The sequence below is a fragment of the Microcoleus sp. T3_A4 genome (genome assembly GCF_036700465.1).
Taxonomy (GTDB): domain Bacteria; phylum Cyanobacteriota; class Cyanobacteriia; order Cyanobacteriales; family Microcoleaceae; genus Microcoleus.
Map to the genome: position 1 here is coordinate 55,605 of NZ_JAUBOY010000011.1, position 88,325 is coordinate 143,929.

Consider the following 88,325-nt stretch of genomic DNA (forward strand, 5'->3'; position numbering starts at 1 on the left):
TAGGCATCCCCTTTATTGTCATTGCGAGGGAAGCAAAGCAATCGCCGAGACGCAAGCGATTGCTTCGCTTCCCTCGCAATGACGGAATATTTATAACAGGGGTGGTAAACTCGGATTTGGTATAAGTCCTGTTTGTATACTTATACTCTCATTTTGAGAGTAAAGTGTCAAGGGTCGATCGGGTAAACATTTTTTAAGCCACGTAGGTGAGTTGTGTTTGTGCAGTACGCACTGTGCACCCTACTTGAATTGACAGGAGATTTACTTTGAAAACACTATTTTTGGCTTGGCAAAGCCCGCGCAGCGGTTCTTGGTTTCCGATTGGTCGATTGACATTTAACGGTAAAGAATACCAGTTCAATTATACAAATGGTGTTTTAGAGGCGAAACTTAAGTGCGGGTTTCTGCCTTTGCCATCTTTCCCGGATTTCAATAATGTTTACACTTCACAGAAACTGTTTTCGTTGTTTTCTAATCGAGTGATGGCGCGATCGCGCCCTGACTACCAGGAATTTGTACAGTGGTTGAATATCCCTGAACACGAACATGACCCAATTGCTTTATTGGCGCGCAGCGGAGGCAAACGGGCAACTGATAAATTTGAGGTGTTCCCTTGTCCCGAACCAGATGAAAATGGACGTTACTTTATCCATTTTTTTGCAGATGGACTGCGATACCTTTCAAAGTCGGCAATTGAACGGATTAATCGGCTTCAAGTGGGCGAACTTTTGTATTTAGCCCACGAATTTCAAAATCCGCGCGCTTCCCGTCTGCTTCTGTGTACTAAAGATCACTGGATTGTCGGCTATTGTCAGCGCTATCTGGTGGATGATATTTTTGAAATTATTTCGCAGCATCGAGAATTGGTTCGCGTAGAAGTCGATCATCTCAATCAACCCCCAACGCCACTAAATTTCCGCTTGCTGTGCAAGATGACTGCCGATTGCCAGCAAGGCTTCCGCCCCTTCCAAGGCCCGATGTACCAGCCGGTTAGCAGTGATGTTTTAGCTGCAAGTGCGATCGGATAATCAGCAACAATAAGTAAAATTACGATCGCCGAATTAGGGAAGAAGTCAAGTTAATTGTTGTGAATTGAATACATAAAATTGCACAATTTAGACGAATAATTAGCTATGTCTTGACATTTTTTACATAATAGAGTATGTTTGAGCTAATTTATCGATTCCAAATTTCGCATTCTCAGTTAAACCCATACAATTTCTGAAAATTAGAGCTACACATTGCTAATGATTTGGATTAGTATTGTTGCGCTGAGTGAAACAAATTCGAGTTCTATTTTTTATACTTAGAACTCATATTGATGTGAAATTGAACCATCACAAACTTCAGATAATTATGAGTATGAACAAAAAAATAAAGATTGGGGTTGCTGAAGCTTTTGGTACTTTTGTGTTGGTATTAGGTGGATGCGGCAGTGCGGTTTTAGCTGGAGACAAAATCGGCTTTTTGGGAGTATCGATCGCTTTTGGTCTATCCCTCTTAATCATGGTTTATACCATCGGCCCTATCTCTGGATGCCACATTAATCCGGCGGTAAGCATCGGTTTAGTAGTTGCCAAACTGATCGATGCTGTTTTGCTTCCTTATTATATAGGAGGTCAGATTGTAGGGGGAATTTTAGGCGGTCTTGTTTTGTACATGATAGCATCAGGAAAACCCGGTTTTGATGCGGCTGCTTCGGGATTTGCATCTAACGGTTTTGCAGAACATTCTCCCACTGGTTACGGACTTTTGGCAGCAGCATTGACAGAAATTGTACTAACTGCTTTTCTGTTATTTACAATCATGGGTACTAGCCATCCCAATTATCCCGTCGGTTTGGGCGGAATTCCCATCGGCTTGATGCTGGTCTTGATTCACTTAGTCGGAATTCCCGTAACCAATACTTCAGTTAACCCCGCTAGAAGTATCGGTGTCGCACTTTTTCAAGGCGGATGGGCAATCCAACAGTTGTGGGCGTTTATTGTATTCCCAGTGATAGGTGGAATTATCGGCGTTTTGGCTTATAATTTCATTAAACCCACTATGGAAGAAATTTGAGCAAAAATCAGAAACAAACCGGGTTTATTGAATTTTTTATGGTGGTAGAATTCATCCTGCAACTTAATAAACCCGGTTTGTCGATCGCACAAGTTGATAAAATTGCAAGTATTCGGTAAATATGCGCCATGATTACGATCGTGATGGGAGTCTCAGGTTCTGGGAAAACTACTGTTGGCAAGTTGCTGGCGCAATCTCTCAATTGGGATTTCAGCGATGCCGACGATTTTCACCCATCAGCTAATATCGAGAAAATGAGTCGGGGCATTCCTTTAGAAGATGCGGATCGCCTTCCTTGGCTATTACAATTGCAAGCTACAATAGACAGGTGGCTGTTAGAAAATAAAAATGTGGTTTTGGCTTGTTCTGCTTTAAAAACATCTTACCGCGAAATGCTCTACCGAGACCACAAGCGAATGAAGATAGTTTATCTAAAATGTTCTTTTCAGCTATTAGCCACAAGGTTAAAAACTCGCGAAAATCACTACATGAAAGCAGATTTGCTGTTAAGTCAGTTAGACAGTCTCGAAGAACCTGAAGATGCAATTATCATAGATGCTTCGCAGCCGTTAGAGTTAATCTTGCGCCAAATTAAAAATTATCTGAGGTGCGGTTAATTGCCCACAATAAAACCTCTAATACCAAATCTGACTTAAATACCCCTTGATTTCTTAGTTTTTCTCAGCTAGAAGGAGAGTTTGTATAACAATCCTCGCATCATTTGTGAATTTCTTACTCCCGAGCGGGTTCGGAGAGGGTTGCGCTGGGGTAAAAAATTTACGACTCCTGCAAGGATTGCTATATAGTATGGATTTCAAACAGCCGGATTGAGGTTTTTTAAGGCGGATTTAGTATAAGAGTTATTTTTTCTGATTAACCGAGTTTCTGAACCACATTTAGCCTCCTCTCCGTTTCCAGGCTGATAGGTTTGCGGCCCTAATTTTTGTACAAATACAAGAAAGCTTCTACTTCAGCCCCAGTAGGTTGAGCTCTAATTGCCCCGGGTTTCATCGCTGTCATCGCACCTACCGCACTGGCATAAGTTACAATTGTTTGGGCTATTTTTGGATCGGCTAAATTCTTAATTCCCTGCTTGCACAACTGTCGCACAAAACCAGCCAGAAATGCGTCGCCTGCACCTGTTGTATCCTCAACATCTACTGTAAATGCGGGGATTTTTCCTTCATTTTCCGAGATACAATAAGCGCAACCTTTCTCGCCTGCTGTTACCAAAACGCCTTCTACAGAATCGAGACGGTAGGTAATAGCTCCAGCGTCGGTAGTGTCAAACAACCATTCGGCTTCTTCCTCAGATAACTTGACAAAATCAACTTTTTTTAAGATTTTTCTAATGCGCGCTTTTGCTTCGTCTGGATTTGGCCAAAATACGGGACGCCAATTGATGTCAAGTATAATTTTAACGTCATATTGTTCTGCTAGTTCGATCGCTCGGACGATCGCCTCTCGACTTTCAGGATAAGCTAATTCTAAAGTGCCTAGCACTAAATATTCGGCATTTTCAAACAGCACTTCGGGTAGTTGTGCAGCGAGGAGGCGGGTGTCAGCAAAATCCGCAGTATCAAATTTGCCAAAACCGGCAAAAGATCGATCGCCCGCTTCATTCCGCAAGACATAAACTTGTCGCGTCGGCGCACTTGGATGTCGCTGAACTCCAGCAATATCAACCCCTACTTCTTGCAATACCTGCACTAGGGAATTCCCCAATTCATCCCCACCTACAGCACCGATAAATCCCGCCGCCGTCCCCAATTTAACCAAAGCACAGGCAACATTAGCAGGAGCACCGCCGGGATATGCCGTCCAAGATTCTACCTCTTCGAGAGAGACTCCTGGTTTGTCTGCTAAACAATCAAATAAAACTTCACCCAGACATAGAACGCGAGGATAAGTCATAGGAATTTTAGATTTTAGATTTGAGATTTTAGACCAGCAGTAGACAGGTCAATAATGATTTTTAACCCATCCCAGAAAAATTGCCAGCTATTTTTTTATGGCTGCTCCTATAATATCAGACTTAGTGATATTGGCAGTTACTCTCTCAACGCACAAGTGCAGTGCGGGCGTATCAGTTGTTTTACCTGAAAACATCTGCGGGTTTTGCCCGGATGTCAGATGCGCGCAGGTAAAGGGATCACCCGCCACCCTCCGGTGCCAGCAGTGCAAGTCGGTGCGAGTCATGCTGTGTCAGCGCTGGGTTTGCACTCCTGGCGATTCTGCAAGCGAGTTGGTGCTTCGGGCCCCAAAGTAGCACAGCAAATTTAATTTTCTCTTCATACTTGATCCCTCATCCTTTAGAATTGTAGATAGGTAAATATGCAGACATAGGAAAAATTTATGAGTGGGATTGTCTCTGGAACCCCTGTCACCCTGTCGGACAGAGAATTGCAAGTGGTAGAGTTAGTAGCAGCGGGATTGACTAATGAGAAAATCGCCGAAAAGCTAGAGATTAGCAAGCGTACTGTTGACAACCACATTAGCAATATCTTGAACAAGACGCGCGCTGACAATCGAGTTACCCTTGTACGCTGGGCTTTGCAGTGGGGAAAGGTATGTTTGGACAATATTAACTGCTGCCCTTTACCGCGGCCGATCGATAAAGAAGTATCTTAAGTAGGGATTTTGGTTGGGGACAGGCAAAGAAATGATGCAAACGGCACAAGAAAAACAACTCCGCTATCAAATTCAAAGCCCTGGATTGCCGCTGGCGGTGTATCGCGAAGTGGCGACCCATTTGCGTCAAGTTGAAGGGGTGCAAACCGGTTTAATTCCGCAGCAGTCGCAGCGGTTTGATTACTACGACAGCCAAGTTGGGGGTTTGTGGATACAGTATCCTGAAGGGTTCGATTTGGCAGGTCGCGAGCGGGTCGATCGCATTTTGGCTTATTATGGCGATCGTTACGGAGCGTGGGAATTATTAAGTCATTAGTTATTGGGAATTGGCAATTGTTAGCGGTTGACTATTGACTGTTAACTGTTGACTAATAACTAATGACTAATGACTAATTACTAATGACAACTGACAACTGCCAACTGACAACTGACTAACAAAATGAGTGCAATTAAAACTTTACCGGGAACGCGGGATATTTTGCCCGCTGAAATTCAATATTGGCAAAATATAGAAGAAGTCGCTAGAACAATTTTGAAAAAAGCGGCTTATCGAGAAATTCGGACGCCAATTTTTGAACAGACATCTTTATTTGAACGTGGCATTGGCGAAGCTACCGATGTTGTGGGCAAAGAAATGTACACTTTTAAGGATAAGGGCGATCGCTCGACTACTTTGCGTCCAGAAGGCACCGCCGGAGTAGTCCGAGCTTTTATTCAAAACAGTTTGTACGCGGCGGGTGACGTGCAGCGTCTGTGGTATGCGGGGCCGATGTTTCGCTACGAACGCGCACAAGAGGGAAGACAGCGGCAGTTTAATCAAATTGGCGTGGAAGTCTTGGGTAGTGCGAATCCTCGTGCGGATGTCGAAGTAATTGCGATCGCCTGCGACATCCTGCAAACCCTCGGTTTAAAAAATTTGCGCCTCGATATTAATTCCGTCGGAAATAAGGAAGACCGACAAAATTATCGGCAAGCTTTGATCGATTATTTTACACCGTACAAAGACGAATTAGACGCGGATTCTCAAGACCGCTTGACTCGCAATCCCCTGCGGATTTTAGACAGCAAAAATCAGCGCACTCAAGAAATTGTCAAGGGTGCACCGAGTATTTTAGAATATTTGGGCGATGAATCGCGATCGCACTTCGAGCAAGTGCAACTTATGCTCACAAATTTAGGAATTAGCTATCAGTTAAATCCCCGATTAGTGCGCGGTTTAGATTACTATACCTACACAGCTTTTGAAATTATCTCCGACGATTTGGGAGCGCAAGCCACAGTTTGTGGCGGCGGTAGGTACGACGGTTTAGTTAAGGAACTGGGCGGCCCAGATACGGCGGCAGTCGGTTGGGCAATGGGTATCGAAAGGTTAATTATCCTACTGCAAAAGTTGCAACCTTTGCCCGTACCCAAGCAGGATTTTTATTTGGTATCCAGGGGCGAAAAAGCAGAACAGCAATCGGTATTGTTAGCTCAAAAATTGCGAAGTGCGGGGTTTAGTGTAGAGATAGATTTGAGCGGTAGTGCTTTCGGGAAACAGTTTAAAAGAGCCGATCGCAGTGGTGCTGTTGCGTGTTTAGTTTTGGGAGATGCGGAAGCTGAAAACGAGACGGTACAATTGAAGTGGTTGGCGAGTGGTGAACAAAGTGCGATCGCCCAATCAGAACTACTAGCAATGACCAGCGAACTACAGCAGAAAATTAAAAACCCTTAAAACTCTCGGTTTTAGCCCAGTCTAGATCCCCCTAAATCCCCCTTAAGAAGGGGGACTTTGAATTCCCATCCTCTCGTTACCAGGCTCTGCCCGGTTACGCATATCCAGAGGCTCTGCCTCCCTCGTCATTAAGCCATTAACATGCATCCCAAAAACCAAAAGATGTAATTTAAACATTAAAACATTTAACCTCTGATCAACTATGTCTGTAGCAACTAAAAACCCAGAAACAAAACTCACAATCACCTGGCCGCTACTACCAGAAGATTTTCAACTACCAGACGACCCCGTGGAAGACGAAAGCCAACCATTATTAGCCGCAGCTTTGCGCCAGCCACTAACAGCATTTCCTGAATTAATGCAGGATGCCTTAATTGTTTCCAACTTTGCCTTGTGTGCCGGGATAAGTTTCCCAGGTTCAACCAGCGACGAACAGCGTATTATCTGCAAAGCGCCAGATTGGATGTACGTGAAACCCGTAAATCCAAAAAATGTCTCTCAAGTACGCCGCAGTTACACACCACATACAGAAGGAACCATCCCCCAAATCGTGATGGAGTTTCTTTCAGAAACCTATGGAGAAGAATACTCCGTTGAGTTTACCTCGCGGGTGGGAAAGTGGTATTTTTACGAGCAAGTAATCAAAGTCCCCAGATACGTCATCTTCCGAGCAAAAACAGCTCATTTAGAAGTTTACGATTTAGAATCAGATCACTACAAGTTGCAAAAACCAGATGAAAATGGACGTTATTGGATACCGGGATTAGACTTATTTTTAGGTATTTGGGAAGGAACCCACGAAGGGAGAACAGGCTGTTGGCTGAGGTGGTGGGATACAGAAGGCGAGTTGTTGCTGTGGTCGGAAGAACGAGCCGAACGCGAACGACTCCGCGCTGAAAGATTGGCAGAAAAATTGCGTCAAGCGGGGCTCGAATTAGATGACGAAGAGTGAAATATCAATTGATGAGTCGAATACCATGATGTTTTGGTATAATTAATATCTTGTGGTGCAGGCATCCAGCCCGCCCTTGTCCTAATGCGAACTAATATGTTAATCGAACGTCTCAAGCCGATCGCCTGGAAAACCAAACCGCAACTGATATCATTGTTTTCAGGTTGTGGCGGCATGGACTTGCCCTTCCACAAAGCCGGATTTGAAGTAGTTTGGGCGATCGACTCCAATAAATACGCCTGCCAAACTTTCAGCAGAAACATTGCTGATGTCATCGTCAACGACAGCATAGAAAATATAGACATTGCACAAGTTCCCGATGCAGAAATATGTATAGGAGGGTTTCCTTGTCAAGACTTTTCCATGATTTGGAAGCGCCCCGGACTTGAAGGAACCAGAGGCAATTTATATACATACTTTCTCGATTTTGTCAACAAAAAAAAGCCCAAAGTTTTTGTAGCAGAAAATGTCAAAGGCTTATTAAGTGCCAATAATTATCAAGCAATAAAACAAATAATCTCCGACTTTGAAAGTATCGCTCCGGGCTACTTAGTTAAACCTAAACTCTACAACTTTGCCGATTACGGAGTTCCGCAATTTCGCCAAAGAGTTTTATTAGTTGGAATTCGGATGGATACAGGATTTAATTTTGTGCATCCTCAGCCCAAATACGGTCAAAATCGTGAACATCCCTATCGCACAGCAGGTGAAGCACTCAAAAATGTGGAAAAAGTGAAATATAATCAGGAACATCAGAAAATTCAGCCTCGAACCATTGAAATTTTGAGTCTAATTAACCCCGGAGGGAATTTTACTGATATTCCTAAGGATAGTCCATATTATGTAAAAGGCATGATCAGTCACGTTTATCGGCGAATTCATCCAGATAAACCCTGTGCTACAATTATTGCTGGTGGTGGTGGCGGTACTTGGGGATATCATTATCCCGAACCCCGTTCATTGACAAATCGTGAAAGAGCTAGGTTGCAAACATTTCCCGATGATTTTGTTTTTGAAGGTTCTATTACTGAAGTAAGAAGACAAATTGGCAATGCAGTTCCGCCAGATGGAATAGTTGACGTTGTTGAATCTCTGATTCCGCTATTTAAAGGGAATTATCCGAAAGTGGATTTATACAATTTAAATCAAAAACTGCAAATGATGTCAATTAAGGAACGCTTACAACACGCAGAATTAGAGGCTGCACAACAGCCATTACAATTAACATTAACTTTTTAGTGAAGTGAGGTAACTTAATGTCCCTACCTGCCATAACTCCCGCAACGCCCTATGTGGATATATCTTTATCCAGGGTTGATGCTCAGCAAAAATCCAATCTCAATGCTTTTTTCGGAAAAGGAAGAGAAAGTAAATCGACCGGGAAGGTTATCCCTAGAGATTGGTATGAAGTTGAGATTATAGTAGATACAGAAACGACAAATAATCCTGTTTATCCCCAGGGGGATTTTACCGCCTATACTGATGATGGTTCAAATTTTCCCTGTCGCACTCAAGGCGATTATTACAAAAACTTTAGATCCAAGAAAGACTTAAAAATTCTAGGTCGCTGGATCAAAGGTAAGTTAGAACAAAGTGGTGCATTGCAGAAATTTGAGCCTGTCACGAGCCAGACATTGCAAAATTACGGCAGAGACTATATCCGTCTCTATAAATTGTCCGATTCTGACTACTACTTAGAATTTTAAGAGGGAGCGATAGCTCTCGCTCTAAAAAATCCAAATACATAACGAAGAAAAGTCAATGTTCGAGTTTGACATAGGCTACTACACCGATTTTAAATTGCCGAGCAACTCAGATATTCCCGATCGATTACAGCAAACACTTCGCACGGTTTGGGACAGAAAATATGACGATTTATATGAAAGAGGCGGAAACAGCGATGTAGAAGAAGCTTTTGTAGAAGTAATGACAGCCTTTGGAATGCCTAATGATCCAATATCCCATCAGCGATACGTCTATATGGCTTATGGAATAGCATTAGCAGCTAAACCGATTATTAAACATTACTTTTCTGAAGAACACAAAGCTGATATCGTTGAAGGAATTGTATCTTGTTGGCTGAAGGATAGCTGTGAAATCCCAGAAACTTGGGCTGATACCTTGTTTCCTAACATCAACAAAATCGGAAAATATCAAGCTACTGACGAAGCTTACAATATCTTTTACGCCTTGCTGCAAACACTCAATACGAAAAGAGCTTATAATGCCATCTTAGATATTCTGTATGATGGGATTACTGGTGATGCCATTTCTGGTTTTACTGAAGCCAGACGAGATATGTTTAATTGGTGGCTGATCGAAGTAATTCCTGCTGCTTATTGTTTAAAGCTGCCATCTACTTTATATTCGGGAAAATGGGAATTTCCGCCGTTGAGTAAGCTTGCGTAATCGATATAAGCAAATCGATCGAATAACTAATCCGGCACTCTCAAACCCTTCAAGATTCTCCCCTTTTCGTCCTCCCTCAACCCCTTCGACTGCACCAAAACCCCAAAACCCCCCAAACCCATCGGATCGATCAATTGATGCAAAGCCTCCCGGCGCCGCAAAAACGTTGCCAAATCCAATACTTCCGCATCATTTGTAGACAGAGAAGCAATACGATCGCCCAAACCCAACGCCATCAAAAACAAAGCCTGCTGAGTAAACCCTACCACATCCAAACCGCACAATTCACCCTGCTTTTCCAGCGCCGTAAAATTAACATGAGCCGTCAAATCCTGCCGCCCCACATTAATATAAGGATTGCTGTGATATCGGTGCAGATAATAACACTGTAGCGTCCCCTCCCTGCGCCTCGGATTGTAATAGCGGTGCGCCGGATAACCGTAATCAATAGTTAACAAATATCCCCGCTGCAACTTTTGAGCAACTGTACTCATCCAGTCCAAAGCCGCCAAATTCACCTCACTGCGATAACCATCCCCATAAACACTCGCCGACAAATCGATGCTTACCAAATCCAAATATTCGGCAATTTTTGGCGTGGAAACTTCGCCAATTACTTCAACAAATTTTATATCTTTTTGTTCATTTTTGGGAGTTTCTGCGGCAACGTAAATCTCCCTAACTTGCCCTGATTCCAGAATGAATTGATGCACTGGCAAAGCATCCACTAACTCGTTAGAAAAGAAACAACCGACAATTGAATTATTAACTATCTCATCCCAATTGCACCACTTAACGCACTCGATATCACTTAATCTTTGGCGTTGTTCGGCTTGAAGTATTGGCGAAATTTCAACAATTATGTATGTTAAAGTTTTAAATAAGTCGGGATGTTGCCGTTGCAGATATTGCAGCACATTTTCGGCGAAAGTTCCCCGCCCAGCGCCCATTTCTACGATCGCGAAATTGAAAGGGCGATCGAGCAATTCCCACATTTCCACAAACTGCTCTGCCAAAACCTCCGCAAAATCAGCACCCCAATGAGACGACGTGATAAAATCGCCTTGTTTGCCGATCGACTGTCGATCGCTATTATAATAACCGTGCTGCGGATGATATAATGCCAAATCCATATATTCAGCAAAAGTAATACGCTGCTGGGGACTGGCGGCAATTTTTTCGCCGATTAAATTGCAGAGTTCCAGGTTGCTGTCATTGATATCTGGTTGCTGAACTTTCATAATTTATCGAATCAAAGTTGATGTTATTTCATTTGTGAAGAAGAGATTTTTTTTATTAACCGCAGAGGGCGCAGAGGGCACAGAGGAAGAGAGCAGAGAGAAATAAGGTACATTTTAGCTACGTTAACAGCAAAATTAATCGATATCTATCCGCGTTTATCTGCCGTTCAAAAAAAATCAACCCGGTTCCCTAAAAAAACCGGGTTAATTTCTTAGATAAAAACCGACAAAACCTACCTGTCAACCGAGCCCATAATAATGTCGATACTGCCCAAAATTGCCACCAAATCCGCAATCTTCACGCCGCGAACAATGTGAGGCAAAATCTGCAAATTATTAAAATCTGCAGCCCGAATCTTCCAGCGCCAAGGAAACACACTATCATCCCCGATAATATAAATCCCCAACTCACCCTTGCCGCTTTCAACGCGGACATAATGTTCGCCCTTGGGAATCTTAAAAGTCGGGGCAACTTTTTTGCCAATAAACTGATAGTCAAAACCATTCCATTCCGATTTGGGCCCGCTTTCTAAGCGCTTCGCTTCCAAATTCTCGTAAGGGCCGCCGGGGAGTCCTTTCAAGGCTTGATAGATAATCTTAACAGACTCGCGCATCTCCCGAATCCGTACTAAATACCGGGCTAAACAATCGCCAGCAGCTTCGGTACAAACTTCCCAGTCGAAGTCGTCATAACATTCGTAATGGTCAACTTTCCGCAAATCCCAATTTACGCCGGAACCGCGCAACATGGGGCCGGAAAGTCCCCAGTTAATCGCTTCGTTGCGAGAAATAGTACCCAGCCCTTCAATCCGGCGGCGGAAGATTGGATTGTTGGTAATTAAACGTTCGTACTCGTCAATTTTGGGAACGAAATAATCGCAGAAATCTTGGCACTTATCTACCCAACCGTAGGGCAAATCTGCGGCGACTCCGCCAATGCGGAAATAGTTATTATTCACCATGCGATAACCTGTGGCTGCTTCCCACAAGTCGAGAATTGGTTCGCGATCGCGCATAGTATAGAAAAAAGGAGTTTGCGCGCCCACGTCCGCCAAAAACGGCCCTACCCACATCAAGTGGTTAGCAATCCGGTTCAACTCCAGCATAATTACCCGAATATAACTAGCCCGTCTGGGGACAGCAATATTTGCCAACTTTTCCGGTGCATTCACTGTCACCGCTTCGTTAAACATCCCCGCAGCGTAGTCCCAGCGGCTCACGTAGGGCACGTACATCACGTTGGTGCGGTTTTCGGCAATTTTTTCCATCCCCCGGTGCAGATAGCCCAAAACTGGCTCGCAGTCCACCACATCTTCCCCGTCCAGGGTGACAATTAACCGGAGTACCCCGTGCATGGAAGGGTGGTGCGGCCCCATGTTGAGCACCATCGGTTCGGTTCTAGTCTCAATTCTTGACATAATTAAATGAATTAATGATTACTAGCTATTGTTGATTTTTGTTTGGCTTTTATGATTATGAAGGATATCGAGCTCTCTGAGAAGGAGACCCCTGGATCAGATGTCAGTATTGACGCCTATCACGTTCCAGTTTTGGGTCAAGAATTAATTGCGGGTTTGGCTGTGCGTCCAGGCGGACACTATTTGGACGCGACGCTTGGGGGCGGCGGACACACGAGTTTGATTTTAGCGGCGGCGGCTGATGTTACAGTGGTGGCGATCGACCGCGATGAACAAGCCATCCGTTTTTGCCAAGCCCGATTTGCCAACTCGCCCGTTGAGTTTTGGCACGGCAACTTTGCTGAATATCAGTCCCCAGAGGCTGAATTTGATGGTATCATAGCAGACTTGGGCGTCAGCTCTGCTCAGTTCGATACACCGGAACGAGGATTTAGTTTTCGCCACCCAGCTCAACTAGATATGCGTATGAACCAGCAGCAATCTTTGACGGCAGAAGAGATTATCAACCACTGGGAAGAAGTTAAACTAGCAGATATTATTTACAGGTACGGCGAGGAGCGACTGTCGCGGCGCATCGCAAGGCGGATTGTGCAAGGGCGCCCTTTTCAAACTACAACAGAACTTGCAGGGGCGATCGCCTCCAGCTTCCCCCCCAAGCAGCGCAACGGCAGAATCCATCCGGCCACCCGTACTTTCCAAGCTTTAAGGATAGCTGTCAACTCCGAACTCGCTTCTTTAGAAACTTTCCTCAACCAAGCGCCCAGGTGGTTAAAACCAGGTGGGAGAATCGGAATCATTACATTTCACAGTCTCGAAGACCGACCAGTCAAGCACCAACTCAGAGGAACACCCAATTTGCAGGTACTGACAAAAAAGCCGATCGTCCCACAATCCGAAGAAGTCGCTAGAAATCCCCGCTCTCGTTCTGCTAAGCTCAGACTGGCAGAAAGAATAACTTGATTCGGCAGTAGTAATATGCTTGCTGCAAAAAGTTCAGAGATTAAGGAGACTTGCATGCAGCAATCAAGTACGATTCGGCAAAGATGTAGGCAATAGCGCCAACAACCAACCACTAACCCTCCGGGTACAGTGGGGCTTGAAATACAGCCGATGTTGACCAGACTTAGGTAGCAATACCTGCCTTAGTAGTAAGTGTTAAAATTCACACCGAGGACAGTGCCCAGCTAGTTAAGAACTCTGCAATCAGAGCATTAATTAGCCGTTTTGAATGCTGGTGTGTTTAGAAAAGTACCAACTGCTAACAAGATCATTGCTCGTATCACAGCGTGAAAGCTGACTCGGGAATTTTCCCTATTGAAGCGGCCTACCGAGGCGGGTTACAGTATCGAAAGCCTCTCATCTGTGCGAACAGATGGTGCGAAAGGAATGCTCACCTTGAGGTAAAACGGGTTTCTTTAACTCAACTTGACGTAACTGATATGTTGCATATATCCAGCCCCCCTTTTCCTCCCGCCACCTTGCTGATTACAGCTATGGTGGGGGTTTTCAAGGGGGAAGAAAGATGAGTCGGGGAGATGGAAGCAAGCTGAAACTGATGGTAGTCGATGACGAACCCGACAACTTGGATTTATTGTACCGGACGTTTCGACGCGACTTTCAGGTTTACAAAGCAGATAGCGCCCTCAGCGCCCTGGAAGTTCTAGACGAACAGGGTGAGATGGCGGTGATTATATCTGACCAGCGGATGCCAGAAATGAATGGCACCGAGTTTTTGGGGAAAACAGTCGAGCGATTTCCCGATACGATTCGGATTCTGCTAACGGGATACACCGATGTTGAAGATTTGGTTGAGGCCATCAACTCAGGTCAAGTTTTCAAATACATCACCAAACCGTGGAATCCAGAAGAACTCAAATTGGTGATCAATCAAGCCTCAGATACTTACAAATACTACAAGCAGCGCAGCGTTGCATTGCGCCGCGCTTTACGCAAGGAATCTCTGTTCAATGAGGTAATGAGCGTGATTCGCGGGTCGCTTGATTACTCTAGTATGGTACAAACTATTGTTCAAACCGTAGGTCAAACTTTTGAGGCCAACTATTGTATGCTGCGGCCGGTAGAAGCCGATCGACTATTGCCAAGTACCTTCCCCTACCAATCCCAAACCTCTGAAGCCAGTAGCTTTTCTTTTGATGAAAATTTGCTGGTTCAAGCCGTAGCCAGCCGCCAAACTCAAGTGAACCCAAACAGTGGGGGGGATGGTAACTCGGTTGAGATTGCCGTGCCCCTGACTTACCAGCAAGAATTGCTGGCGGTACTGGCTTTGTGCCAGATTGGCGGCGCTAACCCTTGGTCGGCAGAAGATATAGAGTTAATAGAAGGTGTAGCAGCTCAAGCTGCTCTCGCCCTGTCTCAAGCTAAGCTCTACCAGCGGACTCTGGATTTAGCCAAGCAGATGCAAAACGAGTTGGAAGTGGCTCGCCAAATCCAAACAAACTTGTTGCGCCAAAGTTGGCCGGATTTTGAAACAGTCAGGGTGCAAGCTTGCTGTTATCCCGCGCGGGAAGTTGGCGGCGACTTTTTTGAAGTCTACGTCCACTCTCAGGGGGATATTTGGATAGCGGTGGGAGATGTTTCGGGTAAGGGAGTTCCGGCTGCTCTATTTATGGCCAGCGCGATTTCGGTGATGCGGCGGGAACTTTCCCAAGAAGTTTCTCCAGAGCCCGATCAAGTTATGCAGAACATGAATAGCACTATGTCTGACGACCTGATCGGCAACAACCATTTTATTACAATGGTTGTAGCTCGTTACACTCCGTCAACCGGACACCTCGCCTTTGCTAATGCCGGTCACATTTACCCGATTGTGTGGTCTCACTCGGAGGTGAAAGCTCAAGCCGCTAGCGGTAAAACGCCTGTCGAGCCGAATTTCCTGAAAGCTCGTGGCATTCCCTTGGGGATACTACCAGTTTGGAGAGGCAAAGCGGGTACGATCGAACTAAAGTCAGGAGATGTATTTCTGCTGACGAGTGACGGAATTACTGAAGCTAGCGTGACAAGTCAAGCGGTAGCAGGGGGTGTACCAACCCGTTCTATGCTACAACAAGAAGGGCTTTGGCAACTCTTGATTCAGGAACCTGGTTCTTTCAACTTGGACAATTTGTTGGCTCACATCCGAGCCGATAATCCCGTTCAGGAAGACGACCAAACCATACTCTCTCTGGAGGTTCTTTGAATCTGTCAGCGACTCCCGACGCATAGTCGGGGGTGAGAGCCGAAAAAACTTAAGCCCTGCTTGTTGACGGCCCATAGAGTAGTCCTGCAAAAGACGGCGTTATCGTCAACAGTCAAAAACCACAGTAAAAAACCTAGCCAGCGATGGCGCTGCTAGTTTCCTGAATCGCTTTCCTGGGGGATTAAATACCTGTCAAGGGTTAAGGTAGAAGGCATTCGTCAGAAAAAACCAACGCTTAAAAGCCAAGGATTGAAACACAGATTTTTTATACCTCGCTGCTTGCAGTCTCGGTATAATTATCAATTGTTAATGGGTTTTAAGCCCATAACAAAAATTTTCAACTATACTCTTAACTTCTGCCTTCTACCGACTGACGAATGCCTGATTTTTAAACAGAAAAGGCTAGTATCCCCCGAGTAGCGACAAGTATTGAGGCCGAATCCATTCGGCGCGTCGTGTTTCATACCTGGTGTGAAGACACAGGGGTTTTCAAACTTACGGGATTTTTTTATGAATACTGAGCTTCATGTGCCAAGCGACTTGCGGTTTTTAACAATTGTTGAAAACTGGTTGCTGAGCAGTTTGGAAGTAGAGCTAGGAGAGCACGTCGATTGGCCACGTCAGTCGAATCGTTTGCGCTTGGTGTTAGCAGAAGCCTATTCTAACGTGATCCGCCATGCTCACAAAGATCAACCCAATTTGCCCGTGTTAATTCGCTTGAATTTAAAAAATAGGGATATTGGTTTAGAAATTTGGGATTACGGTAAAGGTTACGAAATGGATACTTACAATCCCCCGAGGCCGGAAGCTAAACAGGAAAGCGGCTACGGCTGGCTGATTATGAGTAGACTTATGGATCGGGTGGACTACACTTTGCAAATAGACGGTCGCAACTGTCTAAAGTTGGAAGCGAGTTTGCCGGAAAAATCTTAATTAGTCGTTAGTCATTAGTCATTAGTCATTAATGATTGGCAATGCACTTTTAGACTCGCTTTGGCTGTCTGTCGCACGCGCTGCGGTGACAGCCAATTTTCCGTGCAGTAGCGTCAGCCCAAGGCGAGACTGTAAGATTGTAGGGGTACAGTCCCGATCGCACAAATACCGCAGAAACGGGATTTTTATACCGTGAGTGGCACTTTACCAAAGATTTGGAAAAAACCCGGTTTCTGCCTGATTCTGGCGATAAAGAGCCGATTAACCTGGCGATCGCACGACTTTAGCTATTACGTGCGATCGACAGGTCAAACCCAAATAGGCAATTTAAATCTGAAACAGATTATCAAACAGCTTATTTCTTATGTGACCGCAGATTTAGCAATTCTTGGGGAGAAGCTAACAGTTTGACCGTAACAGAAAGGATTTTTTGGTCAGAATTGAGCAAGAACAGCCATCCGACATTAACACCAAAGGCGGAAGTTTGCACCCGGCCGCTGACCTGAACTTCCACATTGCCATCTTCTAAAATTTTGCTGACACCTTTCTGGGGTTCTAGCTGCATTCCTCGTGCTTCTTTTTTTAGATAAGTGGCGATCGCAATCCTGCCGATAATTGGATCTTCAAACGGCGCGTGCAGAACCCCATCATCGGCAAACAAATTAGCCGTCGCTTCAAAATCCCCCGCGTTTAAAGTTTCAAAATATTGCAGTATCCCTGGCATTGTGATGCCTGCAATCTTTATAGAGTTAGTTAAAATAGGTCGAGTTGTTGCGGTCATAAAACAAGTGATTTCAAATGAATGATTATACTGTAATCATTCTCTTTGTCGCAGCAAATCCCTCAAAAGATATAAGTAGGGGTAGGAAAATAATTCTCCGACAAAAGGAGGAATCGGGAACCGGAGAGCGTCGATCGCAGATTTCAGAGCGCTCGACCAAAATCAATCCTACTTTCAAAAAATACAAGTGTAGCCAAGCTGTAAACCCTGATACAATCAGTCATTTTTCATCCTTCAATTCTTGAATCTAAAATTTAAAATATTAAATATAAAATGACATAAACCCAGACACCTAGCGGCATCTGGGTTTCTGGGCAAGCCTGTTTAACAGAGCCAACAAGAATATTCTATTTGCGGATCAAATTGAGCAATTCTTTAGGAGATGCCAACAAGTCGATCGCCACAAAGAAAATTTGACCTTGGGGATCGAGCAAAAACCGCCACGCGATGTTCATACCCACATTCGATCCGAACCAGGGAGTTTCAACTTTACCCGTGACTTTCACTTGTCGGTAGCCATCTTCGGCAGGTTCTGACACGCCTTGCTGGGGCATCATTTTCAGTCCGACGCACTCTTCGCGCATATAGTTGAGGATAGCTTCGCGACCAACGATCGGCTTTTGGAAAGGCGGTTGCAGGGCACCTTCTTCAGCAAATAAACCGACGGCTGGGGTGAAGTCGAAGGCGTTCATGTAGTCGATGTAGCTGAGCACAGTTTGCTCGCTAATACCCTCAATTGTGGTTTTTACCCGCTCTTCTGGAGCGGTGGGAGTGCTGCGGGGGGCAGAGCGTTTGGCGTACTCTTGGTTAAAAGCAGGGTCATAGCCCATGTTAACTACTGTGTTGCGAAGTACGGTAATTTGTTGACCCGGATCGAGTTTTTTGATGGTTTCGAGAACTTGGGTGGCTTCGGGAGACATTTGATAGCCAGCGGGGATCGGAGCGACAAGGCCCTGTTTCATCAACTGTCCCAACTCGTACCAGAAACCGAGTTTGGTATTGACGCGCAAAGAAGTGTAAATCCGGCCAATTGTTGTGTCGGCGTTGCTGGCTAGGTCAAACATGGTTTTGCTTTGAGCAGCCGGCGACATTTGCTTGATTTCGCTCAGAATGCCTTCGACAAGCGCCATGCTTGCTACTCCCGGTGCTGCTGCGGTAATGGAAACGCCCATTTCGGTGTAGGCATACCAGAGCAGTGCGAGTTGGTCTTCAACGCTGAGTTTGTAGAACGCTTCCGTGGTAGCCGGAACAACGCTAGCGATCTCGGTGTTGGAAAAAATAGATTGAGCTGATTGAATACTAACTGCCATATGTATGCTGTGGGATTCGCTGTCGGTTTTACTTGCGTACTTGAATTAGCGAATCGAATTCTCCCTAAATTAAATTATGTAACATTTTTGACATTTTGGAGTTCAAACTTATAAATATAAAGATTGTAAAAGAATTATCAATACTGTCCCAAAATTACTCTTAAAACTACTAGACTTATGGCACAAATTGTGCAGTGGTTTCTTATGATGAAAAAATCAATTAATAGCGATCGCATTAAGCAAAAAGCCCTTGAGTTGGGATTTCACAAAGTGGGGATAGCCTCAACAGACGCGGATTTTGATTTAGAAAAACAAAGATTGCAAGCTTGGCTGGACAAGGGTTATCAGGCGGATATGGCATGGATGGCAAACCCGAAACGGCAGGATATTCGATTAATAATGCCAGAGGTGCAGTCATTAATATGTGTCGCCATCAACTACTACACGCCCCACCAACGCCCCGAAAATCCCCTGTGCGAGGGGGGGGACGATGCAGGGGTCGAATATGCTAAAATCTCTCGCTACGGTTGGGGGCGGGATTACCATAGAATGTTGCACAAAAAACTGAAGGTTTTGGCAAATTGGGTGCGATCGCAAGGCGAGGGAATTGAAGCGCGGTATTATGCTGATACCGGGCCGGTTCAGGATAAAATGTGGGCGCAGCGTGCCGGGATTGGCTGGATTGCCAAAAATGGTAATGTAATTTCGCGCGAATACGGTTCTTGGGTGTTTTTGGGCGAAATCTTGACTAATTTGGAGTTAGCGTCGGATGAGTCTCATACGGAACATTGCGGTACTTGTACTCGCTGCATTGAGGCGTGCCCGACGGGAGCAATTACTGAGCCTTTTGTGGTGAATGCCGATCAATGTATAGCCTATCACACGATCGAGAATCGAGCCGAAAAATTGCCCGACGAAATTGCATCTAATTTACAAGGTTGGGTAGCAGGTTGCGACATTTGTCAGGATGTTTGTCCTTGGAATCAGCGATTTGCTAAACCAACTGATGTGGCAGAGTTTGAGCCTTATCCTGAAAATATAGCACCGACACTTGCAGAATTAGCCGACATTTCCGACGAGGAATGGAACCGCAGATTTACAGCTTCGGCGCTGCGGCGCATTAAACCGGAAATGCTGCGGCGAAATGCCAAAGCCAATCAAATTAACCCTTAAAATTTGAGATGTTCGTCAGGGTGCTTAGGGGCCACATTATAGATAATAAACCTAGGGTATGTACGGAGCGCCAATAGTCAATACATTATGCAGTAAGTCATTCCCCATCTAAAATCTAAAATCTAAAATCTAAAATTGTATGATCCCCGGTTCCTTATTTGCTATTGTCCCATGACCAAAGTAATTATTTTTGATTTTGACGGTACTTTAGCAGATACAATCGATATTCTTCTGAGCATCACCAACCGTTTGTCAGTAGAATTGGGCTTTAAGTCTGCGACCAAGGAGCAAATCGCTCAACTGAGCAATTTAACTTCTTGGCAACTCCTTCAGTATTCTGGCATTTCTATCTTCAAATTCCCGCTGTTGATTAGAATGTTGAAAGCAGAGTTACGCAGCGAAATTCCCAACATTAAATTATTTCCGGGAATTAAAGAAGTTTTACTGGAGTTAAAAAAACTGGGATTTCAACTGGGCATTATCACATCTAATTCTAGAGAAAACGTCTTGGCATCGCTGGAAAAAAACGGTTTGCAAGATACTTTCACATTTATTTACTCTGGTTCAACTTTTGGCAAACATAAAGTTATTAATAGCTGGCTAAAAAGAGAAAATATAAATGCTAAAGAAGTTGTTTATGTGGGAGATGAGATTAGAGATATAGAAGCTGCTCGAAAAACAGGAATTAAGGTAATGGCTGTAGCTTGGGGTTTTAATTCTCAGGAGGCTTTGGCTGCACACAATCCCGATTTTTTGATTAAACGCCCCCAGGAATTGATAGAGATTATGAGTAATTTGCGGGAAGTGTAAACTGAAATTGCCAAAAGTAAGACTCCTCGGTTGAAATCAATTCTACACAAACTCTCGTTCCAGCAGAGAGGAACTAAAGAATAAAAGGGGTATTAAAGTCTGATTTGTTATCAGCTATAGTTTCTATTATCCTCTGTAAAATTAAAATATCTTAATCTCCTTCGCCCCGTTTTAGTGCTGCTAAAACTGCTTGCTGGCTAACTGCTTGGTAGATTTTGCTAAAATGTTGCTTGAGTGCGTCAGATGCGGGCGAGGATTTACTAGCGCTTCCTTTTCCGTCGGTGGCGATGGGAATTGGGCCTAAGATATCTAATACTGTTTCGCTGCTGGGTGGGGGTACAATAACTACTAAAGATGATTCTAGCTGCTGATTGTATTCCCAAAAGCGATCGACCTTTGGTAATTTAGAATTCGCTGTGGGGGCATTTTCGCCGGAGTTGAGTTGGGAATTTTCCTCTCCTTGCGTACCGCGTCTTTGACGAAGTGCTGTCAAAATTTGCTCTTTGGTTCTCCCCCGCAATTGAAAGAGTACGAAGGGGTCTTCGCTGAAGCGATCGCCCAATAAGTAGTATACTGCACTGATGTGTTTGCAAGGGTTTTTGGGGTCAGGACAGCTACAGCGCGATCGAATATCAGATAAACTTAACGGAAATAGCGTTTTGCCCGCTGCTGCAAAGACATCTTCAATATTGTGCGGCATTTCTCCTGCTAAGAGTTTAGCTGAAAAAACTGCTCTTTGCGACATATTTTCAATCACGTAATCCCAATCTTCATCGCTCAATGTGTCGAGTCCTAAAGAAACTTGATAGGGTTTGGGATCGGTTCCTTGAACTACGGCAATTACTTCTTGGTTAGGGAATTTAATGCTGAGAACTTTACCTTCGCGCGCATATTGCCAGCCACGTTCTAAGCGCTTTTTGAAGCGATAGGTGTTGATTAAATCTAACCACTGTTGTGTCCACCATTCTCTGTCAATCATAAGCCGAAGGAAGAAGGAAGAAGGAAGAAGGAAGAAGGAAGAAGGAAGAAGGAAGAAGGAAGAAGGAAGAAGGAAGAAGGAAGAAAGCTTTAGTTATCTATGAGAGTCAGAAATCGAGTCTTTTAGTAAAAAACTGGACTATAACTTTTAATCCTGGTAGAAAACCCGGTTTCTTTGGTCAGAGTGTATAATTACTCTGATTTTTGACAACTAAAGTCCTCACTAGAAATCGAAGAAAATTAAATACATTATTCTTCTTCGCTTTCTATAATAGCATTGCGATCGAGGATTAGTAAATTCCGAAGTTGGTCTGTATCTAGCTCGGTGAGCCAGTTTTCGCCGGCGCTGACTACTTGTTCGGCTAGAGCTTTCTTACTTTCGATCATATCGTGTATTTTCTCCTCTAACGTACCTGTGCAGACAAATTTGTGGACTTGCACGTTGCGAGTTTGACCGATGCGAAATACGCGATCAGTTGCCTGATTTTCTACTGCTGGATTCCACCATCTGTCATAGTGGAAAACGTGGGTTGCTCTGGTTAAGTTCAAACCTGTCCCGCCAGCTTTTAAAGATAAAATCATAATCGGCGGGCCTTGGGGGTCGTGCTGGAAGCGATCGATCATTTCTTCCCGCTGCTGTTGCCGAATTCCTCCGTACAAAAACAAAATTTCTCGCCCTAAATGCTTTTCTAGATGCGGTTTCAGGAGTTTTCCCCATTCCGCAAATTGAGTAAAAATTAAAGCCCGATCGCCCTCAGCGAGCACCTCTTCTAACATTTCCACCAACCGCTGCAATTTCCCCGATTCCTGACTCTTAATCTCAAATTCTTTCGGCTTAGCTTCTGCTTTCACAAGAGCCGGATGGTTGCAAAGCTGCTTGAGTTTTACCAGCAAAGCCAGAATCATTCCCCGCCGCTGAATACCTTCGGCTGATTCTAATTCCGCTATTGACTCTTCGACTATTTTCTGATATAAGACCGCCTGTTGACCCGCCAGCCCACAAAATACAGTCATTTCCTGTTTTTCGGGCAAATCTTGGATGATTTCTTTGTCAGTTTTCAAGCGGCGGAGGATGAAAGGCCGAACGAGCGATCGCAAAGTCTGTAAGGATTCCCTATCTCCGTATTTCTCGATCGGAATTGCAAATCGGCGCTGAAAGAAATTGCGCGGCCCCAAATAGCCAGGATTGAGAAACTCCAAAATAGACCACAATTCTTGCAGTCTATTTTCCACCGGAGTTCCCGTCAGCGCAATTCTAAAAGATGCCTCGATTTGCCGCACCGCTTGCGACTGCTTAGCCTCAGAATTTTTAATATTTTGCGCTTCATCCAAAACCAATCCTTGCCATTTAATGCCTTGAAATTCCTTCGCATCCCGAAATACCAGCGCGTAACTTGTAATGATTAAATCCTTTCCCTTAATTGCCGTCGCAAATGCTTTGCCTTTAGCGCGTTTGTCTCCGTGGTGAACTAACACTTTCAGCGTCGGGCCAAATTTCTTGACTTCCCGCTCCCAATTACCTAATAATGATGTTGGACAAACCAGTAATGTCGGCGCCTCTAGGGCATTTTGTTCTTGTAAGTGCAGGAGGAAAGTAATTAACTCGATCGACTTTCCCAATCCCATATCGTCCGCGAGACAAGCACCCAAACCCCAACGTTCTAAGAATGCTAACCAGCCTGCTCCTAGGGCTTGATAAGGCCGCAATTGTCCTCGGAAACTAGCCGGAGTTGCGATCGCACTTACCGCTTGATTATCGCTCAAAGTATTCAACAATTCCTGAAGTTGACCCGTGGCCTCAAAATTCACCACAGGCAATTTCTCGATCATCTGAGTATCGCCCGACGCCAAACGCAAAGCATCCTCCAAAGAAAGAGTCATTTGCTCTTTGCGGCTGGCAAAAAAAGTTTGAGCCGCTTTCACATCAGGCGCGCGCAACTCCACCCACTCGCCGTTAATTTCCACCAAAGGCGAATTCAACGCGGTCAATCTGTCAAATTCTGCCTTAGAAATGCGCTGTCCGCCGATCGTCAATTCCCATTTAAAATTTAGCAGACTTTGCAATCCCAGCCCACCTTTCGCCGGAGTCACTTTCGGAGTTTCCGCTTGAATGCTCAAACCCAAACGACTCGCCCAACCATCCGTCTTTGTCAAACTCGGCGGCAAAACTACGCCCAACCCGCTATCAGCAAACCGCCAAGCTACAGACTTAATAAACTCGTATGCTTGCAGCGGATTTAATTGGCAAGATTGAGGCCGCTGTGCTTGCAAACTCGGTTCAATTAACGGATAAAGTTTCGAGGCTAAACCCAAGCCGCTGAGCAAAGTTTCTTGAGGCAATTCTATTGTCCTCCCCGCATAAGCCAAACGCTCGACAGAGTTGTTCCAAACAGTTGTCGCGTCAACCAAAAATTCGGTTTCATCTGCTGCTTGCAAGCAATAATTTAAATTCCAGTTGGCTTTACCGGGCGCTGGTGGTATGAGTTGAAAGCAAGTGCGAAATTGACTTTGTTGAGATAATTGGTTTTGCAGCGGTGCAGTCCAAGCACTAAGCTTGGTTGCCAAGTTTTCCAATGCTGCTGTTTCTACTTGCACAATCCCAGATTCCTGCTGCAAAGCTTGCAGCCAGTCGCGCACAGGAGAAACTGCTTTGATGTCTAAAGTAGAGCTACCAGCCGTTAGCGCAGCCCTCGAAGAGGATCGCACTTGACTATCTACAATACTACTCAAAAAGCCTAACACCAATTCCTCCGCCCCCATCGGCAAATCCACCGCTAAAGGCAATTGACTGGATTCTTCTTCCTTTTCCCCTCTTCCTTCTTCTTTTTCCCCTCTTCCTTCTTCCTTCTTCCCTCTTCCTTCTTCCTTCTTCCCTCTTCCTTCTTCCTTCTTCTGATATGTTCTGCAAGCCGTCGGCATTTGCTTGACAAAAGTGGCGAGGCGGAGTGTATCTGTAGAACTATCTAACAGCGGTTGCCATTTGGCAATAGCAGAACCGTCGGACTGTTTCTCCAATCCAGGCAAAAATTTGCATCTTGCCAACAAATCCAAACTCCACCTAGCAACATGAGACCAAAAACGCAAATCTGAGCCAACAAAAGAGTCGGGTTCCGTGCTGTTAAGCGGTAATGATTGCAAGAAAACAAAAGCTGCTTGAGGGTTGAGACAAAAACCCTCGACTTGCCAGGGATAAAGGTAAATATCCTCGGTTTTTGCCGGTTCCTCAAGTGCTGCTGCTGAGTGCTGCGGCATCAGAGTTGCGTTCGATTCTGAGATTTGGGTGGGAAGTGCGATCGCCCGAATTTCCCTTTTAATTGAGGAGTTGGGTGGGCTAATTTCTGCTGCGTTTTGAGTTTTGGGCGATCGCCGAGTTTTTTTGCTTTTTTCCGGTGGAGTTTCGGCGGTTTCCGGTAATTGCCAATCCAGTTTTCCCGACTGCCGCAAGGAATTTAGGAAAGTCTTAAATTCCGATTCGGTCATTGCTAAGGGATGCGGTAGATTTATCCCCGATTCTATGGTGTCAATTGTCCCGATTTTTCGCCACGTTTCTCCCCAAATAAATAAGCCAGTTTTTTCATTCTCTAGTACCCAACTGCCGTGTAAAATTGCCATTTTTTAAATCCTGATATTTTTATTTAAGTGGGATGTTGACTACTACATTTATATGGATTTATGAAAATTTTATTTAAAACAAACCGAGGATATTTTAAGCCTGATAGGAATTAGGTAGAACCTGTATATTTACGTACTTATGGCACACCTTACGGCTTATTCCCTAACTTAAATAACTAAATCCCTGTTCCTTCTTCCTTCAACGTCCCAATTCCCAAACGAAAATTCATAGTACCATCTATTTCAGGCGTTTAGCGGACGATCGACCGGAGAATCGAGCCCAGACTGCAAAAAATAATTATCGAGTATAAATGCTTACAATTGAGGCGGGGACAGTCGATCGCGAGGCGATTATCCCTGTCTTTTGGCGTCGGACTCTCAAACATCCTGTGGTAATGTTACGATCCCGACAGAGAAAGAATGTGGTAGATAAGGAAGCAGTGCTACATGGTAGAGATAGACAAGTCAATATCCTTCGATGGACGGGATATTAGACTGAAGATTGGTTTACTAGCGCCTCAAGCAGGCGGTGCAGTTTTGATTCAGTCGGGTGACACGGCCGTTTTGGTGACAGCGACTCGATCGCAGGGGAGAGAAGGAATTGATTTCCTGCCCCTGTTGGTGGATTACGAAGAGAGACTCTACGCTGGCGGTAAAATTCCCGGTGGATTTTTGCGAAGGGAAGGGCGTCCCCCAGAAAAAGTGACTTTGACTGGCCGTTTGATCGATCGACCGCTGCGTCCGCTATTTCCAAGCTGGCTGCGAGATGACATCCAAGTTGTAGCAACAACGGTTTCGATGGACGAACAAGTACCACCGGACGTTTTGGCGGTGACGGGGGCTTCGGTGGCGATACTGCTGGCGAAAATGCCGTTTTACGGGCCGATGGCGGCGGTGCGAGTCGGTTTGGTAGGGGACGATTTCATCATCAACCCAACCTACAGCGAAATCAGAGAAGGCGAGTTGGATCTCGTGGTAGCTGGTTCTCCTGACGGAGTAATCATGGTAGAAGCCGGCGCCAACCAGTTGCCCGAACAGGATATCATCGAGGCGATCGACTTCGGCTATGAAGCAGCCTGTGACTTGATTCAAGCCCAGCGCGAAATTATGGCCGAATTGGGCATCGATTTGGTGGTAGAGGAACGGCCATCGCAAGATTCGGCCCTGGAAACCTTCATTCGCGATCGCGCCCAAGAACCCATCCGCATCATTTTGTCAAGATTTGAAAAAGACAAAACAATACGGAATGCAGCATTGGACGAAGTTAAGGCAAATGCAGTCGAAGCTGCGATCGCCGAACTCCCGGAAGAGGACCCGGTAAAAGTAGCGGCCACCGCCAACAGCAAGGCGATCGGCAACGTTTTCAAAGACGTTACCAAAAAAATGATGCGGAAGCAGATCCTCGAAGATGGCATCCGCGTAGACGGTCGCAAGCTAGACGAGGTGCGACCCGTTTCTTGTCGCGTAGGCGTGCTGCCGTCGCGAGTACACGGCTGTGCGTTGTTTAATCGAGGCTTGACTCAAGTCTTGTCTGCTGCTACCCTGGGAACCCCAGGCGACGCCCAAGACTTAGGAGACGACTTGCACCCGCAGCAAGACAAACGCTACCTGCATCACTACAATTTCCCGCCGTTTTCCGTGGGAGAAACCAAGCCGATGCGATCGCCCGGCCGCCGAGAAATCGGTCACGGAGCCCTCGCAGAACGCGCTTTACTGCCCGTGTTGCCATCCAAAGAAGATTTCCCCTACGTGATTCGCGTAGTTTCCGAAATCCTTTCTTCCGACGGTTCCACCTCAATGGGTTCAGTTTGCGCCTCAACGCTAGCATTAATGGATGCAGGCGTTCCCCTTTCCCAACCCGTCAGCGGCGCGGCAATGGGCTTAATTAAAGAAGGCGATGAAGTCCGAATTTTGACTGACATTCAGGCAATTGAAGACTTTTTAGGCGACATGGACTTTAAAGTAGCCGGTACCGACACCGGGATTACTGCTTTGCAGATGGACATGAAAATCAAAGGTTTGCCCTTAGATGTGATTGCCACCGCCATCCGCCAAGCAAAACCAGCCAGACTGCACATTTTAGAAAGAATGCTGGCAACCATCGACACTCCCCGCAAGGAAATGTCGCCGTTTGCACCGCGTTTGCTAACCCTGAAAATCGATCCAGAATTTATCGGTTTGGTAATTGGGCCTGGTGGCAAAACGATCAAAGCCATCACCGAAGAAACCGGTGTCAAAATAGACATCGAAGACGACGGAACCGTGACAATTGCTGGCAACGACAGCGAAAAAGCTCAACGGGCTTACAACATTGTCCAAGGCATGACACGCAAGTTGAATGCAGGAGACGTGTATGTTGGCCGCGTAACTCGAATTATTCCGATCGGCGCTTTTGTGGAAATTTTGCCCGGAAAAGAAGGAATGATTCACATTTCGCAGTTAGCGGACTACCGCGTTGGCAAAGTGGAAGACGAGTTAGCTGTGAACGACGAAGTGATTGTCAAAGTGCGAGAAATTGACAATAAAGGTCGAATTAATTTGACCCGCTTGAATATTCATCCCGACGAAGCGGTAGCCGCCCGCGAAGCGCTGAATAAATAGTTGAGAGTTGGTAATTGGTAATTGCTTTTAGAGTAATTGCTAATTGCTAATTGCTAACTCGTGATTAGTGATTTTTAATTGCTAATTGAGATGAAATCTGATTGTTTCAGATTGATTTGGGAGTAGGTGCGCGACAGCGACAGATCGACAAAAGTGCGATCGGCTGTAGAAGTTAATACAGTCGCGCACTTTACCCTCGGCGGTTGCTATACACAAACTTTCCTCCACGCAACGCGAGACTTAATAAAATATAAACTATGCGCGTAGTAAGAGTAGGTTGGGTTGAGGAACGAAACCCAACACTCATTAATTGGATCTTGGCTTGGGTTGAGGAACGAAACCCAACACTCATTAATTGGATCTTGGGTTTCGCTATCGCTTAACCCAACCTACTATAAATGATACTCAGAAACCAACGTAAACTACATAATACCTTTACAGGGCGTAAGTTCTATAATATAAAGTATGCTTAGAAGGAGGCATAAATCAATGCCAAAACGGTTGATAATTTTCAAAACAGAATCGCTTTCTTCCCCTGGATGGGAGGAGAGATTGCTTTCCCATACAGGTGCTCTCACGAGTATCCTAGCAGAACACTACGACTACTCCGATAAACCTCTTCCTAAAACGGGCGATCGCCTGCGAAACTTTAGCCAATTTAAGGAGAGTGCAGATCCTAAATCCCTTGCTGCGAGCACTCACGTTCGCTGGGGAGATTGGGAGGTTTCGCGCGTAGAGGAGTACAGGCCTGAAATTCCGAATGCTGAATACGACTGTTTAGCGGTGTGCTACTGTTGCTACTCCCCCATCGATCCCGAATGGAAAGAATTGCCGAAAATTCAAGTTTCCCAACTGCAAAAACATTAAAAAAACAGAATTCCAGATGCCCGACTTCTTGAAAAAGTCTGGCATCTAAAAGAAGATGAAATTAAATCACAGCAATACAGTCAATTTCAACTAACACATCTTTCGGCAAACGCGAAACCTCTACACAAGCGCGTGCCGGTGCAGTTTCCGCATCAAAATATTTCGCATAAACCGCATTCACAGCGGCGAAATCATTCATATCTTTGAGGAAAACCGTAGTTTTTACGACATCCAACCAAGTAGCGCCGGCTTCTGTGAGAATGGCTTCGAGATTTGCCATAACTTGTTCGGTTTGTTTTGCCACATCGTCGGTGTAGACAATATCGTTTAGTCTAATGTCGATCGCAATTTGACCTGCTACAAACAGCATAGTGCCCGTAGCGGCGATCGCTTGATTGTAAGGGCCGACGGGTGCCGGTGCTTTGTCAGTACGAATAATTTTGCGCGTCATAGATGTTACCTTTTGGGATGATTTTTCCGAAGTTTCTGGCTGGTAGAGTTCTGCGTTAGAGGTTTCTGGCTCGTAGATTTCTCCATCGGGCATTATAGCACCAGTTAAGTCTGCATTTTCGATATTCCAGCCATAGGTTATTGCGTCAGTTAAGTCGGCCCTTTTCAAGTTGGTTCTACTTAAATCTGCTCTACTTAAATTTGCTCCTCGCAGATTAGCTCTTTCTAGATCCGAGCCTTGCAAGCAAGCTTTTTTAAGGTTAGCTTTTGCCAAGTTTGCCACACTTAAATCTACATTTATCAACTTCATTCCTGACAAATTCTTTTCGGGCAATTTGACTGCCCTAAGTTTAGAACCGTTGATATTTTTTGCCTCTAAGAGTTTTACACCACTTAAAATTGCAGAAGTTAAATCTGCTTGAATTATGTTGGCTTCAGTCAGATTAGCGTTAGTCAAGTCCGCTCTATTTAAGTCTGCGTGAAACAAGGAGGCTCTACTTAAGTTAGTAGCGGTTAGATTTGCACCACTCAGATTTGCCTTGTCAAGATTAGCATTAGTCAAGTTGGAACTACTCAGATTTGCTTTACTCAAATTTGCACCGTTGAGTTCTGCTAAACTTAGATTAGCTGAATCACAACGTATTCCACTCATGTTTGCACTTGTCAAGGATGCCCGACTCAAATTAACAGCGTAAAAAATCGCATTTGTTAGGTTTGTGCCACTCAAATCAGCCCCAGTCAAATCAGCACTTTGTAGGTCTATCCCACTCAGGTCAGCACCTTTAAGGTCTACCCCACTTAACTTTGCATTCGGAAATTTACGTTCGCCTTTAGCGTATCTTTCTAAAAGTTCTTTAGCATCCATAAATAACCTCGATCGCCCTTCCGCTACACCCCACTTTCCCAGCCTACCACCAAAACCCAACGCGCGATCTAAATCTGCGTTAATCAGCGTCAATCCATCTTCATCTGCGGTTAACAAATTCCCTTTTTGCAACCGCCGATATAGGCAGATAAACACAGATAAACGCAGATAAATTAGAGATTATCTGCGTCAATCAGCGTTAATCCATTTTCATCTGCGGCTAAGAAATTCGCATTTTTCAACCGCAGATAAACGCAGATTTACACATTACACACCAACCGGAGCACCAACAACCTCACCTTTCAACATCCGAGAAGCAGCATCAAGTAATTGCTCCTCCAAATAAGGCTTAGTGAAATAGCCCTTCGCGCCCAAACTGTAAGCCATTTGGCGGTGTCTGTCAGCACCGCGAGAAGTTAGCATCGCGATCGGCAATTCACACAAAACGGCATCCTTCTGCATCCGAGAAAGTAGTTCCAAACCGTCCATTCTCGGCATTTCAATATCGCAGAAAACGATATCGCAAGGCAGACCAGATTTCATCTTTTCCCAAGCTTCCTTACCGTCGCGAGCTTCTTCCACACGATAGCCAGACTTCTCGAAAGTAATCGACAATAGCGATCGCACGGTAATCGAGTCATCCACAATCAGCACAGTCGGCTCAGTCTTCTCGATTTCCGCCTCCGCAGCAGCCCGATCTCCCTCATCCCAAAGCGTACCGCCAGTGTCCTTCCGCAGCCTTCCCGTAGCCAAATCGATCAGCTCCAGAACGTCCGCAATCGCCACGATCCGACCGTCTCCGAGCACGGTAGCCCCAGCAATCCCGATCGGCTTCGGCACCGGCCCTTCCAACGGCTTGATCACAATTTCCTGTTCTGTCGAAACCTGATCCACCTGCACCGCCAAGAAATTGCCAGCAGAGCGCAGCACGATCACCGAAATCATGTCATCGTCAGTATTGAACCCGTAAACACTGCCCCGACCCAAATGGCGGCTGTAAGCCAGCAGATCCCGCAGCGGCCGGAACGGCAAGCTTTGACCCCGCCACTCAATGCAAGGCAAACCATCCGCCCCCGTCGTCACCTGATCGCGAGGCACATCGATCATATCCTCGACCCCATCCATCGGGAAAGCAATGCGAGCTCGATCGCTAATGCAAGTCAGAGCCTTAGAAATACTCAACACCAGAGGTAAACGGATCGTAAACACAGTCCCTTTGCCGATGGTTGAATCGATCGACACAGTGCCCCGAATTTCCTGCAACGAAGTCTGCACCACATTCATACCGACCCCCCGGCCGGCGTACTCCGTCGCCTGTTCCTGAGTGCTGAAACCCGGCATAAACAGCAAATCGTAAACTTCCGAGCGAGACATCCTCTGAGCCTGAGCCGCCGTCAGCATACCCTGCTTAATCGCCTTCGCCTTCACCCGTTGCGGGTCAATTCCCGCCCCGTCATCAGAAACCGAAACCACGGTTTGGTTCCCTTGGTGGAAAGCGCGAATCGTAATCCTGCCGACTGCAGGCTTCCCAGCAGCCAGACGCACCTCCGGCGCTTCGATCCCGTGAGTAATCGCATTGTTCACCAAATGAGTCATCGGGTCATATAGTTGATCCACAATCATCTTGTCGATCAAAATATCCTTACCCTCAACCTGCAATTGAGCCTGCTTGCCGCACTTAATCGCGATTTCCCGCACCGCCCGGAACAGCCTGTCCGTCGTCTCCGCAAACGGCTTCATCCGGGCGCGAGTTAAACCTTCTTGCAGTTGAGTCGTGACTTGCCGCAGTTGGCGAGTCACCTGATCAGCCTCATCCACCAAAAACTCAATGTCCGCCGCCGACTCCCGTACCCGCACGATCAGCTCAATAATCTCCTGAGCCAAACTGTGGAAAGGAGTAAACCTGTCCATTTCCTCCGGTCTCCAGGCACTTTCCCTGGTGTGCGCCGAATCCTCAGAGCGCCAGGCCGATCGGTGTCCCTGCCGGTTTGCCAGCAAAGCAATCTCCAAAAGACTCCGCTCGTAGAAATCCTGAGTCCGCTGGCTCACATCGCTCAGCAGCGTTACCTGGTGCAGCAAATTGTCCAAAAACTGCCGCATCCGTTCTTGGTCTTGCTCCAAACTGTTGCGGTTCACAACCAGTTCCCCCATCAAATTGCTGAGGTTGTCCAGTTGCTTGACGGGCACCCGCATCGTCTGGTCGCCGAACCCGCCCGCGCGAGCATTCCGCCTGGGTCTGTTGATCGCCGACGGCCCCATATTGCCTTCCCCTTGGCGGCCGCTCTCCTTGGGATCTTCCAGCAGTTTTTCCAAATCGCCAAATTCGTCGTCGCTCTCCTCGGCAGCAGCGCGCGAAGCTTTACTAGCAGTTGTCGCCGGTGCAGAAATTTCCGGCATAGTTGCGCTCTCGCTGAGGAGTTCTTCGAGATCCGAGAAAACTTCTGTATTTACCGGACTCTGATTTGTGTTCCCAGAAGCTGCTATGACAGCTCCCGCACCCCCGGCAATTAACAGTGCTTCTAAATCGTCAAAATTGCCTTCGGCATCCTCATCGCCTGATTCGCCCTCGCCAAAAAAGTCTGCCAGCGACCCCTCTTCCAACTCCGAGGAATCGGCCTGGGCCGACTCGTCCTCAGCGTCCCAAAAGCCCGTTGTCAGTTCCGAAGTCACCAGAACCTCAGCATCGATCGAATCCAACAAATCATCAAAACCCTCCAACTCTTCGTTGTTGAGAGTAGCCCCGGTTTCCATCGCCGAGAGCAAGTCAGCATCCCCATCAAACATACCATCGAGAGATTCTGCAGGCAGTGCCTCTAAATCCACACTCGAAAAATCCGTTTCCAGGGCATCAAACAAATCATCTTCGCCCTCAAACTCCCCGGCGGCATCTGTTTCGGCTCGATCAAACAAATCCGCACTCACCCCGCCTGCCAAACCATCGGCAGGTTGGGCAGACAACTCCTTCACATCCGCAGCGCCGTCATCTGGCGCCGATCCAGCATCCCCCTGCTGCACCATGCCTTCCCCAAACATATCCTCCAAGAAATCGAAAGCTGCGCCCTCATCAGATTCGACATTTGAAATTTCCGACTCAGGACTCTTGTCGGACAAAGCCCCAAGTTCAACCGCTGCCGAATTTGTCAAGCCTTGGTCGGAAACATTCGCACCATTGTTCTCGAACAAACTCCCCAAGTCGCCCTCATCAACTCCCACATCCGCACTCAGCAATTCTGAATCCCCATCATTCTGCCAACCCCCACGGGCTTGCCCCGAAGCTTCTCCGTCATACTCGGTACCCGTAGGTACAGAACCGAACAGCTCAGCCAAATCTGCCGCTTCTCGGGAAGTAGCAGCTCCTTGCCGATCCCGCACAGTCTGTTCATCCTCAGAAATCGCGTCCGAGGTCATATCCCCAAACAGCGCATCTAAATCCGTATCGTCTACTTCCAGGTTGAGCGATTGCACAGACTCGTCTTCCATGCCGAAAGCATCTTCTAGCCAGTTTTCATTCGCAGAGATATCTAAATCAGAATTTGATGTCATGTTAAGAACGTTGCCCATTTCCTCATTTTGTGCGGTGCCTGCAGCTTGAGCTCGATCGCCCCCGTTCTCCCCACCTTCGTCTTCTGAAGATAGGAAATTAGAAGTAATCCCCAACAACTCGCTCAAATCCGAATCCTCGCCAAGCTCAGAGAACAACTCGAAATCATCGATTTCAGGCAGACCAACCGCTTCGGCCTCCGCTGAATCATTGCCCCCCCCTGCTGCAGGCTTCTTCGATTCTCCGTCTAAAGCCTCAGACTTCAGGGAATACTCCGAAGAGACTGCCAGCCCACCTGTTGCCTCAGATAAGCCTAAATCGCCGAACAAGTTCTCGAAATCAGCATTGTCCGTACCACTTGCAGAAGTTTGGGCAGCCACTTCGTCCAAAAGCGTACCGAGAGCATCTTCGTCAGCTTGTCCCCTGGCTGGGGCCACCGTCTCGTCTCGCCGCTCCAAACCGCGCTTACCGTTACCCGTTTTAACCTGTTTGCGAGTTAACCGCTGGCTCGAACCCGCATTTTTCTGACCGACAGCTACTGCCGAGCCCTCTGCCTCCTCTCCAAACAGCAAATCCTCCCCAAACAAACTCGTCAGGTCATCAATCGGAGGCTTCGTGTTCGTTTCGGAACTTTCCGCATCGTATTCGTCAAACAACAAATCAGTAAAATCGCCGGAATTGTCATCGTCGGACCCCAGCATTCCCGCCGATATCCCAGAAGACTGTGCATAGTCGAGGTCTTCTTCTTCTTCCCAAGCGCCGTCGAGATCCGGGGACTCGCCGTCAAACAAGTCAGCTAAAGTGTTGAGTTCTGCCGCGCCCACTTCCGGGCCGGTGCGGGTCGAACCTCTAAAAGCACCCGTCTCTATATCCGATTCTGCGAAGGCGGAATCCGCGTCGAACTGGGACGATCGAATGCCAGTGTCATCGTTGCTGTCGCCACTGTCGAGTTGGTCGAACAGCTCGTCTATACTCAGCCCAGAAATAGTCGGCAGCAACTTGTTCAATCCATCCGGGGCATCGCCCGAACCCACCAGATCCCAGGCCTCATCCTCAACAGAAACCACATTTTTCCCGGATTTACTCGGTTGAGCGAAGGCCAGCAAATCTTCAAAATCCGTTTCTGGAACTAAAACAGCCGGCTGTAGCGCCAGAAGTTTTGCGCTTGGTGCGATCGACGATTCTAGACCAGAAATTACCAGTTCTTGCGCTTGTTTGATGTCTTTGATCACCGTTGGCGCTAAGGTACGGTAGGTATTGTCTGGGTTGGCGATCGCCTTGGATACAGCTTTGATCAATTCTATCCAGCAGGGCAGTTCAAATTCTTCCCCCGCCCTGAGCAAGTTCCGACAAATGTTCTTGAGTTGCCGCCTGCTTTCTGGCCCTTCGGGCTGTTTGAACTCTTGCAGGAGTTCCCGCATCCTCGCCGGCACGTCCGAGTCAAATACTAGCTGCAGCGCGCTGTCTTCTGTTGCTCTGGCATCAGGTGCGTAAACTGACCGCGAATCCTGAATACTCCTTGATGAGGCCAACGCCCCGACTCCCATCCCCGCCATCACTGGTTCGGGTACGGCCGGAGCGCTGCTCTCGTATGCATGGTATTCTCCGTGTCCAACGAGTCCCCCCAAGTGCCCATTAAGTTCTTCAAATACTGGTTCTAATTCTCGAACCATCTGTTCTCCCAATTCTTCTGTCAGTCCAAAAGGCCCCGACAGTTGCTCTAACAGCCCTTGCAATGTGTCAAAAATTCGCAGAAACAGGGACTCTAGCTGTTGGTCTACTTTAACGCTGCACTCTTTTAATACTTTAAAACTATCTTCTAGTCGGTGAGCTGTTTGCTGAATGCTGGTCAGCCCCAGCATTGCTGCTCCTCCTTTGACAGAGTGAGCGGCCCTAAATACTTCGTTGACGAGTTCTGGGTCTTCGATCGTGGTTTGCAGATTCAGCAAGCCTTGCTCGATCGTATTGAGGTGGTCTTTTGCCTCCTCAATAAAGTAGCCCATTATCCTCTGTTGTTGCTCCGGTAGCATAGTTTTATTCCTGATTTTAAGCGTTATTGTATTGGGTCTATGTTAGTAGTTCTAGAGAAGCTCTCTGTATATCTCGCCCCTTGCCAAGAGAATAATCTGACTGCGAGATATCGCAAATGTCATGGCTATTTTTGCTTTCGATATGCCCTCACTTAAAAGATAGCGAATCTCGCGCAACTGTTCGGGTTTGAGTTTGCGGTTAGGACATATCTTGCCGGGAACGAAAGGAAAGCGGTTTTTTTCGCTTGGCATCGCGGGAGTTATCGGCGGGGGTTCCTTCCCACAAATGGTCAGGATTGACACAACCGCGATCGTCGCAACTGTGACACGCAAAATAACCAGGTTTAACAGGTCTTCCCAGTGTGTGTTCCAGTACAAGTCTATGAGCGTAGAAACTTTTTGTTTTGCCATTAATTTTATTACCCTTAATGGCGTAACCATCACTTCTTTTAGCCCAGGTACAAATCATGCAGCCGTTCGGCTGTATTTTAGCGCGAATGCCTGGAATTACTTCTATGCCTCGCACTTGTTTTTGAGGTTGAGGAGCCGATGTACTTCCTACATCTTTAATCCGTCCTTTCTTAAACCTATCTTGAGAATTTTCTAGCCTATAACCTTCCCACAAATGGTTAGGATTAATGCAGTTGCGAACATCGCAAGTATGGCAAGCAAAGTATTCGGATCTGATCTGCCGACCTAATGAATGTTCTAATACTAAACGGTGGACAGTAAACGTTTTCCATTCACCGTTAATGCGAAGTCTTTTATTGGCATAGCCACTGCTAGATTTGGTTAGGGTAGAGATAATACAGCCCGTCGGCTGAATCTCACCAAATATGCCAGGAATTACTTCTAGTATGTTGTCGTCCATCTGTGCAACTCCTACTTCCTTTAGGTGTTGAATTGGCAGCCCCGCAACGGTTTCAAGACTGCGAGGTTGCTTTTTGTATGCCATTATTGCCACACTAACGTGCTTGTAAATCAGCCCGCAAAAAAAGCATGAGACAATTGATTATTGTCTTTCTGCTGTTTCTACTCGGAATCTTTCCACCGATGTCAAAAGGTCGCGAGCAACGCCCACCAAGTTTTGCAAAGCACCAGAAACTCGCTGCGCTTCTTGGGAGGTTTCCTGAGCGGTCAGCTCGACTGCTTGCATCACAGAAGCTACGGCGCGAGCTGTTTCGTTTTGCTCTACAGTGTCGGCAGTAATCGATCGCACTAACACGTCAATTCGGTTAGTTACTTGAATGATATCTTCAAGCGATCGCTTCGCCTGTTCTGCCAATCTTGTCCCCTCAATAACCTGCTGCGTCCCTTCTTCCATCGCCGTCATTACCGCGCCGGTTTCGCTTTGAATTTGCATCACGATCTGTTCGATTTCTTTCAAAGACTTAGCCGATCGGTCTGCCAATTGTCGCACCTCGTCTGCCACGATCGCGAAACCCCTGCCCGCTTCCCCAGCTCTCGCCGCCTCAATACTGGCGTTGAGGGCCAACAAATTCGTCCTCGAGGCGATCGTCGCAATTAAAGCCACAATCTTAGAAATTTCTTGAGAAGCTTCCGCCAACCTCTTGACTTTTCTCGTGGTTTCTGCTACAGTTTCGCGAATTTCCAAAATCCCGGCCACCGTCCGCTCCACAGCCTCGCCCCCTTTCAGAGCCGTTGCCGCCGCGCCCCGGGCCACTTCTTCCGCCTCTCTAGCGCTCTCTGCGACCCGCTGAATCGCATCGGTTAGGACTTGCACGGAATTCAGGGTTGCCGCCAGTTCCTCAGCTTGCCGCAGCGCGTCGGAAGACAAATCGCCCGCAAACTTGGCACTATCCGTAGCGCCTTTGCTGACCTCCCGAGCCGCCTGCTTCACCTGATGGACAATTTCGCGCAGATTTTGAATTGTCAAGTTAAACGAGTCAGCAACAGCGCCCAAAACGTCTGCGGTCACTTCCGCAGTCACCGTCAAGTCACCCCGAGCCGCTCCTTCCACGTCGTCTAGCAAGCGAATCACTTGGCGCTGCAAGTCTTCTTTTGCCTGTTCCTGCTCGTCAGACTTGCGCCTGGTATCGCTAATCGTGGTTTGGATGACCTTCGCCATGTGGTTGAATTTAGCAGCCATTTTGCCAAATTCATCTTCCGAGTAAACCGTAGCGCGAGCATCCAAAGTTCCTTGAGATACGGCATCGAACTGAGCTTGCAAATTATCCGACGACTTGCGTACCTGCTTGGCGATCAACTGGCCGATGCCCCAAGAAGTTAAAAAGCTGGTAAAGCCTGCGGCTGCGGTCATTACCCAGCCTGTTTGGCGCAGGTAAACGATCGCCTCCGGTTTGTCTTGCCGCAGAGCTTGATAGGAGGCAATGTTGGTGACGAAAGCCACAGCTACCAAAGAAACCAGTCCTGCCCCGATTGCCGTGTACAACTGTTTTGTAAACAAAGGGGCATTTTCCAAGAAAGCCAGTCCCCCCTGTTCTACTGTTACCGAAGTATCGACCGCTTCTGTTTCGGTGGGAGAAAAACTCGACACAGACGCATCAGCCGGGCCGCTTATGCTAAATATTTCGTCATCCCGAATTGCTGAGCCATCGCTGTTGTCAAAGTCCAGGCTGCTGCCCGTCGTTCCCATCATGCCGCTGGTCGAGTTGCCGAAATTGGTGTTACCTCTAGTCAAGATCGAACTGGTGGCATCTTCTGAGATATCAAAGTCCGGCAAATTGCCCAAATCGTCAAACTCGTCAAATTCGTCTAAAAAATCGCTGTGTTCTTGACCGTTCCCTGCTTTTGACGACCAGCCGCTGTTGTTCTTGTCGGACGCCCCGAAAGCTGTCGCTTGTTCGTTTTCGTCGAAAGAGAAAGAATCGCTAAAAGCGTCGTCTTCAAAAGCATCTAACTCGAAGTTGTCTCTAGAGCTAAATGCCGGGGGTTCCGAGTCGCTGTAACCGTTGCTGTTGGCGGAAGCTCGATCGACTGAATTAAATTGCCCCCGGCTCGACCTTTGACTTTGAGAGTTGGGGACAGCACCTCCCATCAACAGCGTTTCGTCTTCCGCCAGCGAATAGTTTGACGAGTAGTCCGACCCGTTATTCGGCTGTTTGTTTTGAGGTCGAGAAGACCCGAAACCCGACGAGGGCATCGCCTCGGCAAAAGGGTCTTCCTCTTCGGCATCAGGTGCGTTATGACCGTAATTTTGACCACTCTGGGGCGGGGATTGGTAGTCGTAGTCGGAGTTATCGTCGAATTCGTCTGGCAAATCGAGCGCAGCAAAAGGTTCGCCAAAATTGTCCGAGGGCGCGATGGGGGAGTCTAGTTGGTTCGAGTCGAAGGAATTCCCGACTTCTGAAGAGGCAAAACTTTGACCGTTGAGCATCTGAGTCGGAGCTTCTGAAAACGAATCTCCTGAGTAAGGTGCGCTTGAACCAGACACTTTGCTGCTAGACACGTCAGCAGCATCAAACCCTCCATCATCTAAGGCAAAAGGGTCTCCAAAGTCCGAGTCGGCAAATTCGTCTATGTCTAGGGAGCCGGAGTTCTCAGCATAAGCTGCCATTCCGCCGCTGTCGCCACCAAAGGGGTTAGAATGTGAGGCTAAATCTGGGACTGAGCCTGGGCGATCGTCGTCTTCTGGTTCCCACCCCAAGCCACTCATGCCCAAGTCGGCCAAATCCTCGTTTTCCATGTCGTCTGGGGATTGACTTCTATAGGAAAGGGATGGGGAATTTCCTTGGAAAAGTCCCAAATCCGGGTCTTCTAACCCTTCATCAAGAGATAAGTCTGGATAGAATTCTAATTCAGTTTCAGCAGACAAAGCCTCGAAATTTTCCGTTTGTAGTTCTCCAGATAAAAATTGGTCAGTGTAGGTAATTCCGCTGTGAGCGTGTTCCACCAAACTCTGGTCATCACTCAGGCCTAGCACAACCGTGTACTGTTCCCGCGCCACCTCATACTGTTGCAGTCCGTAGCAGTAAATGTGTCCGCACAGCAGGCGAGCGCTGGGGTCTTCGGGAAAATCTTCGACTAATTGATAAACTAGGGCTGCGGCTTCTGAATAATTGCCATCCATGTAGGCCGCTTCTGCCCGTTGGTAGTCCTGCTGAAAGTTGGTACTTGTTGCCATTTGCCGCCCTCTTTGGATTTTAGATTTTAGATTTGAGATTTTTGATTTTTATCTTGAATTGAATGTTTAGATGCGCGCCTCAAGTCGTGTGACTGTTGATGGTTAGACCTCAATCGAAAATCGCAAATCGCAAATCTAAAATCGATTTCACGCTGCCCACCGCGCCGAGCGCAGAATTTTCACTTGATCTAGCAGTCGGAGCACTTTCTGAGCTGGTGCACCTAACATCCATTCTCCCCTCAGAAATGGAATCATGCCGTCTGGTGCATTGTTCTGAGAGTGCAGTTGCTCTACGTCGAGCCAGTCCATCCCCACAATTCGATCGACTGCCAGCCCCAAAATCGTGTCTTGGTCTTCCACAGCCACGATCGGGATTTCGGGTCTATCTGTGTTCAGAGGTGTTTGGTCTCCCAGAAATTGACCCAGGTCTGCCACCCAAATCACTCGTCCTCTCATATTTAGCGTACCTAAAAGCAAAGAGGAAACGTTGGGGATCGGGGTCATGCGGTCTGGGGAAGGGGATAGTACCTCTCTAATCCCTGTCGCCGGCAGAGCGAACTCGTTCCCCGAAGGAACGTAGAACCGCAGGTGCAGCTCGCCTTCGGGAGTTTCTAGTTCTTGGAATTCCGGAGCCGGATCTACGCCTAGTCCTGGTAATATAAAGTCTGGGCTACCGCTAATCATAATTCTGACACCTGCATTTCTAGCAAATTGTTGAGGTTTCCGGCCAAGAAGAACCCGATCGAAACTTCGATCGTCGAAACTTGACACAGCCAAGCTTGACACAGCCAAGGGGTGAATGGCGCTACTGCCGGAGGTACTTGGCAATAAATTTGCTCCGTCAATAATTGACTGCCATCAATAAATTCGCGCGACCAATGCTTACAAATTAGCTCAAATAGAGTACGAACAATTAATTTGAAACCCCTAAAGCTTCACTTTGTAATCCCACCGCCGTCTCCATTGGTAAAACTCTGGGTAATTTCTGCGATGAATGCTAAACCGATACTCGGATTAGCGAGGAGTTGTTGACATGGCTGGTGTCGCGACAATCATAAACGGAGTCACTTAAGACTGACAATTGCACTCTCTGACTTTGTACAGAAATACCTAGCAATAAGTAGCTCTGTACATCAGTTTTTCGGAGCGGCTACAAGTGGAGAACAAGTATATTATATTTGCACTTTGAGCGTGTTAGACCCACTTGGGTCTAGAAATTGAACAGAGTTTTACCGACGCCCTTATGCCAGCGCGCGGATTAATACATTCTAGTTTATGGTGCGATCGCCAATAGTACCCCCAGCTTTCTCTTTGTGGTGGCCGAGACTTGAGCTAACCGCAGGTACAAAAAAGCTCCCATCCTGCCATCGGTGCGAAAGTTATTTTTCTTCTAATTGGTCTTCTGGCGATCGGTCTAATAATCTTTCCGAGAGATTGAGCCGAGGGTAGCCCGGGCCCACATATTTTTCTACCAGCATCAATAACTCGCTTTCACCAAAAGGTTTGGTGTAAAAGTCTGTAGCTCCGGCCATGCGGGCTTTAACGCGGTCGATAAATCCGTCGATCCCCGTCAGCATCACGATCGGCGTCTGCCGGAAAGCGCTAGAACTACGCAGCATAGCGCAAATTTCGTAGCCGTCGAGTTCTGGCATGGCGATATCACACAGAATTAAATCGGGTTTGAGTGGAAACACCAAACTCAGGGCTTGGAGGGGATTGCCGATCGTAGTAGCTTCGTAACCGTGTTCATTTAAAATTGACTCGACTGTTTTGCGAATAGTATTGTCGTCGTCAATACAGACAACTCTCGGAACCTTGGTTTCTGGGGACGACCATTCTTTTTTATTGTTGGCCGGGGCAACAGAGGGTTCGTAAAATACTTGCACCAATCCCTGCTGCACAAAGGGGTAAATCGCCTTAGCGACAGTGAGCACGTCTCGGTTGAGGTAGCGCGCCATTTGGCGGATCGAAGTGTGCCCATCGGCCCAGCGTCGGAGAGTATTAAAGGTATTGACAGGCAGCGCGACTCGCAGCTCGGAGGGGTCTGAAATCACCGGGCATTGGTTGGGCGACTGAATGTGAGGGTGAAACTGCTTCCACTGCTGCACCTGTTTGACAATCTTGGCCAGCAGGGAGCTAATTTCTAAGCTGGTCAGTTGAGGAGCCAAAGCTGGGCCCATTTCAAAAGTGAAGGAACCCTGGTGGAGACTGAGCAAGTCAAATAGGGTTTCGTGGATCATGCTCTGGATGATGTTGCGCCCTTGAGCTGGGGTGAGGATGTGGTTTTCTAGCAGGGCCCATAGGTAGCCGTATTCTGGGGCATTGGTAGATGCCATATAGGGAACTTGGATTTTGTCGAGGGCGGTATCTGCTTTGTAGCGGCGCAGGTAGTCGCGCAAGCGAAACAAACTGCCCGCACTCTGGGTAGCGTAAATAATCTGACCGTTGAAGCAGAAGACATACCAGGATTGTCCTGCAAGGGAGCGCGGGGTAGGTTGAGTACCCGTGCTGCTGCCGGTGGAGGTGTAGGCCTCTACGAACAGTTCTCCGGTTCGCTGACCTAACTCAATCAATTGCAGGATGCTGCGGATGTCTATTTCACTCAAATTTCCCTGCATGCAGCTAAAGTATCCTCCTTAAAACCGTTGGTGTCTGAGCTCGGAAAGACTGTGTGCTGGCGAAAAGATTGACTTTAGTTTCCGTCAATAATTTACGCGCTGATGCTGATCTCACAATTGGGAATTGACGAAAGGGCGATACTTGCTGCGGCTCCTCGGCCGCACTACCAGTCCACAAGCTGAAACCGCGAAAGTCGCGACATTCTCTAAGTGTAGAGTTTCACCTGAGTATTCCCACTGCTGCCTAAACTCGTAGAATCCACTTCGCACGATTGCACGGGTGTTTCGAGTATGCAACGCTGGCCTTCCCGACTGGTTCAAGTCTTCGATAGCCAAAGTTTTGAAGTTTTTGGCTGAGTATGCCGTCAGTTTATCGAGCACATCTTGGCGTAGGTCAACTTCAAAATACCGAGGATTCTCTCGTTTTACCGCTGCTACCAGCAGCAAGTGCCGATCAAGCCCCGATGGGAACTTGAGGCTAGTCTGTTGGGTTGGATGAGTTGCGATCGAGGTTTTTTGGGTTTGCCACAGCCCTAAAATCAGGTGCAGTCAAAATGAACCTTTTTTGGCAATTGTCAGGAAAACCCTCAGTGCCGATCGACCTTTTTGCTCGCCCGCGGCGATCGTCATAGGCTCCCGTCATTACCTTATTCTAAGGCAGCGCGGTTCAAATCCCTAGTCCGCCGGAGCCAGGCACCAGCTTGGGGGCAGCAACGGCTTTTTTCACGATCGACCCATAACTAAAGCGTTGTAAAATCAATAGAAAGTTTTGGATCGAAACGCCAGAGGCAAGCCCTGGGCTAACGACATGGGGATTTAGACTTGGGGATCAGTCGGTAGGGACTTGTAAGTCTCGTGAAACGATTGTGTTGCTAAAACCAGAGTGGTATAATTGGTACAGAGCAATTCGCCAGAGTAAGAATAACTTTCAACCCATTGAAATATCCTAGAGGGTGAGCAACCCCGGTAACGCACTAATCCGATTAATTCGGAATAGTTAAAGGGCAAATAATTGCAGCATAGGTCACGTTCAACCTTAAAAATATGAAGGACTCAGCAAGTATGCGCTCCGGGATCAGTAAAGTTCTTTGAGTGAGTAGAGGGATATTTGAATGTCCCGTTGTCGTCTAGAAGGTGGGCAAGAATCCTCCGGCTTTAGATGTGGGGAGGTTCAAGGACTGACCTTTTTCAGGTTTGGTCTATGGCAGTCTCCGCAGTGAGAGCTAGTCTTTAATCAAGCGGCATTCGTACTGCTCTCTCATTCCTCCAGACAACTGGCGGCGGCCGTACTTTCTGGAAGTTCTCCCGTGAGAACGTGCTATGCGTGAGTGCTGAAGAAAAGTTAGAAAAAAATGCTATCCCCCGATTGGGCAAACGACACCAAAAAGTAAGACTTTATTGGCAAAAAGTTATCCTTACTTGTCTATACTTGTTTACTTTAGGTAAGTTGACTAAAGATCACACGCAGTGTTATGTTTAGCCAAGAACCTTTGGCTTAAGGGGGATAGCCTACTTATGTTGGAATTAGCCGTCTACCCAACAGCGTAGGAAGTAAACACCACTTATCTTTTAGGCCTTTAAGTAACTTAAAGTAAGTTGGGATAGGTTTTACGAAGCAGAGGACTATTAGTGTGCTGTATCTAGCGGAAGTACAAAAACAGAGAAGCGGCTTTGGTCTCGGTGGCGGTAAGGCTGAACTGAAACTGCTAGCTTGTCAGCGGGGCGAACATAACTGGAGCGCCGTACCAGGTGATGACGCGATCCCAGTTGAGGAAGCTAATAAGTTTAACGACGGCACGCTGGTGCTGGTTGAGTTGAGCGCTAGCAAGCAAGTGCAGCGGATTCAGGAGGCGGCCCGCCAGTTGGTGAGCATTCTGCAAAATTTCTCGCGATTGCAGGACAAGTTTAAGGATAAGGAAGAGGAAATTGAACAGTGGAAGGCTTCTCTGACGTTTTCGAGTCAGGAACTCAATCGCCGGGAAATGGAAATGCAAGCCCGCGAAGAGCAGTTGGCTCAAATGGAAGAGGAGTTGGAGCGGCTGGAGGCTCAGCGCTCAGAAATTGAAAATACTAGAGATGAAGCTAACCGACTGCGAGAGGAAGTCGATCGCAGTCGTGTGGAAATTGAGACGGCTTGGGAACAGTTGCGGGGCGAGCAGCAACGGGTGGCCCAGCAGCAGTCTGAGGTTCCGCAGGGGGCAGTAGTTGATGAGCAGCAGACGCAGAGGATTCAGGAGTTGATGCAGAAGCTGGGAGGGGCAATTGCTTCTGCCCACGGGGTGCGGGAACAACTGAATCAGTCTTTTAGTGCCGTGGGCGCTCAACAGGCAATTCTGGATCAGCACTGGCAGCAGTTGGAGCAAAAACAAAGCATAGCTCAACAGCAACAAGAAGAGGTCGATCGACAAAATCAGAGCCTCCAAAACCGCTGGCAAGAGTGGTACCAATCTCAAGAAGCTTTGGCCGGGGCTCGGGCGGAGCTTAAAGGGCAGCAAAGTACCCTCAGCGCTAAGCAGGATCAGGCTCGGTCTGTGTCTTTGCAGGTGCGGGCTGTTGAGGATATTTACCAGCAAGTTTCCAGGCTCGCATCTGCTTCGGGTGCTGCGGGTACGGAGCAGAAAGTAGATGTGTCAGCTTTGGAGAAGATGCCTGTTGATGAGTTACAGGGGCTGGTGCAACACCTGCAACAAGATTTGGAAAAGGTGTTCCGGTTTGTTAACGATCAAGAGGAGGAGTTGACTCTGCAGCGGGAGACAATCGAGGAGCTGCAGGGGAAAATTCAAGCTGCTAGCGAGTACGATCGCATGGCTTTGGAAAATGAAATGGCAGATGAACTCGAAAGTTATCAGATGTTGAACGAAACTCTGGTGGGACAGCGCCTCCGGTTGCAGGAACGGGAAGATGTTTTAAAGCAGCATCAGGCGGTGCTGTGGCGGCGGCTGGGTACTGCTAATGCTCCAAAACAAGAGCGAGGAGATATTGATTTGGGGCCGATTGTCGCACAGCTCGATACTCAGCGGCAGCAGCAAAGCCAAGAATTGCAAAGACTGGAAAACGAAATTCAGCAGGTGCGGGAAGCTATATCCCAAATGGAGGCAAATGTCAACCGCCAAAATGGGGAAAGTGAGGCGAAACGCTACGAACTCAAGCAGTTAGAGCAGAATTTGTTCAACCAGAAAGGTGCAGTGGCGCAACTCTGGGGCAGGGTGAATGTTTATCAAGAAATGTTGCAGCCGGTGCAGGACAATTTGACTGCGCTACGCCAAAAGCTCGAAGCGGTGGCGGGGGAACTCGATCGGGTGCAGGAGACGGGAGACGAGCAAGGTCGGATAGTTTCCGATTTGCGGCAAGTCCTTTCGGGTTTGATAACAGCTTAAAATTTAATATGTAAAATTATCGAAGGGTGTTCGACTCGACCGATCGCTCCTCCAGGAAATGGATCGGTTTGCGATCGGTTGGGCGCTACGATTAAGCTGGTTAGTTTTTCTACGCTTTCAAAACTGGGCGCCGAGGGCAATATTTGTTGCAGTAGTTGCCGCATTGCCCGTCGCTGCAAGGCCAGGGCTGCTTCGCGCAAAATCGGGCGATTTAACTTGACGGGAAGTTGAAAATTTACCTGCGGGCTGTCTGCAATTGGAGACATTGCTCGCTGTAGCAAGTCGCTGGCTGCAAGTTCGAGATATTCTACGTCGGCGCGGAGGAGTTCGGCTGTTTGAGCTAGGGCTTGTTGGGCTTTTGGGTTGAAATGAGTTTCCAAATAAGGCAATAATTCCGATCGAATCCGGTTGCGACTATATTGCAAGTCTTGATTTGTGGAATCTTCCCAAATGGGTAGTTTTTGCTCTTGACAAAATTGACCTGTTTGCGATCGAGTTATTTCGAGCAAGGGACGAACTAAATAGATTTTAGATTTTAGATTTTGGATTTTCGATTGGGAATTTTCATCCTGATTTTCCAATTTAAAATCGGCCAATATTTGGGAGTTGGGATTTTCGCCGGAATTCCCTAATCTAAAATCTAAAATCGGCAATTGAAAATCGAGCAGGGGCCGCCTCCAGGTGAGGGCAGAAAGTCCGTCGGCGCCACTGCCGCGAATCAGGTTGTAGAGGAGTGTTTCGGCGCGATCGCTGGCTGTGTGGCCTGTAACAATGTAGGGGTAGTTGTGGGCGATCGCAATTTCGGTTAAAGCTTGATATCGCCACTGTCTGGCCGCTGCTTCTGTTTTGGGGATGTCCGAGGCTGTTTCCAAATAGTAGGATATTCCCCAGTTTTTAGCTAATTGTTCTACATGATTGGCCGAGGCTTCCGAGTCAGAACGCCAACGATGATCGCAGTGAACAATCGCTAGGTTCCATCCCCATTTTGGCTGCAAATCTAGCAGTAATTTAATTAAACACAGAGAATCTTGTCCGCCGGATACTGCTACTAGCAATCGCTGATTAGATGGCAATATTTGTCGGTGCAGCAGCGTCCGGTGCAGTTGAGCGTGGAGGTGCGTCCAATTGGAAGATTCAGCCATGAGAGCAGTTTTTCATTAAGCAAAAATAAGGAAGTTAGACAACGAGCCGTGTACGGGATTTAACGGATGGATTTTGAGCAAAGAAGGGGGATTATCCCCCCTCTCCCAATCTCTCAGTCTTTGCCTTCCTAGCTCCACATTCCTATACTTTGGGGGTCGCGGTCTGGATACCTAGAAATAGGAAAATGATTATTTATTTCTGTTGAGTCACATTGATTTAATGGCTCATCTATATCGGTTTGATTTGAGCTAGCTACGGCGTCGTTTTGCACGGTGTCCGATCTTTCGGCAGCGGCAGGAAGGGCTTTTTGTTCTTTGATTTCAGGTTCAAGCGGAATGAATTCCAGACGCATTCTAAGTTTTCCTTTCGTCCAGTCTTTGCCAGCACTTAATAGCTCGCAATCCAGACCGTCTGAAAATAATTTTTCGTCTACCAATTTTGACTGCATAATGGCCATAAATTCGCTGACTTTGAATGTACATTGATACATCAAAGCGCTGGTAGGGGCAGACACAACATCGTCTTCTTGGGGAAATATTGGCGATTCGTCCATATTAATTGTCCTTATTTTAATGAAGGAAGTTCGGCAACGGATTTTGTAACGGATGCAACGGATGTAACGGATGTGAGGAAGACCGAAGTTATAAGAAGGAAGAAAGGTCTTCGGCGAAGCTGATCGGGTAAAAAAAGGGAAGAAGGAAGAGGGAGTTAATTATTAGAATCTCGCTGGTTGAGTAAGGTGGGAATTGCCCACCCTACAACCGGAGATGATATTAATCCCGATTCTTTGACTTATCCTGTGCTTCTTTGGCCCATTGGTGGATTAGGAATTAGAAAAACCAACCGTAGGAATGTAAACCTTTGCCTAACAGATTGACGCCTAGATAGCAAATCCAAACTACCACAAAACCTGTGGCTGCTAAAATTGCTGGGCGTCTTCCCTGCCAGCCGCGAGTGATGCGGGCGTGCAGGTAGGCAGCAAATACCAACCAAGTAATTAGCGCCCAAGTTTCTTTCGGGTCCCAACTCCAGTATGAGCCCCAAGCTTCGTTAGCCCAAACCGCACCGGCAATAATGCCAACTGTCAGTAAGGGGAATCCTAAACCGATGATGCGATAGCTAATGTTATCAAGAGTTTCTGCTAGATTCAATCGCTGGGGCGAGAGAAGTTCTGCGGTTTGAGTTGGGGAGGTTGATGCGGTTTGAACGGTTGCTAATTCAAGGACTGCGGTGGTGGCCGAACCGTTATTGTTGGAGTTGAAAGAGGGTTCGCTGAAAGCTAACGCGCTGTCGGCGCTGGTTTCTGCAATTTGAGGTTCGGGGTTTTGAGGGCGTTGGAGGCGGTAGTTGCCGTTGCGGTTGCTGTTGGTGCCGAAGGAACTACCGGTGAGTTCGATTTTTTGGCCGCGGGTGACGATTAAAAAGGCGATCGCCAGTAGCGCTCCTACCATTAAAGTTGAGTAACTGAGCATCATGACGCTAACGTGCATCATCAGCCAGTTTGATTTGAGGGCGGGTACTAGGGGCTCTGCAGACTGCATGGTTGCGGGCAGAGTCAGGGCTGCAAAGGCGGATATTGCCATTGCTACGGGGGATGTGGCTACTCCTACTAAGCGGGAATGGCTCATGTTTTCCGCGACTAGGTGGATGGCGGTGATTCCCCAAACTAGGAAAAATAGGGATTCGTAGAGGTTGCTTAAGGGGAAGTAGCCGGCTTCTATCCATCGAGAACCGAGTAAAGCGGCGATGGATAGGTTGGCGACGGCCATTCCTGCGGTTCCTAGGGCTGATAGGTAGGGAATGCCGGGGAATGCTGCGCCAACCCAGTAAATGAGCATTGTGGAGAACAAAACGGCAAAGGAGATGTTGTCCAGCCAGTTCTGGAGTACGACCAGATCCATAAAAATTACTCCGGTAGTGTTTTTACTTATTTTTGCTAACTAGATCGATCGTACTGGGGTTGGGCAGTTTTGGGTTTGGGATTTTGAATTTTTGTGGCAATTATGAGTGGTTGGCGGTTGTTGAGGTGGGAGCGGGCGATCGCGCGGACGCATCAAACAAGCTACTATTGACCCACCAGACGAGTGTCACCCCGTCAAGTCACGCTTGTTGATTCTGGCTGAGGACTTGAGGTTGGACGAGTTCCAAGTAAGGAAACACGGAATGCTGATGGGCGAAATTCGATCGCCGATTAACAAAATTAGGACTTACGCACGGGGGGCCAGAAACCGGGTTTTAGGAAAATCCTTCGTTTTTACCCAGAGATTAAGTAAAAAACCCCGTTTCTTTGTCGGGAGTGCGTCTAGGACTGAAAATATAGGATGTTTTTTGATCTGGGGCTATCTGGAATCCTTTAGAATTGATTGAGCTGATTACCCATTTGCTGTTTTTGCAACCAGCAAAAAAACGGAAGCCCCCGACAATCGTTGTGGATACTCCCCAAATTTTAGACTAAAGCTCAACCTCCCAGATTTATCAAGGCGAGTCAAATCTAAAATCTAAAATCTAAAATCTAAAATCGACTGACGGTTCGAGCAGTTCCATAGGTTAGAGGAGATGTTGGGTTAATGCGTAGAGATTCAATATTTTACAAGTTATTTCAAGAAGCTCCGACGCTGCTGTTTGAGCTATTGGAAGAGTCACCATCGAATGCGGAACAGTATCGATTTGACTCCGTTGCTGTGAAGGAACCGAAGTTTGAAATTGATGGGGTGTTTTTGCCACCGGATGCTGAGCCTGGAGTTGTATATTTCTGTGAGGTGCAGTTTCAGCGGGATGAATTGCTTTATGAGCGATTGTTTGGTGAGTCGTTTTTGTATTTTTATCGCAACCGTCAGCGATTTACAGATTGGGAAGCGGTGGTGATTTATCCGAGTCGATCGACTGAACAATCAGACCCGCATCCGTATCGATCGCTCTTGAGCAGCAATCAGGTACATCGCGTATATTTGGATGAGTTGGGGGAGATTGAACAGTTGCCGCTGGGGGTGGCGCTGATGGCGTTGACGACTATCGACGAAGCGAGTACGCCGGAAGCGGCGCGATTGTTGTTGGCGCGATCGCAGCGGGAGGAATCTGAGGCAGCGAGTCGCGCCATAATAGAGATGCTGACGACGATACTGGTTTACAAGTTTACAAATTTGAACCGAAGGGAGGCAGAGGCGATGTTAGGGATTACGCTTGAGGAAACTCGGTTTTATCGGGAAGCTAAGGAAGAAGGCATCGAACAAGGCATTGAACAAGGCATTGTGCAAGGCCGCGAACAAGAAGGAAGAGCCTTGATTTTACGTCTGTTAAATCGCCGTCTGTTAAATCGGCGAGTTGGAACATTACCGGAATATATCACCACTAGAATTGCTGATTTGTCGATCGAGCAAATTGAAACTCTAGCAGAGGAATTGTTAGATTTTCAGTCGATCGAGGATTTAGAGGTTTGGCTGGAGAATTTGCCGCAGGGAGAGTGATACGAGGTTAGGAATTGTACTTGAGGGGGCGATCGCGCCATTTACGCGCACAAACACATCAAACCTACTCCCCCTCTAATTCCTGGGTTTTAGGGTTCTTTTGGTGCATCCGCCGTTGCTGAGAGGATGTTCAGGGTGCGATCGGGGATGATTCCGGCGGATTAGAAGCGGATTGATGATGGTGGAAGATGTTTTGGGCGATCGGACCGACAGACTTATGTTAAACTCGACCTCTTGCAAAAAATAGCTAAGACGGGCAAGATACCCATTCCATAAGAAAAGATGATTGTTGTGGGATGGCCCGGAGAACCCGTCCTAAAATTGGATTAAAAGGACTTTTGCAAAAGGTCTATTTTCCTGTAGTTTCGGTCCCTCACAGTACCTCCGGCGAACGACTTCTTTTTAAAGCAATAGATAATTGCCTCAATCGTTCGCTAACTTCTAAATTCGATTCTTGTGACTTCAAGTTATCAGGTATTTCAGCAAACAGAAGTGGATTTCCCTGCAACCACTCATTGAGAGCAACGCCAGTCCAAGTACCTTCTTTGTCTCGGAAACTATCCACTAAACCCTTCAGTTCTTGAATACAGTATGACTCGAAACCAGCCGCACTAAAAATTGCATAAACTAAGTATTCTTCAAACGCACTAATATCATTTCCTACCTCAAAAACTACAGCTTCTTCTTGTGGCGATTTTATGTCCTTAGAAAAATCTCCCACTATTTGCGCTGCTACCCCAGCAATTTGGGTTGCTATTCCTGTAACTCCTAATACTTGTTGCCGAATCTCCGAATTAAATAGTAAATCTGAACCATATTTTACATATTTTTTGAGAACCCTAAATGCAGCTTCTTCCCCACTATAGTAGTTATCAATAATTTCAATATCTACCCCTAAACTTTTGATTATTTTATTCCGAGTATCACTATTAACTGGGCCGCGAATCAGCGCTTCAGCAACTGGACGAGCAAAGCGTAAAAATAATACGCTTAAGCTATTCTCTAGTTTTGCTAAAAAATATTCCTCTGAATTTTCAATGAGCCGGGGTTTTACTTGATTACTTTCCCATAATAAACTTGTCATATATTCAACTAATTTTAATGCTTCATCCTTAAGTTCTAAAGCAAGTTGATGAGCAATTGCAGAGAGAAGCTTACTAATATCACCGTACAAATCATCACGCCAAGCAAAATTGGCTTTCATGCGGTCAAACTCAGGATTGGAGTTAGCAAGAAAGATAGTGTCTTTCTTTTTAAATGTTTCCTCCCTGAGTTTCTGCATTTCATTGTCAACGATTTGTAAATATCGTTCTCTAAATTTTTCTATTTGAGTGAATGACTTAGCATTTGAACTGTCTAAGGATTTGTTGACCACAGAATATTCATAGTATTTTTGTAAATCAGCTTTGATTGTTTCCCATTTTTGATTCCACCATTCGGTAAAGAAAACCCGCCGATTATTTTCTTCAAATAGCTTGGCTTCTTCAGGATTTTCTGGATACTTTTTGCTGACTGTAATATAAATCTGTTCGGAATTGCTGAAAATTTTATTGATAGAAGCTTCGCATCTTTTCTTTAAAATCGAGACACGCTCAGTGTTGATATAGTTAAATATTTTTTCTTTAATTTCGGGAATTCCAGTACCATTTTTATTCAGAGTTTCTTCATCAGTAATTCCAGTTAGTCTCTTTAACTGAGCTTCGATATTACTTGCATCCCCAATCTCTAACTTAGTCTGTTCTCCTGCTAAACCATTCAAAATTAGATAGGCTCCGGCTGAACCATATACAATGCGTTCAGGTGGAAGCTTTGCACGCTTTAACCAGTCTTGAGATGCTTCTTCAATATGTGTTTTAAGGGTCTCTGCACTACCTAATGAATCAATCCGACTTAAAAATACAAAAAGCTTATCAGCAACGGTGACGTTTTTATCGCCAAGTTCAGTAAACTTGATTATTTCTAGTTCCTTTTCTCGGAGGCTAGTAAACCGCTGTACCAATATCACCGCATCACAGTCAGAGAGCATTGCTTGTGCTTCGTCAACGTGCTTTGCTAAACCTGAATCTAAACCGGGAACATCATAAAAAACAATTCCTTCAGCCTGAGCAAGTTTGTTAGTATAAAGTCTCGCCTCTAAAACAGCGTGAGCATACTTTTCATCTGCTACATACTTTTTGAGCGGTTCTCTAATATCTTCTAGTCTAGTAAAGGGAAAAGTCAGATTACCTTCTCTTCTTACCTGTTGTAAGGTTATTTCGTTTGCTCGTATAGTATTTAGGTCTTCTTTCGCTCCAACTTTCTCAAGTTCCTTGAGTAAGTTGATAAACTCTTCTTCGGTTCTCGCTTGTACTTCCAGCCTTTGTTCAGACTCGTTTTCAACTGAATAAATTTGTGTTGTGGTAAATGTGCATCTTCCTCCCTTTGCTGGAAGTAAATCACATTGCAACCAAGCATTAATAAAGGTGCTTTTTCCTGCTTTCTCTAACCCGACAACAGCGATGCGAAACTCGCGTTTTTTGAGTCTTTCAAGTTGACGGCGAGTAGGTTCTGCTTCTTGTAAAAGTACCTCTTTGAATCGAGCCGGAACTTCAGCTTGGGGTAAGTTGGCTAAATTTACCGCGTGTCTTTGGATGCTTAAAGCGTCAGTGAGACGAGTCTCATAGTAAGAAGATGCTGTTTTCCAGTCCATTTGTAGGCTCCTTAAATGCGGTTAAATTTTTCTAATCCAGATAAATTTTCAAGACAAGCTAATTGTTTAACAATACACTGAGCTTGAAGTGGTAGATTCGTCTTTAAATAGTAAGGAATCTTTTTATCAATCAGGTTTCGACCATCATTAATATTGATTCTGAGATAAACTTCTCTTCTACTATCAAGTGGAATAGACTCATGTGTTATTTTTAAATATTGCTCATTTGAGTCAGCAACTTTAACAGTAGTACATAAAAAGTAAGAGGCATTATCTATGAGGTATGTTAGCTCATCAACTTTTAAATTTGAACGGTTTACGAAATTGCTTGCTATAGATGCTGGAATAACAAGACATAAATCAGCAGGAATTGGAGGTGAAAAAATGGGTTGCTCTTTTATTTCTTGAACCGCCGGTTTTATTTTATCCTGTTCCTTTTGATCAAGAGTTTGCTTATAAAAAAACAATCCAACGAATGTAAAAGCTGCTGCTACAAAAATCCACTCCATATTTCCTCCTTGAAAATTTTTTACCAATTTTGCAGGTAGTTTTAATATTTGAATATTTCTGAAAATTGCATCCAACAAGTCATCAATAATTTTCTTGTCTTCATCTTTATTAGCATGAGGTTTTATCCCAAAATAATCACATATTTTTCTTGTTTTTTCTTGTTCTAGTGATTGTTCTTCACAAAGTATCATCTGAATAGTCTTATATAAAAGACCTCTTTCAATCCCTTGTATTTGAGGATATATGTTATTACAAACTTGATCATATAGGCTTTTAGGATTTTCGGTTGCCACTAGATTTTAATGCTCCTCTTTTAAAACTTTTTCTAAGCTAGAAAATTCTTCTGCAAGGTTTTGAGCTTTTTGTTGAATAGGTTGCCAAACATTTTTTTGCTTTTCATAATCTAGAGTAATTTCTTGGTTAGCTTTATCAAGTCTCGTTTGATAACGGTCAATAATATCATTCTGAATTTTATCTACATTTTTTTTTAAATAATCAATTTGTTCTAGTAGCCAAGTTGCAATTTTGTTTACTATTTCTGCTTCTCCCTTTTTCGACTGAATAATCCAACCTGTTAGTAAATTTTCCACACTAGGTATTTCGGCATTATCACTAGAGCGTGTTTCATATTTCGTGTGATAAACAGTTTTTTTTGCTATCCATAATGTATACCAAATTCTTTTCTCTGTGGGAACCTGTACGGATTCTTGCCACGTTCCTTTGTTAATAGGAAAACCTGCTTCAAAACGAAAATTAAATGTAAGCTGACTATCAACTTTACTAAATTTAGATTCAGGGAATTTTATGGCTATATTAGGTGCAATATCATTTGCACCTTCTTCAATATAAGATAAGTGGCAATTGAAAAGTTCTACTACTGCCTGATACATTCTATTTAATTCTTGGTTAGAAATTTGCTTTAACACATCCTCCATTACAATATTCAAATGAATAGCTAGTTCATTTAATTCTTCATTTATTTGTTTAAGTTGATTCTTCTCAGAATCAGTTTTTGCTTTCATTATTTTACCTTCTTTAGCTACAGAAGCAGTATAGCCTAAGTTTACAAGTCTGTTTAAGTTTCTTCCTAGCAAATTGACATTTAAAAGATTTGCTTTTTTTAAATTTGTACTGTCTAAGTCTACCTTTCCAGTTTCTAAAGACTTTGCTACTGCTTCTAATACTTGTTTAATTCCTTGACCTAATTCCCGTCTCCATCCATAAAGAGGATATAATTTTTCTCCTAACAAATTATAAGGTTCTACATTCTTAAGTTCTAAAATTGTTGATTCAAGATATAGCACAGGATCATCTTCTGACTGTTCTGCTATAACTTGTTTAATCTTTGTATCTATTCTTTCAAATGGCTCTCTTAACTTGGCATCGCTAGTTTCTAAAAACTGTTCAAGTAATGACCTAATGTCTGATATTTTTTTACATTCCTGTTTATAACGTGCTTCGGAACTATTCAGAATGGCTGTTGTTGTTTGTGTTGCCCATTCCGTTACTGCATTTCCAGCAGCTACATTAAAACGTTCTATAGCTTGCGGTATTACTAACTGTGGAAAGTGTTGATTAATATGTTCCTTTAAGTGTTGCTGAAACTCTTCTGCATAAGATTCTTGCCATAATGCTTCAGCAACTCGGTTTCGATCGTGTCTAGACCATTTTTGTACGTTACGTGGCAGGACTTCTAATATATCTTCATTAATTAATCCGTTAAAATTGTTGTCTGCCTTTTTACAGGCTTCAGCACTATAGATATCATCATTATTTTGGATCTGAAGGGCTAGTAGCGCAGGCCAGGTACTAAGTTTGACAACTTGTAACTTCTCAATATCTTCTGTATATTCTTTTAATTGTTCAGTCAATTCGTTTTTTATATCACGTATAGCTTTCTCAACAAAGCGATTTTCTGTTTCAGGCCAATTTTTGTCGGCTCGAAAAACGTCAATCCGATTCAGAGTAAAGAGCATACGTGCAGGAGAACCACCCAAATCTTTTACCTGCTGTACAACTTCTTGCAGTAAACTTTTTACTTTATGTGCATCGGTTTCTGCACTATTGTATGTGACTATGCACAATGCCTCTCGGCACTGTTTAATAACATCTGCGTTACCTTGATCGCCCACATAAGCCAAACCAGGTAAATCAAGAATTTTTACCCTTGTTCCTTGGGGTAGTTCCAGTTTAGACTCTTTGACAAGCCTGAAAGGGTAAAAGATGGTAGATTGTGGGCAAGCTAAATTCGGTTGTGTTTCTCTGTTTTCGATATAACTTATCATTACTTGGTATAAGCGCTGATAAATTTTTTCCTCTCTGATACCTCTCCATTCTCCACACTCCCACAATGCTCCTGGTGTTTCATGGATTATTAGAGACTTTTCCTTGCTATATTCGATAGTGACTGCCCCTGCACTCATTTCACTTACGGCTACAGGAACAATTTCGGCTCCACACAACAAATTTACCAAAGTGCTTTTCCCACTACTGGTGGTTCCTGTAGTCGCCAGAGTCAGAGTCGGATTACGAAGTTGATCAACCAGATTGCTTAAAGCCTCGTCTAACTTTATAGACAGTTCTTGCATTTCAGGCTGATATGTATCTGGTAAATGCTCTGAAATTTCTGTATAAAAATTATTCCAGTATTTAGCAAGCAGTTGAGCTTTGAATTCTACTTCGTCAAAAACTTTGTATAATTGTTTACTCATGTGTTAAATACTGGTGTTGATAATGAATATGTATCCTAGTTAACATATTTGAGTCGCAACTGATAGAGGGCTGACAGCCGCACTGTTTAATTATGACTCTAGGTATAATACTATAACCTGTCAAGAGGCGATCGCACTTTATTTAAATAAAGTTACAAACAGGCTCTTCAGATTGTGGCATATCTTTAATTAGATGAGCGGCGGGCGTTCCTGAATGCAGGTATGAAACGATCGCACCAACGCCGAAAGAGCGCTCTAAATTGCGATCGATTATACCCATATTCCCCAACGCAGCCGATCGAACTGTCGCACAATTAGCAAACAATCGATCGACTAAAACAAACCTCATTACCAAGGATTACCAATCATTCTAAAAGCAGACCAATAATAAGGATGAGAAAAATTCTGACTCCCCACGTTTGCCAATTCCGGGGGTAGTGGCAGATTGCCAACAGAAGTGTGTAGCATCCCCCCTTCAATTCGCACCTCTTGGCGCAACATCGCTAATTGCGCTTGCCGCAGTGCTTCTGCTTTAATCGGAGCAGTTTTTAACTGCCCGTAAAACTCCGCCATCAATCCCAAACTGCCCTCGTCGCTGACATACCAAAGAGTCGCCATAGCCGATTTAACCCCGGCTTGCACGGCTAACCCGCCAAAGCCCAACTCGGCCTCTCGATCGCCCACAGCAGTCCTGCAAGCGCTCAAAACTAACATTTCCACTTGCGGGCTGTGCCATCCCATTTGTCGTAACTGATTTAAACGCAGTTTAGTATCCCACAACTGAATAAAGGATTGGCTGGGGTCTCCCGATCGAAATTCGGCGTGAGTAGCCAAGTGAATCATCCCAAAAGGATACTGCTGGCGCTGCGATTTCAAATTAGCCAGGGTAAAAGCTTCATTCAAGAAAGACTTGCCCGGCCACTGCTGCGGGGTGATGGTCGATACTTCTATTTCCGCCGCGGGCAAAGGACTCATATCTGCAAATTGCGACGCCCCCATTGCCAGAACTTGGGTATTTTTGAAATTGGTGGCGCTGGTATCTGTCAAACTCAGACTCGGCATCGATCCAACACTGTAACGCTCTACCAGAAAGCCTTTACCGTCGTGCAGCGCACCCATCGGTATCGATCGCAACCCCATATCTGAGATAAAAGATAAATTCTCAATGCCTTTGGCTTGCAGTTCTGCTTCGAGCGGCGCTACCATCCACTGGTAAAGTTGCTGAGCCAAGGGCAAATAACTTGTAGTCTTGCGCTTTACCGGATTAGTGAGTTCATCGCGAAATTTCCGAACAGCTTCCATTACCTGGGCGCGAGAGGTTCCAGGGATGCGCTGGCGAACGGGCACACCTTCCGGGGTGATCACCATCATTTCCAGTTCGTCAGAGGCTTGAATTTGCTGTTCTACACGCAAGATGGACGAACTGCTGTAAGGCCGATCGACTGTAGAACCCCTGGGTACAAAGCTGATATAAATGAGAGCTGGTTTGATGCCTGTGGCTTGTTGGACACTGCGAAGGGTATTTTGGGCATCTTCTAGGGTGGCGATCGCATTTGTTGATGGCAAACTTAGGTAATCGGCAAACTCCCTGGTAAATCTCTCCTCCACAGGAAAAATAACGGCATCGACGTTAGTTGGCAACTTGGAAGCGTCAAGATTCCCAAACGCGGGAGGTGAAATGCGCTGTTGCAAGGAATTAGATATCTGGTTTTGCTCTTGCAAGCTGGGCGAAAATAAACGATTTGTGCTGGGTGGCTGGTTGGCAGCGAGCTCCGGTGTCGGTATCGGTGCGAGATTTATCGGCGCAGCAGCAGGCGCAACCACTGGATTTTGAGTAATTGTTGGTGCTGGCGCTGGTGCTGGAGTTGGTAGGGATGATCGCGGGGGAGTCGGCGCTGGTGCGGGCGCTGGTGCGGGCGCTGGTGCTGGTGCGGGTGCGGGTACTGGTGCTGGTGCGGGTGCGGGTACTGGTGCGGGCGCTGGTATAGGAGCTGGTGCGGGTGCTGGTACAGGAGCAGGCGCTGGTATAGGAGCTGGTGCGGGTGCTGGTACAGGAGCAGGCGCTGGTACAGGAGCAGGCGCTGGTACAGGAGCAGGCGCTGGTACAGGCGCTGGTACAGGAGCGGGCGCGGGTGCTGGTGCTGGTGCGGGCGCTGGCGCTGGTACAGGGGCAGGCGCTGGTGCGGGTGCTGGTGCAGGCGCTGGCGCTGGTACAGGAGCAGGCGCTGGTGCTGGTGCGGGTGCTGGTGCGGGCGCTGGCGCTGGTACAGGAGCAGGCGCTGGTGCTGGTGCGGGTGCTGGAGTTGGTAGGAATGCTTGTGGGGGAGTCGGCGCGGGTGCGGGTACTGGTGCGGGTGCTGGTGCTGGTGCTGGTGCGGGTTCAGGTGCGGGCGCGGGTGCTGGTGCGGGCGCGGGTGCTGGTGCGGGCGCGGGTTCAGGAGCGGGTGCTGGTGCGGGTGCGGGTGCGGGTGCGGGTTCAGGTGCGGGTGCGGGTGCGGGTTCAGGTGCGGGTGCGGGTTCAGGTGCGGGTGCGGGTTCAGGTGCGGGCGCGGGTGCGGGTGCGGGTGCGGGTTCAGGTGCGGGTGCGGGTTCAGGAGCTGGTGCTGGTGCGGGCGCTGGTGCGGGTGTTGGTGCGGGTGTTGGTGCTGGTGTTGGTGCTGGTGTTGGTGCTGGTGTTGGTGCTGGTGTTGGTGCTGGTGTTGGTGCGGGTGTTGGTGCGGGTGTTGGTGCTGGTGTCGGTGCTGGTGCGGGTGTCGGTGCTGGCGATACTGAAGAAGCCGTAATGTTAATTTGGGTCGGCTGTACTATCTGAGGATCGGGGCTGAAATAACTTCCCTGTGTAATCACATTTTCCTTCTTTGGACCGCCGGTGGCAATACTGCCAGCAGTACCGTTGACTCTGTTATAGTCTCGCCCGATGCTGAAAAAAGTGTTCGAGGCTTCGCCACCGTGGCGAATGGTGATATCTCCACCATTGGCGCTACCAGTGGTGGATGCGGAAATGCTGCAAGCTTGCGACAAGCAGTTGTTATCGTTTGTGAAAGTGCCTGTCGCTCGGAAATTACCGCCGGCTGTAATGTCAATCTTTCCTCCGCCTGTTAGGCCTTCGGTGTTGATATGGGTTACTTCGATGTCGTTGCGGGCGTTGAGGGTGACTTCGCCACCTTGTTTTTCTTGGGAGTTGGCGTCTATGAACCCTGTTTGAATGCTGCTTGAGGGTGATGCAATACTAACGTCTCCGGCGTTGCTGTTTTTGTCGATCGACCCTGCCTTGATATTGCCTGTTTCTACTTTTCCGGTACGGCTGGTGACGGTGATGTTGCCGCCTGCGGTGGTGTCGGAATGGGAGTCGAGATCGACAGTGCGAATGTCGCCACTAGCTTGTAGGGCGATTTGGCCACCTTGGGAACTTGTCAGGTTTCCGCTGACTGTAATGGTGTTGGCTGCTTGAATGTCGATCGCCTGAGCGTTTGCATCTTTTAGTGCCACGTCCCCCGCAGCTACTGCTCGGTTAGAGGCCGTGAGTACCACTTCACCGCTGGCATTGACGCTGATGCCTGTAGCGTTTGTTTCACCAATGCCGGTGAGCAGTTCGGGCAAGGATGCGATCGAGAATGTCGAAGCTGTTGGCGCTGTTCCTGGGCTCGTCGCTGAGGGCGGCTCGATTTCCAAACTCAGCAAATTGCCTCGCTGGCTGACGCGCACTAAATTTGTCCCGGAGACTGATGCTACGGTAAGTTGACCGTCTGGGGCCGAAACGCTGCCGGTGCTGACAACTGTGCCGCCGAGCAAGGTTAAGTTCTGCCCTGACTTGACTGCTAAGTTTGCCGTGCTGATAATTGCCCCTGCTTGAGCGGCCCCAAAAGTAAAAGAATTGGGCGCGCCTGTCAGAGATGTGTAGGTGCTACTACCGACAGCGTTAAACGAGTTTGAACCAAATCCAATAGCGGTGGCGGTGGTTGCTGTGAAAGAAGCCGGCACGTTTAAGCTGGCACTGTTGCCAAATATGATGCCGGATGGATTCATCAGAAACAAGTTAGAATTGCCGCCGGTTACTTGAATTAAGCCGTTAATAATCGAGGGGTTGCCGCCGCCTATGCCCGCTAAAATGTTGCGAATGTTGGGGTTTGATATAAAGTTGGCAATCTGATTTTCCGATAAGCCGAATTCTGTAAAGCTGTGGAAAAGATTTTGTCGATCGCTCGATAATTGTCCGCCTTCAATATCGAAGCGAGTTGGCTGCCCAGGAGTTCCGTTTTGCGCTGCGGGAGTGACGGTAGTACCCGTTGCGTCCGCCGCTGGAACAATTGTTTGACCTTCGGCTTTTGCTTGCCAAAAGTAAAGATTTATTAAGACTATTTGCAGAGCAACTGCCAGTTTGCTTATTCTTGCTTTTAATAGAAATTTCGACGTTTTTTGAATATTTTTGACGGTTTTCATAGGTTTTTAATGGGTAAAATATATAAATCACAGAAATTAGGTAAAGAAATCGGCTTTTTAGAAAAAACTTGGGTTGACGGCTGTGTCACTAAATATCTGCACATCTGTGCTGTGTCTGGTCAATGTGCGTAGAAGATTGGAAATCCACCCCTCATTTTCAGAGGGGGTATTAGTGAGTTATTCTGTGAGTTTTATTGCTAAGTAAGCTTGACCTGGTAAATGTTCACGTTCCCTTGTTAGGAAAGCGATACGCTTTATCAACCTGTTTACTCGTTCCTTAATCGCCTTCGACACTGCATAATGCTGGTGTTTACATCACGGTGTTATGACCAGATGAAACTGGTCAGTTAAGACGCTTGACGGCAGGTTCCGATCTTGTACAGGTGCTGACTAGGAATGCCAATATCTGCATAGGTTTTTCGGAACAGTTGAAGACGCTATATTTATGAAGCAACCGGGTTCCTGACTGCAAGTGCATTTAGGAGTCAATGGGTAGAATTGGCCTCTGCTTTTGCAATTTTCTCAGAGTATCTTCTCCACATTCTAAATATAACTTGAAATGCCTAGGCTCTGTATCTTCCGCATGACATATTAATAAAACATAACAAAAACGGCCTTTCTAGAGGCTATCCGACGCCTAGAAACCCGGTTTTTTAAATATTATTGATAGTCTGAAGGAAGGATGGGGGTTCAAAAACTAGGTTTCTGCGTCCAAGACTGACCGGGAAACATCCCAAAATATTTTATACACAAGAAAAAATACTATACGCTTGCCGAAAATTAAAATTATGGAAAGAAGAAATGAGAAGGAGTCAAAAGACAGAATTCAGAAGGTAGAATACCCCCTGCCTGAAGTGAGAGTTAAGGGTCACGGAAAGAATTTTTGTGATCCACGATTAAAATCGGGGCTTTAAACCTCGATTCTCGATCCTGTCGCACAGAATCCCTTCTGGATTCTGGCTGCTGAATTGTTCTTCAGTAAGTCAAATTGTTAGAGTGTTCAGAAACCCGGTTTATTTAAAAAACCGGGCTTTTGGGTTTATTTGTGTGAGGTTTTGTGAAGTAAAACTCCTTAAATCCGACTCTATTTCCTTCTTGCAGTCAACTCCACTATTGCCGATTTTGAGCTGCTGCTTTTCGGTTTTAATCGATCGCCCTGTTGGTATTTAAGGGGGTGTGCAGGCGGATTTGTGGCAGGATTTAAGAGTTAATTGGGTGAAGTTTGGACAGTGGGCGAGGGACTGGGTGAAGCAGAGCGCGGTGAAGCAGGGCGCGGTGAAGGATTTGCAGAAGGAGTGGATGGGGTGGATTTTTTGAGACCGACAAAAGCGTCATAACGGGTGGTACGATCGCCAATGACGGCCGCTGTAACGCCGATCGACCGCGTGGCGTCTATCCACATTTTTTGGTTGGGAGGAAACTCCGGCAAAGCTAGGTTTTTCGGGTTAAACGCACTCTCGGTGTCCATGAAGAAATTGCCGTTGTGGGGTTTAAGTTCCGATCGTACTGTTTTCTGGAACAATTCGCTGCTTAAAAGCGGACTTTTCGGTGCCGGAACGATCGCATCAACCACGGGAGCTCCTACTGTCATAAACGCTACATTGTTCATCCAGCCGCGAGTTACCGTAATCCCTCCAAACGGCGATGTCCATTTAATCGCCGGTTTGCCGCCGACTTGAATTTCCTCCACTCTAAATCCTTTACTTTTCATGGTTTCATCAAGCTGTTTCAGGGATTTGTTCGCGGCGCCCTGGTTATTTGTTTCCACCATAAATACAAATCCGGCAGCAAATTTGTCTCTGGGATTCTGGGCGGGCGCTGGTATTAATGATAAAGAAAATTCTCCCGCCATCCAGTTCATTAAGTCTTTATCTAAATCCATGCCGGTAGTGGATTTTAAACCTGTGCGTAAAACTTGGGGATTAATCGGGGAAATCGGGTTTGCCTCGGCTCCTAATACGTAGTCTTGCCACAAACGCTGCAAGTTGCCACCGGATACCATCATTATTGTATTGTTTGGCAGGCGGTTAACCATTTTTAGAGCATTGTTTTCTACTGCTATCCTTCTGGTAGAATCTGGTTTTAGCCAAGAGACTGATTTGAAGGCAATTCCTTCTACATCCAGCGTCGCTGTGGTGGCAAATCCCTGATTTTGTTGCAGTTTTTCGAGGCTTTCTGGCGAAATTTCACGGGCTGAGTTGGCGGCGGCATAGGCGGTGGCAACGGGCATATTGACGTAGATTTGACCGAAGGCGCCCGGACTTTTTATTTTGTCTATGGCGTCTGCATAGCCAGGGGTTTTTGCTAGGGAAGGTTCGCCTTTGTAGGTGTCGATTATTCTGTCTGTAGCGCTAGGATCTGTGGTGACTGCTAGATAGCTTGTGCCGAGTACCGCGACTGAGAAATTGCGATCGGGTACGCCTTGAGTTTCTGTGACTTGCACACCTTTATAATTACGCTCAACTATTTTTCCTTGGCTGAGGGGTCTGGATTTTGCTAATAATTCTTTGGCTTTGATCGGGTTGGCAATTGGCAGGATAATTGCCACTGACTGTTGAATTGGCGGAGATGGGGGCGCGTTGGGTGCCGGCGAGGGGGCTGGTATAGCTATTTTGTTGCGGAGAAAGGCTACCATTGCTGTGTTACCCACCCAGGGTTGAATGTCTTGCTGGTAGGCGTAGCCGTTGCTTGTGAGGAGGCGATCGCGCATTTCCGTTAAAAACCTCTCAAATGAAGCTTTTGACTCCGGTGTGCCAAACTCTCGCAGTCTATTCCACTGCGATTCATCGGTGGTGATGGATAGGGCCATCATCGTATCTTGCGGGACAACCGTTGCCCCCGGCGGCAAATCTTTGGCGGGCCCACGGGAAATGACGAGGTAGTAGGTGACAAAGCCTAAACCGATCAGAAGTGTGGCGGCTCCGATCGTAAACAGCAGGGAAGATTTATCTTTCTTAAACATTATTCGTAAGGTTCGGGTGCTCGCAACATGATAGATTATTTTCTTGGCTCATGTAGCAGATACATTAGCAGATACATTTAACCGGGCAAATTTAGGAAACTCGAATTTACCCCTCCGGGAACAACCAGAAAAACAGTCCTTACTTGAATCAGACAGTAGGTTAGGCTCGTAAAACGAAACCTAACACAAAAAATGTAGCAAGACTTTTGTGACACTTGGCCTTAGTCCTGATTAATTGAATCAGTTTCTGGCTTTAAAGTCTTTAAAGATAGTTTGAAACGAGTACATCATGCGGTGGACATCGTTTGTGGCTCTCGGAAAAATGTTGAGTTCCCATTTTTTGCGAGCGGTAGTTAGTAGTTTTGCTACGGGTTGGGAGTAACTGTTAGAAATGAAATAGCTGCCACCTTCGTAGCGAATATCTGACGCTAAGCCGATAAAAGCACCGGCCATTTCTAGTTTAAGTTCTGAGGTGCTGTGTTCCGATTTTACTGCTAAAATCACCTGCGAGTGCCGAGGTTCGCGGTTGAGTAATCGACAGATATTTGCTTCTTTTTGGTACAAAATTAACACGTTGCAGTTGTGCAAAACTCCGGCTCTACCTTGGACTTTTACTCCTAGGTGAACTTCCAGGGCTGGTTTATCGGGAAATTCCACAACAGCATGAGTGTATGGATGTGCCGTTCCGTGGATTTTTCCCGCTGTTTTTCTAAATGTTAAATATTTCGGTGTTTCGTCGTCTAAAACATTGTTGTAATAAATAGTACCGCCTTCATTAGCAACTGCTTTTAGCAAAATAGTGAAGAGGTAAGTGTCAAAAATTCTGGCTTGTTCTGCCGCTGTGTTAAAATCGGGATCGATCGAGCTTTTTAATTTGCTTTTAATTTCGGAATTGATGGCGTAGTTGCTGGGCCCGGAGGGCAGTTTTTCCAGCAAGTGCTTGAGGGCGATCGCCTGTTTGTGACGGGGGGCTGTGACGCTGGAGGTAAACTCGATTGTTTTCGCAGTTTCGGCACCTGAATTGGCAAAGGTAATTTTTGTGCCGAGGGGTGAGGTTTCTGATTCTACTTTCAAGAAATAAGCAATTTCGTCTTCCATTTCGGAAGTGTTGACCGTCGCTTGTTCGACAGCATTAATTAACAGCAAAAGTTGTTCTTTTGCGGTATAATCTTCTATCTTGAGCAGAGGTGTTTTTCTTTTGAGCGATCGCTCTTCAATTACTTTGCCTATCTCTACAGTATCCGCTACTTGTTGAACTACCCAACCTAAATTAAACTCATTCAGAATTGCCGCCAGTTCCTGATAGAGTTTCGCGTACTCGATCTCGTCCATAATGGTTTCTGCACTGCACACTATTCTGATTATACAAGATAGTTTGATTTTTTGGTCAATGGCCCGTCAGCAACTGCGAATATTGCCTGTAATGGCTGAGTATCGGAGTGTTTGAGTGTCCGAGTGGGGAAAATCTTCCTCTTCCGTGAACATCCTCCGTCACCTCGGTTAAATCCTTTACAGCATCGGTTGCCAAACTTCCTGCTTCTGGAGAGAGACAATTGGGAGTAAGCTATTCTACGACATTTGTAGCGATCGAACTATGGCAACTATCAACGACAACTACCTCAAACTCAAAGCCGGCTACCTGTTTCCCGAAATTGGGCGCAGGGTGAAAGCCTATGCAGAGGCGAATCCCGAAGCGCCCATCATCCGGCTGGGGATTGGCGACGTAACGGAACCGCTACCGGCTGCTTGTCGGGAGGCGATGGTGAAGGCGGTGGAAGACATGGGTTCGCGGGATAGCTTTAAAGGATACGGCCCGGAACAAGGTTATGAGTGGCTGCGGGAGAAAATTGCCGAGCACGATTTTAAGTCGCGGGGATGCGATGTTGATGCTTCGGAAATCTTTATTTCTGATGGTTCTAAGTGCGATTGTGGCAATATTCTCGATATCTTTGGCAACAATAACACGATCGCAGTTACCGATCCAGTTTATCCGGTGTATGTAGACACTAACGTGATGGCCGGACACACGGGAGATGCGAACGAAAATGGCGAATACGGCGGCTTAGTTTACCTGCCAATTACAGCGGAAAACAATTTTACTGCCCAAATTCCCACCGACAAAAAAGTCGATTTAATTTACTTGTGTTTTCCGAATAACCCGACCGGGGCAACTGCAACTAAGGAACACTTGCAAGCTTGGGTAAATTATGCTAAAGCTAACGGTTCGATTATTTTCTTCGATGCGGCTTACGAAGCCTATATTACCGATCCGAGTTTACCGCATTCTATCTACGAAATTGAAGGGGCGCGGGATTGTGCGATCGAATTTCGTTCTTTTTCCAAAAATGCTGGTTTTACGGGTACTCGCTGTGCGCTAACAGTTGTACCGAAGACTTTGACTGGAAAAGCAGCAGATGGTTCCGATGTCGAAATTTGGAAGCTGTGGAACCGCCGCCAATCTACTAAGTTTAACGGAGTTTCTTACATCGTGCAGCGCGGTGCTGAAGCGGTTTATTCTGAGGCTGGCAAGGCACAGATTCAGGCTTTAGTCAATTTTTACATGGAAAATGCTGCGATTATTCGCGAAAAATTGACAGCGGCGGGAATCGAGGTTTTTGGTGGCGAAAATGCACCTTATGTGTGGGTGAAAACGCCTCACGGTTTGTCGAGTTGGGATTTCTTTCAGAAGTTGCTGGAAACTTGCAATGTGGTGGGAACTCCGGGTTCTGGTTTTGGTGCGGCGGGTGAGGGTTATTTCCGCATTTCGGCGTTTAATAGTCGGGAGAATGTGGAGGAAGCGATGAGACGGATTGTGGAGAAGTTTAAGGTGTAAAAGCGCGAGAGATAAGTCTTTTTGGGGCGGGCTCTTCGGCCCACTCCACAAGAAAATTGATCTCTTCTGGAACAGGCATCTTGCCTGTTCATGCAAATGCTGAAAAATGTGAGTTATAATCAGCTTACTGCCTAATTTTCAGGCAGCCACTCCACAAATTCCTCGAAGTTTACGAGCTTGGGTAAAGTTAGAATTATAGGTTTTCAGAATTACTGATAATATAAATTATATCTCTATCCATCTGCGTTTATCTGCGTGCATCTGCGGTTACAAACTCCCAATCTGCCAGTAGTGCCAGATTCAGACAATTTAAAATACTGGATTTAATCGGGCGCTTTTCATCCCAAAATACGATCGCTGAATAAAAGTTAATCGCCGCCGGTGAATTCAAAAGCTCAAAAGTTTGACGCGCAACTCCCTCGTCGTCAAAGCCGAGAAAGTAAACAGTATCATCAAAAACCACAGGTTTATCAGCTATTTCACCGATTAACCTAAAATCCAGTTTTTTATAAAGCCCGCAAATCGCAATTTTCCAAAGTTTGAAGGTATAATCGCCAACTCCAAAAATCGAAAATCGAGGGTTGTTTTGATAAATTTTGCTTTTTCGATTATCTAAATATTGCCCGCAATCCTCCAGATAGCGCCCGGTTTTAGGAGCTATTTTTTTGATATTTTCAGTTGACTCCCCGATAAATTTTTGAGTAATGAGCATATATCGATCGGTAGCATTAATTCGATTTTGAGCAACACCAGAGCCTTTGATGAGCGGAAACAGATAAGTGTCCTCAATATCGACAACTTCTCCGAATGTATTTACAAAATAATTGTCTATTTTGCGAAACTCCATCACGTTAGAACAGTCGTGCTTTACACCCGATCGCCATTTGGTTCCTGAATTCACAGCATATAAATTACTCAATTTACTGAAAGAATTTATATCCTTAACCAAGAGATTGTTGTGATATCCAATTCGGTGACAGTCTGAAGTTTCTAAACTGCTAAATACATCGCAGAAGTAGTTTCGCGAATGAGCATCAAATTGGCAGACTAACAAACAAGCATCAACATTTGCATAAAAATATTTTTTAGCATCTATTTTGTAAGTTGCACAGTTAGCGAGATTGAGTTTTTGAGAGTGAAGGTAATTCAATAACTTTCTAGCAGTCGAAGTCTTGCAAAGCATCGCTAGATCGGCATCGCGCTTTTGCAGCCATTGCACCGCCTGAATCAGCATCCATTCTGAGATATCGAAGTTACTCTTACCTGTGAGAGCATCTAAGCCACTGTGATTTTGAAAATTGTTTTTTTTAGGTAAATTTTCGCTACCAATAGTTCCTTGTTGCGAGTTTGTCACCCACGGAAAGTTGCCGAGTACAAGCAGTCGAGTGCTACACCGATCGACTAATGATTTCCAATCAAAATTAAAGAAATCTCCGTGCCAAATATCGCATCTCTCATCCTGAAATAATTGCTTATTTAGTCTGACTTCTTTTAAGTAATTTTGATTTATTTCAACCCCGATAATTTTGGCGGCGGATGGAAACGAACGTGCAGCAGCTTGAATAAAATTACCGATACCGCACGTCGGCTCAATTATGGTGCCAGGATTGACATTAAGTTCTACTAATTTTCGACATACCATCTCGGCTAATGCCGGCGGTGTCTGAAAATCGCCGTATTCTAGTTTGGTTTTGCGATTGTTAGAACTCATTGGTTAGATTTATAAACTGCGATAACACCTTCCTGTTGTCCGGCACGCTCAATGACCCTTCCATACTGAAGTCGCCATTGCAACGCATTAGAAATGGTCAAAAAACCTTGCAAGGGTGGGTTTCTCAGTATTTCGTCTGCAATGTTACCTGCTTCAATTTCGTCAACAGGTAGATTTTTGTCAAACATGAAAGCAAGCAAATCATCTTTATTGCCTTCGTTATCTAAAATATAGCGAATTCCACGGGTCATTTGAAAATCTGCTGTTCTTTCGGCACTAACGTAAATTGTATGCAAAATATTCAGCGTTGCAGTTCGGATGGTACTGTTGTCTCTCTTTTCGTAAACAAAGATAATCAGTGAATATCCCAGCCCAAAAATCTTTTGCCTTGCAGATTTGAAAGGACATGACGACTGCGGTTGCCTAACACTTGTTACCTTCACGTCAACCAATAGCCCTGGGAAATCGATGCCGCTTGCTGAATTGCCATCTATAAATTCATATTGCTGCTTGAGATAGAGTCTGAACTTTTGCTCCAAATATGTTCCAACAGCCTTTCCGTCTGTGATTCCGTAAAGCAGAGGTTCCGGGTGTTGAGACTCGGCTGCTGAAAATATTGCCGCCTCAGAACAAAGAATTTCTACGGTCAGAGTTGTCATTTTGATGAACCACCACATTTTTAATTGGCTGAGAAGGTAAACAGTATCATTATTATTTGCCACTCTTAATATTCTATCGATCGCCATCGCTGGGAAAACCAAATTGGTCTGGTAATTCATCGGAAGTAATTTGCAAAATCTTTAACAACTTCTTGTATTGAACAGGCGTTAGCTTCGGTACGGATCGCCCAGCTTCCCAGTTGCTTACCGTCGCTTCCGTAACGCCAAGTGCTTCTGCTAGCTGCTTTTGAGTCATAAACCGCTGAACTCTCAGTCGCATTAGGGGCGATCGATCGGCTCTTTCTGAGGTTTCCATAGGCTATTAGTTAAGTTATATTAATTTATTTGGGGTGTGCCTAAAATAATTGACATCTACCCTAAATTACTTTAGAGTTAACCTAATAGAGATTAGACAGCACCAGTTAAGCCACTTGTGCTGTAGGGGAATTGCTGTCTTTTCTTCAACTTGTTATTGTACGCGGTTTTACCGTTACAAAGCATCAAACCTATCCAAAATTATTAGTCAAAGCTATGTTGCAAGATTCATCGTCGAACCAAACATCGCCCAATGTTTTAACCAACCAAACCTTTGAGGCCGATCGCGAAGCAGTCCGTCACGTCATCATCGGTTCGCCGCTGGGGGTACGGCGAACTATCCACCAACTGCACGCATTGCGCTACGAGGAAGCTGTTCGTTGGACTCATCCGATCGCCATTCCCGACAATCGCATCATTATTACACCCGATCAGGGAGAAATCATGAGTCTGTTAGTCAAATTAATCCGCCTGCAATGAAGTCATAAATGTGCGATCGATGTTTCTAGAATTGAGTCAAAAGTGCGATCGCGAATCTCTTCTCGTTGCCCGTGCTAAACTCAACAGATATATCCAAAAACTCTTGTGGGGTAGGCATCCTGCCTGCCCTTAGCACAAACTTAACAACTAGCTCGCAATTCAGCTTATGATTGTTATCACCCCCGTGCTCAAACCTGTTAGCCATATCGAGCTTACTCCCGGTAGTGTCGTAACTATTCCCAATATAAGTTTGCTGGAATTTGAGTCGATTTTGCAGGAATTAGGGGAAAAACGAAGAACTAGAATTGCCTACAGCAAGAGTACCTTAGAAATCATGGTTCCCTTACTAGATCGGGAAATTCCGAAAGATTTAATTTCCGATATTGTAAAAATTTTACTCAAGTCAGCGGGCAGAAGATATGAACCCTTTGGTTCTACTACTTTCAAGCGGGAAGGTGCAGCAGGAGTTGAACCTGATGCTTGCTTTTATATTCTAAATTATCAGCGGATGATTAATCGGCGCCGACTTTTACCGGACGATCCGCCGCCGGATTTGGCAATTGAGACGGATGTTACTTCTAAAACTAAGATCGATGCCTATAAAATTATTGGAGTTCTAGAAGTATGGGTTTACGACAGCGGCGGACTTCTCATTTATTTGCTGCAAGATGGAGAGTATGTAGAATCGGATATGAGTCCGAATTTTCCAGAAATCGCGATCGCCCAGATGATTCCTGCTACAGTGGAACGTGCTTTGCAGGTAGGAAGTTGTCAAGCGCTAGAAGAATTTGAAAGTGCGATCCTCTCCGAGGGCTTCGCTAACGGCTAAACTCGTAGGACACGTTACGCACTTCGCACTTCCCATCCAAAAAATTACACACTTACTGCCACATTGTCAACCCCTAAAGGTCGATAAATTGTATCTCTTTGCTGATAACTCCGCCCCAAAGAACGAATCGCATTTTGCAAATCTTCCACAGATTGACAACTGCCACCAACCGCACCAGCCATTGTAGTAATGTGCTCTTCCATCAATGTACCGCCGATGTCGTTGCAGCCCCATTTCAGCGCTTCTGTAGCTCCGTCTAAACCTAATTTTACCCAACTCGGTTGGTGATTGGAAATCAAATTGCCTAAGAAGATTCTCGATACAGCGGTGAGTAACAATGTATCTGCTAAAACTGGTTGGTCGCGGCCGACTCGACTCCGCAAAGGTGCCGGTGCTTCCTGTCCGACAAATGGTAGTAAAATAAATTCTGTGATGCGTGCTGGATAGTTTTGGTCGATCGCAGTTTGTTGGAGCGATCGCACTTTTTCTAAATGCAAAACCTGCTGTTCGGCTGTCTCAATATGCCCGCACAGCATCGTACTCGTTGTCGGCAAACCCAGACTGTGAGCAGTTCCCACAATTTCCAGCCAAGTTGCCGAATTTAGTTTTTCCGGGCAAATCACCCGTCGCACAGAATCGTCGAGAACTTCCGCTGCGGTTCCCGGCATCGAACCAACTCCCGCATCCCGCAAAGCCGAAATTACATAGCTGAAACTCAGATTATCTTTTCTGGCAATAAATTCTATTTCTTGCGGCGAAAAAGCGTGCAAGTGCAACTGAGGAAACTTATCCTTAATAGTTTTCACCAATTGCAGATAATAAGGCAAAGATGCGCCGTTTAGCTTAGCTTTAAGATTTAAGCCGCCCTGCATACAAATTTCCGTTGCACCCCGCTGCACTGCATCAGTTGCCTTTTCCTGAATTTGAGCTGCATCTAACCAAAAAGCGCCCTCATCTCCTTCGTCGCGGCGAAATGCACAAAAACTGCAATGCTGCTCGCAAATGTTAGTAAAATTAATATTCCGATTGATAACGTAGGTGACAGTATCTCCTGATTGTTGGCGGCGGAGCAAGTCAGCGGTTGTTTGAATAGAAGCTCGCGCGTCTGGCTCTGTTTGCTGCAAAAGTACCAAGGCTTCTGCAGAAGAGATGTTATAACCTTGTAAAGCTCGATCGAGAATTGCATCCACAGTTTTCTTTTTAACTCAGCTACAGAATTACTGACTAGAATTAAGGCGTTTTTATATTTTAACTAATCAATTATGGAGGAACGATATTTTACAATCTCAAGTGCTACCAAACTATTCTTAACTTTCTGAACACTCAAATTATGGGCAGCTACCAACCAAATCAGGTCTTGCCAGTGCCGTCGGGGCCTTTGCAAATTCCTGCTATACAGACTTTCGGTTCAACTTTTGTACACGCAGGCACACCGCCAATTTATTTTTCCCTGGTAATTCCCACCTACAACGAGCGCAGGAATATCCAGAGTATTGTGGAAAAATTGAGCCAATTGCTCGATGGTATCCTTCCCGGCAACTACGAATTAATTGTAGTCGATGACGACAGCCCCGATCGCACCTGGGAAGTCGCCCTGTCCCTGACACCGGAATATCCGCAATTGCGGGTGATGCGCCGGGAAGAAGAGCGGGGACTTTCCACAGCGGTAATTCGCGGGTGGCAGGTAGCTCAGGGTGAGGTTTTGGGCGTCATCGATGCCGACTTGCAGCATCCCCCGGAGACGCTGTTGCAGCTTTTAGCAGAAATTCAGCGGGGAGCAGATTTAGCTGCTGCAAGTCGTCACGTGGGCGAGGGCGGGGTGAGCGACTGGAGCGTTGTCAGGCGATTTTTATCGCGGGGCGCTCAAACCGTGGGGTTGGTGATCCTGCCGGGAGTGGTGGGCCGAGTTTCCGATCCGATGAGTGGCTATTTTATGGTGCGTCGCACTTGCATAGCCGGCAAAACCATGAATCCTGCTGGTTACAAAATATTGATTGAAGTGCTCGGCAGGGGCGATATCCGCTGGATTGGAGAAGTTGGTTACGTGTTTCAGGAGCGGCAAGAAGGCGAGAGCAAAGTTACCTGGAAACAGTATATTGACTATTTGCGACATTTGCTTCGGTTGCGGTTTGCCCGCTGGCCGATGAGCCGATTCCTGCGGTTTGGCGTGGTTGGTTTCAGCGGCGTGTTTGTGGATATGGGAGTTTTTTACCTGCTGCGGACTGTCCTTGGTTTGGGGCTGACTCGCAGTGCAATCTTTTCTGCTGAAGTGGGAATTATCAATAATTTCTTGTGGAATGATTTATGGACTTTTCGTGATATTTCTAAGCGGCAGCCTGGAAAGCGCCAGCGCTTGAAACGGCTGTTGAAATTTAATGTGATTTGTTTGATTGGCTTGATTATGAATGTGCTGCTGGTGAATCTGCTGTTTAATGTTTTTAAGGTAAACGAATATTGCGCTAAGTTGATTGCGATCGCGACTGTCACTCTGTGGAATTTCTGGATCAATATGAAGCTGAGTTGGCGGGTGACGGACGTTCAAAAATAGTTTTTAGTTTGGCTATTCGTTAGTTGTTAGTGGTTATTGGAACTGACAACTAAAAACTCCCAACTGACAACTGACAACAGCCAACGGCCAACTGCCTTTAAATGAATGAATGAATTAATGATTAAGAACAAACAACTGTTGTTGCTATTTCTGTGGACGGCGATCGCCTTTATTTTGCGCTTTGCCAATTTAAACTCGAAACCGCTGTGGACAGACGAGTTTTCTACTCTAGTTTTTAGTTTGGGCAACAGTTTTCGCGGTGTGCCGATCGATCGCGCGATCGACCTTTCTACATTATTACAACCGCTACAATTGCGCGCCGACGCTGACACCGCCGACGTGCTTGGCAATTTGCTACTAGAAAGCAATCATCCACCAGTGTATTTTATGCTCGCCCATTGGTGGATGCGACTGTTTGGGCCGACCGAGGATAGTTTAGTTTGGATAGGGCGAGCTCTTCCTGCATTATTGGGCGTGATTGCAGTTCCAGCTATCTACTTTTTGGGCAAATTTGCTTTTAGTTCGCGTTTAGTCGGTCAATGTGCAGCCGCGATGATGGCAGTTTCTCCCTACGGCATTTATCTCGCTCAAGAAGCTCGCCATTACACTTTAGGCATCTTATTAGTTATTACCTCTCTTTTTTGCCTTGCATTAGCTGCAAAAAAGCTGCAACAGCGCGCTCCCATGCCTATTTGGGCGGTGGTGCTTTGGGTGGTTGTTAATTGTTTGGGAATTGCGGTTCACTACTTTTTCGCACTGACTTTGTGTGCGGAAGCAATAGCATTAATTGCTGTAATCTGGCAGCAGTTTAATGGGAATTTGCCAATTTCAAACAGCCAGCAGCCTAATATTTGGCAATTTCAAATCATCTGGCGGCTTTTCGCAGTAGCGATCGGTACTTTAGCTGGCGGTTTAGTTTGGCTGCCGGTATTTTTGTCAAACAAATACGGCAGCGAACTAACTAATTGGATTGTCAGCGGCGATCGCACATTTATAGATTGGATCGCGCCGATTTTTCAAGCTTTAGCTGGATGGATCACTGTCATGTCTCTGCTGCCGGTGGAATCGCAAAATTTGGCAGTAGTAGTTGCATCGGCGATCGTAATGACAATATTTTTTATATTGGTGCTTCCCCTGCTGCGAGGCGCTCTTAAAACTTCATTAAAAACAAGCGATACTCGTTTAGGTACTGTTATTTTCGGCGGATTTGTGCTAGGAGCAATTTTCCTATTTTTCAGCTTTGCATATATTTTAGGGATTGACCTAACTCGCGGCGCACGATACAATTTCGTCTACTTTCCGGGAGTAATATTGCTTTTAGGAGCAACCTTGGCGGTTATTTTTAACACACCTACAGCAAAAAGTCAATGGTTTAATTTTCGGGCGATCGAAGTTCCGGGCCAAAAAGCAGTGGTGCTAATTTTAGCAATGGCTTTTGCAAGCGGTGTCACAGTAAATTCCAATCTCGGCTATCGCAAATATTACAAACCAGACCTTTTAATTCCGATTATGCGCGAAGTATCGAAAGTTCCCGTGTTAATTGCCACTACTCAAAAGACTCATGTAGAAATAGGAGAGTTGATGGGGATAGGGTGGGAATGGGAAAGAAGTTCGGCAAAGGATTTTGTAGGGGATGTAACGGATGTAACGGATGTTAGGAAGAAAAAAGAAGTTAAAGCCTTGGATTCTGCGCTGTTTCTTTTAGCTAATCAGAGAAAGGATGCACCAGAAATAGCGGCAGGGACACTTGACAAAACACTCAGTCAATTAGAACGTCCGCTTGATTTGTGGTTGGTTAATTTTCGCGCACCTGTGAATCTAGAAGCACAAAAATGTCAGGTTGAATCACGCGAGTTGCCTGCGGTGGATGGGTATGAATATCAAGTTTATCATTGTTCCAAGTCATAGGTAAGTCTTAGGGGATGGATCGGGCGATCGACAAATCTACTTCGGAAAGATCGCACATGAGCCATAAATAACATCTATTGCTAACGATCGATCGCTACGATCGCCTAAACTGGGAAACAACAAGCTTTTAAATGCGATCGCTTATGTCCAGATTTATACAAAATTGGGTGCTACCATTGCTATTGATACTCAGTAATGGTTTCTTGGGTTGGCTGATCAACCAACTGCCCGGTAAACATGACTTAAAAATTGAAGACCCTATAATAATCTTACTGACAGTAGTGTGTCTATTGGCACTTTTTATCCTCGGTGCTATATCCAGTCAGTCTCAGCCGAGTGCAACGCCTGCAAATCAAAATTGGGTTCTTGGTTTTTTACCTTTGCTGGGAGGTGGCATCCTTTTCGCACTCTTGAAGGGGAACCACGTAGCCGCCGAATTCAACTCAGCAGTTTTTTATACATCTCTCATTCTGTTTGGTTTGGGGACTGTGCTCCCGCCTGTACTGCTTTTACCGAGACAATGGCAGAACAGGTTGGTATGGTTGCCCCCAGGCTTCGGACTGGTGGTAATGTTGTATTTCATACTGAGGGGCGAATGGACAGCAGCGGTTTTGGCTTTGGTTGTGACTGTAATTTTGATGTTGTTTATCCATGCCATCAAGTTTCTCATCCCAGTTACTAACCAACTTGCACCGAAGTTTAGGGCAAAGAGACAGCAACTTGCAGATAGTTTTGCAGACGGGATTTGGAATAAAATTGAAGATTCAACCTCACCTTTTCAGCGGCAATATTACCAGGGTTTGACTTATATCTGTCGAGACTATCAAACACAGGGATTGGATAGAGACCGAACCCTGAAGTTGGAAAAGGTATTTGTGCCACTCAAAATTGCTGCAACAGAGGCAGCGAATACAAGCCATAAAATGATTCAGCCACTCAAGGATGAAACAAATAACTCAAAAAAAACAGAAATTGGGGATTTTTTAGCAGCAATAGATAAGAACCCGGCATTTCGGCGCATGGCAGTTTTGGGCGCACCCGGTTCCGGGAAAACTACCCTTTTGAGATATTTAACGCAGACTTATGCCACCAAGCAACAGCGGAAAGAGCATCCGAAAGCGCCGAAACTGATTCCGATATTGTTGTATCTCCGAGATGTGCGTCAGGAAATTGTGAATAATAATCAACTCACCCTGGCAGAGTTAATTACTCAGCAGGTACAGCAGCAGCAGCAAAAATATGGACTGGAGAATCCACCGCCTAACTGGTTTGCCGAAAAAATACGTCAAAACCAATGTTTGGTAATGTTAGATGGATTGGATGAAGTGGCAGATGAAACCCAGCGCCAGCAAGTAAGTCGTTGGGTAGACGCACAGATGCACACATACCCGGATACGGCTTTTATCTTAACCTCTCGACCTTTTGGCTATAAAACTGCGCGGTTGCAACAAGATGTGACTGTCTTAGAAGTGCAACCATTTAGCTTGAAACAGATGCAACTGTTTATTCGTAGCTGGTATTTGGAAACAGAGGTGATAAGTCACGCTGGACAAGATGATGCGGGAGTGCGGGGAGACGCTAAAGAAAAAGCTGATGATTTAATTAAGCGGATTAAGAATAGCAAACCTCTGGCGGACATGGCGGTGAATCCTTTGCTGCTAACAATGATTGCCACAGTTCACCGTCGCGGTAGTGCCTTGCCAGGAAAACGGGTAGAACTTTACAAAGAAATTTGCCAGGTTTTACTAGAAAGGCGACAAAGGGCTAAAAATATTGCGGATGCGCTAACAGCGACGCAAAAGCAATCTGTGCTGCAAGTGCTGGCATTTGAATTAATGCAGCAGAAAACTCGTGAGTTCAACCTATCCGAGGGAATTGATTGGATTACAGACAAATTGGCATATGTAGCAGGCAGTGGGGCGAATCCAGAGGAATTTATTCAGCAAGTTCGGGATGTGAGTGGGTTGTTAGTGGAAAAAGAAGTAGGCGTTTATGAATTTGCTCACTTGAGTTTCCAGGAATATTTAGCAGCGGTTCAGATTAAGGAATCGAACCAAGAGAGTCTGTTAATCGGAAATATTAATCAATCTTGGTGGGCTGAAACTATCCGTCTTTATGCAGCGCAGAGTAATGCTAGCAATCTGATTCGTACAGTCTTGGCGATGCCATCTCCATCCGTTGAAGAAATGGCACTCGCCTATGATTGCTTGGACGAGGGGTTGAGTGTAAATCCAGACGTTCGGCAACAACTGGAGCAAAGGTTAAACGCAGATTTGGAAAGTCGATGACAGAAAGATTCACCTTAGCAGCTAATGTTTTGTTATCCAGGCGTCTGCAAAATCTACTGCGGATTGATGAGAATGTCGAAATTGACATGAGTTACATCACCTGCGCGGAATATCAGCTTTTTATTGATGAGAAGCTGAAAGCAGATGAACATCGCCAACCTGACCATTGGAAAAGTTACCGATTTCCGCCAGGAGATGCTCAAAAACCCATTACTGGAGTACGATCTAGTGATGCTGAGGAGTTTTGTGAATGGTTAACTCAGCAACAATCTGCATTGGGATTTAAATATAGACTGCCAACTCTAGCTGAAGTAGAGGAGCATCCAGTTACAGAAAAACAACTAGGATGCTGGTGTTTTGAAGGAGAACCGCTAATCATTGTAGGCATAGAAACTGGACAGCAGCAAACTTGGCAACAGAAATTAGATGAGGTTTTGGTTCTCTACCGCGACCTCTACCGCGTCCTCAACCGCGACCTCAACCTCGACCTCAACCGCGTCCTCAACCGCGACCTCAACCTCGACCTCAACCGCGACCTCAACCTCGACCTCTACCTCGACCTCTACCGCGACCTCAACCCCGACCTCTACCGCGACCTCAACCTCGACCTCTACCGCGACCTCAACCTCGACCTCAACCGCGACCTCGACAGCGACCTCGACCTCGGCCTCTACCGCGACTTCAACCGCGTCCTCTACCGCGACCTCAACCGCGTCCTCTACCGCGACCTCGACCTCGGCCTCAACCTCGACCTCGACCGCGACCTCTACCGCGACCTCGACAACGTCCTCAACCGCGACCTCGAAGGTCAATTTGAAGCAATTGAAGCGGGCAAAGCTAGTAATTTCCTACTTTTATACTTGCCTCTGGTTCCTGTTATTGTTATCTATCATTTCTTGTCAGCAGCTTATGAGGCAATATCCAAAAATACAACGGCGCTCAATACAATTAAGTTAAGCGGTCAAGAAAGTGAAGCTATGAGCCGTAAGTATCTAGGTAATTTCAATAAAATATACCCACTTTATGTTTACTTGGTATTACTAGATCAGCGACAAGCGGGTCGGATACCAGCATGGGAGAGTATTCGGATTGTCAGGGAAAGAGTTGAGTAGCAGATATAGCGCCTGGATAGTAGGGACACAACAGTGTTGTGTCCTTTGGCTGCGGAACACAGGATTGTTTGTGAAATAGTATTTTCTAATCTTGCCTAACACTATCGGGCACGCCCACGGCCGAAATACCCGATATCGCCTTTAAATTCTGACACCGAATCAACTCATTAAAATCCAAACTGCGCCCTTCAATTTGCGCCACAGCCTCGATCGCCCCCAGCAAATGTCCGGCCGCTTCCGCTTCGTTGTAACCGCGCCTTCCCGCTACTCTAATTGCCCCTTCGTCAGCATCTAACTCTACTTGGGAACTGCGGTTGTCGCGCCAAATTCGAGTCATCGCGAGTCCTGTCAAACCGCCCGCGATCGCAGTGCCGATCGCATCTCCCTGCAACAATTCTACAACAGTCCCCACAATTCCCGCCAGAGCCGCACCTTGATAAATATCCGGTTTAAACCACTTAAAATTGCACAGAAAACTTACATTCCGCAATAGCAGTAAATCCCGCTGCGGCTTAGATAGCAGCCGCCACAAATCAAAATTAATATAAATCGGGCGAGATTGATTCCAAGGCAAAGGAAAATCGCAGTCAATTACCGTTGATTGTTGGGGCTTATTAATAATTTTACACATCATGCGGCCCGAAGCGGGCATCACATCTAACAGGCGGCGAATTTCTGGATCGGGATTCATATTTTTGGGGAATTGGTTATTGGTAATTAGACCTATAGCAGAAATTTTTGATTAATATGTCAACCGCAGATTCAAGGCAGATAAACGCAGATAATTTTTAGATAGTTTGGGAATGCTTGCAATTTGAGTCTAATCTGTAGGGACACGGCATTGCCGTGTCCTTTTCCCATAGCTCATTTAATGACTTTTCTTAGAGTCTGATTTGGGAGATTATTGAGCTTTCGGAGTTGCTTTTTCACTCTTCGGCGAAGGCTTCGGACTGGCAATTGATGGGGCAACTGACGGCTTTGAATTCGCGGCTGGGGATGGCAGTGGTTTGGGAGAATCAGGGGCTGTTAGCGGGGCAGCAGGGGCTGTTTTAGCGCCTAAAATGCTGGCGTCTCCGGTGTCGAAGGTTCCCGCGATGCAAGCGATCATCATTGTCGCTAAGGTGCCGACAAATAATGCTTTCCAACCGAGTTCGGAAATGTCTTTGCGACGGGATGGAATTAGGGCGATTGTGCCGCCGACAAATATGCCGACGGATGCTAAGTGGGCAAAGCCGGAAAGGGCGTAACTGACAATTAAAACTGTACGATCGCTCACCAGTCCTTTTGCCGATGCTTCTGCTAAACTTTGATAGGGCGGAATGGCTGTTTCTAACAACCTGCGACCGATAATTACTGACGCTTGCCAAGAGTCGTCTAATGAAACTCCTGTTAATAGCGTCAGGGGATAAAATAAAAATCCCATAATGTTGGCTAAGGTGACAACTTTGAAAAAGCCACCGATGGGGCCGGGCAAAATTGCCAGCCAACCAAAGAATTGATTGATTAAGGAAACTAAGCCTAAGATTAAAATCAAAACAGCGGCAATTGCTACTGCCATTTTTACACCGTCCAATGCACCAATTATCGCTGCATCTAAAGGGCTGACTCGTTCGATGGGTTCTCCCCCAACAGTCTCTTGTGTGAATTCTTCGCGCTCCCTGTCCGAAATTTCTTCGCCCACAAACTCGCGGCCTTTAGGCTTGGGTTCTTCCTTGGGAATGCCACCCATTGTCAGGGGCACTCCTGTTTCGGGCACTAAGATTTTGGATAGAACAAAACAAGCGGGAATAGCGATAATTGAGGCTGAAACTAAGTGTCCTAAAATATTGGGAAAAACTGGCTTGAGAAAACTAACGTAAATTGCTAAAGTTGAAGAAGCAGCGGTTCCAAAACAGCAAGAGAGGATTGCACAAAGTTCCGAACGAGTCATTCTTGGCAAATAAGGCTTGACGACTATTGCCGCTTCAATTCCTACGAAAATATTAGCCGCACCGCTGAGGGCTTCCGCGCCGCTCAACCGCATTGTCATATAAAAGATTTTTGCAAAAAGTTCGGTGATAATTTGAATCACGCCGATGTTGTATAGCAAGGCCATGAGGCCAGAAAAAAAGATGACTGTCGGTAAAGCTCGAAAGGCAAAAATATATCCTAAATTAACTGCCGGATCTTTACCAGGTATCGGTACAACATTGCTCCCGAATACAAATCTCGCTCCAGCGTCAGCAGCGGTGAATACTCCATCCAGTAAGCTAGTAAACCATTCTAAAGCGATGCGAGTTGGGGGGAACAGGAATACTAAAAATCCTAAGACTAATTGCAGGCCAATGCCCCAGATGATGACGCGCCAAGGTATATACTTCGACTGTCGGTTTTCTGAAAAAACCCAGGCGATCGCACATAAGCCAAAAATGCCCAGAAACGAGATAAGATTGTAGATAGACATGAGCCTAGTCCTTGAAATAGTTGAGAATGCCGATCGACGGCTTGCACCACATCAGTTATACTATTCATCTGACGGCAAATGCTAAAAAAAAATAACGGGCAGATAAATTACGCACTCAACAGCGTACTTATGTCATTGCTTAGGTCATTCCGAACTCTGCGGATCTTTAGCAAGCCTTGATTTGCCGTAATTACCAGCAGTTTAAATAGAAACTCTAACACATGGAAGCTTTTGCTCCACATCCTCCTGAATGGACTGCGACGGCGGTTCACGCTAATGAGTTTTGCTGTCCCAAGTGCGGCGCTAGCTGTACGGATGCCGCTGAGGTCTGGATTAATCGCCGATCGCCAGTATACACCGAGTTCAACCGCCGCAAGTGGCAAGAATTTTACCGATGCCAGTGTGGCGGTGTGTGGTGGGCTTGGAGTAGCGATAGGCCTCCTTCTGAACTTGTGCGTCGCGATGAAATCTCGAATGACGGCCCGGATGACAGCCCGGATGATGATTTTTAGAACCGTGACAGAATTTTCGCTTTTCGCTTTGCGATTTTTTTATTTAAAATTAGGGTAAGGTGCGCGGCATGGCGCACCCTACGTTTAGATAAGTTATCGCCCGTTCTCAACTAATTGAGCACGTCAAGTATTCCCTTGACTACGCCTTCCATGACTCTTTCAATTAAGCTCAATTCATTTTCGCCGATCGACTCATTTAAGAGCATTGACTGAATTCGCTGTCTGTCATCGCGAGTCAGTTCGCCTGACGAAAATATCCGCTCTACTATTTGTTCAGTTAGAAATTGGAAAGCTGGAGTTTGCATGGTTGGTCTCTAAAAGCATTAATATTTTGTTTTTAACTTCATTAGAGCAGCCAGTTATTTTGCGGGTTTTTGCCGTCCCACCCAGTCAGTGCTGCAATCATAAGACTTTGAGGGCATTTTGTCAAGATACCTGCGACAGATAAATATAAAATCTGCATTAAATTTCCGACATTCTGGCAACGGGTGGTTTTGGAGTGCGATCGACCCCCGGCGGTGGCGGTATTCGATCGACCTTTTTAAGTTTATTGGCACTTGGGCGGAACATTACAGCTCAAAAAAAATCAAAACGAGAAGAGATTAAAATTGGTAATGGAGAATTGGCTTTTCTGAATTCCCTCTTCCTTCCGGCTAATGACTAATGACTAAGAACTAATAACTAATGACTAATGGCTTCCTCCAATGACCTATTTCCGTTCTGCTCTAATTTTGACATTAGGTTTTGGGCTGCTACCGCTAGCAGTGCGATCGCAACCCGTAGTTCCTGCTACTGATGGCACGAATACTGTTGTTAAGTCCGAGCAAAACCGCACAGACATTAGTGGCGGACAACTGTCAGGAAACGGGGCAAATCTGTTTCACAGCTTCAGCCAATTTAATCTCAGCGAAGGTCAAATAGCTAATTTTATAACTAATCCAAATATTCAAAATATTTTAGGGCGGATTTCCGGTGACAATGTTTCCGTCATTAACGGTCTGATTTCTGTAAGCGGCGGTAACTCAAATTTATTCTTAATGAATCCGGCGGGAATTGTCTTCGGTCAAAATGCTAGATTAAACGTGCCGGGGTCTTTTTTCGCGACAACTGCTACAGGTATTGGATTCGGCGATCGCTGGTTCAATTCTGCCGGAATTAATGATTACAAAGCTTTACTGGGAAATCCCAATCAATTTAATTTTAATAACTCACAAGTTGGTGCAATTGTCAATGCTGGAAACTTGGCAGTTGGCAGCGGGCAAAGTTTAACTTTGCTCGGTGGCACCGTTGTTAATACAGGACAATTATCCGCTCCCCATGGTCAAGTTACTGTGGCTGCTGTTCCGGGACAAAATGCAGTCCGTATCAGTCAAGGTGGCAATTTATTGAGTTTAGAAATTACTCCGTCTTTGCAGTTAGAAAACTCGGTGATTGCCCCGGTTTCTTTGCCTCAGTTGCTGACGGGACCCGGCGTAGCGTCAGCCACAGGTTTAACGACTAACGAACAAGGTCAATTGGTACTGACTGGCAGCCAAACAGTGCCGGCAGTTGCCGGAAGTGCGATCGTCTCCGGTTCTGTAAATGTATTTGGCCCTTCTGGGAATGCTGGCGGCACAGTCAATATTTTAGGGGAAAAAGTGGGACTCTTCGGCGCAAATATCAATGCTTCCGGGACAGATGGCGGAGGTACTGTGCGCGTCGGAGGGGGTTTCCGGGGGATGGAACCAGTGCCGAACGCACTGGTAACTTATGTTAGTCCTGATTCTACGATCGCAGCCAACGCGATCGACCGTGGCAATGGCGGCACTGCGGTAATTTGGTCAGACAATACAACTCGCTTCTTCGGCAATATTAGTGCTCGCGGGGGCATCGCCGCAGGTAACGGCGGAAGAGTAGAAGTTTCCGGCAAAAATGCTTTAACTTTCCAAGGAAAGGTCGATACCCGCGCGACTAACGGTGCGATCGGCAATTTGTGGCTCGATCCGGCAAATATTACGATCGTCAGCGGTAACGGCGACACCAGCGCGCCATCTGGCGGGGAACTCGCATCGGCACCCGAACCCAATGAAACATCGATCTCAGAAGTACAGTTGGAACAGATGGCAGCCGGCAGCAACGTGGTTCTAGAAACCCCCGGCTACATCACCCTCCAAGACTTACCCGATAACCAACTTTCCCTGCAAGCAAGAACGGGAGACACCGTAACATTTAGATCCGGCGGAGTGTTTGTTGTCAATGACCCCAAGGACGCAATCGAGACTCAAGGCGGCAACATCAACATTTTTGGCAGCAGCATCTCTCTGGGCGGACTTAATGCCAACGGCGGCAATATCGCTATCACTGGTAACGGCATTGACTTTAGAGGTGGCAGCAATTCTGTCAGCAGTGCGGGGGGAACAATTCGCTTGCAACCCAACGATAGCCGATCGATTCGGATCGGTGGCACCGGCGATATTTTGGGCATTTTGGACTTGACGGCAAGGGATCTCGGCGCTTTGGCGGGGGATTTCGGCTCGATCGCGATCGGGCGCGAAAACGGTAGCAGCTCCTCGATCGCGATCGTCGCACCCATTACCTTCAACAGCCCGCTGACACTTCAAGGCAGCTCGATCAGGATCGACAATCCCCTGAGAACAAGTGGCAGCGCTAGCTTGACTCTCGACGCGCCCCAAACTGATCTCAACGCCAACATTGCGACATCCGGCGGCGATCTCACTTTTACAGGAAACGCATCCCTCAATGCTGACGTGGCTTTGAGCACGGAACTTAGCGGCAACATTCTGTTCTCCGGCAGCCTAGACGGATCTCACGCCCTAAGACTAGACGCTCAGCGAGTGCTGTTCGGCGGTACAGTCGGTCAAGCTGCACCGCTGGCGAGTTTGACTGTAAACGCCGGCAGTACCGAGGTATCGGGCAATATTGCGACATCTGGCGACATGACTTTCAATAGTAACGTCACAGTCGATCGCACCGCCGCCCTAGCCGCCACTACCGGCAATATCACTTTTGCCAATACCCTCGACAGCAGGCCGGGCCGAGCAAATAATTTGACGCTGCGCGCTGGTGGCAACATTACTTTTGACGGCAGAGTCGGTCAAACTCAGAGGTTGGGCCTGCTCTCGGCTGATGCTGCTAGCGTGACGGCTGCTTCCACAATGGCAGCCCGCATTTTGAGCGTTAACGCGCGAGATGCCGTTACCTTCGGGGGGGACAGCACGGCCGCTTTGGGAGCCGATATCAAGGCAGAAAACGTCCTTCTAGAGGGTAATTTAAGGACGGATGGCGGCAGTGTGAATCTGCAAGGAAGCGGGGAGGTTCGGACTGGTAATATTACCTCGAATGGTGGGAGGATTCGGGTTGAGGGAAATACTGTTGCTGCAGGTACGATCGACTCGTCATCGGCGGGCACAGGAGGCGCGATCGCTCTCCAAAGCAATGCCGGCCCTTTAACTGCGGGAGCTTTGAACGCTTCGGGGGCGATCGGCGGAAATATCGATGTCACCTCGAAAGCGGGCATTTCGGCTCTAGATATCAACTCCAGCGGCACTTCAAACGGCAACGGCGGAGGCGTTTCCCTGAACGCGACTGATAACATTCAGTTGGGCTTTATCAATGCTCAAGGTGGCACTGGTGGCGCTGGTGGCAGCGTTGATGTGACAACCCTCGGTTTGTTTCGCTCGAACAATGTTTTCAACGATATATCGGGCAATTCTTCGAGTATTTCTACTGCCGGAGGTGCGGGGGCGGGGGCGATCGCAATTGGGCACGGAGGCGGTAGCGATCGACCGTTTGTAGTTGGCGGCGCGATCGACAATGGAACCCTGGGAAGCATTAATGCTGGCGCGGGAAACGCCATTTTGCCCACTTTTTCTTTTGGACAAACTTACACCCAAGGAAATTTACCAAATCAGATTTCCCTAATTACACCGGGCCCGCCCTCTACTCCTGCACCAATTCCCGCACCAATTCCCGCACCAATTCCCGCACCAATTCCCGTACCAATTCCCGCACCGCCTGTAGTTCCCGTAAATCCTGAGCCTCCCCCATCACTTCCTGCATCTTTGCAAGTAGAATTAGAGTCGCAAAGTAGATACAAACATTCCCCAATTAGGCCGGATATTTTCGCTCCTTCTCGCAGATTCGATTCGGTCGGAGCGGGAGTTTTAGAGTTTGAGCAAACCTTTACTCGCGAGTACGAAAAATATCTAGACTTGCCCGCAAGAACGCCGATTAGTAATATGTCGGTAATTTACGAAACTCTTCGCAAAAACGAAAAAATTACCGGGATAAAATCTGCCATTATTTATATGAATTGGGTCAGCGGCTTGGCTGCCACCACCGCCAAAGAAAATGGTTCAGTGCTGGTGGCCACTCAGGATTTATCTAATCTGTTGCCTGTGAGAAAAAACCTCACCTCCGGGCCCCCTCGCGTCTTAGAAGATAAGTTAGCCCAGAGGTTGCCGCCGGATGGCACAGAAGTTTCCGATGTTCCTAACGGGGAGCATTTAGAATTAGTGTTAGTAACAGCTAACGATGAACCGAGGCGCGTTTTAATTCCGGCGACAACGCGCTGGCAGGTGTTGCAACTAGCCGAGGCCCTGCAAAGCGAAATAACTAATCCCCGAAAAAGAAGCAGCATTAGTTATTTGGATACGGCGCAAAAACTTTATCGGTGGTTAATTGCGCCAGTTGCTGCAGAATTGACAGCTTTAAAAATTGACAATTTAATTGTAATTCCGGCAGCAGGTTTGCGGAGCGTGCCGTTTGCGGCACTTCACGACGGCAAAGGCTTTTTAGTTGAGAAATACAGCATTAGCGTGATGCCGAGTCTGAGTTTGACTGATACTCGCTACGACAATATTGCGGATGATGAAGTTTTGGCAATGGGGGCGTCGGTATTTGAAGATAAAGCGCCATTACCAGCGGTACCGGTGGAGTTAGAGTCGATCGCGCCGCCCGATCGGGGAAAATCATTTTTGAATCAAGATTTTACTCTCGGAAATTTGCAAGCTCAGCGAGCAAATCGACCTTTTGGTATCATTCACTTAGCAACTCACAGCGAATTCCAGCCCGGGGAACCAAAAAATTCTTACATTCAGTTGTGGGATAGTAAATTGCGTATCGATCAAATGCGGCAGTTGCGATGGAATGAACCGCCGGTCAATCTGTTAGTTTTAAGCGCGTGCAGTACCGCCTTGGGCGACGAAGAGGCGGAGTTGGGGTTTGCGGGTTTGGCGGTAGCTAGCGGTGCTAGATCCGCTTTAGCGAGTTTGTGGGAAGTCAGCGATGAGGGGACTTTGGGGCTGATGACTGAGTTTTATCGCCAGTTGCGGACACCCAAACGCGGTGGCAATTTGATGATTAAAGCGGAGGCTTTGCGGCGCGCGCAATTGGAGATGCTGCAGGGGCGCGTGCGGATTCAAGACGGGATGTTGCGAGTCGAAGGGCTTTCTGAAAGTCTAATTTTGCCTCCGGAAATTGCGGCGCGGGGCGATCGCGTGCTTTTGCATCCTTATTATTGGGCCGCCTTTACAATGATTGGTAATCCTTGGTAATGAAGATGTGGAATGAAGAAGGAAAAAGAGGCGATTTGCACTCGCTTTCATGGCATGGTGATTCGCCCTATTTATACTCTAATTATGCAACGCCCACATCTGCTATGAAGACCAAGGGCGATCGCACTTCACTCTGTTTTGCCGGATTTTGCAGGAAACTGGGGAGCGATCGTACTCCTGACCGGAATGTTTAGCCGTCTTATTTTTAAGAAATGTTAATAAAAAATAACTTTTCTTTTGAAACATAAGTTTTTCTTAAAATTTCGGATATTATTATGTATTAGAGGATACATCTACTTAATTAATTAACAATTCCTAAAAAAATAATTGAGTATTAATACTCATAAGAGGATATAAGAATGATTAACTTACCGGGCTACGACATTACCAACCAAATCCATGAAAGTAATAATTCTTTAGTTTACCGGGGACTGAGAAAGCAAGACAACAAACCGGTAATTATCAAATTTCTCAAACAAGATTATCCGATGCCAGCTTCGTTAGTCAGATACAAGCAGGAATACGAAATTACACACAATCTTAACCTAGAAAGTGTGCCTAAAACCTGCGGCTTAGAAAGATCTCATAACAGTTTGGCTATCATTTTCGAGGATTGTGGTGGAGACTCATTAAAGCTCTTGTTGGCTTCTCACAAACTTACCTTAGAAGAGTTTTTATTAACAGCTATTAAAATAACCCGGGCTTTAGGTGAAATTCATCGACATAAAATTATTCATAAAGATATCAATCCCAGCAATATTATTATTAACTCAAGCACAGGGCGAGTTCAAATTATAGATTTTGGCATCTCTACTGTTTTAAAGCGCGAAAATCCTAGCCTGAAAAATCCTAATGTTTTAGAAGGGACTCTTAGCTATATATCGCCGGAACAAACAGGCAGAATGAACAGATCGATCGACTACCGCACTGATTTTTACTCATTAGGAGTCACTTTTTACGAACTGCTAACGGGACAATTGCCCTGGGATTACAGCGATGCAATGGAATTAATCCACTGTCACATTGCCAAACAAGCAGTACCGCCCCATCAACTCAATCTAGACATTCCTAAAGCTGTTTCTAATATTGTGATGAAGCTATTAGCTAAAACCGCTGAAGCCAGATATCAAAGCCCTTGGGGAATTATCGCTGACTTAGAAGAATGCCTAGAACAATTAAAAACTACGGGAGTAATTGCCGATTTTGCGATCGCCCAAAAAGATATTACAGATAAGTTTCAAATACCTCAAAAACTCTACGGCAGAGAAACAGAAGTTGAAACCTTATTAGCAGCCTTTGAGCGAGTCAGCAGGGGCAGCACCGAAATGATGCTAGTATCCGGTTACTCAGGCATTGGTAAATCCGCCTTAGTACAAGAAGTTTATAAACCAATTACTAAAGCCAGAGGTTATTTTATTGCCGGGAAATTCGACCAATTTCAACGAAATATCCCTTACGCCGCCGTTGTCAAAGCCTTTCAATCATTAGTCAAGCAACTCTTAACAGAAAGCGAAAATCAACTCAATACCTGGAAACACAA

The 88,325-nt window shown here is 46.3% G+C and carries 65 protein-coding genes; 31 read left to right on the forward strand and 34 right to left on the reverse strand.

Going from position 1 to position 88,325, the window contains the following annotated elements; genetic code table 11:
• The first annotated feature begins 266 nt into the window (after positions 1-266).
• The 4 genes from QUA07_RS08520 (at position 267) to QUA07_RS08535 (ending at position 2,678) form a co-directional block, all read left to right on the forward strand.
• Positions 267-1,028 (forward strand): DNA-binding protein, encoded by a 762-nt coding sequence (locus QUA07_RS08520; protein WP_333324099.1) that lies wholly within the window; start codon positions 267-269, stop codon positions 1,026-1,028.
• Positions 1,029-1,362: 334 nt separating this feature from the next.
• On the forward strand, positions 1,363-2,061 hold the full coding sequence (gene aqpZ, locus QUA07_RS08525) for an aquaporin Z (RefSeq protein ID WP_333324101.1): 699 nt from the start codon (positions 1,363-1,365) through the stop codon (positions 2,059-2,061).
• Positions 2,058-2,180: a hypothetical protein gene (locus QUA07_RS08530; protein ID WP_333324103.1), complete on the forward strand. Its 123-nt coding sequence runs from the start codon at positions 2,058-2,060 to the stop codon at positions 2,178-2,180. Before aqpZ ends, QUA07_RS08530 begins: the two co-directional genes overlap by 4 nt.
• A gap of 9 nt (positions 2,181-2,189) precedes the next feature.
• Complete coding sequence (locus QUA07_RS08535; protein ID WP_333324105.1) at positions 2,190-2,678, forward strand: gluconokinase; 489 nt, start codon at positions 2,190-2,192, stop codon at positions 2,676-2,678.
• A gap of 319 nt (positions 2,679-2,997) precedes the next feature.
• Here QUA07_RS08535 and QUA07_RS08540 read toward each other — a convergent pair whose 3' ends face one another.
• Positions 2,998-3,975, reverse strand: coding sequence for a carbohydrate kinase (locus tag QUA07_RS08540; RefSeq protein WP_333324107.1), 978 nt, complete (start codon positions 3,973-3,975; stop codon positions 2,998-3,000).
• A 441-nt stretch (positions 3,976-4,416) separates the two neighbouring features.
• Here QUA07_RS08540 and QUA07_RS08545 point away from each other — a divergent pair, with 441 nt between their 5' ends.
• The 7 genes from QUA07_RS08545 to QUA07_RS08575 all read left to right on the forward strand — a co-directional run bounded on the left by QUA07_RS08545 (position 4,417) and on the right by QUA07_RS08575 (position 9,767).
• Complete coding sequence (locus QUA07_RS08545) at positions 4,417-4,692, forward strand: photosynthetic electron transport-dependent transcriptional regulator PedR (protein WP_006633901.1); 276 nt, start codon at positions 4,417-4,419, stop codon at positions 4,690-4,692.
• A 34-nt stretch (positions 4,693-4,726) separates the two neighbouring features.
• Positions 4,727-5,008, forward strand: coding sequence for a hypothetical protein (locus QUA07_RS08550; RefSeq protein ID WP_333083165.1), 282 nt, complete (start codon positions 4,727-4,729; stop codon positions 5,006-5,008).
• Positions 5,009-5,131: 123 nt separating this feature from the next.
• Positions 5,132-6,406: a histidine--tRNA ligase gene (gene hisS / locus QUA07_RS08555; protein ID WP_333324110.1), complete on the forward strand. Its 1,275-nt coding sequence runs from the start codon at positions 5,132-5,134 to the stop codon at positions 6,404-6,406.
• Between the two features lie 202 nt (positions 6,407-6,608).
• The gene (locus QUA07_RS08560; RefSeq protein ID WP_333324112.1) at positions 6,609-7,358 is read left to right on the forward strand and encodes a Uma2 family endonuclease; all 750 of its coding nucleotides are present in this window, start codon (positions 6,609-6,611) and stop codon (positions 7,356-7,358) included.
• Positions 7,359-7,454: 96 nt separating this feature from the next.
• Complete coding sequence (locus QUA07_RS08565; protein ID WP_333314994.1) at positions 7,455-8,597, forward strand: DNA cytosine methyltransferase; 1,143 nt, start codon at positions 7,455-7,457, stop codon at positions 8,595-8,597.
• A 17-nt stretch (positions 8,598-8,614) separates the two neighbouring features.
• A complete protein-coding gene (locus QUA07_RS08570) occupies positions 8,615-9,064 on the forward strand; it encodes a hypothetical protein (RefSeq protein ID WP_333314992.1) in 450 nt (149 codons plus the stop codon).
• Positions 9,065-9,119: 55 nt separating this feature from the next.
• Entirely contained in the window at positions 9,120-9,767 is a 648-nt protein-coding gene (locus tag QUA07_RS08575; RefSeq protein ID WP_333324114.1) for a hypothetical protein, read from the forward strand.
• A 26-nt stretch (positions 9,768-9,793) separates the two neighbouring features.
• Here QUA07_RS08575 and QUA07_RS08580 read toward each other — a convergent pair whose 3' ends face one another.
• The gene (locus tag QUA07_RS08580) at positions 9,794-11,008 is read right to left on the reverse strand and encodes a class I SAM-dependent methyltransferase (protein WP_333324116.1); all 1,215 of its coding nucleotides are present in this window, start codon (positions 11,006-11,008) and stop codon (positions 9,794-9,796) included.
• 233 nt (positions 11,009-11,241) lie between these two features.
• Positions 11,242-12,426, reverse strand: a complete 1,185-nt coding sequence (locus QUA07_RS08585) for an NAD(P)H-quinone oxidoreductase subunit H (protein WP_333324118.1) — start codon at positions 12,424-12,426, stop codon at positions 11,242-11,244.
• A 57-nt stretch (positions 12,427-12,483) separates the two neighbouring features.
• On the opposite strand from QUA07_RS08585, the gene rsmH reads away from it, so the two are divergent.
• The 3 genes from rsmH (at position 12,484) to QUA07_RS08600 (ending at position 16,555) form a co-directional block, all read left to right on the forward strand.
• Positions 12,484-13,386 carry a 16S rRNA (cytosine(1402)-N(4))-methyltransferase RsmH gene (gene rsmH / locus QUA07_RS08590; protein ID WP_333324121.1) on the forward strand — a complete coding sequence of 301 codons (903 nt, stop codon included), beginning with the start codon at positions 12,484-12,486 and terminating at the stop codon, positions 13,384-13,386.
• 562 nt (positions 13,387-13,948) lie between these two features.
• Positions 13,949-15,622: a SpoIIE family protein phosphatase gene (locus QUA07_RS08595; RefSeq protein ID WP_333083089.1), complete on the forward strand. Its 1,674-nt coding sequence runs from the start codon at positions 13,949-13,951 to the stop codon at positions 15,620-15,622.
• 510 nt (positions 15,623-16,132) lie between these two features.
• A complete protein-coding gene (locus tag QUA07_RS08600) occupies positions 16,133-16,555 on the forward strand; it encodes an ATP-binding protein (protein ID WP_006633914.1) in 423 nt (140 codons plus the stop codon).
• Between the two features lie 355 nt (positions 16,556-16,910).
• On the opposite strand, the gene QUA07_RS08605 is transcribed toward QUA07_RS08600, so the two are convergent.
• Both QUA07_RS08605 and QUA07_RS08610 read right to left on the reverse strand, forming a co-directional pair.
• A complete protein-coding gene (locus QUA07_RS08605; RefSeq protein ID WP_333324123.1) occupies positions 16,911-17,336 on the reverse strand; it encodes a nuclear transport factor 2 family protein in 426 nt (141 codons plus the stop codon).
• A gap of 347 nt (positions 17,337-17,683) precedes the next feature.
• Positions 17,684-18,646 (reverse strand): orange carotenoid protein N-terminal domain-containing protein, encoded by a 963-nt coding sequence (locus tag QUA07_RS08610; protein ID WP_333084744.1) that lies wholly within the window; start codon positions 18,644-18,646, stop codon positions 17,684-17,686.
• Positions 18,647-18,853: 207 nt separating this feature from the next.
• Here QUA07_RS08610 and queG point away from each other — a divergent pair, with 207 nt between their 5' ends.
• The gene (queG, locus tag QUA07_RS08615; RefSeq protein WP_333324210.1) at positions 18,854-19,819 is read left to right on the forward strand and encodes a tRNA epoxyqueuosine(34) reductase QueG; all 966 of its coding nucleotides are present in this window, start codon (positions 18,854-18,856) and stop codon (positions 19,817-19,819) included.
• 171 nt (positions 19,820-19,990) lie between these two features.
• A complete protein-coding gene (locus tag QUA07_RS08620; RefSeq protein WP_333324126.1) occupies positions 19,991-20,629 on the forward strand; it encodes an HAD-IA family hydrolase in 639 nt (212 codons plus the stop codon).
• A 151-nt stretch (positions 20,630-20,780) separates the two neighbouring features.
• Here QUA07_RS08620 and QUA07_RS08625 read toward each other — a convergent pair whose 3' ends face one another.
• Both QUA07_RS08625 and QUA07_RS08630 read right to left on the reverse strand, forming a co-directional pair.
• On the reverse strand, positions 20,781-21,608 hold the full coding sequence (locus QUA07_RS08625; RefSeq protein ID WP_333324128.1) for an SWIM zinc finger family protein: 828 nt from the start codon (positions 21,606-21,608) through the stop codon (positions 20,781-20,783).
• A 248-nt stretch (positions 21,609-21,856) separates the two neighbouring features.
• Positions 21,857-25,219 carry a DEAD/DEAH box helicase gene (locus tag QUA07_RS08630; RefSeq protein ID WP_333324130.1) on the reverse strand — a complete coding sequence of 1,121 codons (3,363 nt, stop codon included), beginning with the start codon at positions 25,217-25,219 and terminating at the stop codon, positions 21,857-21,859.
• A 311-nt stretch (positions 25,220-25,530) separates the two neighbouring features.
• Here QUA07_RS08630 and QUA07_RS08635 point away from each other — a divergent pair, with 311 nt between their 5' ends.
• The 3 genes from QUA07_RS08635 to QUA07_RS08645 all read left to right on the forward strand — a co-directional run bounded on the left by QUA07_RS08635 (position 25,531) and on the right by QUA07_RS08645 (position 28,687).
• Complete coding sequence (locus QUA07_RS08635) at positions 25,531-25,713, forward strand: hypothetical protein (RefSeq protein ID WP_333324132.1); 183 nt, start codon at positions 25,531-25,533, stop codon at positions 25,711-25,713.
• Positions 25,667-27,820, forward strand: coding sequence for a polyribonucleotide nucleotidyltransferase (locus QUA07_RS08640; RefSeq protein ID WP_333324134.1), 2,154 nt, complete (start codon positions 25,667-25,669; stop codon positions 27,818-27,820). The genes QUA07_RS08635 and QUA07_RS08640 overlap by 47 nt, the downstream gene beginning before the upstream one ends.
• A gap of 489 nt (positions 27,821-28,309) precedes the next feature.
• Positions 28,310-28,687, forward strand: coding sequence for a hypothetical protein (locus QUA07_RS08645; RefSeq protein ID WP_333324136.1), 378 nt, complete (start codon positions 28,310-28,312; stop codon positions 28,685-28,687).
• A gap of 61 nt (positions 28,688-28,748) precedes the next feature.
• Here the strand turns inward: QUA07_RS08645 and QUA07_RS08650 are convergent, their stop codons facing one another.
• The 9 genes from QUA07_RS08650 to QUA07_RS08685 form a co-directional block, all read right to left on the reverse strand.
• Positions 28,749-30,158, reverse strand: coding sequence for a Rid family detoxifying hydrolase (locus QUA07_RS08650; RefSeq protein ID WP_333324138.1), 1,410 nt, complete (start codon positions 30,156-30,158; stop codon positions 28,749-28,751).
• Between the two features lie 111 nt (positions 30,159-30,269).
• Positions 30,270-35,573: a response regulator gene (locus QUA07_RS08655; protein WP_333324140.1), complete on the reverse strand. Its 5,304-nt coding sequence runs from the start codon at positions 35,571-35,573 to the stop codon at positions 30,270-30,272.
• A gap of 51 nt (positions 35,574-35,624) precedes the next feature.
• Entirely contained in the window at positions 35,625-35,825 is a 201-nt protein-coding gene (locus tag QUA07_RS30015) for a helix-turn-helix domain-containing protein (protein ID WP_445305878.1), read from the reverse strand.
• Positions 35,773-36,528, reverse strand: a complete 756-nt coding sequence (locus tag QUA07_RS08660; RefSeq protein ID WP_333324142.1) for an HNH endonuclease signature motif containing protein — start codon at positions 36,526-36,528, stop codon at positions 35,773-35,775. Before QUA07_RS08660 ends, QUA07_RS30015 begins: the two co-directional genes overlap by 53 nt.
• Positions 36,529-36,585: 57 nt before the next feature.
• Positions 36,586-39,678 carry a methyl-accepting chemotaxis protein gene (locus QUA07_RS08665; RefSeq protein ID WP_333324144.1) on the reverse strand — a complete coding sequence of 1,031 codons (3,093 nt, stop codon included), beginning with the start codon at positions 39,676-39,678 and terminating at the stop codon, positions 36,586-36,588.
• A gap of 147 nt (positions 39,679-39,825) precedes the next feature.
• Positions 39,826-40,359: a chemotaxis protein CheW gene (locus QUA07_RS08670; RefSeq protein ID WP_039887356.1), complete on the reverse strand. Its 534-nt coding sequence runs from the start codon at positions 40,357-40,359 to the stop codon at positions 39,826-39,828.
• Positions 40,359-40,523 carry a hypothetical protein gene (locus QUA07_RS08675; RefSeq protein WP_333324146.1) on the reverse strand — a complete coding sequence of 55 codons (165 nt, stop codon included), beginning with the start codon at positions 40,521-40,523 and terminating at the stop codon, positions 40,359-40,361. Before QUA07_RS08675 ends, QUA07_RS08670 begins: the two co-directional genes overlap by 1 nt.
• Positions 40,524-41,057: 534 nt before the next feature.
• Complete coding sequence (locus QUA07_RS08680; protein ID WP_333324148.1) at positions 41,058-42,296, reverse strand: response regulator; 1,239 nt, start codon at positions 42,294-42,296, stop codon at positions 41,058-41,060.
• Positions 42,297-42,774: 478 nt separating this feature from the next.
• On the reverse strand, positions 42,775-42,939 hold the full coding sequence (locus tag QUA07_RS08685) for a hypothetical protein (RefSeq protein WP_333324150.1): 165 nt from the start codon (positions 42,937-42,939) through the stop codon (positions 42,775-42,777).
• Positions 42,940-43,927: 988 nt separating this feature from the next.
• Between QUA07_RS08685 and hmpF the strand changes: the two genes are divergently transcribed.
• Positions 43,928-45,673 carry a pilus motility taxis protein HmpF gene (gene hmpF, locus QUA07_RS08690; RefSeq protein ID WP_333324152.1) on the forward strand — a complete coding sequence of 582 codons (1,746 nt, stop codon included), beginning with the start codon at positions 43,928-43,930 and terminating at the stop codon, positions 45,671-45,673.
• Here the strand turns inward: hmpF and tilS are convergent.
• The 3 genes from tilS to ccsB all read right to left on the reverse strand — a co-directional run bounded on the left by tilS (position 45,670) and on the right by ccsB (position 48,717).
• Positions 45,670-46,815, reverse strand: a complete 1,146-nt coding sequence (gene tilS / locus QUA07_RS08695; RefSeq protein WP_333324154.1) for a tRNA lysidine(34) synthetase TilS — start codon at positions 46,813-46,815, stop codon at positions 45,670-45,672. The two genes, hmpF and tilS, sit on opposite strands and share 4 nt — an antisense overlap.
• A gap of 128 nt (positions 46,816-46,943) precedes the next feature.
• On the reverse strand, positions 46,944-47,369 hold the full coding sequence (locus tag QUA07_RS08700; protein ID WP_333324157.1) for a KGK domain-containing protein: 426 nt from the start codon (positions 47,367-47,369) through the stop codon (positions 46,944-46,946).
• A 277-nt stretch (positions 47,370-47,646) separates the two neighbouring features.
• Entirely contained in the window at positions 47,647-48,717 is a 1,071-nt protein-coding gene (ccsB, locus tag QUA07_RS08705) for a c-type cytochrome biogenesis protein CcsB (RefSeq protein ID WP_333324159.1), read from the reverse strand.
• Positions 48,718-49,383: 666 nt separating this feature from the next.
• Here ccsB and QUA07_RS08710 point away from each other — a divergent pair.
• Positions 49,384-50,280 carry an Rpn family recombination-promoting nuclease/putative transposase gene (locus QUA07_RS08710; protein WP_333324160.1) on the forward strand — a complete coding sequence of 299 codons (897 nt, stop codon included), beginning with the start codon at positions 49,384-49,386 and terminating at the stop codon, positions 50,278-50,280.
• A 373-nt stretch (positions 50,281-50,653) separates the two neighbouring features.
• Here the strand turns inward: QUA07_RS08710 and QUA07_RS08715 are convergent, their stop codons facing one another.
• The 7 genes from QUA07_RS08715 to QUA07_RS08745 form a co-directional block, all read right to left on the reverse strand.
• Positions 50,654-52,969, reverse strand: coding sequence for a dynamin family protein (locus QUA07_RS08715; RefSeq protein ID WP_333324162.1), 2,316 nt, complete (start codon positions 52,967-52,969; stop codon positions 50,654-50,656).
• An 11-nt stretch (positions 52,970-52,980) separates the two neighbouring features.
• On the reverse strand, positions 52,981-53,772 hold the full coding sequence (locus QUA07_RS08720; protein WP_333324164.1) for a hypothetical protein: 792 nt from the start codon (positions 53,770-53,772) through the stop codon (positions 52,981-52,983).
• A gap of 6 nt (positions 53,773-53,778) precedes the next feature.
• Positions 53,779-56,190, reverse strand: coding sequence for a dynamin family protein (locus QUA07_RS08725; protein WP_333324166.1), 2,412 nt, complete (start codon positions 56,188-56,190; stop codon positions 53,779-53,781).
• A 142-nt stretch (positions 56,191-56,332) separates the two neighbouring features.
• Positions 56,333-56,539: a hypothetical protein gene (locus QUA07_RS08730; protein WP_333324168.1), complete on the reverse strand. Its 207-nt coding sequence runs from the start codon at positions 56,537-56,539 to the stop codon at positions 56,333-56,335.
• Positions 56,539-60,630, reverse strand: coding sequence for a CHAT domain-containing protein (locus QUA07_RS08735; protein WP_333324170.1), 4,092 nt, complete (start codon positions 60,628-60,630; stop codon positions 56,539-56,541). Before QUA07_RS08735 ends, QUA07_RS08730 begins: the two co-directional genes overlap by 1 nt.
• Before the next feature lie 1,207 nt (positions 60,631-61,837).
• A complete protein-coding gene (locus tag QUA07_RS08740) occupies positions 61,838-63,592 on the reverse strand; it encodes a DUF3352 domain-containing protein (protein WP_333324172.1) in 1,755 nt (584 codons plus the stop codon).
• 240 nt (positions 63,593-63,832) lie between these two features.
• On the reverse strand, positions 63,833-64,924 hold the full coding sequence (locus QUA07_RS08745; RefSeq protein WP_333324174.1) for a hypothetical protein: 1,092 nt from the start codon (positions 64,922-64,924) through the stop codon (positions 63,833-63,835).
• A gap of 262 nt (positions 64,925-65,186) precedes the next feature.
• On the opposite strand from QUA07_RS08745, the gene QUA07_RS08750 reads away from it, so the two are divergent.
• A complete protein-coding gene (locus QUA07_RS08750) occupies positions 65,187-66,425 on the forward strand; it encodes an LL-diaminopimelate aminotransferase (RefSeq protein ID WP_333324176.1) in 1,239 nt (412 codons plus the stop codon).
• 247 nt (positions 66,426-66,672) lie between these two features.
• Here QUA07_RS08750 and QUA07_RS08755 read toward each other — a convergent pair whose 3' ends face one another.
• From QUA07_RS08755 to QUA07_RS08765, 3 genes are read right to left on the reverse strand one after another with little or no spacing between them, the layout of a single operon-like run.
• Complete coding sequence (locus tag QUA07_RS08755) at positions 66,673-68,136, reverse strand: class I SAM-dependent methyltransferase (RefSeq protein WP_333324178.1); 1,464 nt, start codon at positions 68,134-68,136, stop codon at positions 66,673-66,675.
• A complete protein-coding gene (locus tag QUA07_RS08760) occupies positions 68,133-68,915 on the reverse strand; it encodes a restriction endonuclease (protein ID WP_333324180.1) in 783 nt (260 codons plus the stop codon). The genes QUA07_RS08755 and QUA07_RS08760 overlap by 4 nt, the downstream gene beginning before the upstream one ends.
• Complete coding sequence (locus QUA07_RS08765) at positions 68,869-69,111, reverse strand: helix-turn-helix transcriptional regulator (protein WP_333324182.1); 243 nt, start codon at positions 69,109-69,111, stop codon at positions 68,869-68,871. The genes QUA07_RS08760 and QUA07_RS08765 overlap by 47 nt, the downstream gene beginning before the upstream one ends.
• A gap of 215 nt (positions 69,112-69,326) precedes the next feature.
• Between QUA07_RS08765 and QUA07_RS08770 the strand changes: the two genes are divergently transcribed.
• Both QUA07_RS08770 and QUA07_RS08775 read left to right on the forward strand, forming a co-directional pair.
• Positions 69,327-69,590 carry a hypothetical protein gene (locus QUA07_RS08770; protein ID WP_190731698.1) on the forward strand — a complete coding sequence of 88 codons (264 nt, stop codon included), beginning with the start codon at positions 69,327-69,329 and terminating at the stop codon, positions 69,588-69,590.
• Between the two features lie 166 nt (positions 69,591-69,756).
• Positions 69,757-70,419, forward strand: a complete 663-nt coding sequence (locus QUA07_RS08775) for a Uma2 family endonuclease (RefSeq protein ID WP_333324185.1) — start codon at positions 69,757-69,759, stop codon at positions 70,417-70,419.
• 44 nt (positions 70,420-70,463) lie between these two features.
• On the opposite strand, the gene cofH is transcribed toward QUA07_RS08775, so the two are convergent.
• Positions 70,464-71,609, reverse strand: coding sequence for a 7,8-didemethyl-8-hydroxy-5-deazariboflavin synthase subunit CofH (cofH, locus tag QUA07_RS08780; RefSeq protein WP_333324187.1), 1,146 nt, complete (start codon positions 71,607-71,609; stop codon positions 70,464-70,466).
• A gap of 140 nt (positions 71,610-71,749) precedes the next feature.
• On the opposite strand from cofH, the gene QUA07_RS08785 reads away from it, so the two are divergent.
• The 4 genes from QUA07_RS08785 to QUA07_RS08800 all read left to right on the forward strand — a co-directional run bounded on the left by QUA07_RS08785 (position 71,750) and on the right by QUA07_RS08800 (position 78,275).
• On the forward strand, positions 71,750-72,967 hold the full coding sequence (locus tag QUA07_RS08785) for a glycosyltransferase (protein ID WP_333324189.1): 1,218 nt from the start codon (positions 71,750-71,752) through the stop codon (positions 72,965-72,967).
• A gap of 117 nt (positions 72,968-73,084) precedes the next feature.
• On the forward strand, positions 73,085-74,875 hold the full coding sequence (locus QUA07_RS08790) for a glycosyltransferase family 39 protein (RefSeq protein WP_333324191.1): 1,791 nt from the start codon (positions 73,085-73,087) through the stop codon (positions 74,873-74,875).
• 143 nt (positions 74,876-75,018) lie between these two features.
• Positions 75,019-77,163: an NACHT domain-containing protein gene (locus QUA07_RS08795; RefSeq protein ID WP_333324193.1), complete on the forward strand. Its 2,145-nt coding sequence runs from the start codon at positions 75,019-75,021 to the stop codon at positions 77,161-77,163.
• Positions 77,160-78,275, forward strand: coding sequence for an SUMF1/EgtB/PvdO family nonheme iron enzyme (locus tag QUA07_RS08800; protein ID WP_333324195.1), 1,116 nt, complete (start codon positions 77,160-77,162; stop codon positions 78,273-78,275). Before QUA07_RS08795 ends, QUA07_RS08800 begins: the two co-directional genes overlap by 4 nt.
• Positions 78,276-78,360: 85 nt before the next feature.
• Here QUA07_RS08800 and QUA07_RS08805 read toward each other — a convergent pair whose 3' ends face one another.
• Together QUA07_RS08805 and QUA07_RS08810 are read right to left on the reverse strand one after the other, a co-directional pair.
• Positions 78,361-78,966, reverse strand: a complete 606-nt coding sequence (locus QUA07_RS08805) for a DUF3318 domain-containing protein (RefSeq protein ID WP_333042068.1) — start codon at positions 78,964-78,966, stop codon at positions 78,361-78,363.
• Between the two features lie 210 nt (positions 78,967-79,176).
• On the reverse strand, positions 79,177-80,718 hold the full coding sequence (locus QUA07_RS08810) for a nucleoside transporter C-terminal domain-containing protein (RefSeq protein WP_333324197.1): 1,542 nt from the start codon (positions 80,716-80,718) through the stop codon (positions 79,177-79,179).
• A gap of 221 nt (positions 80,719-80,939) precedes the next feature.
• On the opposite strand from QUA07_RS08810, the gene QUA07_RS08815 reads away from it, so the two are divergent.
• A complete protein-coding gene (locus tag QUA07_RS08815) occupies positions 80,940-81,230 on the forward strand; it encodes a hypothetical protein (protein WP_333210323.1) in 291 nt (96 codons plus the stop codon).
• Between the two features lie 110 nt (positions 81,231-81,340).
• Here the strand turns inward: QUA07_RS08815 and QUA07_RS08820 are convergent, their stop codons facing one another.
• Positions 81,341-81,535, reverse strand: coding sequence for a hypothetical protein (locus QUA07_RS08820; protein ID WP_333085563.1), 195 nt, complete (start codon positions 81,533-81,535; stop codon positions 81,341-81,343).
• Between the two features lie 399 nt (positions 81,536-81,934).
• Here QUA07_RS08820 and QUA07_RS08825 point away from each other — a divergent pair, with 399 nt between their 5' ends.
• A complete protein-coding gene (locus QUA07_RS08825) occupies positions 81,935-86,785 on the forward strand; it encodes a CHAT domain-containing protein (protein WP_333324199.1) in 4,851 nt (1,616 codons plus the stop codon).
• Positions 86,786-86,887: 102 nt separating this feature from the next.
• On the opposite strand, the gene QUA07_RS08830 is transcribed toward QUA07_RS08825, so the two are convergent.
• Positions 86,888-87,031, reverse strand: a complete 144-nt coding sequence (locus QUA07_RS08830; protein ID WP_333324201.1) for a hypothetical protein — start codon at positions 87,029-87,031, stop codon at positions 86,888-86,890.
• Positions 87,032-87,144: 113 nt separating this feature from the next.
• Between QUA07_RS08830 and QUA07_RS08835 the strand changes: the two genes are divergently transcribed.
• Positions 87,145-88,325: protein kinase domain-containing protein (locus QUA07_RS08835; protein WP_333324203.1), on the forward strand; the 1,181-nt coding region annotated here is incomplete at its 3' end.

Coding starts and splice junctions, on each gene's coding strand:
- aqpZ (WP_333324101.1), top strand. CDS start 1,363: ATGAACAAAAAAATAAAGATTGGGGTTGCTGAAGCTTTTGGTACTTTT.
- QUA07_RS08535 (WP_333324105.1), top strand. CDS start 2,190: ATGATTACGATCGTGATGGGAGTCTCAGGTTCTGGGAAAACTACTGTT.
- QUA07_RS08540 (WP_333324107.1), bottom strand. CDS start 3,975: ATGACTTATCCTCGCGTTCTATGTCTGGGTGAAGTTTTATTTGATTGT.
- QUA07_RS08545 (WP_006633901.1), top strand. CDS start 4,417: ATGAGTGGGATTGTCTCTGGAACCCCTGTCACCCTGTCGGACAGAGAA.
- QUA07_RS08550 (WP_333083165.1), top strand. CDS start 4,727: ATGCAAACGGCACAAGAAAAACAACTCCGCTATCAAATTCAAAGCCCT.
- hisS (WP_333324110.1), top strand. CDS start 5,132: ATGAGTGCAATTAAAACTTTACCGGGAACGCGGGATATTTTGCCCGCT.
- QUA07_RS08560 (WP_333324112.1), top strand. CDS start 6,609: ATGTCTGTAGCAACTAAAAACCCAGAAACAAAACTCACAATCACCTGG.
- QUA07_RS08565 (WP_333314994.1), top strand. CDS start 7,455: ATGTTAATCGAACGTCTCAAGCCGATCGCCTGGAAAACCAAACCGCAA.
- QUA07_RS08570 (WP_333314992.1), top strand. CDS start 8,615: ATGTCCCTACCTGCCATAACTCCCGCAACGCCCTATGTGGATATATCT.
- QUA07_RS08575 (WP_333324114.1), top strand. CDS start 9,120: ATGTTCGAGTTTGACATAGGCTACTACACCGATTTTAAATTGCCGAGC.
- QUA07_RS08580 (WP_333324116.1), bottom strand. CDS start 11,008: ATGAAAGTTCAGCAACCAGATATCAATGACAGCAACCTGGAACTCTGC.
- QUA07_RS08585 (WP_333324118.1), bottom strand. CDS start 12,426: ATGTCAAGAATTGAGACTAGAACCGAACCGATGGTGCTCAACATGGGG.
- rsmH (WP_333324121.1), top strand. CDS start 12,484: ATGAAGGATATCGAGCTCTCTGAGAAGGAGACCCCTGGATCAGATGTC.
- QUA07_RS08595 (WP_333083089.1), top strand. CDS start 13,949: ATGAGTCGGGGAGATGGAAGCAAGCTGAAACTGATGGTAGTCGATGAC.
- QUA07_RS08600 (WP_006633914.1), top strand. CDS start 16,133: ATGAATACTGAGCTTCATGTGCCAAGCGACTTGCGGTTTTTAACAATT.
- QUA07_RS08605 (WP_333324123.1), bottom strand. CDS start 17,336: ATGACCGCAACAACTCGACCTATTTTAACTAACTCTATAAAGATTGCA.
- QUA07_RS08610 (WP_333084744.1), bottom strand. CDS start 18,646: ATGGCAGTTAGTATTCAATCAGCTCAATCTATTTTTTCCAACACCGAG.
- queG (WP_333324210.1), top strand. CDS start 18,854: ATGAAAAAATCAATTAATAGCGATCGCATTAAGCAAAAAGCCCTTGAG.
- QUA07_RS08620 (WP_333324126.1), top strand. CDS start 19,991: ATGACCAAAGTAATTATTTTTGATTTTGACGGTACTTTAGCAGATACA.
- QUA07_RS08625 (WP_333324128.1), bottom strand. CDS start 21,608: ATGATTGACAGAGAATGGTGGACACAACAGTGGTTAGATTTAATCAAC.
- QUA07_RS08630 (WP_333324130.1), bottom strand. CDS start 25,219: ATGGCAATTTTACACGGCAGTTGGGTACTAGAGAATGAAAAAACTGGC.
- QUA07_RS08635 (WP_333324132.1), top strand. CDS start 25,531: ATGCTTACAATTGAGGCGGGGACAGTCGATCGCGAGGCGATTATCCCT.
- QUA07_RS08640 (WP_333324134.1), top strand. CDS start 25,667: ATGGTAGAGATAGACAAGTCAATATCCTTCGATGGACGGGATATTAGA.
- QUA07_RS08645 (WP_333324136.1), top strand. CDS start 28,310: ATGCCAAAACGGTTGATAATTTTCAAAACAGAATCGCTTTCTTCCCCT.
- QUA07_RS08655 (WP_333324140.1), bottom strand. CDS start 35,573: ATGCTACCGGAGCAACAACAGAGGATAATGGGCTACTTTATTGAGGAG.
- QUA07_RS30015 (WP_445305878.1), bottom strand. CDS start 35,825: ATGCCAAGCGAAAAAAACCGCTTTCCTTTCGTTCCCGGCAAGATATGT.
- QUA07_RS08660 (WP_333324142.1), bottom strand. CDS start 36,528: ATGGCATACAAAAAGCAACCTCGCAGTCTTGAAACCGTTGCGGGGCTG.
- QUA07_RS08665 (WP_333324144.1), bottom strand. CDS start 39,678: ATGGCAACAAGTACCAACTTTCAGCAGGACTACCAACGGGCAGAAGCG.
- QUA07_RS08680 (WP_333324148.1), bottom strand. CDS start 42,296: ATGCAGGGAAATTTGAGTGAAATAGACATCCGCAGCATCCTGCAATTG.
- QUA07_RS08685 (WP_333324150.1), bottom strand. CDS start 42,939: ATGACGGGAGCCTATGACGATCGCCGCGGGCGAGCAAAAAGGTCGATC.
- tilS (WP_333324154.1), bottom strand. CDS start 46,815: ATGGCTGAATCTTCCAATTGGACGCACCTCCACGCTCAACTGCACCGG.
- QUA07_RS08700 (WP_333324157.1), bottom strand. CDS start 47,369: ATGGACGAATCGCCAATATTTCCCCAAGAAGACGATGTTGTGTCTGCC.
- ccsB (WP_333324159.1), bottom strand. CDS start 48,717: ATGGATCTGGTCGTACTCCAGAACTGGCTGGACAACATCTCCTTTGCC.
- QUA07_RS08710 (WP_333324160.1), top strand. CDS start 49,384: ATGCGTAGAGATTCAATATTTTACAAGTTATTTCAAGAAGCTCCGACG.
- QUA07_RS08715 (WP_333324162.1), bottom strand. CDS start 52,969: ATGGACTGGAAAACAGCATCTTCTTACTATGAGACTCGTCTCACTGAC.
- QUA07_RS08725 (WP_333324166.1), bottom strand. CDS start 56,190: ATGAGTAAACAATTATACAAAGTTTTTGACGAAGTAGAATTCAAAGCT.
- QUA07_RS08730 (WP_333324168.1), bottom strand. CDS start 56,539: ATGAGGTTTGTTTTAGTCGATCGATTGTTTGCTAATTGTGCGACAGTT.
- QUA07_RS08735 (WP_333324170.1), bottom strand. CDS start 60,630: ATGAAAACCGTCAAAAATATTCAAAAAACGTCGAAATTTCTATTAAAA.
- QUA07_RS08740 (WP_333324172.1), bottom strand. CDS start 63,592: ATGTTTAAGAAAGATAAATCTTCCCTGCTGTTTACGATCGGAGCCGCC.
- QUA07_RS08745 (WP_333324174.1), bottom strand. CDS start 64,924: ATGGACGAGATCGAGTACGCGAAACTCTATCAGGAACTGGCGGCAATT.
- QUA07_RS08750 (WP_333324176.1), top strand. CDS start 65,187: ATGGCAACTATCAACGACAACTACCTCAAACTCAAAGCCGGCTACCTG.
- QUA07_RS08755 (WP_333324178.1), bottom strand. CDS start 68,136: ATGAGTTCTAACAATCGCAAAACCAAACTAGAATACGGCGATTTTCAG.
- QUA07_RS08760 (WP_333324180.1), bottom strand. CDS start 68,915: ATGAATTACCAGACCAATTTGGTTTTCCCAGCGATGGCGATCGATAGA.
- QUA07_RS08765 (WP_333324182.1), bottom strand. CDS start 69,111: ATGGAAACCTCAGAAAGAGCCGATCGATCGCCCCTAATGCGACTGAGA.
- QUA07_RS08770 (WP_190731698.1), top strand. CDS start 69,327: ATGTTGCAAGATTCATCGTCGAACCAAACATCGCCCAATGTTTTAACC.
- QUA07_RS08775 (WP_333324185.1), top strand. CDS start 69,757: ATGATTGTTATCACCCCCGTGCTCAAACCTGTTAGCCATATCGAGCTT.
- QUA07_RS08785 (WP_333324189.1), top strand. CDS start 71,750: ATGGGCAGCTACCAACCAAATCAGGTCTTGCCAGTGCCGTCGGGGCCT.
- QUA07_RS08790 (WP_333324191.1), top strand. CDS start 73,085: ATGATTAAGAACAAACAACTGTTGTTGCTATTTCTGTGGACGGCGATC.
- QUA07_RS08795 (WP_333324193.1), top strand. CDS start 75,019: ATGTCCAGATTTATACAAAATTGGGTGCTACCATTGCTATTGATACTC.
- QUA07_RS08800 (WP_333324195.1), top strand. CDS start 77,160: ATGACAGAAAGATTCACCTTAGCAGCTAATGTTTTGTTATCCAGGCGT.
- QUA07_RS08805 (WP_333042068.1), bottom strand. CDS start 78,966: ATGAATCCCGATCCAGAAATTCGCCGCCTGTTAGATGTGATGCCCGCT.
- QUA07_RS08810 (WP_333324197.1), bottom strand. CDS start 80,718: ATGTCTATCTACAATCTTATCTCGTTTCTGGGCATTTTTGGCTTATGT.
- QUA07_RS08815 (WP_333210323.1), top strand. CDS start 80,940: ATGGAAGCTTTTGCTCCACATCCTCCTGAATGGACTGCGACGGCGGTT.
- QUA07_RS08820 (WP_333085563.1), bottom strand. CDS start 81,535: ATGCAAACTCCAGCTTTCCAATTTCTAACTGAACAAATAGTAGAGCGG.
- QUA07_RS08825 (WP_333324199.1), top strand. CDS start 81,935: ATGACCTATTTCCGTTCTGCTCTAATTTTGACATTAGGTTTTGGGCTG.
- QUA07_RS08830 (WP_333324201.1), bottom strand. CDS start 87,031: ATGTTTCAAAAGAAAAGTTATTTTTTATTAACATTTCTTAAAAATAAG.